Annotated in this window: 71 protein-coding genes (1 of these 71 cut by a window edge); 8 read left to right on the top strand and 63 right to left on the bottom strand. The window is 48.8% G+C overall.

Annotated elements, in window-relative coordinates; genetic code table 11:
* Positions 1 to 95: 95 nt before the first annotated feature.
* The 59 genes from lysS to NUV48_00665 all read right to left on the bottom strand — a co-directional run bounded on the left by lysS (position 96) and on the right by NUV48_00665 (position 55161).
* Positions 96 to 1541, bottom strand: coding sequence for a lysine--tRNA ligase (gene lysS, locus NUV48_00955; protein ID MCR4440705.1), 1446 nt, complete (start codon positions 1539 to 1541; stop codon positions 96 to 98).
* 77 nt (positions 1542 to 1618) lie between these two features.
* Positions 1619 to 2092 (bottom strand): transcription elongation factor GreA, encoded by a 474-nt coding sequence (gene greA / locus NUV48_00950; protein ID MCR4440704.1) that lies wholly within the window; start codon positions 2090 to 2092, stop codon positions 1619 to 1621.
* A gap of 226 nt (positions 2093 to 2318) precedes the next feature.
* Positions 2319 to 3416, bottom strand: a complete 1098-nt coding sequence (locus NUV48_00945; protein MCR4440703.1) for a shikimate dehydrogenase — start codon at positions 3414 to 3416, stop codon at positions 2319 to 2321.
* A gap of 30 nt (positions 3417 to 3446) precedes the next feature.
* Positions 3447 to 4358, bottom strand: a complete 912-nt coding sequence (locus NUV48_00940; protein MCR4440702.1) for a quinate 5-dehydrogenase — start codon at positions 4356 to 4358, stop codon at positions 3447 to 3449.
* A 105-nt stretch (positions 4359 to 4463) separates the two neighbouring features.
* Positions 4464 to 5453: a tRNA dihydrouridine synthase DusB gene (gene dusB / locus NUV48_00935; GenBank protein MCR4440701.1), complete on the bottom strand. Its 990-nt coding sequence runs from the start codon at positions 5451 to 5453 to the stop codon at positions 4464 to 4466.
* 166 nt (positions 5454 to 5619) lie between these two features.
* A complete protein-coding gene (locus tag NUV48_00930) occupies positions 5620 to 6387 on the bottom strand; it encodes a type III pantothenate kinase (GenBank protein MCR4440700.1) in 768 nt (255 codons plus the stop codon).
* A 110-nt stretch (positions 6388 to 6497) separates the two neighbouring features.
* Entirely contained in the window at positions 6498 to 7046 is a 549-nt protein-coding gene (locus tag NUV48_00925; GenBank protein ID MCR4440699.1) for a biotin transporter BioY, read from the bottom strand.
* A 124-nt stretch (positions 7047 to 7170) separates the two neighbouring features.
* A complete protein-coding gene (locus NUV48_00920) occupies positions 7171 to 7548 on the bottom strand; it encodes an aspartate 1-decarboxylase (GenBank protein ID MCR4440698.1) in 378 nt (125 codons plus the stop codon).
* 6 nt (positions 7549 to 7554) lie between these two features.
* The gene (gene panC / locus NUV48_00915) at positions 7555 to 8403 is read right to left on the bottom strand and encodes a pantoate--beta-alanine ligase (GenBank protein MCR4440697.1); all 849 of its coding nucleotides are present in this window, start codon (positions 8401 to 8403) and stop codon (positions 7555 to 7557) included.
* A 16-nt stretch (positions 8404 to 8419) separates the two neighbouring features.
* Entirely contained in the window at positions 8420 to 9298 is an 879-nt protein-coding gene (locus tag NUV48_00910; GenBank protein MCR4440696.1) for a DUF2520 domain-containing protein, read from the bottom strand.
* A 223-nt stretch (positions 9299 to 9521) separates the two neighbouring features.
* Complete coding sequence (folK, locus tag NUV48_00905; protein MCR4440695.1) at positions 9522 to 10034, bottom strand: 2-amino-4-hydroxy-6-hydroxymethyldihydropteridine diphosphokinase; 513 nt, start codon at positions 10032 to 10034, stop codon at positions 9522 to 9524.
* Positions 10024 to 10398 (bottom strand): dihydroneopterin aldolase, encoded by a 375-nt coding sequence (gene folB / locus NUV48_00900; GenBank protein ID MCR4440694.1) that lies wholly within the window; start codon positions 10396 to 10398, stop codon positions 10024 to 10026. Before folB ends, folK begins: the two co-directional genes overlap by 11 nt.
* Positions 10398 to 11594, bottom strand: coding sequence for a dihydropteroate synthase (gene folP, locus NUV48_00895; GenBank protein ID MCR4440693.1), 1197 nt, complete (start codon positions 11592 to 11594; stop codon positions 10398 to 10400). Before folP ends, folB begins: the two co-directional genes overlap by 1 nt.
* An 86-nt stretch (positions 11595 to 11680) precedes the next feature.
* The gene (locus NUV48_00890; protein ID MCR4440692.1) at positions 11681 to 13351 is read right to left on the bottom strand and encodes a formate--tetrahydrofolate ligase; all 1671 of its coding nucleotides are present in this window, start codon (positions 13349 to 13351) and stop codon (positions 11681 to 11683) included.
* A 33-nt stretch (positions 13352 to 13384) separates the two neighbouring features.
* The gene (locus NUV48_00885) at positions 13385 to 13783 is read right to left on the bottom strand and encodes a thioesterase family protein (protein MCR4440691.1); all 399 of its coding nucleotides are present in this window, start codon (positions 13781 to 13783) and stop codon (positions 13385 to 13387) included.
* 157 nt (positions 13784 to 13940) lie between these two features.
* Complete coding sequence (ndk, locus tag NUV48_00880; protein ID MCR4440690.1) at positions 13941 to 14387, bottom strand: nucleoside-diphosphate kinase; 447 nt, start codon at positions 14385 to 14387, stop codon at positions 13941 to 13943.
* A 39-nt stretch (positions 14388 to 14426) separates the two neighbouring features.
* On the bottom strand, positions 14427 to 16262 hold the full coding sequence (gene ftsH, locus NUV48_00875; GenBank protein ID MCR4440689.1) for an ATP-dependent zinc metalloprotease FtsH: 1836 nt from the start codon (positions 16260 to 16262) through the stop codon (positions 14427 to 14429).
* Positions 16263 to 16423: 161 nt separating this feature from the next.
* A complete protein-coding gene (gene tilS, locus NUV48_00870) occupies positions 16424 to 17833 on the bottom strand; it encodes a tRNA lysidine(34) synthetase TilS (protein ID MCR4440688.1) in 1410 nt (469 codons plus the stop codon).
* A 102-nt stretch (positions 17834 to 17935) separates the two neighbouring features.
* Positions 17936 to 20203 carry a stage II sporulation protein E gene (gene spoIIE, locus NUV48_00865; protein MCR4440687.1) on the bottom strand — a complete coding sequence of 756 codons (2268 nt, stop codon included), beginning with the start codon at positions 20201 to 20203 and terminating at the stop codon, positions 17936 to 17938.
* A gap of 193 nt (positions 20204 to 20396) precedes the next feature.
* On the bottom strand, positions 20397 to 21581 hold the full coding sequence (locus NUV48_00860; GenBank protein ID MCR4440686.1) for a hypothetical protein: 1185 nt from the start codon (positions 21579 to 21581) through the stop codon (positions 20397 to 20399).
* Positions 21578 to 22594: a hypothetical protein gene (locus NUV48_00855; protein ID MCR4440685.1), complete on the bottom strand. Its 1017-nt coding sequence runs from the start codon at positions 22592 to 22594 to the stop codon at positions 21578 to 21580. Before NUV48_00855 ends, NUV48_00860 begins: the two co-directional genes overlap by 4 nt.
* Before the next feature lie 144 nt (positions 22595 to 22738).
* Positions 22739 to 23140 carry a S1 RNA-binding domain-containing protein gene (locus NUV48_00850; protein MCR4440684.1) on the bottom strand — a complete coding sequence of 134 codons (402 nt, stop codon included), beginning with the start codon at positions 23138 to 23140 and terminating at the stop codon, positions 22739 to 22741.
* A gap of 107 nt (positions 23141 to 23247) precedes the next feature.
* Positions 23248 to 23664: a septum formation initiator family protein gene (locus NUV48_00845; protein ID MCR4440683.1), complete on the bottom strand. Its 417-nt coding sequence runs from the start codon at positions 23662 to 23664 to the stop codon at positions 23248 to 23250.
* 117 nt (positions 23665 to 23781) lie between these two features.
* Positions 23782 to 25038, bottom strand: coding sequence for a UDP-N-acetylglucosamine 1-carboxyvinyltransferase (gene murA, locus NUV48_00840; GenBank protein ID MCR4440682.1), 1257 nt, complete (start codon positions 25036 to 25038; stop codon positions 23782 to 23784).
* A gap of 163 nt (positions 25039 to 25201) precedes the next feature.
* Entirely contained in the window at positions 25202 to 25969 is a 768-nt protein-coding gene (locus NUV48_00835) for a YwmB family TATA-box binding protein (GenBank protein MCR4440681.1), read from the bottom strand.
* Positions 25970 to 26237: 268 nt separating this feature from the next.
* Positions 26238 to 26642 carry a F0F1 ATP synthase subunit epsilon gene (locus NUV48_00830; protein ID MCR4440680.1) on the bottom strand — a complete coding sequence of 135 codons (405 nt, stop codon included), beginning with the start codon at positions 26640 to 26642 and terminating at the stop codon, positions 26238 to 26240.
* Between the two features lie 3 nt (positions 26643 to 26645).
* Positions 26646 to 28046 (bottom strand): F0F1 ATP synthase subunit beta, encoded by a 1401-nt coding sequence (gene atpD / locus NUV48_00825; protein ID MCR4440679.1) that lies wholly within the window; start codon positions 28044 to 28046, stop codon positions 26646 to 26648.
* A 47-nt stretch (positions 28047 to 28093) separates the two neighbouring features.
* Positions 28094 to 28954, bottom strand: a complete 861-nt coding sequence (gene atpG / locus NUV48_00820; protein ID MCR4440678.1) for an ATP synthase F1 subunit gamma — start codon at positions 28952 to 28954, stop codon at positions 28094 to 28096.
* Between the two features lie 94 nt (positions 28955 to 29048).
* On the bottom strand, positions 29049 to 30560 hold the full coding sequence (atpA, locus tag NUV48_00815; protein MCR4440677.1) for a F0F1 ATP synthase subunit alpha: 1512 nt from the start codon (positions 30558 to 30560) through the stop codon (positions 29049 to 29051).
* A 1-nt stretch (position 30561) separates the two neighbouring features.
* The gene (locus tag NUV48_00810; GenBank protein ID MCR4440676.1) at positions 30562 to 31128 is read right to left on the bottom strand and encodes a F0F1 ATP synthase subunit delta; all 567 of its coding nucleotides are present in this window, start codon (positions 31126 to 31128) and stop codon (positions 30562 to 30564) included.
* Positions 31125 to 31610: a F0F1 ATP synthase subunit B gene (gene atpF, locus NUV48_00805; GenBank protein MCR4440675.1), complete on the bottom strand. Its 486-nt coding sequence runs from the start codon at positions 31608 to 31610 to the stop codon at positions 31125 to 31127. The genes NUV48_00810 and atpF overlap by 4 nt, the downstream gene beginning before the upstream one ends.
* Before the next feature lie 96 nt (positions 31611 to 31706).
* Positions 31707 to 31934, bottom strand: a complete 228-nt coding sequence (atpE, locus tag NUV48_00800; protein MCR4440674.1) for an ATP synthase F0 subunit C — start codon at positions 31932 to 31934, stop codon at positions 31707 to 31709.
* 99 nt (positions 31935 to 32033) lie between these two features.
* On the bottom strand, positions 32034 to 32759 hold the full coding sequence (gene atpB / locus NUV48_00795; protein ID MCR4440673.1) for a F0F1 ATP synthase subunit A: 726 nt from the start codon (positions 32757 to 32759) through the stop codon (positions 32034 to 32036).
* A 7-nt stretch (positions 32760 to 32766) separates the two neighbouring features.
* On the bottom strand, positions 32767 to 33075 hold the full coding sequence (locus NUV48_00790; protein ID MCR4440672.1) for a hypothetical protein: 309 nt from the start codon (positions 33073 to 33075) through the stop codon (positions 32767 to 32769).
* 37 nt (positions 33076 to 33112) lie between these two features.
* On the bottom strand, positions 33113 to 33352 hold the full coding sequence (locus tag NUV48_00785; GenBank protein ID MCR4440671.1) for an AtpZ/AtpI family protein: 240 nt from the start codon (positions 33350 to 33352) through the stop codon (positions 33113 to 33115).
* Between the two features lie 154 nt (positions 33353 to 33506).
* On the bottom strand, positions 33507 to 34688 hold the full coding sequence (gene wecB / locus NUV48_00780; GenBank protein MCR4440670.1) for a UDP-N-acetylglucosamine 2-epimerase (non-hydrolyzing): 1182 nt from the start codon (positions 34686 to 34688) through the stop codon (positions 33507 to 33509).
* Positions 34689 to 34701: 13 nt separating this feature from the next.
* Entirely contained in the window at positions 34702 to 35028 is a 327-nt protein-coding gene (locus NUV48_00775; protein MCR4440669.1) for a MazG-like family protein, read from the bottom strand.
* 1 nt (position 35029) lies between these two features.
* Positions 35030 to 35500, bottom strand: a complete 471-nt coding sequence (locus tag NUV48_00770) for a cytidine/deoxycytidylate deaminase family protein (GenBank protein MCR4440668.1) — start codon at positions 35498 to 35500, stop codon at positions 35030 to 35032.
* 23 nt (positions 35501 to 35523) lie between these two features.
* Complete coding sequence (locus NUV48_00765) at positions 35524 to 36774, bottom strand: serine hydroxymethyltransferase (GenBank protein ID MCR4440667.1); 1251 nt, start codon at positions 36772 to 36774, stop codon at positions 35524 to 35526.
* Between the two features lie 12 nt (positions 36775 to 36786).
* Entirely contained in the window at positions 36787 to 37335 is a 549-nt protein-coding gene (locus NUV48_00760; GenBank protein MCR4440666.1) for a TIGR01440 family protein, read from the bottom strand.
* A 61-nt stretch (positions 37336 to 37396) separates the two neighbouring features.
* Entirely contained in the window at positions 37397 to 37855 is a 459-nt protein-coding gene (gene rpiB, locus NUV48_00755; protein ID MCR4440665.1) for a ribose 5-phosphate isomerase B, read from the bottom strand.
* A gap of 188 nt (positions 37856 to 38043) precedes the next feature.
* On the bottom strand, positions 38044 to 38544 hold the full coding sequence (locus NUV48_00750) for a low molecular weight protein arginine phosphatase (GenBank protein MCR4440664.1): 501 nt from the start codon (positions 38542 to 38544) through the stop codon (positions 38044 to 38046).
* Positions 38545 to 38565: 21 nt separating this feature from the next.
* Positions 38566 to 39129, bottom strand: a complete 564-nt coding sequence (locus tag NUV48_00745) for a manganese efflux pump MntP family protein (GenBank protein ID MCR4440663.1) — start codon at positions 39127 to 39129, stop codon at positions 38566 to 38568.
* A gap of 33 nt (positions 39130 to 39162) precedes the next feature.
* Complete coding sequence (locus NUV48_00740) at positions 39163 to 40215, bottom strand: L-threonylcarbamoyladenylate synthase (GenBank protein ID MCR4440662.1); 1053 nt, start codon at positions 40213 to 40215, stop codon at positions 39163 to 39165.
* Positions 40216 to 40278: 63 nt separating this feature from the next.
* A complete protein-coding gene (gene prmC, locus NUV48_00735; protein ID MCR4440661.1) occupies positions 40279 to 41136 on the bottom strand; it encodes a peptide chain release factor N(5)-glutamine methyltransferase in 858 nt (285 codons plus the stop codon).
* A 77-nt stretch (positions 41137 to 41213) separates the two neighbouring features.
* Positions 41214 to 42284 (bottom strand): peptide chain release factor 1, encoded by a 1071-nt coding sequence (prfA, locus tag NUV48_00730; protein ID MCR4440660.1) that lies wholly within the window; start codon positions 42282 to 42284, stop codon positions 41214 to 41216.
* Positions 42285 to 42353: 69 nt separating this feature from the next.
* A complete protein-coding gene (gene rpmE, locus NUV48_00725; protein MCR4440659.1) occupies positions 42354 to 42554 on the bottom strand; it encodes a 50S ribosomal protein L31 in 201 nt (66 codons plus the stop codon).
* Positions 42555 to 42688: 134 nt separating this feature from the next.
* Positions 42689 to 43654, bottom strand: a complete 966-nt coding sequence (gene glpX / locus NUV48_00720) for a class II fructose-bisphosphatase (protein MCR4440658.1) — start codon at positions 43652 to 43654, stop codon at positions 42689 to 42691.
* Positions 43655 to 43791: 137 nt separating this feature from the next.
* Entirely contained in the window at positions 43792 to 44472 is a 681-nt protein-coding gene (fsa, locus tag NUV48_00715) for a fructose-6-phosphate aldolase (GenBank protein MCR4440657.1), read from the bottom strand.
* A gap of 95 nt (positions 44473 to 44567) precedes the next feature.
* Positions 44568 to 45419: a class II fructose-1,6-bisphosphate aldolase gene (locus NUV48_00710; protein ID MCR4440656.1), complete on the bottom strand. Its 852-nt coding sequence runs from the start codon at positions 45417 to 45419 to the stop codon at positions 44568 to 44570.
* A 76-nt stretch (positions 45420 to 45495) separates the two neighbouring features.
* Complete coding sequence (locus NUV48_00705; protein MCR4440655.1) at positions 45496 to 46173, bottom strand: hypothetical protein; 678 nt, start codon at positions 46171 to 46173, stop codon at positions 45496 to 45498.
* A 128-nt stretch (positions 46174 to 46301) separates the two neighbouring features.
* Positions 46302 to 46670 carry a response regulator gene (locus tag NUV48_00700; GenBank protein ID MCR4440654.1) on the bottom strand — a complete coding sequence of 123 codons (369 nt, stop codon included), beginning with the start codon at positions 46668 to 46670 and terminating at the stop codon, positions 46302 to 46304.
* A gap of 3 nt (positions 46671 to 46673) precedes the next feature.
* Positions 46674 to 47861, bottom strand: coding sequence for an alanine racemase (gene alr, locus NUV48_00695; GenBank protein MCR4440653.1), 1188 nt, complete (start codon positions 47859 to 47861; stop codon positions 46674 to 46676).
* Between the two features lie 13 nt (positions 47862 to 47874).
* Entirely contained in the window at positions 47875 to 48957 is a 1083-nt protein-coding gene (locus tag NUV48_00690) for a peptidoglycan bridge formation glycyltransferase FemA/FemB family protein (GenBank protein MCR4440652.1), read from the bottom strand.
* 161 nt (positions 48958 to 49118) lie between these two features.
* Positions 49119 to 50735, bottom strand: coding sequence for a CTP synthase (locus tag NUV48_00685; GenBank protein ID MCR4440651.1), 1617 nt, complete (start codon positions 50733 to 50735; stop codon positions 49119 to 49121).
* A 176-nt stretch (positions 50736 to 50911) separates the two neighbouring features.
* The gene (rpoE, locus tag NUV48_00680; GenBank protein MCR4440650.1) at positions 50912 to 51310 is read right to left on the bottom strand and encodes a DNA-directed RNA polymerase subunit delta; all 399 of its coding nucleotides are present in this window, start codon (positions 51308 to 51310) and stop codon (positions 50912 to 50914) included.
* Positions 51311 to 51427: 117 nt separating this feature from the next.
* Positions 51428 to 53101: an arginine--tRNA ligase gene (gene argS, locus NUV48_00675; protein MCR4440649.1), complete on the bottom strand. Its 1674-nt coding sequence runs from the start codon at positions 53099 to 53101 to the stop codon at positions 51428 to 51430.
* A 197-nt stretch (positions 53102 to 53298) separates the two neighbouring features.
* Positions 53299 to 54663, bottom strand: a complete 1365-nt coding sequence (ypeB, locus tag NUV48_00670) for a germination protein YpeB (GenBank protein ID MCR4440648.1) — start codon at positions 54661 to 54663, stop codon at positions 53299 to 53301.
* Positions 54664 to 54684: 21 nt separating this feature from the next.
* On the bottom strand, positions 54685 to 55161 hold the full coding sequence (locus NUV48_00665; GenBank protein MCR4440647.1) for a cell wall hydrolase: 477 nt from the start codon (positions 55159 to 55161) through the stop codon (positions 54685 to 54687).
* Positions 55162 to 55467: 306 nt separating this feature from the next.
* Between NUV48_00665 and NUV48_00660 the strand changes: the two genes are divergently transcribed.
* The 8 genes from NUV48_00660 to NUV48_00625 are packed head-to-tail and all read left to right on the top strand — an operon-like array spanning position 55468 to position 77142.
* Entirely contained in the window at positions 55468 to 56370 is a 903-nt protein-coding gene (locus tag NUV48_00660; GenBank protein ID MCR4440646.1) for a DUF4007 family protein, read from the top strand.
* A gap of 6 nt (positions 56371 to 56376) precedes the next feature.
* The gene (locus NUV48_00655) at positions 56377 to 59769 is read left to right on the top strand and encodes a hypothetical protein (GenBank protein MCR4440645.1); all 3393 of its coding nucleotides are present in this window, start codon (positions 56377 to 56379) and stop codon (positions 59767 to 59769) included.
* Entirely contained in the window at positions 59759 to 60523 is a 765-nt protein-coding gene (locus tag NUV48_00650; protein MCR4440644.1) for a phosphoadenosine phosphosulfate reductase family protein, read from the top strand. The genes NUV48_00655 and NUV48_00650 overlap by 11 nt, the downstream gene beginning before the upstream one ends.
* A 27-nt stretch (positions 60524 to 60550) precedes the next feature.
* The gene (locus NUV48_00645; protein MCR4440643.1) at positions 60551 to 65101 is read left to right on the top strand and encodes a protein kinase; all 4551 of its coding nucleotides are present in this window, start codon (positions 60551 to 60553) and stop codon (positions 65099 to 65101) included.
* The gene (locus tag NUV48_00640) at positions 65102 to 66742 is read left to right on the top strand and encodes a hypothetical protein (GenBank protein ID MCR4440642.1); all 1641 of its coding nucleotides are present in this window, start codon (positions 65102 to 65104) and stop codon (positions 66740 to 66742) included.
* Positions 66739 to 71955, top strand: coding sequence for a DUF87 domain-containing protein (locus NUV48_00635; protein ID MCR4440641.1), 5217 nt, complete (start codon positions 66739 to 66741; stop codon positions 71953 to 71955). The genes NUV48_00640 and NUV48_00635 overlap by 4 nt, the downstream gene beginning before the upstream one ends.
* Positions 71956 to 71972: 17 nt before the next feature.
* Positions 71973 to 72794: a DUF4007 family protein gene (locus NUV48_00630; GenBank protein MCR4440640.1), complete on the top strand. Its 822-nt coding sequence runs from the start codon at positions 71973 to 71975 to the stop codon at positions 72792 to 72794.
* A gap of 19 nt (positions 72795 to 72813) precedes the next feature.
* Positions 72814 to 77142 carry a hypothetical protein gene (locus NUV48_00625; GenBank protein MCR4440639.1) on the top strand — a complete coding sequence of 1443 codons (4329 nt, stop codon included), beginning with the start codon at positions 72814 to 72816 and terminating at the stop codon, positions 77140 to 77142.
* 124 nt (positions 77143 to 77266) lie between these two features.
* On the opposite strand, the gene NUV48_00620 is transcribed toward NUV48_00625, so the two are convergent.
* The 4 genes from NUV48_00620 to NUV48_00605 form a co-directional block, all read right to left on the bottom strand.
* On the bottom strand, positions 77267 to 78550 hold the full coding sequence (locus NUV48_00620; GenBank protein MCR4440638.1) for a TRAP transporter large permease: 1284 nt from the start codon (positions 78548 to 78550) through the stop codon (positions 77267 to 77269).
* Positions 78551 to 78561: 11 nt separating this feature from the next.
* Positions 78562 to 79074, bottom strand: coding sequence for a TRAP transporter small permease (locus NUV48_00615; GenBank protein ID MCR4440637.1), 513 nt, complete (start codon positions 79072 to 79074; stop codon positions 78562 to 78564).
* Between the two features lie 152 nt (positions 79075 to 79226).
* Positions 79227 to 80282: a TRAP transporter substrate-binding protein DctP gene (gene dctP / locus NUV48_00610; protein ID MCR4440636.1), complete on the bottom strand. Its 1056-nt coding sequence runs from the start codon at positions 80280 to 80282 to the stop codon at positions 79227 to 79229.
* A gap of 208 nt (positions 80283 to 80490) precedes the next feature.
* On the bottom strand, positions 80491 to 80861 hold the 3' portion of the coding sequence (locus NUV48_00605; GenBank protein MCR4440635.1) for an FAD-dependent oxidoreductase. 1594 nt of this gene lie beyond the right edge of the window; only the last 371 of its 1965 coding nucleotides appear in the window; the start codon falls outside the window, past its right edge; its stop codon occupies positions 80491 to 80493.

Here is an 80861-nt window from a genome sequence, read left to right as displayed (position 1 = left end):
TGCGTTCCTTTCAACGCTTGTGCTGTTTGGCCCCCTGAACATAGCAATTAGCTCATACGCAAAAATCATTTAAAAATACGCTTTTTTTGTTTATTTTATAAATCATCCCGCGGCCGCAGGGTGGGAAAAAGTATAACATCCCTGATGGAAGGCGAATCTGTCAAAAGCATAACCAGCCGGTCAATCCCTATGCCCAGCCCGCCGGTGGGCGGCATTCCCACTTCCAGGGCCCGAACAAAATCCTCGTCCATCATGTGGGCCTCTTCATCCCCTTTGGCCCTCTTCTCCGCCTGTTTGAGGAAACGTTCCCGCTGGTCCAGGGCGTCATTTAACTCGGAAAATGCATTGGCTATTTCACGAGCGGTTATAAACGCCTCAAAACGGTACGTAAAGCCGGGGTTATCCGTTTTCCTTTTGGCCAGCGGTGAAATCTCCAGGGGATAATCCAGTATGAAGGTGGGCTGAATAAGGTGTTGCTCAACTTTTTCTTCAAATATCTCATTCAGGATTGTACCCCTGGTCGACTCCCCATCCGTCTTCAAGCCAAGTCTTGACGAAAGCTCTCGCGCTTCTTGGTCACTATTTATTACGTTAAAATCAATCCCGGTATATTTCTTAACCGCTTCTACCATAGTCATCCTGGGCCACGGCGGAGAAAGGTCGATTTTGGTCCCCTGGTACACAACCACGGGGCTCCCCAGCACCTCAAGAGCGACAGTGGAAATCATTTCCTCGGTAAGTTTCATCATATCATGGTAATCGGCATAAGCCTGGTAAAGCTCCATCATGGTAAACTCCGGGTTATGCTTGGTGGAAATCCCCTCGTTGCGAAACACCCGGCCTATCTCATAAACCTTTTCGAGTCCCCCGACAATTAATCTTTTGAGGTGAAGCTCCAGGGCAATACGCATGTACAGGTCAATATCAAGGGCGTTGTGGTGCGTTATAAACGGCCTGGCGCTGGCCCCGCCGGCCACCGTATGCATGGTGGGCGTCTCCACTTCGAGGAAACCCTTATTGTCCAGAAAACGCCGCATCGCCTGGATGATCCTGCTCCTGGTTACAAACACTTTTTTTACTTCAGGGTTCACAATGAGGTCAACGTAACGCTGGCGATACCTTAGTTCCACATCCCGCAACCCGTGCCACTTTTCCGGAAGAGGCCGCAGGGCTTTGGTAAGGAAGGTCAATCCTTTTACTCCGACCGTTATTTCACCCTTTTTCGTCCTAAAAACGTATCCCGAAACCCCGATAATATCGCCGATGTCAAGGCGGGTGAACAGCTCGTGAGTTTCAGGCCCGACATCATCCAGGCGTATGTAAATCTGTATCTGGCCTGAAATATCCTGCAGGTGGGCAAAAGCAGCTTTACCCATATCCCTTTTGGACATTATCCTTCCAGCGATGACAACATCCTTTCCCTCCAGGCGCACAAAATTATCCACTATGTCTGCCGCATAGTGGGTTCTTTCAAACCGGGATCCGAAAGGATCGATTCCCCTTTTTTTCAGTTCGTTCAGTTTCTCCAGGCGGACCTGCATGTGTTCGGTCAATTCAAGTTCCTGGTTTTCAGAAATATCAGCCACGGCAATCTTCCCTTCATGAAATAACTATCCGGTTATATGACGGAAAGTATCTTGAACTTCACCTTTCCGGCCGGTACGTTGATTTCGACGATTTCCCCTTCTTTCTTACCCATGATAGCCTTGCCAACCGGGGACTCGAACGATATTCTATTTTTGGTTGGATCCGCTTCCGCCGAACCTACGATGGTGTATTCGTATTCGTCCCCGTGTTCCATATCTTTTAATGAAATCCTGGCTCCGATATGCACAACGTTGCTGTCTTTCTCGACGTGTTCGATAACTTTCGCATTGCGAAGCATTTTTTCCAGGGTTAAAATACGGCCCTCAATAAACGCCTGTTCATTTTTAGCATCCTCATATTCGGAGTTTTCACTAATATCTCCAAATTCAATAGCCTGTTTAATCCGTTCCGCCACCTCTCTCCTGCGTACCGTTTTCAGCATTTCCAGTTCCTGCTCAAGCTTGCCAAGCCCTTCCTGGGTCAGGAAAACTTCTTTTTCCGCCATCATTCTATCTTCGCTCCCTCAATTTAACTTAAGCCTAAATAAACCTATGCCAGTTCTCTCAAAAATGTTCCGGTCAAGTTTTAAGAAGAAGACTTACCTTTATATTAACAAGCACTGCTTCTCCGGTCGCAGTGCTTGTTTTATTTTAAAGTGGTCATGTAAATCTCTAGGGCTATTATATAGACGGCTACCCTGTTTGTCAAGGCTTTGCAGGTTCACCACACGCTTACATGTTCAGTGTTCCGGTCGCCTTGTTGAGTTTTTTCTGCGCGGCAGCCCTTATTCTGTTTATTTCTTCCGGGGTAACTGTTCTTTCAAAGCTCCTGAACCCCGAAAGCTTAAAGCCGTGTTTTTCAGCCAACCTGGCAATTTCCTCAACCTTTTCAATTTCTATTTCTCTTCCCAGGGAATAGCACTCAAACCTTTTTTCCAAGGTGAGAATCATGGTTTCAGCCATACAGGCGTATGATTTACCGGGAGGAAAGCCGAAGTCAAAATTAAAATCAGTTCCAGGAGGCACATCAACCACCCCGCCTTCGATCACCAGCACATCGTCCCTTTCCCTGGCCACGCGGGGAGAAACATCCCTCGGACGCGCAACATCGCATACGACGGCTCCCGGTTTTAAATCTTCAGGGTATATCTGGAAATCAAGGGAGGATGAGACGGAAACAATCACATCCGCTTTTTTAATCGCCTCTCTCGGCTCACTGCTGATTCTTGCAGCCACACCAGTTTCATACATTATTCTGGCGGCCAGTCTTTCCAGTTTGTTCTGCTGGCGGGCAATAAGGGTCAAATACCTTGCTTCCCTGGCCAAAAGCCGCGCGCAGACGTTTCCGATAGAACCGGTAGCGCCCAGGACAGCTATGTTGGCTTGGGACCAGTCGATCCCCATCAGGCCGGCTGCCATTTTTGCCCCTTCCAAAGCCGTATATACTGTGTAAGAATTACCTGTGGTTACCGGTATACCGGCGTGTTTGGCGATTGTTATCCCGGCATCGCCAACCACCGAAGTAAACGCGCCCAGCCCCACTATCCTGGCCCCGTTTCTTTTGGCAAGTCTTGCTGAAGCGATTATTTTCCGGTAGCATTCTTCCACCGGCAGTTCCAAAAGAAGGCGGGACGTCAGGGGGCAGCCGATAAATTCTCCCCTGCATTCGTTGTATGGTGACTTTACCCCGGTTATTTCCGACACTTTCATCGGAGGTATAAGCCGGGCAACCCTTTCCACCATGAATTGGGGGAACCTCTTAAAAAGGGGAAATTTTCTATAGTAATCATCTATCGCAATCGGATGAATGATAAAGGCAAATTTATCCATATCCTTCCTCCCGGTTTTTTAAAGCTGTTCTTATTGCTGTAAGTCAACAATACGCGGTGCGAAATTAACCTTTTCTAAGATTTCGTTATAGTCATCGCTTTTGATTTCTGCCGGGGGCTTGTCAGCCAGGACAACCAGCACCGCCTCCATAACGTTCGTCCCAAACGAACGCCCTTGAAGTTCCGGAGTGGTGGTGATCAGAAGCCTGGCGCCTCTCCCGGCAAGAAGCTCCACGTCCTCGCGGGTTACGGTATTGGTTATTATTATTTTCCCCTCTATTTTTTCCGGCAAGTACCTTTTTATGTAATGAAAATCTCCGGCGATTATCTCGCTGGCGTCATAATACTTGCGGTATTTTTCTTTGCTCGTAATCTTTTCTTGACGTTCCCCTGTAGGATAGAGGTATTTAAAAGGCAGCCGGCTCACAACAGGACCGAGGATACTGGCAGCAGCGGCAAGGGTGCGTAAAGACCTGAGCAGAACCGGAATGCCCAGGCTAAAAACCAGGTCCCCGAAAACAACCTCGGCTCCTGTTTGCACAAGGGCCTCAGCCATCCCGAAACGGTCAACGCCGCACACCAGCAAAACCTTTTTACCCTTAAAGTCGATCTGGCCGCTTTGTTCCAGGTATAACACGGCCTTTCTTTCCAGGGTGTTTTTTAAGCCCGAACCGTCAACAATAGGAGTGGTCCTGGCCGCTTCCGCGATCCGGCGCGCATCTTTCAGCATGTACCTCTTCCGGCCGGCCTGGATGTACAGGTCGATCCCGCCCATGCCGAAAGCATCCACTTTGCCGTCCAGAGACCGGACAAGCTCAACGGCCTTTTCCAGGTCGCCGTTAGTCCCGATCCTTTCTATTCTGAATTCTATCCCGCAGAACTCCGTCTCCACGCAGTGATCCCTGCGGTCGGACCCGAGGCTAACGCTCACCACGCGTTTCATGCAGCTTCCTCCTTACTTACAGGTTAGCGTTTCTGAAGGCCCCCTTACAGGTTGTGCAATATAACATTATCATACCTCTTTTTTCCATTAAAAGCAAAGAGGTTTTTACCTTCTATCCCTTTGAATCAGTTGCCGGAGATATTCTTCCAGCAGTTCAACCATTTCAGCGCGTGTTTTCGCCTTAAAGATTCCTTCCTTCAAATGCGCGGTGTGCGGCAACCCTTTTAAATACCAGGCAAGGTGTTTGCGCATTTCACGGGCACCGGCCAGTTCACCTTTCAGTTCAATCATCAAATCCAAATGCTCAACGGCTGCGCGGATTCTCTGCGCATGCCCCGGTAAGTTAAACTCTTCTCCTTTTAAAAAAAGGATTGTGTTTGATACCAGCCACGGGTTTCCCAAAACCCCGCGTCCCAGCATGACTGCGTCACAGCCGGTCTCTTCCAGCATTCTGGCCGCATCTGAAGGACTCCATATGTCACCGTTACCGATCACCGGCACAGTTACGGCCTTCTTGACCTCCCGTATTACGCTCCAGTCTGCTTTTCCCGAGTAATACTGATCGCGCGTCCGGCCATGTACGGCAATGGCGCTCGCTCCAGCCTCTTCCAATCTCCGGGCAAAATCGACAGCCACTATGTTTTCCCTGTTCCAGCCGATTCGCATTTTGACTGTAACCGGGACCTGGACCGCCTCGGCCATAGCCCGCACAATCCTGCAGGCGGTGCCGGGCTTTTCCAGCAAGGCCGAGCCTTCGCCGTTCTTAACGATTTTGGGCACGGGACATCCCATGTTGACATCGACAATATCCGCGCCTTGCTGTACGGCAATAGATGCACCCTCGGCCATCACTTCCGGTTCCGAACCGAACAGCTGCACGGCAATAGGTGGTTTTTCACCGGTAAGGTCAAGAAGAGCCTTTGTTTTGACATCCCTGTACGTTAGCGCCTTGGCGCTGATCATTTCCGTGTATACCAGCCCACACCCGTGGGCGCGGGCAATAAGGCGAAAAGCCTTGTCGGTAATACCGGCCATCGGCGCCAGCACTACTTTGTTCGGTATGCTTACCCCGCCGATCTTCACTTGGTCCTCCATTCCCCGTCTCTTCGACAGCGGACTGAAATAAGGGTTTCCCCTTGGCCGCCTGTTTATGGCTTTCCAATATTATAAACATTTATCGAACCGTTTTCAAAGGACAGGGACAAAAAAAGAAAACGGCCTGCGCCGCATAAAATGAGTTTCCCTTATAAAACCGGCCTCTTCAAGACCGGTTGCGTTGATATATTATTTTTAATCCTTCAAGCGTTAAGAAGGGATCAACCTTGTTGATCGTTTCGGAATCAGCGGCGATTAAATCGGCTATCCCGCCGGTAGCCACAACGAAAGCATCGCTGTTTAGTTCCTCTTTGATGCGCCTAACAATGCCGTCAACCTGCCCGATATACCCGTAGACAAGCCCCGCCTGCATGCTGGAAACCGTATTGCGGCCGATCACCTTTTTGGGCTTAACCAGTTCAATCCTGGGCAGCTTGGCCGCTCTCTGGAAAAGGGCCTCGGTGGCTATCCCGATACCCGCGGTAATAGCTCCTCCCAAGTATTCGCCTTTTTCGCTGATCACGCAAAAAGTTGTGGCAGTTCCAAAGTCTACTATAATCAACGGGCCGCCGTACTGCTCATAACCGGCGATGGCGTTAACAATGCGATCTGCGCCAATTTCCCTGGGATTGTCGTAGAGAATAGGCATGCCGGTCTTTACACCCGGTCCTACAATCAGGGGTTCGACATGGAAATACAGCCGGGCCATTTCTTCCAGGGCAGGCATCAAAGGCGGAACAACGGAAGAGATGGCAATCGCCTCAACCTGCCGGTAGTCAAGGTTCCTGTGCGTAAAAAGGTTGCAGATCATTATCCCGTATTCATCCGCGGTCTGGTTACGATTTGTTGACAGCCGCCAGTGCGTTATCAATTTGTCATCATCATAGGTTCCCAGGACAATGTTTGTGTTTCCCACATCGACTACAAGCAGCATGAAAACCACTCCTTATCCACGGCCTGGCACGAATACGTTTGCCCTGCGTTTCGGCAGCAGCAGTCCCTGCCGAAACAATTCTATACTTTTTTCCAAATCCCTGCCTGTTTCTATCCGGCAAGGCGGCTTCGCACCCCTTTAGCCACCATGCTGGCCAGCAGGCCCTTTAGGACATCGAGCCCTAAGAAAGGAAGCATGCCGACTTCAATCGCTTTCCACAGGCTGAACGGCTTGCCAAGGTAAACCTTGACCACCGCGTAGAGGTAAGGTATTCCCACCAGGTAAATCACAGCGATTCCCAGCAGCATGGCCGCCATATACGCGGCAACGGTTTGGGCGGCGGTCTTCTCCAAAAATTTGCCGATCACGTAGGCAGCCAGGATAAAACCCGGTAAAAAGCCAAAAGACGGCTGCAGAATGTAAGTCAATCCCCCGTAAGGCGGTTTGGCAAAAACAGGCGCTCCGAGCAAACCTACCAGTACATAGATCGTCACGCTTAAAGCTCCGAGCCTGGGACCCAGAATCCCCCCGGCCAGCATTACCATAAGGGGCAGAATGCTAAAGGGAACCAGGACATCACCGCCAAATTTGAGAATGAGAGAAGAAATGCAGATCAAAGAAGCGAAAAGAGCGACCCTTGTCATATCCCTGGTTGACATTTTCGGTTTGGCCTCCTCAAGCGGTTTATTTGTTAACCATATTATACTTGTTGGTTAACATTGCTAATTATACCCCGCCGGAAGTCCTTTGTCAACCATAATTATTATGATGGTTTACATTAAATCACCGGGTAAACGGCTTTTCTTCTCCTGTTTTTGTGACCCTGTTTTTTTCATCGACAAAAACGACTCGCGGTTTGTAGAGAGCTGCTTTTTCTTCTTCCACCAGGACATAGCTGATGATTATGACCGTATCGCCCGGCTGGACAAGCCGCGCAGCCGCCCCATTGAGGCAAATGGCGCCGGAACCGGCCGGCCCCGGTATGACATAAGTCTCCAGGCGCGCCCCGTTATTGTTGTTAACAACCTGGACCTTTTCATTGGGCAGGATATTTGCGGCTTTCATCAGGCCGGCATCGATGGTGATGCTCCCCATGTAGTTGAGGTCTGCCCCGGTTACGGTAGCCCGGTGGATTTTTGATTTCATCATGGTTAAAAACAATTTGGATTACCCCCCAAAAATCATGTTGTCGATCAAGCGGGTCCGTCCTATTTTGACGGCTAAAGCAGCAACAGCAGGGCCTTTTACCTGCGTTACCGGCTTTAAGGTCACGGCGTCGCAAATTTCAATGTAGTCAATTACCGCTGCCGGCCTGCTCATGATTACTTTTCTCATGGCCTCCTTCAAGCGGGCCGACTCTCTTTCGCCTTTTTCATAGAGGTCACGGCAGGCTTTCAGGGACTCGTACAAGCAGAGGGCGTCTTTTCGTTCTTGGGCCGAAAGGTAGGTGTTGCGCGAACTCATGGCCAGGCCGTCCGCTTCCCGCTTGATGGGCACAGTCCTGATTTCAACCGGTATATTGAGGTCCTCAACCATTCTTTTTACAACCTGAACCTGCTGGTAATCCTTCTGCCCGAAATAAGCCCTCTCCGGCCGGACGATATTTAACAGCTTGCAAACCACGGTCGCCACCCCGGTGAAATGCCCAGGGCGCGAGGCCCCGCACAGGCCCTCGGTCAGTTCTGAAACCTGGACGGTGGTCAGCTGCGGGTACGAGGGATACATCTCCTCCACAGATGGAGCAAAGATAACGTCCACACCGGCTTTTTCGGCCAGCCGGGAGTCACGGTCAAGGTCCCGGGGATAGGTGCTGTAATCTTCCTGCGGGCCAAACTGCAACGGGTTGACGAATATGCTCATCACCACTTCATGGTTTTCCTTTTTTGCTGACTCCACCAGGGTTAAATGACCTTCATGCAGGTACCCCATCGTCGGAACGAGTCCTATTTCTCTTCGCTTTAAAACCTTTTCCTTGCCCCAGCGGCGCATTTCAGCAACGGTTGTTATTATTTCCATCTGCATCCCCCATCGCTCAATTAAATTTGGCAGCCGGCCTGTTGAGCAGTTTGATTAATTCATCATACTGCTTCCCCGTTATCCTCCCCGACTCCACGGCAATCCTGGCCAGGACGGGCGCCAGGGCGCAGTACGCATCCAGCGCTTCCGGAAGCTCCTGTTCCAGCGCCTTGAGGTGGCTTTCGACAACCCCCACATCCCCGCGGCAAACCGGTCCGGTCAGAGCCTTTGCCGGGGGCAGGCACAAAAGGTTATTCATTGTGCCCTTCATCAGCGGAAGCAGGGCCGCCCGGGCTTCTTCAGGCGTAAATCCGGCCTGGGCAAGACAATCTATTGCCAGCTGGGCCAGGGCGACCAGGTAATTGGAAGCTATGACCGCCCCGGCATGGTAAACCGCTTTTGTCTCCGGAGAGGGCAGGATTTTCAGAATCCCCCCGAATCTCTCTACCAGCGTTGACACCCAAAAGAGCAAAGAAGGATCGCCTTCATAGGTGAAATAGGAACCGGGGAGGTTTTCCACCGCTCTTTCCAATGAAGGGAAACTCTGAAGGGGATGGAGGGAACCGGTCATGGCGCCGGCCTGGCGAAGGGGTTCCAGTATCTCCGACGACAGGGAACCGCTCATGTGGAGTACGGCCTGGCATTTTATCCCAATCTCCGCAAGCCTTTTTGCCGTACTCTCAATAGCGTCATCGGGCGTGGTGATAAAGATGACTTCCGTTTCTTGGGCGGCCTGTTCAAGCGTAATCACCGCAAAGTCTTTGCCGTTGATCAGGCCGGCCCGCTTAGCGCCTTGGTCTCTCCGCACTGTTTTTACCAGGTAACCGCAGCGTTCAAGAGATACGGCCAGGGCTGTGCCTATTCTTCCCAAGCCGATAATGCCCACAGTTTTCATACTTTTATACCCCCCACGCTTTCGCTGCAAAATAAACGACCTCCCGGGACATACAAGTCCGAAAGGTCGCGCACAAAGCATGATTAACCGTATTACAGCCAGCCTTCCGTCTCGGTCCCCGCACGGGCTCCAAGCGGCGATATTATTTTCGGCTCCGGGGGCCAGCACATTTAATACAGCTCCGGCAGCGGATACTGTTTAGGGCTGGCGCTCCCGTTCCCTTCTACTCGATAATAAGACCTCTTTCCGCCAGCTTAATTTTAACACCGGCCGCCGGTATTTTCAAGTCGACATTTTGCTGCGGTATGGCCGCCTCCAGCCGGGTAAACTTTTCGCAGGCGATCTCCCTTAAAGGGACAAGCACAAAAGCCCTCTCGCTTAAGCGTGGATGGGGAACCTGCAGGTTTGGTTCGCTGATTGTCTCGTCGTTGTAAAAAAGAATGTCAATATCGATGGTGCGCGGTCCCCAGCGCATTTCCCGGACCCTCCCCAGCATGGTCTCCACCTCCTGGCATATTTCCAGCAGCCTTTCAGCGCTGCAGCCGGTTTCACCGCCGACCGCCATGTTCAAAAAATGGGGCTGCTCCACAAAACCCAGCGGTTCTGTCAGGTAAATGCCGGAGACGGTTTTGATCCGCAGGCCGCGCTTGTCCAGCTCAACGACCGCTCTCAGCAGGTAGTCAAGTGAGTCACCCGTATTGCTGCCCAGCGACAGGTAAAAAATGTTAGTGCTCATCTTTCCACCTGGTCATTTCCACTCCGGCATAAGCCAGCTGGCCGCCTAGCGGGGCACCCGGTTTTTTTATCCTTACCAGGGCCTTCTTAACCGGGGGCAGCAGGAGAAGCTCGTTTATAATCCGGTAAGCAAGGTGTTCGATAATGTTTGCGCTTTCACCCTCCAGGACCTGCTTGGCGATTTTGAAAACCTGTTCATAATCCAGCGTTTCCTGCAGGTCATCGTCTGCGGCCGCCCTGGAAAAATCGCCCCAAACCTCCACGTCAACCTCAAACCACTGCCCATGTTTTTTTTCTTCCGGATAGACGCCGTGGCAGCCGTAAAACCTCAGGCCGTGAAGCATTAATTTATCCAGTTCCTTCATCAGCTCTCACCTGCGTGTTTGATACCTTCGAGCATCCTTACAAGCCTGCATGTTTCTTGCACGTCATGCACCCTCAGCACCGCCGCGCCCTTGAACACTCCCCAGGCGGCGGCAGCAAGCGACCCTTCCAGCCTTTCGGAAACCGGGGTCCCCAATACCGCCCCAATAAATGATTTGCGGGAGGCGCCCAAAAGGACGGGGCGGTCCAGCGTCCGGAAGGACTGGAGATTTCGCAGAAGGATCAGGTTGCCCACAGGGCCTTTGCCGAACCCGATCCCGGGATCGACCATCATTTTATCCGCAGCCAGGCCGGCCCGTTTATAAATCTCCAGGCTGGCAGCAAGGTCGTCTATCACTCCAGCGACCAGTTCCTGGGGGATTTCGGTCGGTTTACTCTCATTGTGCATGATGATGACCGGGGCGCCGTATTCGGCTGCCACGGCGGCGATCCCTTCGTCTTTTTTGCCCCCGCCCACGTCGTTAATGATGTGAACGCCGATTCGCAGGGCTTCCCTGGCCGTTTGCGCCTTATAGGTGTCAATCGAGATCGGAACGGGCAGTTCCCTGACCAGAGTTTCCAGGACCGGCATTACCCTGTTCAGTTCTTCTTCCACGGATACCGGCTGGGAACCGGGCCTGGTGGACTCTCCCCCCACGTCAATAATATCCGCTCCTTCTTCCACCATTTTCCGGGCACGTTCACAGGCTTTGCCGGGTTCAATAAAACGCCCGCCATCGGAAAAAGAATCGGGGGTAACATTAAGGATTCCCATAATAAGCGTTTTTTTACCGATTTCCAGCCGGTGTCGGGGCCATTCCCAGCAAATCTTTTTTTCTGCGGTAATTGCGTTTAGCAGGTTTTCGATCCTCTCGCCGAGAGCTTTTAAGCCCCAGGGCTGGCCTGACAGCTTCCCGCTCAGGGCTTTATACTGCTTGACTGTGCCCAGGAGCAGGACATCGGACTCGTCCCGCGACATGTCAATGACCCATTTTCCAACCACGGCATCCCCACCCAGGGACAGCATCTGCTGCTTGAGGACATTGGCCGCCGGGCTTTTTACTTCTTTAAGGTAAAGCGGGTGTATATGGGCCTTGTCCAGCATCCATTCCAGGCCGAACCGGTCGGGACCAACCGATTCAAAAACTCTTTTTGTTTTCTCTCTGTCTTCCAGCTCCAGCAGGTATGGACCCCGCATTTATTTTCACCTCAGCTTAGCCGCAATTTCCGCTGGCCATGCCAGCAAGCCAAAGGCAACTTCATAATCGCTCTTGCCAGTAGTTGTTAAAACAAGCCGGTTATCCGGCCGCGGGCATCAATGTCTATTTCCACGGCAGCCGGCTTTTTGGGAAGACCGGGCATAGTCATGATGGTTCCGGTAAGCGGAACAACAAAACCCGCTCCCGCCGAGAGCCTCACTTCTTTTACGGAAATAGTAAATCCCGCGGGCCTCCCGATTTTGGCGGGATCGTCACTTAACGAATACTGGGTTTTGGCCATACAAACAGGCAACTCGCCGTATCCCATTTCTTCGTACTTTCCGATAGCCTGTTCAGCTTCTTTGCTGTACGACACGCCGTCCGCGCCGTATATTTCCCGGGAAATAACATCTATCTTTTCTTTGATCGGGCGTTTCCAGTCGTAAAGAGGCCGGTAATTGTTTTCGTTTTCATTAAGAACCTTCAATAATTTGCCTGCCAGCTCTTCACCGCCTTTTCCTCCTTCAGCGAAGACCCTGGAAAGGGCGGCCTCAACACCCAATTCGCGGCAGCGTCCCAGGACCAGTTTGATTTCCTCGTCGGTATCGCCGGGAAAATGGTTCAGGGCCACCACAACGGGAACACCGAATTTGCCGACATTTTCGACATGCTTTTCCAGGTTGCCCAGCCCGCGCACCAGGGCTGCCTGGTTGGGCCTGGACAGATCTGTTTTTGCCGCGCCACCGTGCATTTTAAGGGCCCTGACGGTTGCCACCAAAACCGCGGCGTTTGGTTGGAAACCCGCATACGGGCAAACCAAGTCGAAGAACTTCTCTGCTCCCAGGTCAGCGCCGAACCCGGCTTCCGTAACCAGAATATCGCCCAGTTTCAGGGCCATTTTGCTGGCTATAATGCTGTTGGCCCCGTGCGCGATATTGGCAAACGGCCCCCCATGAACAAAGGCCGGGGTATTCTCAAGGGTCTGCACCAAGTTGGGCTTGATGGCGTCCTTCAACAGCAGGGCCATTGAACCCTGGGCCTGCAAATCGCGAGCCGTCACCGCTTTGCCTTCATGCGTGTACGCCACGACAATCCTGGCCAGCCGTTCTTTTAAGTCCATCAGGTCCCCGGCAAGGCACAAGCAGGCCATAACTTCCGAGGCCACCGTAATGTCAAAGCCGCTTTCCCGGGGTACGCCGTCGGCCCTGCCCCCCAGCCCGATCACAATATTCCGCAGGGCACGCTCGTTCAGGTCCATTACCCTGCGAAGCACTACCTGCCTGGGGTCTATATTCAACTGGTTCCCCTGGTGAAGGTGATTGTCCAGCATGGCCGCCAGCAAATTATGAGCCGCCGTAACCGCATGAATATCCCCCGTAAAATGCAAATTTATATCTTCCATAGGAACCACCTGGCTGTACCCGCCGCCTGCAGCCCCGCCTTTGATCCCGAAACTGGGACCCAGGGAAGGTTCGCGCAGGGCGATGATGGCCTTTTTACCCAAGCGGTTGAGAGCCTGTCCAAGTCCCACGGTCGTTGTGGTTTTGCCCTCCCCGGCGGGAGTAGGCGTGATGGCCGAAACCAGGACCAGCTTCCCGTCAGGCCGGCCTCTTATCTTGTCCCACAAAGACAGCGGCAGCTTGGCCTTGTATTTCCCATACAACTCGAGATCTTCCTCCGAAATCCCCAACCCCCCGGCTATCTCGGTTATGGGCAGCATGCGGGCCTCCTGGGCAATCTGAATATCGCTTTTCAAAAAGGACCACCCCTTGTCTGTAATCTGTTTAATTCATGTACTGCTTTTTTCGCTGACCCTGGCCCGGAATTTGCCGGTATTGACGATAAAGCGGCCGTGAAACCCCTCGCCGATTTTTTCTTTTTCGTCATAAGCCTCGACTTTAAATTTGAGCCGGTATCCTTCCACCTCAATGAGTTCCGCCGCAGCGCGCACTTTCATCCCAATGGGTGTTGCGGCCAGGTGTTTTACGTCAACGAATACGCCCACCGTGGTCCAGCCGTCGGGAAGGTGTTTTTGAACGCTGTAATATGCCGCGTTTTCCATCAGGCCAATCATGGACGGGGTCGCGTAAACGTCAGGCGCTCCGCTCACAAAGCTGCTGGCGACATTGCTTTCCGTCACTATCGCCGAATCTTCGGCCCTTAAACCCGGTTTGAGTATACTGTCCATATTTTACCTCCTCCTGTGACCTGTTTAGTCTTTTGTTTCTTCATCTCGATAATAAATATCTAAATTATACCATAAACCAGGCATAAAAAAAGTCCCACCCTGGTCAGCCTTCAACGAAGGGGCACGGTGGGACCGGGCGATTTCGCCATATATCCGTTCACCAGATCCATTTATCAAGATCGCGGTCGTATGACACCAGTTCCTCCGGTTTAAAAAACAGCCTTATTTCGCGTTCCGCGCTTTCTTCTGAGTCGGAGCCGTGCACAAGGTTGCGGTCGATGGATACGGCATAGTCGCCCCGCAGCGAACCTGGTTTGGCCTCCAGGGGATTGGTTGCTCCCATGATCGCCCTCACGCCGCTCACCACGCCTTTCCCTTCCCAGACCATTGCCGCCACAGGCCCGGAGGTGATATGCTCGAGCAAACTATCGTAAAAGGGTTTGCCCGCATGCTCCGCGTAGTGCTCGGCCGCCAGTCGCGGGGAGATGCTCATCATTTTTAACCCGATGAGTTTATATCCCCTGGCTTCTATTGCCCCGAGCACCCTGGCCACCAGACCGCGCTGGACCCCGTCCGGCTTCACCATCACAAATGTCCGTTCCATTTCTTCCTCCTCTTCACTAGCCTAATGTTCAGGAGAGTTCTATTCTTTGGAGGCCCTTTGAATGCCTGATTTCTCAATTAAAGCGGCGAATTCTTCCGCTTCGATTGTTTCTTTTTCCATCAGGGTCTGCGCAATCAGGTGAAGAGTGCTGACGTTTTCTTTCAATAATCGCTCCGCTTCTTTGTAACACTCGTCAATTATCCGGCGCGCTTCCTTGTCAATGGAATAAGCCACCGCTTCCGAGTAGTTCCTGTCCCTGGCAATATCGCGTCCCAGGAAAACCTGTTCCTGCTTGCGCCCGAAAGTCAGCGGCCCCAGTTCGTCCGACATGCCGAATTCGGTGATCATCTTGCGAACCAGTTCGGTTCCTCTTTCCAGGTCGTTTTGCGCTCCCGTGCTGATTTCGTTGAGAACCATCTTTTCCGCCACACGACCGCCCAGCAGCATGGTGACCTGGTTTAAAAGCTGGGATTTGGTCATGTAACGGCGGTCTTCCTTGGGCAAAAGAAGCGTATAACCGCCCGCCCTGCCTCGCGGAATAATGGAAACCTTGTGCAGGGGATCGGTGTGGGGAAGGAGTTCGGCCACCAGGGCATGACCGGCCTCGTGGTAGGAAACAAGCTTCTTCTCGAATTCGCTGATGGTGCGCGCCTTTTTCTCCGGGCCGGCGATCACCCGCTCGATGGAGTCTTCCAGTTCTTCCATGGAAATTTTTCTTTTATTGCGGCGCGCCGCAAGCAGGGCTGCTTCGTTGAAGAGGTTGGCCAGATCGGCTCCCGTAAAACCCGGAGTCCTGCGGGCCAGGACATCAAGATCAACCTCATCCTCCAGCGGCTTACCCCTGGCGTGAACGCCAAGTATTTCTTTTCTCCCTTTCACGTCCGGTATATCCACTACAATCTGCCGGTCGAACCTTCCGGGACGCAGGAGAGCCGGATCAAGTATGTCAGGCCTGTTGGTAGCCGCAATAATGATGATGCCTTCATTGACGCTGAACCCGTCCATCTCGACAAGCAGCTGGTTCAGGGTCTGCTCTCGTTCATCATGACCGCCGCCCAGGCCGGCGCCGCGCTGCCGTCCAACCGCATCTATTTCATCAATAAAGACAATGCAGGGCGAGTTCTTTTTGGCCTGGTCAAACAAATCACGCACGCGGGAAGCTCCAACACCCACAAACATTTCCACAAAATCGGACCCGCTGATGCTGAAGAAAGGAACCCCCGCCTCCCCGGCAACCGCCCTGGCCAGAAGCGTTTTCCCCGTCCCGGGCGCGCCAAACAGAAGAACGCCCTTGGGAATTTTAGCTCCCAGTTCGGTAAATCTCTTCGGCTGCTTGAGAAACTCAACGACTTCCTCCAGTTCCTCTTTGGCCTCGTCGGCTCCCGCCACGTCTTCGAAGGTAACCCTTTTTTTATCGTCGGTGTGCAGCCTGGCCCTGCTCTTGCCAAACTGCATCACGCGGCTGCCGCCTCCCTGTGTCTGCTGCATCATGAAAAACATCACGCCAACCAGGAGAAGGACAGGCAAAAACGTGCTCAGTATATTGGCCCACCAGGGTGGTTTGGGAGCAGGTTCCTGGGTAAAAAGGATATCCTTGGACTTGATTAATTCAATCAGTTTTTCATCATTTGGCGGCCCGGTGAGCTTAAACTCTTTACCGCTGTTTTTCAGTGTGCCCGATATTTCTCGTGCATCATCCTGCTGGACAATTTTAATATTCTGGATCAAACCTTTTTCCAACGCTTTATAAAAAGCGACATAATCGTTATTGAAAGGATCATCGACTTTCGGCGGAGTTCCCAGCTGGTGAAAGATAGAGACCGCAATCATAACGATCAGCAAATAAATTGCCATATTTTTGAAAATGCGGTTCACGAATTTCCTCCTTTCGGCACCCTGTTGCTAACTAATATTATATAGTTCAAGTATCAGAAACACCAATATACTTTATCATATTCCGGGAGTTTTTTCAATTAAATAACTAATAATTCTTATATCTATAAATTTTATGTTAAATTGTTTATATTTTCCTCTGCTTAAGTCTGGCCCTGCTTTTGCTCTTTTTGCTCACGTATTTTAATTAAAACGTAGGAGCCGCTGTCGCTGTTTTCGTTTACTCCCCTGCCGTAAGCTATCCCCGGTATCCACAAGACCTCGTTTTGGTCTGCTATCAATAATATCCTGTTCCTCAAGCGGCGGGGAATCTTTTTATCAATGAATAATTCTTTCAACTTCTTGTATTTACCCAATCCTTTCAGGAAAACAATGTCGCCCGCCCTCCGGCACCGGGCAAACAGCGGTGGTTTGAACCGTTCCCTGGGAAGGTATGCCTCGTTTTCATCAACTGCGGCTGGTTTGCGGTCAGCGAATGAAATCTCTACTGTCTGCCCCGTTTCAGGAATGCAGGTGCACCCCGGAACGGCCAGCTCCCGTTCTTCCAAAGGACCGCTCTCAATCGTTTTCTCCTCCAGGAAAAGGAAAACGCTTTCATATTCTTTTCGCGCCTTTACACCGCCCGGCAGTTGTAAAATTTTCCCCACCTGTTTGTCAAGAACCAATTTCCGGACCTCTTCCACGTGATAAAAGTCAAGCCCCCTTTTTTTACCTGCCATTTCATAGGCCGAGCGAACCACGCGCCTTTGAACTGCCAGCGGCAGCCCGGAAAAATTAGCTAAAAACAGGCGAATTCCTTTTGCCTCCGGAAAAACAAGACTGCGGATCGATTCCCCGCATATTTTTTGTAAAAGCTCCTCTTCACCCCAAAAAATCTGGGCTGTCCGGTTTAAAGTGTCAACCAGGTTGGGATTGATGTTGGCGGTCAACCAGGGCAGCAGCTTGTTTCGGACCCTGTTGCGAAGGTAAATGTCTTTTTCGTTGCTTGGATCCCTGCGGGGGTCCAGGCGATGCTCGAGGCAATAAGCCTCAATTTCTCCGCGGCGCGCGAATAAAAGCGGCCTGATAAACGAATCCCTCACCGGCAGGATGCCGCATAAACCCTCCGGGCCGGCCCCTGTCAGAAAACGCATGAGAAGGGTTTCCGCCTGGTCGTCGGCATGGTGCCCCAGCGCTATTTTTTGGGCGCCTATCTCCTTTTGCAGCCTAAGAAAAAACTCGTTTCTCGCCAGGTGACCGGCGTCCTGGGAGGAAAGACCACGTTCTTTGGCCAGCGCCGGCACGTCAATCCTTTCGACGGTGCAGGAAAGTCCCCACCGTAGAGCAATATTTTTCACCCAGGCGGCTTCTTCCTGCGCCTGAATACCGCGAAAACAGTGATCCAGGTGAGCCACGTGAATCTCGAATGGCATTTCCTCCCTGAAACGTTTCAATACATGCAGGAGCGCCAAAGAATCCGGACCTCCGGAAACGCCAACGATAACCAGTTCGCCCGGTTCAATCATCCCGTATTCTTTGATTGCCAGGACCGCTTTGCCAAAAAGGTCGCTCATCTTATTACCCCGCACCAGGAACAGTGTTATCTCTTGTTTTCTACAAAAAAATAGGGAGTCCTTCTTATAAGGATTCCCTATTTTCCAATCTTTTGGTCTGTTTCAGGCAATATCCGGCGTTTCCAGCCTGGCCACCAGAATACACAGGTCATCCCTCGCTTTATTGCCGGAGGCTTTCCTGGCCAGGTACAAAAGATGGCTGGCAACCTGCTGGGGATTATTGAGATCAAGTTTCTTCAGGACGTCTTCCAGCCACCCGGCTGGCCCGACGGCATTACTAACCGCTTCCCAGACGCCGTCGCTCATCAGAATAATCACGGCCGCTGGCTCCAAACAATGCCGGAAAGTCTGCAGTTCAATGTTATCCAGAATTCCCGCTGGAGGGGCCATCGCCTGAACGACTTTAACTCCTTTCGCCGTCAGGACCAGCGAGGGCGCCCCGCCATTTTTGATGAAATCGGTCATGCCGCTGACCTGGTTTATCAAGACAATATCCATAGTGACAAATTTCTCTTTCCCAGACCGCAAAAACAAGGCGGTGTTAACCGTCTTGAGAGCCGTATCGACGGTAAAGCCGGCACTCATGAGTTTCTCGAAAAGCCCGACGGCCGCCAGGCTTTCGTCACGCGCTTCCTTGCCGGCGCCCATACCGTCGCTCATGACCATTATGAAACGCTGGTCAGGCAGTATAAAGGTCGAACAAACATCCCCGGACACTTTCAAGCCGTCTTTGGGGCACTGGGCTTTCCCGACCTTTACCTGCAGCGAAGCGCCCGGCGCCAAGCGATAGCTGCAGCATGCTGTTTCCAGCTGTGCCGCGCAGTCCATACTCTTTATCCGGTAATTTTTCCCGCATATTTGCGAAACGTTGGGGGCCACCATGGACCTGCACCAGTTTTTTTCACGGCAAACCGCCTGGGAAACGATAAGTTCCCTTTCTCCATCCGCCATTTCCCTGCTCAAGATTTCTTTGACCTTGATTCCCTTTTCCTCGAGTTTATCCTTGAGCAGACGTTCTCCATTATCCTTGTAAATCACCTCTTTTTTTATCTCGTCGGAAAAATCTTCCACAACCCCGGCCAATCCCGCCAGCTGGTTGTTTACCAGCTGGCGGCAGCTTTCCAGCTGGTTTTCATACGATTTGATCAGCCCCAGGTACTCAAGCTGTGTGTTCAAGGTCATGCTTAGTTCTCGCAGGCGCATGCAGCGTCTCTTCAAATCGATGCCAAAATCTTTTTCGCTGATCAGGCCGGTTGTCTCTAGTTGAGCGCAGGCTTCCAGCAGGGAGCGGTATGTTCTATAAAAATCCTGTTTCCAGCAAACGCGGTGCAAACTGCATCCCTCACATACTTTTTGAGCCACCCTGTTGAAAAGATCGTTCAGTTCGTTTTTGCCCTCGACTGCCGCTTTCTCTTTCTTAGCCTGGAACATGCTGCTCAATTCATGAAATACCTCGGCCATTTTTTTCAGCTTTTCCGATACGCTCAGGCCGGCTTCCCTGAACAGCAAGCCTTGCTGCCCCGCTCGCCCTGCCGTTAAATCCCCTTGCCCCGGAACTTTGCCCAGTAAAAAAACGGCCACGGCAAGCGCTGTTTCCAGGAAGGCCTTTTCAATTACGATCTGTTCCGCGAAAAAAAGCGAAAGAAGTAAAACGGCAAGTGTAAAACCTACTGCCACGCCGATCTTTTTGCAGTTGTTGAACAATCCTCCCAGCAGCCCGGCCAGGGCATACAAAGCAATCGGTCCAGTGGTTAATGAACCCTGGACACATGGGGCCAGCCCTACTCCTACACCCGTAGCCGCCCCGGCTCCCGGACCACCAAGATAGGCTCCACATAGGACGAGCCAGCGGCTTAACACGCTCTGCAGGCCTATCCCGCCAAGTTCAGCTTGGTTGATTCCAACCAAGGCGCCTAAGACAATAAGGCCTAAGCTTGTCCTTTCTTCAGGAGTCAGCATTTGTCCTCTTTTTAATTTGGAAAAGGCCTGGATCCCTGTGAAGGCAACAAGAGTCAACACGCCGGCAAAAAAGGCCTCGAAAAAGACTCCCATCCACTGGTATAATTCGTTTTCCCCAAAAACAGTCAAAGCCCCCCGCACCAGCAAGTGAGCCGCAGTGACCAAACAGGGAACGGTGAGCCAGTGGGTTTCTTTTTTTTGCTTCCTGTAGAAAAGAGTAAAAATTAACACTGTGCACAACAGGTAACCGGCCAGTCTCCAGTCCCTGCTCGCAAGAATTGTACCGGTCATCACGCCCAGTAAAGCCGCCTTGCCCCTCTTGGGGTACAACACACAAACGGCTGCAAGAAAACTGGTGCCGAACGGGTACAATTCTCCCATTAAGGCCGCCTTGGCTAGAAGCATACTCAAAAGAAATGTCCCCGCCGTGTTCAAACAGGAGGAAGCAAGCAAAAAGCAACGACCTGCGGGGTAGGAAGTTCTGGGTAAAAGTCTTAGCAAATCACCACACCACCCTCGGAGTAACTGCTTACAATTATATCTTACCCAAAAGGAAAATTATGGTAATTCATGTATCCCCTGGCAGGTTTTTTTTCGACAAATTTTACTTGCGGTTTTGGGTTTTTATTCTTATAACCAGTTTGTCTCCCGTTTTATCTCTTTGGGGAGAGGCGGTTTTCCTCATCCATTTTTCTCCTGGTTTTTTCCTGTTCTTTTGAATAACGTCCTTTTGTTCCGCCTTTTCCGTGAGCCTTTTAGCAGTCCAGGCACTAACCTCTTTCGTCTTTGTGCTCATTTTGGGGGATTCATAGTTCACAAACCACATAACTCCGGTCTCGCAAATGATTTTATCGGCATTCATTTTTATTGTTTTCAAAAAATCCATTCTCCAGGAGTGACTGATTGGCGGAAATTCCGGTGTCGAAAACCCAGGCAGTTTGTTTTCTTCGGCACAGACATGGGAAGCGGCCAGAAACCTCTCCCCGCCTTTGCGCGAAGTGATGAACACCGCCGTCGTTTTAAGAAGGTTTTTAATGGTTACACTTTGACTTTCGGCATCGACCAGGGTGGAATAGAAACCCCTTTGCTGCGTTATACCCAGTACCTCCATGATTTCTTCGTCTTTCAACTGGAAGATCGCTTTTTTTCTTGGCACCGGCAGGTATTTTCTTTCCGGCTGATGATCATTGCCGGGTTCAGGCGAGGTTTCCAGCTTGATAGCAGCCTCCAGCAAAAGGGTGCTTAAGCCAACCTGGGCCAGGTGCAGTTTAACAAGCCGGGGGGGAGTCCCTTCACCTTCGCCGGCAAGTCCCGCCCTCCAAGGGAGTTCTATTTTCCAGCAGCCGGTTCCGCAACTTATTTCCTGATTATTTGAGGCTTCCTCAATTTCATCAAATAGTATGCTGGGAAAAGAAGTCTCATCTTTAAATTCTAAAGGCGGCAGGTTTTGTTTACCGCTGAGCTTGTTACAACCTGCAAACAGTTCGCGGCACAAGTGCTCATCTTCTTCCGCTTCCAACAACGGTATCCCTTCTGCTGAAACCTCCTTCGCCGAAAAATAAACGGACAGCGCCAGGTTACCTGTGTAGATAATTTCTTTTTCTTTCTTTGCGGGAATATCCCAAGAAAATTGTTCAAGCAAAAACCGGTCAAGTCCATTGATCCTTTTTTCTTCTATCCTTTTTTTCCGGCGCAAGAACAACCAGGTAACGCCGTCTCCTTGCACCACCTGCCATGGATAGCCTGGTTTTTCTAATACCATCTCGCATTTCTCAATATTTTCGATCATTCTTTTTCCCTCCACACCCAGTCGTCAAGGCAGTCGAGGCACCTGTCACGCCAGTATATTTCGTTTATGTACGAGCTCATTTTTTCGGTAAGCACGGCGGGACTTTCCATATGGTTAAAATACTGGTGGACGTAGAGCCAGAATCGCCAAGGCAAACGAAGCAGCAAGACGAGCAGCGTTCGCTCTTCCTGGTCCAGCGCATTATTTTTTTCATAGGTCTCAAGAAGCCGGAAAACTAAAGAACTGTCCCATTTGTGGAGAACGAGAAAACTGTTGAGAAAAAGGACCAGGTCCATAAAAGGCGGCCCCAGGGTCCACCTGGTGAGGTCTGTATAGACGACGCCTTCGTTTATCACCCCCATCTTGTGTTTTAAAAATGAGTTGACCAATAGCTGGTCGTTCTCTCTCAGTTTTGCATCATAACCGCCTACAACCAGTCCTTGCAGCGCTTCCTGTCCCTGCTGGTACAACTGGTTGAAATTTTCGATAAACACCCTCTCAACGTCCGTGCGCAGGCGCCCTGCCTGGAGATGGCGGGCATGCGCCAGGAGTTCTGAGAGCCTTCCTTGGATTACTGTTGCCCAGGGCATTTCATTATGGAACCCGGAAAGTTTTTCCGGTGAAAAATCCCTGCTTAACCGGTGAATGTGGCCTAGCTGTTCAATAGCAGCCAGCAAATGGTCGCCTTTTTCTGGGTTGAATTCTTTTTTATCCACCCAACCGGTCAAATAGCAGCTTTTCCCATCAACTCTTGCCCAGTTTTGCCCGTCCTTCGTTCTAATAATTTTCGGCACTCCCTGGCATCCTTTTTCGGCGAGAAAATGCTGCCAGGCCAGAGCAGTGCCGAGCCTATCGCTATCGCCGTCATATTCCCTTACGGCGAATACGCCCTGGCCGCATTCAACCCGCCAGAGCCCATCTCTTTTTTCATATGACTGAACCTCCAGGCCGTATGACTTCAAAAGCCAGGAAAGCGTTTCTCCGGTTTTCACCGTTCCAGGCTCACCCACCATTGCCCACGCTCCCGTATTGCAGTTTCTTCACCTTATGTTATGTGCAATCAGGGAAATAGGTGAAAAAGATAAGCGCCCTAAGGCAATCCAGGTATTCAAGCAAAAAAAGAAACTACCGTTTAAGTAGTTTCTTTGTTAACAGCGTCAATAGCGGCTTGAGCCTCTTCCCCCGCGTTTCGCGTCTGTGCTTCGCCTGTACTCCTGAAGTTTTTCATCGCTTTCTTTCATAAATTTCGCAAGTTTATCTTCAAAAGACGGGTTATTACCGCGGAATTTTTCTCTTCTCCCGTCTTTAATTTGAGTGCCTGTCGAAGGGTTGACCTGTTTAATGGACAGGCCTATCTTTCCTTTGACATCAATATTTATTACTTTTACTTTTATTCTATCCTGTTCTTTTAAAAATTCCTTGACATCCCTCACATAAGTATCCGCTACTTCTGAAATATGAACAAGACCCGTAACGCCTCCCGGCAGTTCGACAAATGCGCCAAAAGGGGTGATGCCGGTAACAATTCCTTCAAGTATGGCACCTACAGATATTGACATCCGGAATATATTCCTCCCAGCCTGTTTTTTCATGCTTTGCATAAGACATTATAGCTCACCCGTTCAGGCAGTGTCAATATGCCGGTGTAACCGGCTTACCGCGGTATTTACTTGTCTTTTTGGGGGGTGTTAACTTCGGTTAATGCAGGTATGATTACCGTCTCCCCTTGCTTAACCATACCCAGGTTTTCCCGGGCCATTCTCTCAATTATTTCGGGATCGTTCAGCGATTTTATTCCTTCCTCCAATTCTTTTTGTTCTTGCAGCAGCAGTCTTTGCTCTTCCTCGAGGCTTTTCAGTTTGGCTTTCAAGTGCCACACCTGGTAACCGCCCACAGCAAACATAATAACAAGATAAAGCCCAAAAGCAAACAGGCACAGCGAAAGGAAACGGGATATTCTTCTTTTCCTTTTTGTCCTGGAAACTGCCGGCGGGAGGTTGGACCCGTTAATAACATAGAGATCCGGACGAGAACTGGCCTGCCGGCCCGCTTTCCCAGAACCATTCTTCTTCACTGCCGCCATGAGGGGACTTCACCGTTCCTCTCTTTTTCTTGATCATTGTTCACAGCAGTATTCTAACACAATTAAATATATTTTTCCATATTTCTAACAATTGTTTCCCCCAAGCGGTTGTTCAGTTTATTCCTGCTTTCTCCTGATTCTTGCGCCTGCTGCGCGCAGTTTCTCCACAATGTTGTCATATCCCCGGTCGATGTGAAAAACATTACTGATTTCGGTCTCTCCTTCGGCAGCCAACCCGGCAATAATCAAAGCCGCTCCGGCCCGCAAATCCGAGGCCTTGACCGGCGCGCCGGTAAGACGCGGAACCCCTTCCACCACCGCGCTGCGTCCCTCGGTTTTAATATCGGCACCCATCCTGCGCAGTTCCTCGGCATGCATGAACCTGTTTTCGAAGACTGTTTCGGTGAGGATGCTTGTTCCATGGGCAATGGACATGAGCGCCATGAACTGGGCCTGCATGTCGGTTGGGAACCCCGGGTACGGCATGGTTTTGACATCCACGGCTTTAAGCTGGTCAACATGCCTGATGCGAAGACCCGTCCCCTCTTCTCTGATTTCCGATCCTACTTCCAGTAATTTAGCGATGACGGGTTTTAAATGATCGATAATGACGTTTTCCAGCAGCAGTTCGCCCCGCGTCATGGCTGCGGCGACCATGTAGCTTCCGGCCTCGATCCTGTCGGGGATAACGGTGTGCGTTGTCGAACCCAGCTCCTTAACGCCTTCGATTTTTATAATCTTGGTGCCGGCTCCTTTGATCCGCCCGCCCATGCTGTTGATGAAGTTGGCCAGGTCAACGATCTCCGGTTCTTCAGCCGCGTTTTCGATAACTGTAATCCCGTCGGCTAAAACACCCGCCATCATTATGTTTTCTGTGGCGCCTACGCTTGGATAGTCAAGATAAATCCTGGCTCCGGCAAGGCGCGGGGCTTCGGCCAGGACATAGCCGTGTTCCAAGGTTATCCTGACTCCCATAGCCTCAAAACCTTTCAGGTGTAAATCGATCGGCCTGGTTCCGATAGCACATCCTCCCGGCATAGAAACCTTTGCTCTGCCAAGGCGAGCCAGTAAAGGTCCCATGACCAGCACCGAAGCGCGCATTTTGCTTACATACTCGTATGGAGCCTCAAACCTGTTGAGATTACTGCATGAAATGTCCAGCACCGGCGCTGCTGTCTTCCGGATACATGCGCCCAGTTCTTCCAGGACATCGCAGATTATTTCCACATCAGCAAGCCTCGGCACGTCCTGTATGCGGCAACTGCCGTCCGACAGCAGCGAAGCCACTATGATCGGCAATACAGCGTTCTTAGACCCGCTTATGGTGACAGTCCCTTTTAATGGTGTACCACCCTGCACAATAATCTTTTCCAACGACTCTTCCTGACGACAAAACCGGAATTCTGGTTTTGTTTGCAGGCTGCCCCCCTTCTGACTGTTTTGCTTTTCACCAGTTGATTTAATTCGGGGAAAAAAGGCACATTCCTCCCAGCTTCGCGGGAAATAAATCATGGACATATTATAGCATCATTTGTTTCTAGTAGTCCTGGTAAATTAAGGGCGACCCGACATAAAGGCAAGCGGCGTCGTTCTTCCCGTCGGTTCGCACGGCGATGTTCAGGTTGATTCTGCGCCCGCCGGCTTCCAGGTACTCCGCTCCCTGCCGCGTATAGTACGACAAGCTTGTAAGGTCTTCTTGCAGCACGCCTTCCACGAACCGGGCGGAAACGCCGGAAGCCAGGAACTGGGCCAGCGCTTGCCGTTCGTCTTGGGTCACCGCGCGCGGGAGCTTGCCGGTAAAGGTTACCCCCAGCGGCTTCCCGAAACCAACTTTTTTCAGAAGCTGGTTTGTTTCACTGTAGACCCGGCTGGCGCGCAACGGGTCGCTGCCGGTGTACAGTAATGCCAGGTAGGTTTCGCCTGTTCCCTGTTTTTCCCGTGCCGGCACAGCCTGCAGGGACAGCTGGCAGGTCTCGTTTTCAGCTGCCGCCAGTCCGGATACCCCGGCGAAGCCGTTTTCCCCCACCTGCACAGCGGGCTTTAAGCCCGCAAGATTCAATCCCCGAGCGACAACCGCGTATTTTTCTTCAAGCTGCCAGCAAGGCAGCAGTTCATTACTAATTTGTCCCCAGGCTTCAATTTTTATTTCGCCGGCTGCGGCCGCTGAACGCGAAAATACTCTTTGCGCGATCTGGAAACTATCCATTGTCCTTATGGTATCATCATATTCAGCCTGGGTCGGAAGGGTGAAAAACAAAATGGTCAGGCTAACACAGCACAGAGATAATATTTTAAAAATCTTCATCTCCTTCACTCCTTGTCTTCTCTTTAGCTGTATTATTGCCCTTGATTTTCCATTTTATTCCGAATTTATTCTCTAAAAGAAAACAGATACACCGCAGCCTCATTTGACTGCGGCGCATCTGTTTTAGGTTAATTGCTTATCTTAAGCAATTGATTTTTATATTCGCCACAAACAGAAAATTTCCTGCTTCGTATAAGCTTAATTTTTGGCAATTAACCCAATTTTAACACAGTTTTAAAGAAAAAACGCCCGTTCTCGAAGCTGCTTTCTATAAGCGCTCCGAGACCCTGAGCCGGGCAAGCGCTCTTTTCAAGGCCAGTTCGGCCCTCTCGACATCCAGCCCGGGCGGTCTTTCTTTCAGCCTTTTTTCCGCTCTTTCCCTGGCTGCAGCAGCCCTTTCCCGGTCAATTTCTTCCGGCCGCTCCGCCGAATCGGCCAGCAGGATGACCCTGTTGCGGGCAATCTCCATAAAACCGCCGCCCACGGCCAGGTGGCGCGGTTTATTGTCCCGGCGGTAGGTGAAAACGCCGGGAACAAGACCCACGATCATGGGAGCATGGTCCGGCAGGACGCCCATATAGCCTTCCACAGCCGGCGCGATCAATGATTCAACCTCTTCGCTGAGAATGGTCCTATCCGGGGTCACCACATCGAGGTGGAGGGTTTTGGCCATATCTCATCCCTCCATCTCGCGTGCCTTTTCCACGGCCTCGTCAATGGTCCCGACCATGAGAAACGCGTGCTCAGGCAGGTGATCATGCTTCCCTTCGATAATCTCTTTGAAACCGCGTACCGTCTCCTTGACAGGCACGTATTTTCCGGGAGAGTTGGTAAACTGCTCCGCTACGAAAAAGGGCTGTGACAGAAAACGCTCAATGCGCCTCGCCCTGGCTACGGTCAGTTTGTCTTCTTCGCTTAATTCTTCCATTCCCAGGATGGCGATGATGTCCTGCAGTTCCTTGTAACGCTGCAGTATCTTTTGGACGCTCCGCGCAACCTCGTAGTGCTCCTGGCCCAGTATGCCGGGATCGAGGATGCGGGAAGTCGAATCCAGGGGATCAACAGCCGGGTAAATGCCCTTTTCCACAATTTGCCGCGAAAGGACCGTAGTGGCGTCCAGGTGGCTGAAGGTGGTCGCCGGCGCCGGGTCAGTCAAGTCGTCCGCCGGGACGTAGATGGCTTGCACAGACGTAATCGAACCTTTTCTGGTGGAAGTTATCCTTTCCTGCAGGTTCCCCATCTCGGTGGCCAGCGTGGGCTGGTAACCGACTGCCGAGGGCATCCTGCCCAGCAGGGCGGAGACTTCGGAACCGGCCTGCACGAAGCGGAAAATGTTGTCGATGAAGAGGAGGACGTCCTGTCCAGCCACATCGCGGAAGTATTCGGCCATGGTCAAGCCGGCCAATCCCACGCGCAGGCGAGCGCCCGGCGGCTCGTTCATCTGCCCGAAGACCAGTGTGGTTTTCTCAATAACGCCGGACTCCTTCATTTCCATCCAGAGATCGTTGCCTTCCCGGGTGCGTTCGCCAACTCCGGCAAAAACTGAAAAGCCCCCGTGCTCATAAGCGATATTGCGGATTAACTCCTGGATCAAGACCGTTTTTCCCACGCCGGCGCCGCCGAAGAGGCCGACTTTACCGCCCTTGGAGTAAGGACAGAGGAGGTCAATGACTTTAATTCCCGTTTCCAGGATTTCCGTAGAAGGCTGCTGGTCAACGAAGGCCGGAGCCGGACGGTGGATCGGCCATCTTTCTTGGACCTGGATCGGGCCCTGTTCATCGATCACGTCGCCCAGCACGTTGAATATGCGGCCCAAGGTGTTGTTGCCCACGGGGACGGTAATGGATTCCCCCGTGTCAACCGCTGTCATGTTGCGGCGCAGCCCGTCAGTGGAAGACATGGCTACGCAGCGCACTATGTTGTTGCCCAGGTGCTGGGCCGCTTCCATGGTCAGGTTTATTCTTTCTTTTTCGTCCCTGATGACAATGGCATTATAGATATCAGGCAGTTTTCCTGCCGGAAATTCTATGTCCACCACGGGGCCGATCACCTGAACTACTCTTCCGGTGGTACTCACTTTTCACATACACCCCCATCGTTGGTTGCTACTTTGTTGTTTTAGCCTCACTGCGCTTTTAGGGCATCGGCGCCGCCCACAATCTCCATAATTTCACGCGTAATGGCGGCCTGGCGCGCCTTGTTGAAGGAAAGGATAAGCCTGTCGATCATTTCGCCGGCATTGTCCGCGGCGGCATGCATGGCCGTCATCCGGGAGCCGTGCTCACCGGCTTTAGCCTCCATCAGGGCCTGGAAAACCTGGTTGTCGACATACTTGGGAAGCAGCATTTCTAAAACTTTTTCCGGCGCCGGCTCATAGAGGTAGTCGCTGGGGCCTGTTTCTTCCGCCTGGTCGTGAAGCAGGGGAAGAAGCTGTTTTATTACCGGTTTTTGCTGCGCAACCGTAATGAACTCCTGGTAAACAAGATGAATTTCGTCATATGTCCCGTCAAGAAAGAGTTTTGCGGCCAAAGCGGCAACCTGTTTGGCCTCCGGAACAGTAGGCGTATCGTTGATACCTAAAAATTCGCCGCTGATTCTCCTGCCGCGGCGCCTCAGGTAGTCCCTTCCTTTGCGTCCCACGGCGATAAACCCTTTTTCCACATCACCGACGCGGGCTGCTTCGGCCACAGCTTTCCTGATGAGATTAGCGTTATAGCCGCCGGCCAATCCCCTGTCTGCCGTGATGAGGATAAATCCTACCGCTTTGACTGTCCTGCGCGTCAGGAAAGGATGCGTTTTCTCCCGGGCCGAGTCAATTATCCTGCCCAGCATCTCCTCCATCTTCACAGCGTAAGGGCGCGAAGCGGCTACCGCAGCTTGTGCTCTGCGGAGTTTGGCTGCCGATACCATCTCCATAGCCTTGGTAATCTGCTGCATGTTTTTGACGCTGCGTATGCGACGCTTGATATCGCGCACTCCTGGCATTCTTTCACCACCTTTTCTCCCGCGCCAGGCAAGTTTCTCTTTTCCTGGCATGCAGCCAGCAGTGTGGCCGCGCGGGCGTTACCTGCTTGCAGAATCAGGCCGTAAAAGATCTCTTGTACTCTTCAATGGCCTCTTTTAACTGTTTTTCAATCTCCGGCTGAATGGCTTTTTCTTTCTTGATGCTGGTCAGCACTTCCTGGTAGTGCGTAGTGTGCAGGAATTTCAAAAAGCCGCTTTCAAAGTCCTTTATTCTGTCCAGCTCTATGTTGTCCAGGTAACCATTAACAGCACAGTATATCACCGCGATCTGTTCCTCGACCGGCATGGGCTGGTACTGCCCCTGCTTGAGGATTTCCATGGTCTTTTGCCCCCGGTTGAGCCGGGCCTGGGTGGCCTTGTCAAGGTCGGAACCGAGCTGGGCAAAAGCCGCCAGTTCGCGGTACTGGGCCAGGTCCAGCCGCAGGCGGCCGGCCACTTGTTTCATGGCTTTTATCTGCGCATCACCGCCTACCCGCGAAACGGAAATACCCACGTTGACCGCCGGACGGAACCCGGCGTAAAACAGGTCGGACTCCAGAAAGATCTGGCCGTCTGTAATCGAAATGACATTCGTGGGAATATATCCCGACACGTCGCCGGCCTGGGTCTCGATGATCGGCAAGGCTGTCAGCGAACCGCCGCCCATTTCGTCGTTCAGTTTGGCGGCTCTTTCCAACAGCCGGGAATGGAGGTAGAAGACATCGCCCGGGTAGGCTTCCCGGCCTGGCGGGCGGCGCAGCAGGAGCGACAGCTCGCGGTAGGCCACGGCCTGTTTGGAAAGGTCATCATAGACAACCAGCACGTCCTTTCCGTTGTACATGAATTCCTCCCCCATGGCGCAGCCGGCGTAAGGCGCAATGTAAAGAAGCGGCGCGGGTTCGCTGGCCGTAGCAGCCACCACGATGGTATAGTCCATGGCCCCGGTCGCCTCCAGTTTCTGCACCACGCTGGCCACGGTGGAAGCTTTTTGCCCGATGGCCACGTAGATGCAGATGACATCCTGCCCTTTCTGGTTGATGATCGTGTCCACCGCCAGGGCCGTTTTCCCGGTCTGGCGGTCGCCGATGATCAGTTCGCGCTGGCCCCGGCCGATAGGGATCATGGAATCAATGGCCTTCAGCCCGGTCTGGAGCGGCTGGTGGACCCTTCGGCGGTATACGACCCCCGGCGCGCGGGCCTCGATGGGTCTGAACCTGTCGGTTATGATCGGGCCCTTGCCGTCAATAGGCTGCCCCACGGCATTGACGACACGGCCTATCAGCGCTTCGCCAACCGGAACCTGCACTATACGGCCGGTCCGCTTGACCTCGTCGCCCTCTTTGATCTGCGTGTACGGACCAAGGATCACGCAGCCTATGTTGTCCTCTTCCAGGTTCAGGGCCATGCCGAAGATTCCCCCGGGGAATTCCAGCATTTCGCCGGCCATCGCCTGGCTCAGGCCGTGGACCCTGGCCACACCGTCAGCGACCTGGATAACCGTACCGATATTGGCTACCTCAACCTGTGTCCGGTAATTCTCAATCTGTTGTTTAAGTATCGAACTTATTTCTTCCGGTCTGATGCTCATTTTATTTGATCACCCCAATCCCTTCAAACTGCGACTGCTGCAGGCGGTTTTTCAATAGCGACAGTTTTTTCGTTACGCTTCCGTCGATTACGGTGTCGCCGATCCGCACGGCAATACCGCCGATGAGCGAGGTATCGATCACACTTCTCAGGCGCACCTTCTTTCCGCTGGCTCTGGCCAGCCTTTGCTCAAGTTCGCGGTAGTCCTTATCCGTAAGCGCAACGGCCGATCTTACTTCGGCGTCGATAATGTTTCTGGTCTGGTCCGCATAGTTTTTGAATTCCTCGATGATCTCAAGATAAAGGTTTTCACGCCTTTTATCTACAATCAGGAAAAGAAAATCACAAACCAGCGGGTTGAGCTGTCCCGCAATCATGCTTTTCAAGACCTTCTTTTTTTCCTCCGGCAGAACTTTGGGATTGTCCATGAATTCTTTAAAATGCGGTTCGCCGAGGAGAATTTCCCTGAAACGTTCCAGTTCTTTTTCATACTCTTCCAATGTATCGCGCTCCACGGCAATCATCAGGAGGGCCTGGGCATAGCGCCGCGGCACCGTGCGGTTAATCACGACGCATCCCCCACCTCTTGTACAAATTCACGGATCATTTTTTCGTGGTCCTGGGGTTCGAGCGTTCTCTCCAAAACCTTGCTCGCGGCCATAACCGCCAGGGAAGCCACTTCATTGCGCAGCTCAGCCTTGGCTTTTTCTTTTTCCAGTCCGATTTCAGCCTGGGCCTTCTTCATTAGCCTGGCCGCTTCGTCCCGCGCCTCCTGGATTATGCCGGCCTTCGACTCTTCGGCCAGCCTGGTGGCCTTACTGATAATCTCCTGGGCCTCCTGCCGGGCATTCTGCATTTCCCTGGTGTATTCCTCTTTCATTCTGGCAGCTTCGCTGCGCGCAGCTTCCGCCTCGGCGAGCTGGTTTTTGATCTGCTGCTTCCTGACCTCCAGCATCCCCAGGAGGGGTTTGTACAGAAATTTATTTAGAATGGCTACCAGCACGAGAAAGTTGATGATAGCCCAGATCATGTCCGGTACATGGATATTCATCAGCGTATCCCCCTTTTAACTTGCTGAATAAGGGATAATCCCGGGGGGCGGCCTGCATGGCTGGCCGCCCTCCCCCACCAGCTTGAGAAAGACTGGTCAGATTTTACCATAGAGCAGGAAGGCGATCAATAAACCGTAGATCGTCAGGGCTTCCATAAATGCCAGGGAAAGAATCAGCGCAGTGCGGATTTCTCCGGCAGCCTCGGGTTGTCTGGCGATAGACTCCATGGCTTTTCCCGCGGCATTGCCTTGACCAAGACCAGGGCCAATGGTGGCAACAGCTACAGCCAGGGCAGCTCCTAAAGCAATAATACCTGCTGTCATGTGGTATAACCTCCTTTCAAAGGTATGCAAAAGTACGGGGACACCTGTTAACAGCCGGAAGCCCCGAAACGCACCCCGCCAGAACAGGCCCGCCCGCTTTTAATGATGTTCTGCGGTGGCGGTGGCAATATAGAGCGCCGCCAGCATGGTAAAAACAAACGCCTGGATCAATCCGAAGAGTACGCCCAAAAGCATCATGGGAAGAGGAAGAAAGAGGGGAACCAAGGCAAAAAGGCTGGCCACCACCATTTCTTCTCCGAAGATGTTGCCGTAAAGACGCAAAGAAAGCGACAGCGGCTTGACAAACTCCTCGATGATGTTCAGCGGCAGTAAAAAGGGAAGCGGCTCGATGAAATGCCGGAAATACTTGATCCCCTTTGTTTTTACCCCGTAGTAGTGAGTGGAAACAAACACTACCAGGGCAAAGCCGGCCGTAACGCTCAGGGTGCTGGTTGGCGCCTGCAGGCCGGGAATGTGACCGGCCCCGGGCAGCAGGCCCGAATAGTTGGAAGCCAGGATCAGGATGAAGAAACTGGCCAGCAGCGGGAAGTATCGTTTCGCCAGTTTTTCTTTGCCCATAACCTGGCTCAAAAGGCCAAGTATGGCCTCCAGGCCGAATTCCATAAAATTCTGGAGGCGGCTTTCGGGGACTTTTTCCAGTTTTCTTGTGGCCAAATAAGCCAGCAGGGTGATGAGGAGCATTAACCCCCACATGGTTGTAACCACGCTGGATACCTCCAGGCCGAAAAGAGAGAAAAGGGCACGGCTGTGTTCCGCTCCTTTTTCTGCAGCTTCCGCAGCATAAACCGGTGTCGCCAAAAACATTTTCAATTCACCCCTTTCTTTCCTTCTTGTTCAACAGGTTTTTGAAAAAAAGAGCATTCTTGCTGGCAGTTAGGCCAAAAGCGGCAGCCACAAGCATGGCGGTATCTTTATGCACCAAAAACAGGGTGGCAAAATTCAAAATATAGCGGAGGCCATACCTGAGCATAATGGCGTTTTTTCCCTGTTCGGGGCTCAAGCATTCCGCCTTTTTCACTCCCTGCAGCAGTATCAAATGGTTGAAGAACGAAACGGTTAGGCCAATAACCAGACCGGTTAACGCCGGCAGCATCCAGCCCGGCAAACGGATCACCCTCATTCATTTACGCTTCCAGCCGGTCGTCGGCTGCTGTTCCTTATTCTTCCTCGCTGTCGCCAGGTTTTCTTTCCAGGGTTTTAAGTTCGGCTAACAGTCTTTTAAAAACAGTGGCCACGGCAAGAATTATTCCCACAAACATAAAAACAGGGGCGGTGCCCAAACGGTTATCTAACCACTTTCCCCCCTGATAAAGTAGATAGACCGTGATAGCCATTGTCAAACCGAAGCTCAAGCCGAAGTTTATGTATTTGAAAGACGGATTTTGTTTGAAGCCCATAAACAACCCCTGTATCCTCGTACTGTAAAAGCCTGTAACTGTGCTGCACGCCCGGCAGTTTATTAGCATTATATCGCCTTATATTATGTCCTTTTCTCCAAATAATAATTTAACACAACTGCTGAATATGTCACAACCTTTTTATTTTAAAATCTTATCTTTTGTTTTGAAAATTCCCTGATGCGCCCTTGAAACGGCCTGGCCTTTCGCCGCTCCACCCCCAGTAGTAATACAGGGCCTGGACGATCCTCTGGCTGGCTTTCCCGTCTCCGTACGGGTTAACGGCGCCGGCCATCCGGCGGTATGCCTCTTCGTCCACCAGCAGTCTTTTGGCCGCCTGGTAAATTCTATCCCTTTTTGTGCCTACCAGTTCCACGGTTCCGGCACAAACCGCCTCCGGCCGCTCAGTGTTCTCCCTTAAAACCAAAACCGGTTTACCCAGGGCGGGCGCTTCTTCCTGCAGGCCTCCCGAATCTGTCAGGACAAGGTAGGACTTGTTCATCAGGTTGGCAAAGGGCTCGTAGTCCAGCGGCTCAATCAAAAGTACCCTCTCTTGTCCTTCCAGCACCTCCTCCGCCACGGAGCGTACAGCCGGGTTTTTATGAACGGGGAAGACCAGGACCACGTCAGGAAATTCGCGGACTATGTCCCTTAAGGCCATGTACATCTGGTGCATCCGCTCCCCCAGGTTCTCCCGCCGGTGCGTGGTGACAACAAGCACGCGGTGTTTCGCAAAATCAATCCCTCTTAACGAGGGTGTTTCGAACTTGTACTCATCGCGCACTGTCCTGAGCAGGGCGTCAATCACGGTGTTTCCCGTGACAAAAATCTGTTCCCCCCTGATCCCTTCGCGGAGGAGGTTCTCTTCCGCCGTAATGGTGGGAGCGAAGTGCAGATCGCAAATGGCGCCGGCCAGCCGCCTGTTCATTTCCTCGGGAAAAGGCGAATACTTGTTGCCCGAACGCAAACCCGCCTCAACGTGGGCTGACGGAACCTGTTCGTAATAGGCGGCCAGGGCCCCCACGAAGGTGGTGCTCGTGTCTCCGTGAACCAAAACGAGATCCGGCCTCTCCTTACGCAGGACCTCTTTCAGCCCCTGCAGCGCCCGGACGGTAATGTCGTAAAGCGACTGCCCGGCCTGCATGATGTCCAGGTCATAATCAGGTTTTATTTTAAACAGGCGCAGGACCTGGTCCAGCATTTCACGGTGCTGGGCCGTAACGGCAATACGGCAGTCAATCCTGCGGTCTTCCTGCAACGCTTTTACCAGGGGCGCCATTTTAATAGCCTCCGGCCTGGTGCCGAACACGGCAAGTGTTTTGCGGGAAACGGTCATTTGATCCTTCTCCTCATTCATCGCGGGGGGCTATTGAAAGGTAGCCTTTCTTGACAAGTTTTTCCAGATGACTCTCCACCGCTTTTTCAATATCCACCTGGTACTGTTCTTCCAGCACGAACATCATGGAGACGGCGGTCTGGGCTACGTCCAGGAGTTCCTGGACAATCAGCCTCACCACTTGCTCGTCTTCCTTCCTGGCCAGTTCGCCGTTAAGCCCCCGGAATTTTCCGATAGCCTGGGCCAGTTCCCCGGCTTCCTCCATCAGTTTCAGGGCGGTGGATTCCATGGTCGGCGAAAGCCTGTTCAGCCTGGGCAGAGTTATCGTTTTTTGTTTCATTTCACTCTTCCTCTTTTTCTTCCTCTTCTTTTTCGTACCACGGGCAAAGCTCGATCCCCGCGCTTTTTAAGAGGGATAAGGAAAGCGTGTCGGGATAAGGACCGGCAAACACGATCCGCTTGATCCGGGCGTTTATCAGCATTTTGCTGCAGAGGATACACGGCTGGGTGGTAGTGTAAAGCGTACCGCCGGCAACGCTGATCCCGTGAACAGCGGCCTGGATAATGGCGTTTTGTTCGGCATGGAGTCCCAGGCAGAGTTCATGCCTTTCACCAGCGGGTATCTGCAGTTTTTCGCGCATGCACCCCGTCTCGGCGCAGTGCGGCAGTCCGGTCGGAGCGCCGTTGTACCCGGTAGCGATAATGCGCTTGTCCTTGACAATAATTGATCCCACCTGCCTGCGCAGGCAGGTGGACCTCATAGCGACCATTTTTGTTATTTCCATGAAATATTCATCCCACGAAGGGCGCATTCCGATCACTCCCCTCAACTGGCTTACCAGGCAAACAGGGGGAAACTGGAAACAAGTTCCTTGACCATTTTCCGCGCTTTTTCCTTGGAGGCCGGATCATTACGGCCGGTTATGATCAGGTCGATTATTTCCGCGATTTTTTGCATCTCCGGTTCCTTCATCCCGCGGGTCGTCACTGCGGGGGTGCCGATCCTGATGCCGCTGGTGGTAAAAGGGCTCTGGGGATCGAAAGGAATCATGTTTTTGTTGACGGTTACGCCGGCTTCATCAAGGGCTTTTTCCGCTTCTTTGCCGGTGATGTTTTTGTTTCTAAGGTCAACAAGCAGCAGGTGGTTGTCTGTCCCGCCGGAAACCAGCCGGAAGCCCCTATCTTTCAACGCTTCCACCAGCGCCCCGGCGTTCCTGACAATCTGTTCCTGGTAGCGGCGAAAAGCAGGCTCCATCGCTTCCTTTAAGGCCACGGCCTTGGCGGCGATGACATGCATCAGGGGGCCTCCCTGGATGCCGGGGAAGACGGCCTTGTCGACAGCCTGCGCGTGTTCCGACCGGCAAAGGATCATCCCGCCCCGCGGTCCTCTCAGGGTCTTGTGGGTGGTGGTGGTTACCACGTCCGCGTAAGGTACCGGGCTGGGATGAATTCCCGCCGCCACCAAACCGGCGATATGGGCCATGTCCACCATCAAATACGCGCCGACCTCTTTGGCAATCTCCGAAAACCTGGCGAAATCAATGAACCTCGGGTAAGCGCTGGCCCCAGCCACAATCATCCGGGGACGCGCTTTTTTCGCCAGCAGGGCCAGCTCTTCGTAGTCGATCCTTTCCGTTTCGCTGTCTACCCCGTAGGAAACAATATTGAAGTATTTCCCCGAAATATTAACCGGGCTCCCGTGGGTGAGGTGTCCCCCGTGAGCCAGATTCATTCCCAGGATGGTATCGCCATGGTTCAAAAGGGCAAAATACACCGCCGTGTTGGCCTGGGTGCCGGCATGGGGTTGAACATTGGCGTGTTCGGCCCCAAAGAGAGCCTTGGCCCTTTCCCTGGCCAGTTCTTCTGCTTTGTCCACCCATTCGCAGCCGCCGTAGTAACGCTTCCCCGGGTATCCTTCCGCATATTTGTTGGTCAAAACAGAGCCCTGGGCAGCCATCACCGCGCGGCTGACGAAATTTTCCGAAGCGATCAGCTCGATTTTTTCCTTCTGCCGGTTTTCTTCACCGGCGAGGCAGCTGGCCAGTTCCGGGTCAACCGGCAATACGTACTTTTCGATATAGTCCATTTGTTCTCCTCCTCAGCATGGTTGGTAGCGCGCACGTTCTCCCCCGATCAGTTTCGGCCTCGTCCTGGCCATGGTCAAATGGGCCATCCCAATCGCTTTTAACGAGCCTCGCACCGGTACAGCGACAGGCTTAAGGTGCATCCCGATGAAGGTATCGCCAATGTCCAGCCCGGCATGGGCCCGGATGTTTTCGACCACCACCGGTTCTTCGAACGTCTTCATCGCCTGGTAAGCAAGGCTGCCCCCGGCTCCCTGGACGGGGTACACCGTCACTTCCTCCAGCGAATACCTGTCCAGGCAGCGTTTTTCCACAACCAGGGCCCTGTTCAGGTGCTCGCAGCACTGGACGGCCAGGAAAAGCCCCCTTTCCCGGCAGGCGGGATAAAGCCCTTTCATTACGGCAGCCGCCACGTCCAGGTTTGAGCTTGTCCCTATTTTCTTCCCGGCAATTTCGCTGGTGCTGCAGCCTACCACCAGGATGTCCTCCTTTTTTAGGCGGGCTGCCTCCAGCAGCTCTTCCAGGGCCTGCCGGACTTCAGCGGTGATTTTTTCGCCATCCATCCTTGGTTTTCAATCCTCCCCCGGCTTGTATCGTTTATCTTCAAAGTCAAACCAAATATTATCACTTGGGCGGCGGAAGTACCATGTCCAAGGCCTTAATTTTATCCACTCTCCTTTTATGCCGCCCGCCCGCAAAGACGCTGTCCAGCCACACTCTAACGATTTCCAGGGCCAGGCCGTGCCCGACCACTCTCTCCCCTAAAGCGAGGATATTGGCATCGTTGTGTTCCCTGGAAGCCCGGGCCGAAAAGGTATCATGACAGAGCGCGGCCCGGATTCCCGGGACCTTGTTGGCGGCAATGGAAACCCCTATGCCCGTCCCGCAGACGAGAATTCCTTTTTCGCACCTGCCCGACGCCACGGCCGTGGCAACCTCGACGGCAATATCGGGGTAGTCGCAAGGTTCTGTGCTGCGGGCCCCAAAATCCTCTACCGCGTAACCCTTCTCGGACAGCCACCTTTTTATTTCCTCCTTCAGGAGAAAACCCCCGTGGTCCGAACCCAAAGCAATTGTCAACAACATTTCACTCCTGTTCTTGTAACACCATATAGTTACGACCGGCGCCGTCTTCGTTTCGCGCAATTAGTTCTATTTTCTACTAAAACAGGCAATTTCCTTCTTCATAGAAAAATTTACTGCCGCTGTGTTTATGCAACCGGTTCGCAGCTCCCGTTATTCTCCTCGCAAGCTTCATAGTGTCTTTTGTTCTATTTGTTCAGGCCGTTCAAAAACCTCTCCAGCGCCGCAGGAATAAAGGCGCGCAGTTCGGCGGCGCAGGCCCGGTAATACTCAAGCGGCTTTCCAAACGGGTCAGCAATATCCAGGCCGTTTGGATCTGGGCATTCTCTTTGTCCCTCTTGGCAGGCATACTCCTTTAAGCGGAAAACCTTGCTTCCGGCTTCCGGAGCAAGATATAACACCTCGCTTTTTTGTCTGTTGGTCATCGTCAGGATCAAGTCGGCCTCGCCAATTAAGTCCGGCGTCAGCCTGCGAGAACGGTGTTCCGGCAGGTCGATGCCCAGCTCGCTGATTGCGGCCGCAGCCTCCGCGGTTGGCAGGTCGTTATCGACGGCCCAGGTGCCGGCAGAGATTATTCTTATCTCTTCCTGGTCCGCCTGCCGGCTGCCCAGGTAATGTTTAGCCACGGCTTCCGCCATATAACTCCGGCAGGTGTTGCCGGTGCAAACAAAAAGCAAGGTCCTGCTCACACGGTTAGAGCCTCCTTTCTATCAGGGAAACAGCAGTTTAAAGCCGATAACCACTAGAATAAGACCGCCTGCCAACCCGGCCCTATGCCCAAACGCCTTGTTCAGCCGGCGGCCGAAGAGGAGACCGGACATGGTCATGATGCCAGCCACAATCCCCATCGTCACAACCGTAAGAAACAGGTCGACCCGCAGCGCCCCAAGGCCGAAACCCACAGTCAGCGCATCCAGGCTTACGCTGGCGCCCAGCAGGACCAGGCTGACAGGACTCGTAATATCCAGCGGCCGGGATTGATTTCTTACCGCCGCAACAAGACCAAGTTCCTTCAGGCTGTTCCACACAGCGCTGAGCCCTATCGTCATGAGAATCAGTGCCCCGATGGACCCGGCCATGGGCCCGGCCAGCCTTCCCAGGTACGAGCCAAGGCTCAGCCCTAAAAGAGGCATAAAAATGTGAAAAAGGGTAACCGTCGATGAAACTGTAAGCATTTGCTTTTTCCTCACGCCCGACAGGCCGATGCCGACAGCCACGGAAAAAGCGTCTATTCCCAGGGCAAAAGAAACCAACAGGACCGTATAATAGTTCATGAAACCCCCCGGTGAATCTTTCGATTTGCGTTTTTATGAATTAATCACTTTATACCCCGACGACTTGAGCAGCCTGTTCATCAGCGCCGTCCCCAAGCCTTCTTCCTTGTAAGTCTCGGTCAGGATGACATCGACCCCGGCAGCGTCGCAGCGGCGCAGCTCGCTGTATATGTTGTGGGCTATCTTTTCCAGTTCGCGCCTGCTTCCCAGGTTCTTACTGTAGGCCGTCTCAATTTTTTTACCTTTTTGCCAAACCTCGTCAGTCAGCAAGAGACCGACTTTCCTGCCCTGTCTGGTATAATCCTCCACCAGTTCCAGCACCCTTGACATGACGGTTTCGGGTTCGCCGTCAATAAGAAACACCTGGGCTCGCGGCGCATAGTGGGTGTATTTCATACCAGGCGCCCTGGGAATATCCCGTGGATCAACGAGGGCAGGGTCATACCGTACCGGACCAATCGTTTCCTCAAGCAGTTCGCGGGTTACGCCGCCGGGGCGCAGGATAACCGGCACTTCTCCGGAAACGTCTAAAACGGTCGATTCCAGGCCAAGTCCCGTCGGACCGCCATCGATGACTGCGTCTATGCGGCCGGCCAGGTCTTCCCAGACATGGTCCGCTCTTGTTGGGCTTGGATAACCGGATAGATTCGCGCTGGGGGCGGCTACCGGCAGGCCGGCCTCCCTGATGAGAGCCAGAGCCACCGGGTGCCCAGGCATCCGGACCGCCACCGTCTCAAGACCAGCCGTGATCTCATCTGGTATAAAGGCACTCCTGGGAAGCACAAGGGTAAGCGGTCCCGGCCAAAATGCTTCCATCAGGACCTGGGCTTTTAACGGGACAACGCCGGCCAAGTAAAACACTTCTTGCTGATTGGCAATATGTAAAATGAGCGGGTTGTCGGAAGGCCTCCTCTTGGCGCGGAATATTTTTCTGACTGCTGCCGGATCAAGCCCGTTGGCTCCCAGTCCATATACCGTTTCTGTGGGAAAGGCCACCAGCCCGCCGTTTTTCAAAATGCGGGCAGCTTCCTGGATTATGGTTGGATCGGGGTTTTCCGGATTGATCCGCCAGATTACGGTTTCCAAATCATTATCAGCCTTTCCCAGCAACTAGTCTTGACGATAGTATAACACAAAGTTGCGCCCGTATTACTCTCTTGTTTTTTCCCCAATAACCACCCTGTCTTTTCCCTGGTAGTCTTTTTTGACCCTTAGGCGAGAATACCCATGCCTGGCCATGATTTCCGCCGCACTGCCGCCCTGCTGCCAGCCAACCTCCAGGAGAAGAGAGCCTCCCGGCAAGAGAAATTCAAAAGCCGCAGGGATGATCTCCTTATAGAACTCGAGCCCGTCTTTTCCCCCATCAAGCGCAATCCGGGGTTCTTTTTTCACTTCTTCGGCCAGCGATGCCAGTTCCTCTTCGGTTAGATAAGGCGGGTTGGAGACAATCAAGTGGAATTTTATGCCGGGCGGAAGAGGAGCGAACAGGTCGCCCTTCAGGAACTCGACCCTGTCCCCGACCCCGTTTCGACGGGCGTTTTGACGAGCCACTTCCAGGGCCGGACCGGAAATATCCACGGCCCATACCCGGCAGCGCGGCAAATAAAAGGCCAGGCTGACGGCAATGGCGCCGCTTCCCGTGCCGATATCGAGAATCCTGGGTTCCACAAAGGATTTACCAAGCCCGATCGCTTCCTCGGCCAGCAGTTCGCTGTCCCAGCGGGGAATAAGCACATCTGGGGAAACTTTAAAAGGAAGGGACATGAATTCCTGTTCTTCCACAATGTATTGGAGCGGTTCACGTCTGACCCTTCGCCCGATCAGGCTCATGTATTTTTCTTGCGCATCTTCATCAAGAAGCTCATCAAGATCAGTAATCAGTTTCAATCCTTTTTTGCCCCAGGCTTTTTCCAGGATAAGCCTGCTCTCAAGGCGGGCGACCCGCTTGTCCAAGCCCAGCCCGGCCAGGAGCGAGACTGCCCACTGCAGCGCTTCCCTGCCAGTCACTGTGTACCACCTGCCCGGTATTTTGTCCACGGTTAAAACCGTACACGCCTGTCAGTGTACGGTTCTGGTCCTTCATTCTATTGTTCCGCTTTCTTCAGCTTTTCAGCCTGGTCCGTGGTAATCAGGGCATCGATAAATTCGTCCAGTTCACCCTGCAGGACATCTTCCAAACGGTAGGAGGTAAGCCCAATCCGGTGGTCGGTCACCCTTCCCTGCGGGAAATTGTAAGTGCGGATGCGTTCACTCCTGTCGCCGCTGCCAACCATTGTCCTGCGGGCGCTCGCCATTTCGCCGGCCTGTTCCATTTTGGCCTTCTCCAGCAAGCGAGCCCTTAAAACTTTCATGGCTTTTTCCTTGTTTTTGTGCTGTGATTTTTCGTCCTGGCAGGAAACCACAATGCCCGTCGGCAAGTGGGTCACGCGCACCGCAGACTGGGTGGTGTTTACCGACTGTCCGCCCGGCCCGCTGGAACAGAAGATGTCTATCCGGAGGTCGTTGGGGTTTATTTCCACATCCACTTCCTCAGCTTCGGGAAGAACGGCCACTGTTGAAGCCGAGGTATGAATGCGTCCGCCTGACTCGGTGACGGGTATTCGCTGCACCCTGTGCACGCCGCTTTCAAACTTTAACCGGCTGTATGCACCTTTACCCTCGATCATGGCGATTACTTCTTTGAAACCGCCGATATCGGTATAACTGGCGGAAAGCATTTCCACCTTCCAGCCCTTTTTCTCCGCATAACGGGTGTACATTTTCAGCAGGTCGGCAGCAAACAGAGCAGCTTCTTCCCCGCCCGTACCGCTTCGAATCTCAATGATCACGTTTTTCTCGTCATTGGGGTCTCTGGGCAAAAGCAGGACTTTCAACCGGTCTTCAAGTTTATCTTTTTCTTCCTTCAATTCTTCCAGATCGGCCTCCACCAGGTCGCGAAAATCCGGTTCCAGTCTTTCGTCCAGCAGTTCCCTGTTTTCCTCGATCCTTTTCAAAACTTCCTTGTATTCGCGGTACGCGGCCACAACCTCGCTCAAGGCGGCATGGGCCTTGGCATGTTTTTGCCACTCGCTCTGCTGGCTGATTATTTCCGGGTCGCCGAGCAGGCGGCCCAGTTCTTCGTAATGCTCTTCAAGCTGCTGCAGTTTTTCCAGCATAACATCGCACCTTATTCCTTTATTTTGAATGGAGTATAAATATAGCAGAGCCTCTGCTCTGCTACGTTTTTATTCGATACCGTACTTGTTTTTAAACCTTTCAACCCGGCCTGTCGTGTACACGAAGCGCTGCTTGCCGGTAAAGAACGGGTGGCACTTGGAGCAAACCTCAACCCTGAGGTTCGGCTTGGTTGATCCGGTTTCGAATGTCTCCCCGCAGACACAGGTTACCGTCGCTTTGCCGTATTTGGGATGTATACCCTCTTTCATATTCTCACCTCTTTCCAAAACCGGCTAAACCGATTGGACTTTCCATGCAAGGAAAAATTATATCACAGACCGTTTCCCCGCGCAAGACGCCGAAATAGCCATATTTTGCCATAATCCGTTTTTCTTGCCGTATTTTATACCTGAACGTATTTGGTTTTCCTGTCAACACGGTGCTGGGCTTCGATAAACCTGACGGTTCCTGAGGCCCTTCGCATGATGACGGTATGGGTTGTGGCAGTATTGCCGTAAAACCGCACGCCTTTCAGGAAATCGCCGTCCGTTATCCCCGTAGCCGCAAAAATAACATCCTCTCCCCTGACCAAGTCATTCATTTTGAGTATTTTGTTTATATCGTCAATTCCCAGCTTACGGGCACGTTCCTTGTCTTTTTCATCCTCCGGCCAAAGCCTGCCCTGGAACTCGCCTCCCAGGCAGCGCAAAGCCGCAGCAGCCAAAACACCTTCCGGGGCCCCGCCGATCCCTAAAACCATATCGACTCCCGACCCCGGAATAGCCGTCGCTACGGCCGGCGAAACGTCTCCGTCGCTTATCAGTTTGATCCGTACCCCCAGGCGGCGCAGCTCCTTGATTATTTCGCTGTGGCGCGGTCTGTCGAGAACCACGACGGTCAGGTCGTGAACACCCTTATTGAGGCTTTGGGCAACCGCCTTAACGTTTTCGGCGACGCTGGCATCCAGGCTTATTTTTCCCACGGCGGCGGGACCTGCCGCGATTTTTTCCATGTACATGTCAGGGGCATGCAGCAGGCAGCCGCTGGGAGCAACTGCCAGTACCGAAATGGCGCCCGTCAGGCCCTTGGCCACAAGGTTTGTTCCTTCCAGCGGGTCCACCGCCACATCAACCTGGACGTGTCTGCCTCTGCCCACCTTTTCCCCGATATAGAGCATGGGCGCCTCGTCCATTTCTCCTTCGCCTATCACTACGGTACCGTCAATGTTAATTGTATCGAACATGGCCCGCATGGCTCTTACCGCCGCATCGTCGGCAGCATTTTTGTCGCCGCGTCCCCACCAGCGCGCCGAAGCCAGGGCAGCCGCCTCCGTAACGCGCGCGAACTCAAGCGCCAGTTCCCGTTCTATTATGCAGTCCAACCTCTCCGAAGACATCTTGCACTCCTCCCCTCTTTTGCCTGCGCCCGCTTTGCTGAAGCTCCTCTTTACCCGGGCGCGCAGGAACGTCTCTGCCCAGGCCGGGCGGAACCGAAAACCAGGCCTGCTTACGGTCGCTGCCGTCGGCTATTTTTCGCCGGTTTTTTTGCTGCGTTTTCCCAATCAGCCAGGAATCTCTCGATGCCGATCCGGGTAACGGGATGTTCGATCATCTGGAGCAGCACCTTGTAAGGTATTGTGGCGATATGAGCCCCGGCTTTGGCCGCCTCAACGACATGGAGCGGGTGCCGGATGCTGGCGGCAATGACCCTTGCCTTCAGGGAATGGATTTCATACACTGCGGCAATATCCGCCACCAGGGACATCCCGTCAAACCCGATGTCGTCCAATCTGCCCACAAAAGGGCTTACATAGGCGGCCCCGGCCCTGGCGGCCAGCAGCGCCTGGTTGAGAGAAAAAACCAGCGTCACGTTGGTCTTGATGCCCTGCCGGTTCAAAACGTTTACCGCCTTTAGACCTTCGGCCGTCAAAGGTATTTTTACAACCACATTGTCTCTGATCGCCGCCAGCTTTTGGGCTTCTTCAACCATCCCGGCCGCGCCGGTCGAAATGACTTCCGCGCTGACTGGCCCGGGAACCATCCCGGCTATCCGCTCCACCAGTTCAAAGAAATCCATCCCTTTTTCCCTGGCCACCAGGGTCGGATTGGTGGTTACCCCGCTGATAACTCCCAGCTCCGCAGCTTCCCTGATCTCTTCCAGGTTCGCCGAATCAAGGAACAGCTCCATACGAATCCCTCCACCGGAACCATTTATTTTCTCATTCTCGCTTTTTGTCTCGTTCTCCAGGTCTGAACCGCCGCAAATCGCTTTCGCTGGCGCTGTCAGGCTTTCCCGCTGGAACCGAAAAGGCGGATTTTTTCCCTGACGATTGCGGTCATTTCTTCCCGGGCCGGGCCCAGGATCTTGCGCGGGTCAATCTCTTTGGGATTTTTGACGGCTTCCCGCACCCCTTTGACGAAGGCCTCACGGATGTTGGTGTCAATATTGACTTTGCGGACGCCTAAGGAGATGGCCTTCTGGATGTCTTTGTCGGGAACCCCGGACGAACCGTGCAGCACTATGGGCACGTTGACCAGGCTGCGCACCTTGGCCAGCCTGTCGAAATCGAGCTCCGGGTCGAACTTATACTGGCCGTGGGCGGTGCCTATGGCAATGGCCAGCGAACCCACCCCGGTTTGTTCAACAAATGTTTTGGCTTCCTCGGGATCAGTCAGCATCGCTTCTCTTTCCAGCACCGTAATGTCATCCTCTGTCCCGCCGATTTTCCCGAGTTCGGCTTCAGTCGACACGCCCACCGCCGAGGCGATCTCCACCACTTTCTTGGTCAGGGCGATGTTTTCTTCCAGGGGAAGCTTGGAACCGTCTATCATTACCGATGTAAAACCGTAGCGAATGCACTGGATGACCTGGTTGAAACTTGTTCCATGGTCCAGGTGCAAGGCAACGGGAATGCGAGTGTTCTTGGCGGCAACACTGACCAGCCCTACGATGTACTCCAACCCCGCATACTTAATGGCTCCCTGGCTTGCCTGAATGATAACCGGGGCATTCTCCGCCTCGGCAGCCGCAACGATGGCCTGAACTATCTCCATATTGTTGCAGTTAAAAGCTCCTACGGCATAACCTCCCTTTTCGGCTTTGTCAAGTAACTCTTTCCCGGTAACAAGCGGCATTTATAAACCCTCCTTAAATTAATTTAATCAGCTGTCAGGTTATAGTGTGCTATTTTGGCCTGTTTTTTATCGTTGATCAGGTGTTTCTTTTCGAAGGCCCCCGCCGGCACAGCCGTTTTTGATCAAGGTAACGGTAAGCGCGCGCTTCAAGCTGCAGTTCCTTCATTCCCTGCAGCAATTGCAGGTCCTGGATGGTTTCGGCAAATAAAATCCCCACCGCCTCGCATTCAGTACAGAACAGTTCGATCCGGTCGGGGTACGCTTCCACATCTATATGACCGGCGCCGCAGCCGCAGTCCAGGCGCCCGTCCTCCGCCAGTTCGCGCAAAAAATCAAGTGCCTGGTACATAATTTCCGGGTTGAGAAAATGTTTGTCGTAACCCAGGTCTTCGGCCATTTCTTTCGCCGGGCGGTCTGTCAGCCGGATATTTTCCCTCACCTGCTCTTTAGGCCCGATTAACGCGATCTCCAGGCCGGACAGTTCGCAGGCAACCTTTTGTATGCCGCCTCCCCACAGCTGAAACGCCTTAAAGGTCTGCTGGTGCCTGGCCTCGCACAGCGGGCACTCTACATGCAGGCTGAAATTTTTGGGGCCGGTTTTGGTTATGGTTGCCAGGTGCGTGCCGCAGCTGCAGATCACCTTGTGTTTGCCGGAATTCAATTCAAAACGGGAAAGAGGAAAAAAACCCGGCTGCCCGCAGTCCGGGCACCGCAGGGCCAGTGTCGTCCTGGTCGTTATAAGCACTGCCGGCACCTTCCTTCCACCTGATTCCTAAAAGTAAAAACATTAGAACGGCGTGCAGTTCAAGTCAATGACCCAAAAAAGTATTCTTCATCGCTTTACAAAATCCTGCCAGTTTTCCGAAGGAAAAGGATACTTTTTCAGGCGCTGTTCATACCTTCCAAAAAATTCTTTATTTCTTCAAGATCAAAAGGTTTGCGGATGATCCCGCACACCCCCAGCCTGGCAATGTCTTCGGCCTGGTAAATCTCACCGTAACCGGTCATCAGGACTATTTTAAGCAGGGGGGCTATTTCGCGAAGCCGTTTTATGGTTTCAAGTCCGCTTAGACCAGGCATTTTCATGTCGATAAGCGCCGCGCTGAATTGAGTATTCGCCGCCATCCTGACAGCCTCGTTCCCCGTTGAAACGGTAACCGCTTCATATCCCAGAATGGCACAGGTCTCACCGAGCAGTCTTCTGATCCCTTCCTGGTCGTCCACCACCAGCACCTTACCGTGAATACTCATTGTTTACCACCCTTTTTCCAGGAGTATTTGTTGACGGTAGTTAAGCTTTTCCCCCTTATGAATATAACGCCTGGGAACTGCCGGGCTCACCGCCGTTCTCCTTGCCGGCACCTGGGCCGTCGTCCCAATCTCAAGGCCCGGAATGCCGGTCACATCCACCATCGTCATTTGCATGCCCACTTTCCCGATAACACGCCCTTGGCCCCCGGGAAAGACGACAGCAGGCCTCATACGAGGGTGATTCAGGTATTGCAAAACCAGCTTGGCTATCCCTTTAAGCAGCTCTAGAAAACTGGCAGGTTTAAAAACCGGCTCCACCTGTAATCCGTCGGCAAAACCCACCGGCAGAAGCGCCACCGTTGTTTTGCGGGAAGTCACGAACGCACGACCGTAGCCCACGCCGTGGCCCGGCGGTAATTCACGCAGGTGAATAACACGCGCCTTCATAACCCAGGGGTCCTTCAAGTCCAACATCCCTTCCTGCCAGGGGCTCGGATACTGTCCATAAAGAAGGGTGCCCGTGCGGACCATATCCAGGTGCATTTCCGGTAAATCCAGCAGTGCGGCGCTGTTGGCAATATGCCTGGTTATCCCCTTTATCCCGGCTCGTTCCAACTCCTCAAGGGCTTTTTTGAACAGGCCAAACTGCTTTTTGGCGTTTGTTTTGTTCTTCCACATGGCGGTTGACAAATGGGAGTAAATCCCTTCCAGCACCAGCCCGGAACTGTTGAGGACCGCCAGGGCGGCGTCGGCAATTTCATCCGGCCAATACCCCAGGCGACCCATTCCCGTTTCGACCTTCAGGTGAACGCTTATCTTGCGGTTGGATTTTGACCCGGCATCATCTAACCAGTCCAGGGACCGGCGGGAAGCGATGGTCGCCGTCAATTCCAGGTCGGCAACGGCCTGTGCTTCTTCAGGCAGAAACGGTCCGAAAACCAAAACAGGCGCATTGATCCTTCCTTCTCTCAGCTGCCGGCCTTCTTCCACGGTAGTGACGCCCAGCATATCTATCCCCAGCTGCTCAAGGGTTCGCGCGACTTCAACCGCGCCGTGACCGTAGGCATCCGCCTTAACTACACCAAGTATCTTCACGTCCTTGCCCACCAGCCGGCGCAGCTGGAAGTAATTGTGACTTATGGCCTCAAGGTCGATTTCCACCCATTTCGGGACAGTCGAAAAAGAATCCATCGTTTCACCGCCCCTATTTTTTTAGTCGTTTTTTCAGGTTAATCAGGCGCCTGACGTTTTTCTGATAGAGAGGTTCGAGCCGCGTCCAAAGCCTGTAATGGCAAGGCAGAAATACCAGGTCGTGCTCTCCGATAAATTCGGTATATGTCCCGTTGAAGCCTTTCTTGAAGCGATACAATCCGTAAAGCGGGTTGTCTTCAGAGAGATTGCCCGGCACGCCCCTGAAGTCGTAAAACAGGCAGCCGTTTTCCTTGGCCCATTGGATCATCCGCCACTGCAGCAGGTAGTTGGGCATTACGTTCCGGTGGCTGTTGGAAGAAGCCCCGTAGATATACCAGGCCTTGTCCCCAAAGAGAAAGGCCAGGGTTCCGGCAATCGCTTTGCCTTCGTAATAGGCCATAAATAGTTTTAGGTACCCGGGGGGGGTAAGATAATCCCACAAATCAAGGAAATACGGGTAGGGACGGACAAGGAATCTGTCGCGTTCTGTGGTCTCTTTCAGTATTTCGTAAAATACCGGCAGGTCTTCCCTGGTGCAGTCATCGCGGACCTCTACTCCCTTTTTTTCGGCTAACCGTATGTTATAGCGGGTCTTGGGGTGAAAACGGTGGAAAAGGTCTTCTAGCGAAGGGCTCAAATCAAGTCGAAAAACAAATTTGGGCTGGACACCTTCGAAACCGGCTCCTTTGTCCCCGGCAACAAAATTTCTTGACTTAAGGTATTCGCCAAAAGACCGGTGACCGGCAGGAATATCCGGGTCGATTTTTAAAAATACGGCCCTGTGCCGGGAAGCCAGTTTTTTGACTTCTGCAAACAGGAAATCCATCAATTCCCAGTCTTCAACATCGCCCACCGGTCCCCGGGGCGCGTAAAAAATGGCCTTTCCCAGCAGTGGAATGCGCCGCTTTAAAATGGAAACCGCTGCGCGCGGCACCCCCTCTTTGTCCTCCACCAGAAGCCTGATAGGCTGCCATTCTCCCCGCCCTTTTATCTCCCCCCATTCATAGGACTGCAGGATATGTCCCTTGGGAGCGTACGCTACGAAGTTATTAAAGGCTTCCTTTTCCTGCGGTCCAATCAGCCTCGCTCGATACATCGGGTCCCTCCTGGCTAGTTGTTTATCTTAGGGCTTATATCAATTCTTATTTTAACCAATGTCTTCCAAAATGTATACTGCTATCTCAAAATGCAGGACTTATTTCATAATTTTATAAAAATCATGCTTAAAATTAAAATCGCCCCACCAGGCGATTTTAATCAAATCAGGGGAATTCCTTTTTGTTTTACGGCCGCGCCAATAAAATCCTTAAACAGCGGGTGGGCCCTGTTGGGCCGCGACTTGAATTCCGGGTGAAACTGGCAGCCCAAAAACCAGGGGTGATCCGCCAGTTCAATGATCTCCACCAGGCGCCCGTCGGGTGAAAGCCCGCTGATTACCATCCCGTGCCGTGCTAATATTTCCCGGTAGTCATTGTTAAACTCGAAACGGTGACGGTGGCGCTCGCTCACTTCCGGTTCGTTATAAGCGGCGTACGCCTTTGTGCCCGGAATGAGCCGGCAAAGGTATCTCCCCAGCCTCATTGTCCCTCCCATATCTGTTATGTTTTTTTGTTCAGGCAGAAGGTCAATGACGGGATGTGGCGTTTGCAGGTTGAACTCGGAGCTGTTGGCGTCCAGTCCGGCGACGCTGCGGGCGTATTCGACCACCGCCAGCTGCATGCCGAGACATATCCCGAAAAACGGCAGCTTGTTTTCCCGTGCGTACTTGATGGCCCTGATTTTTCCTTCGATGCCCCTGTCTCCGAATCCCCCCGGAACCAACACGCAGTCGGCATCCTTGAGATAATGTTGAACATCTGCCCCGTTCTCCAGGTCGCCTGAATAAATCATGTCTATCTTTACCGAAACCTTATGGGCTATTCCCGCATGACGCAAGGCCTCGCAAACGCTCATGTAGGCATCGGGAAGCTCAACATATTTACCGACCAGGGCCACATTGATACAACCGCGGGGCTCTTTTATTTTCCTGACTATTTCTTTCCACTCGTCCAGCTGGGCTTCCCCGCATTGTAAGCCTAAACGTTCGACGACAATATCATCAAGACCTTCCGATTTCAAAATAAGGGGAACTTCGTAAATTGATTCGGCGTCGACGGCCTGGATCACGGCCTCCTTATCAATATCGCAGAACAGGGCCAGCTTTTCTTCCATTTCCTTGGAAAGAGGCCTCTCGGAACGGCAGACAATGGCATCAGGCTGGATCCCGATGCTGCGCAGTTCTTTTACGCTGTGCTGGGTCGGTTTTGTTTTCGCTTCTCCGGCAGCTTTCAGGTAAGGAACAAGGGTAACGTGTATATACATTACGTTATCCCTTCCTAAATCGCTCTTCAGCTGCCTGATTGCTTCGAGGAACGGGAGCGATTCTATATCGCCGACAGTCCCGCCGATTTCAGTTATGACCACATCGGGGTCATTTTCCCGAGCAACCCGGTGAATTGCATCCTTAATCTCGTTGGTGATGTGGGGAATCACCTGAACTGTGCCGCCCAGGTAGTCTCCCCGTCTTTCCCTGGCAATTACCGAGCCGTAAATCTGCCCCGTGGTAACATTTGCCAAGCGGGTGACATTAATATCAATAAACCTTTCGTAATGTCCCAGGTCCAGGTCTGTTTCCACGCCGTCTTCAGTGACAAATACTTCGCCATGCTGGTAAGGACTCATTGTACCGGGGTCTACGTTGATATACGGATCAAATTTGAGCACGGCTATTTTCAGGCCCCGGTTTTTCAGCAGTCTTCCCAGGGACGAGGCGGTAATACCCTTGCCCAGGGACGATACAACTCCACCCGTAACAAATACGAACTTGGCCGGCAATTTCTCCCCCTCCTGTGCTGCGACTTTTTCTGATCTACAAACACGCCGAATAAATTCTATACTTATCCCTTACCTGCAGTCAAATTCTCTTATCACTTTTTTTCCTTGCATCCCTGCCTTTTTATACGCTTTCTCAATATTTATCTTGACGGTTTGTATTATTCCGGACAGGCCCTTTATTCCTCCCATTCTTCTTCATCATCAGAAGGAATGAACTCAAAACCGTCACCGTATTCGTTCTCATCGTGCTCGACTTCGTCCTGCAGGGAACGGCGGCGAAAAGGAACGTGCCTGCCGGCGGCAGCGTAAGAGATGTTGCGGCGTACAACCTTGGCCTGTGTCCATTCCTTTAAACCCCAGTTCCCCTGGCCCTGATAGGTAAAACGGTTATCAAGGTTAATCTGTGTATGAAATGCGGCCATCAACTGGGGGTTATCCGGAGTTATCCCCTTAATGGCGCAAACCTGCTGCATCAGCTCGCGAAAACTCTTGCCCGAACCGCTTCTTTTCAGAATCTGGTAAGCAATGTCCACTTCTGACAACTTCGGATTAATATTCAAGCTGGATTCTTCCATTTATTTTCCACCCCTTCGGTCGACCTAAGCATCAAGTAATTCTTTCCTATTATTCTCGTTAATACATCCACCATCCTGCTTACAATAATACTTTATTTGATTAAGGAATCGTAAAAATTACATCCTTACAGGAGCGCTCACCCCAATCAATCCAAGGACATTGCGCAGGGTTATGCGGACGGCGTCTACCAGGAGAAGGCGCGCCTTTTTGAGTTCCTCGTCGTCCGTTAAGACGCGGCAGCTGTTGTAAAAACTGTGGAAGAGCGAAGCCAGTTCGTGAGCATAACGGGTCATCCGGTGAGGTTCCATATTCACGGCCGCGCCGGTTATTTCCTCCGGTAAATCCGCAATTTTGCGGATTAATTCTATTTCATACGGCTCAGTCAACAAGTTAAAATTCACCTCGTCAACCCCGGGCATCTGCCCGGCAAAAGCCTTTAGAATGCTGTTGATACGGGCATGGGCGTACTGAACGTAATAAACCGGGTTTTCCGCCGATTCCTCTTTGGCCAGGTCCAGATCAAAATCCAGGTGGCTGTCGGGACTGCGCATTACAAAATAATAGCGCGCAGCATCCTTGCCCACTTCCTCCACCAGCTCGGAAAGGGTAATGTACTGGCCGCTCCGCTTGGACATGCGCACTATTTCGCCGCCCCGGTAAAGGCGGACAAGCTGCATGAGGATGACCTGAAGGTTGTCGGGGTTATAGCCGAGCGCCTTCATGGCGCCTTTCATGCGCGAGACGTGGCCGTGATGATCGGCACCCCAAATATCGATCACCCGGTCGAAACCCCTTTCGAATTTGTTCTTATGATAGGCTATATCGGCAGCGAAATAGGTGGGCACGCCGTTGGAACGAACGACAACTTCGTCTTTTTCGTCGCCGAAAAGCGTTGATTTAAACCACAGGGCACCTCCCTTTTCATATATGTAACCTTTTTCCTTCAGTTCTTCAACCGTTCTTGAAATTGCGCCGCTGTCATGAAGGGTCTGCTCGCTAAACCAAACATCGTATTCCACGCCGAAGTTGGCCAGGTCGTTTTTTATCGAATTTATTTTCTCCTCCAGGGCCTTTTTGATTAAGAACTCCCGGCGCAGCGCCGGGTCAAGGTCAAGGTATTTATCCTTAATCTCGGCTGCGATGTTTTTCACGGTTTCTATAATATCTTCCCCGTGATAACCTTCTTCGGGAAAGGGAGCATCAACGCCTAATAGCTGGAGATAGCGAGCTTCAAGGGATTTGCCGAAGTTTTCGATCTGGTTGCCTGCGTCGTTTATGTAGAATTCCCTGGTTACCTCATAGCCGGCCGCTTCCAGGATATTGCTCAGGGTGTCTCCCAGGGCCGCACCCCTGGCGTTGCCCATGTGCAATAACCCGGTGGGGTTGGCGCTGACGAACTCCACCTGAACTTTTCGGCCGGACCCGAAATCGGAATACCCGTACTTGTCATCTTGTTTTATAACCATCGGCAAAACTCCATAAACCCAGGAAGTGTTCAGGAAAAAGTTGATAAAACCAGGACCTGCCACCTCCACTTTTTCAAACCAGCCGTCTTCGTCCCGCAAAAACTCCACGATTATCTGAGCAATAGCACGGGGGGCCATTTTCGCTTCCTTTGTCAGGAGCATCGCCGCATTAACGGCAAAATCGCCGTGAGACTTGTCCCTGGGCACTTCTACAACAAATTCCGGCATCTCCTGGAAAACAATCCGGCCTGCCTTCTGGGCCCTGAAAAGGGAGCTTTTAACCTCTTGGCGAATTTTTTCCCTGATGGAAGCGATAATACTCATCTTTATGTCCTCCTCCGGCTTTTAACCCACCACTAAGTATCCCCAAAAAAGCAAAAACACCAAGCGCCAAAGCCAGGGTAATTGAATGTTTTTTCCTTTTCACAATTATATGTTGGACATTACTATCATGTCAACGCATGCCCAAGGATATATGAATAAAATAAAAACGCCGCTTTTTGGACGGCGCTGTAACACGCTCAGCCGGCGACGGTAAAAGTAAACCTGGGAGGCGGCGTAATCCTGGTGATTTCCTCCTCGCTGCCGGTTTGGGCATTATAAAATATGACGAATTTCTCGTTTTCATAGGAACCCCTGACCTCCCAGGTCAAGACTTCCATCCCCCGCCCGCTGCTGATCAGGGCGGGACGGACCAGTTCGACCTTCAGGTTCGGACTTATCAGTTTACGCAGGTCTTTTTCGCTCAGGGCAGGCGCCTCCAGGGTCCTTTCCCGGTGATACATGTAATAGGAAGCGCCTTCAAAACCGTTTATTTCACCGTTATCCAGGGCCACCATTACCTTGAGCTGGTCAGGATAAAGCAGGACCTCGCCCTGCCGCGGCACAAAAGTATATACCGCGCTGTCGTCCTCCTGTGCCACATTGACAGTAACCACGTTTTCAAAACCACGTTTTTGCAAAAAAGCCAACGCCCTGCGTTCCGCTTCACTGAAGTCGATGCCGGGCGCGTTTATTGCCCTTGGCTTCACGGCCCAGATAACCGTCCCGTCAAGTTTGCTCACACTGATGTAAACCGGTTCGTTTTCCCCCGGCGAAGGTGTGATTTCCAATCCATATTCGGGAATATCGCCGACTCCCTGGTAAACAACCTTCACGGCGTGTTCATCGCCCGGGGAATACCACCATTCCCTGGCCGCCTTTTTGGCCTGCTCAACGTCTATTTTCTTATCCTCCCGGACCACCCTGGTATCTGGTTTGACGGGGTCAAGGTCCTTGCCCAAATTCAGTTCCGGGTATTCTTCCATCTTTTTTTCCATTAATTCAAAACCGTCGAGTATGGTGTTGTCCTGCAGCTTTTTGTTTTGATTAACAGCGGCCGTTTCCACTTCCGTCCAGTTGAGGTCCCTGTCCAGCACCCGGGCGGACAGCTTGTTCATATCGCCTTTAAGCGTTTTCGACCTGTCGTAAAGCTGGGCGATTATTTCTTTATCTTTTTTAGTCAACTCTCCGGCACCCTGAACAACACGTTTCAGTATGCCGAAGGCCGCTTCTCCAGCATCCGAAAGAAATTTTTCTGTATTGGAAAGCGGGATGAAAGCCAGGGGCAGCCCGCCGATGCTGGACTGGGCGGCAAATACGTCACGCCAGAGCGTCGCAAGGCCTATGACGTTCTTTTCCCTGGAAGATGTAACCATAAGCTGGGCCAGCTGCCCGGAAATATTGTCCAAATGCCAGGACAGCTCAAGAGCGTCTTTTTGATACTGGCTTTCCGCCCTGTTTTGCAGGTGCTGCCTAGTCCTGTACTCGCCGTAGCCCCAGGCGCCCGTAACCAGCAGGGCTGCTACCAGCAAGCCGGGTATGAGCATGCTACGCCATTTTTTCATAGTGGTTTTTGCCCTCCTTTATCAACGGCCGAAAAGGTGTTTTCCGATCCGGGTGATTATCCTCCTGGTCCAGATCCAGCCGGAAGTCGCTGTGGCCGGGTTCCAGTAATAGAGCGCGCCCCCGCTGGGATCCCAGCCGTTGATAGCTGCCCGGGCCGCTTTTATCGCAGAGCTTGTGGGCGGCCTGTAGTACTGGCCGTCGGAAACAGCCGTGAATGCTCCCGGCTCGAAAACGACCCCGTATACGGAATTCGGGAAATTAGGGTTCTTTACCCTGTTGACCACCACCGCTCCTACCGCAACCTGCCCGACAAACGGTTCGCCGCGCGCTTCCCCGGCGATTATTTTCGACAGGACCCAGACATCGTTGCTGGAAACGGTTCCCCTCTCACCACGGGCGGCCTTGGATAAGTTGAACATGTCCTGCAGTACCCCGCCCGTAAAGAAAAGAATCAGGACAAGGCCGGTGATTATGCGGGCCTTTTTTTTGAGCATCATCGCGCAACCTCCGCTAACTGGGATTTAAACTTATTGACAGGCTTATTATTTGTGCGAACGGCTGTTTTTATCCAATCGTCATTATCCCGGTTCCCCGGATCCGGTCAAGGAGGTGGCGCTGTATTAAGATAAAATTTACGTTTAAAATGAAAAACCCGCGTCGCATAGTCAGGGGTTCTCATTTTTTTAAATCAAGATGGTAGATTTCTCATCAATTTTACAGGAATTAACAAGATCATGTCGAAATAATTTATAGAATTAATTATGATAGAATCGAATTAATAAAAAGCAAGGAGCAAATTACTGATGCTGACAGAGACGCTAAATTATAAGGAATATATTGAAAAGGGCAATCTTGGCCGGCATGAAACCTTTACTCCCCGTTATGGCTGGTTAAAAAAAGGATACGATGCCATACGCGCTGATAGTAATGCGTTTAAAGCTGAAGATGCAATAGAGCGACTCGGCGTAGGTAAGAATATGGTACAGTCGATACGTTATTGGTGTTTAGCTTTTAAATTAATTAACCCAAATTATGAAACCACCAAATTAGGGGACAAGCTTTTTAGTGATGAAGGATGGGACCCGTTTTTAGAGGATTTAGCCTCATTATGGTTACTCCATTGGCAGCTCTTTGTGCCAACTTTAGAAGCAATTAACTGGTGTTTCGCCTTCAATAAACCAAATTTATTGAGCTTTGATAATAACCTTCTTAGTAAGGCCTTGGCCACTGAGGCCCAAAAATACGAACGGATGTCCAACCTTTCTGCAACAGCCTTTGCAAAGGATGCTTCCTGTATTATAAGAATGTATTTGGACGAAGAGCAAAAAGACTCAGAGATTTATTGCCCGTTTACACAACTAGGCCTTATACAAAAAGCTGAGGCCAACAATTCTGTAATGTTTAATATGCGTGAAAAACAAAGCCTTCCCGATTTAATATTTGCGGCTGCATGTTTTTCATATATGCAATTCTATGCTAACGGACAACGGACAATTTCTTTACAACGTTTGACATATGACTTTAATTCTCCAGGAGCTGCATTTAAATTATCGGAAAGCATGGTCGGTTCATACTTGGACCAGGCTATCAAAAAAATAACTGGGGTTTCCTTGGTGAGCGTTATTGGCTCTATACAGTTGCATATCGAAAGAGAACCGGAAGACCTTTACTGGGAAGCGTTAGAAAAATATTATTCGGAGCAGTGATATTTAATGAAACTATCTGATTATGTCTGCCCTGACATGAACAGTGCGCGTTCAGTCAGGATAGAAAGGGACAGCCAACGAGTAGAGCTGATTCACAAATACCAGGTCAGCGATAAAACGCTGGAGATCATCAAACGTTTTATAAGCGCCCTTGAAGGAGAAAAGATTTCGGCCTGGTCTTTAACGGGACCATATGGAATAGGAAAATCAGCTTTTATCAATTTCTTATTGGCGATAACCGGCAATCCATCGCAAAGCGCGACTAAAATTTCCTGGGAAGTATTAACAAAAGCTGATTGCGGAATTGCTAAACGTTTGGCGAAATCATTAGCGCTTAATAAAGGTTTTTTTCAAATTCCTGTTACGGCGGCTTATGAACCACTAAACCTCACCTTGGCTCGTGGCATACAACACGCCATATCTATCGCCAGCTTTCCCCAAAAGGAACGAATTGAACATCAATTGCATAAAATAATCAACCAAAAGATTATAGATTCGAACCAGCTTTTATCGATTGTTAACCAGATAAAGAGCATTACAGATAAATCATTAATTATCGTGATTGATGAGTTTGGCAAGAATTTGGATTATCTTTCTCATCACCACAATAAAGGCGATATTTTCATATTACAGCAGTTGGCGGAGATGGAATCCGTATATCTCTGGGTTTGCCTGCACCAAGCCTTCGATGAATATATTGTTGGACTGTCCACGGTTCAAAGACGAGAATGGAGCAAAATTCAGGGGCGTTTTGAAGACATTTCTTTCATTGAATCTAATACTCACATGATTAATCTGATGAGTAAAGCCCTGAAACAGACTTCTGACGAAGATAAAAAAAAGCGGATTCAGGCTTGGGCGACAGAAGTTCATAACTATATCCACAAGACGCCAATAGGAAAAGAACAAGGATTTAGTCTGGATAAAATTGTTAGTATATATCCCTTGCATCCGTTAACAGCCATAGTTTTATGTGAGCTTTGCCGCCGATTTGCACAAAATGACAGGACTTTATTAGCATTTCTCTGTAGCGGCGATCAGCATGCGCTACCTGCTTATCTGGCGCGCGAACGGCAAGAAACAAGTTGTTTACCGGCCATTGGCTTAGATTACCTCTATGACTATTTCTTCAGCGTAAGCACCGGTATTTTTCTGCACAGAGCCGAATCACAGCGATTGATTGAGATACAGGACATTATACAAAGCATTGGGTCTTTAACCGACTTGGATCGTGCAATCCTTAAAAATATTGGAATTCTAAATTTGCTTAGTGGTTCTTTGGATATTAAAGCCACGTTCGAGAATATTGCCGATATTATTTACTACTCCTATGGTGAAGATTATAGTAAAAGTGAAGAATCTATTAGGAGAATTACGGAAAGAGGCAAGCTAATATACAGGGAATATGCAGGAGAGTATAGGTTATGGGAAGGCTCTGATTTTGACATTAATACTGCTATTCACGAAAGAAAGGATAAACTGGCTCTCACCTCTCTTTCAAAAATTCTCCAAACCTATTTGCCTCTTTCCCCGGTTATTGCTTCCCGTCATGCTTATAAAACAGGTACCATTAGGCAATTCGAACGACGCTGGTTGCATGTAGACGAGCTTTCTTCCAGCTTGGTCCCGCAAAAGGGTTTCGATGGGCTTTTTGTTTACAGTTTCGGGATTCAGGATGAACCTCCATATATACCATCAAAGTGTCAAGATAACAGGCCTCTTCTTGTTGCTTATACCTCAAAGCAGTCTTCCTTATATGAACTTGCAGCGGAAGTAGTCGCTGCACGCTCAGTGTTGGAGGAATCTTCCGAACTAGAAAGGGACGGTGTAGCGCGCAAAGAGCTTCAATTCCGTATAAAAGCAGCGGAGCAACAATTCCGGCAATATATTCAGCAGCTATACTCACCAGGTCTACAGGAAGTTAAATGGTTTTCGGGTGGGGAAGAGGTAGAAATCTCAAGTGCCAGGCAACTTTCATTAGAATTATCAAAGCTCTGTGATCGGTGTTATCATAAAAGTCCACGGATTGGCAATGAGATGATAAGTTATGACAATTTATCAAGCGCTGCCGCTTTAGCTCGCCGTGTATTAATTGAAGCGATGGTGGCCCACAGTAAAAAAGAACGATTCGGATTACAAGGATTCGGCCCGGAGGTGGCTATCTATCGATCGCTGTTGCTGGCAGAAGGACTGCATTCATTTAAGAATGAAAATAATGCTTGGGTTTTATCTTTAGAAGGAAAGGATCCCAATCTCCAGCAATTATGGAAGACCATTGAGGAACATATCAACAAATCCGGCCAAAAAGGAATCCGTGTTGCCGAGATTATCCGCATTTTGCAGGAACCACCCTTTGGCATGAGACAAGGACCTATTCCGATATATATTTCTTTATTCTTAACGGTTAAATCTGATGAAATAGCGGTGTTTCAAGAAGGGAGTTATAAGCCTTACCTGAATGGCTCCGATATTGCATTAATGATTAAACGACCTGATTTATTTACCTTAAAACGCTTTCTATCCAACCAGGTGGAACAAGAAGTATTTAACGTATATCGCAAAATATTGGATGAGGCGCAACTTGGAGACAAAGAAGGGCTCCGCAACATTTCCATGTTGGGCGTTATTGGGCCTCTGTTAAAATTTATCAATAACCTACCGGACTATTCGAAAAATACCAGGAAAGTATCTTTGGCAGCCCAAGAAACACGATTTGTTATTCAGAACGCGATTGAACCCATAGAACTGCTTTTTGAAGATTTGCCTCGAGCGCTTGGTATAAACATAAAGGACCCTGCTAACAAAAACATCTGGCGTGAAGAATTGCAACACCGCTTGCGGTCTGTTCTGCACGAATTGGCTGAAGCTTATTCAGTTTTGAATCAAGAAGTCCAAACAGCGACGCTTAAGGTCTTCGCTTATCCAGACCTACGCGCAATGTATAATGACTTAGTATCTCGACTTAGACCTTTGTTGGAAATCTGCGACGAAAGTGAATTAAAGGCCGTCCTCCAGGCGATGGTTCGTGAATATGTAAGTTTGGATGATTGGTTGCGAGGCATTGCAGGAATAGTCGTTAAAAAACCAATGGACTCATGGAATGACCAGGATTTCCACGTTTATACCACTAAATTGCGCGATTATGCAAATCGCATTGGGCAATTAGAGATTTTAGCCTCATTAAATGGTCTCCGAGTCTTGAAAGAAGCTAGGCTTTTCAGTCTAATGGCCCCGGATGGCACCACCAGAAGAGAGATATTTCATGCTAGATTAGATGATGGAATTGTAAATAAAACAGTCAAAGATATTCTGGCGATGCCGCGAGATAAAGCAAGAGCAGTTTTCTTGGCGCTTGCCGAAGAATTGATTAAGGGTGAGACTCATGCTAATGAAAAATAAAACCCATAAACAAAAAGAGCGTCATATTCTGGCATTGTCCGGAGGAAAAGACAGCGCGGCCTTAGCCGTCTATATGCGTGAAAAATATCCAAATTTAGATATTGAATATGTTTTCACTGACAGCGGTTGTGAGCTTCCCGAGACATACGAATACCTAAATAGGATTCGGGCGATATTGAATATCGAAATAAAAATAATTAGTTCAGAAAGAGGTTTTGATTATTGGCTAAAATACTACAAAGGAGTCCTACCGTCTCCACAAAATAGATGGTGTACAAGGCAACTAAAACTTAAGCCATATGAAGAATATATCGGAAACGATTTGACGTATAGCTATATTGCAATAAGAGCTGATGAGAGAAGAAAGGGTTATCAAGGTTCAAAAGGTAATATAATACCAAATTATCCCTTCATTAAAGATAATATTACCCTTAAAGATGTAATAAGTATTCTTTTAAACTCTGGATTGGGCCTTCCGGATTATTATAATTGGCGAAAACGATCCGGTTGTTATTTCTGTTTCTTTCAGACAGATGATGAATGGAAAGGATTAAGAGTGCATCATGAAGATTTATTTAATAAAGCTTGTTACTATGAGGAAAACCATGCAGATGGGAGGGTATATACATGGAGAGGTATAAATAGAGAAGGTCCTTTATTTTTAAGGAATTTGGATAAATATTATAATAAGAACAAAGTAGAATTTGAATTAAGTAATAATAGATTGTCTTATATATTAAAAGGGATATGTTGAAATATTCTTGAAAGCGAGGTGAACACCATGTCTAATGCATATTCAAAAAAACTAGAAACAAAAAATATATCAATTAAGCTAAATATATTAAAACGGGGGAGTGATATTTCTCCCCATAAATATATACTATTGCTTGCACTTATTACAATTTTTAAAAATAATCCGGTTCATGAGAATAGATTTTCTTTTTATGAATTAGAACCAATTTTTATTAAGATCTTTAATGATTTGTTTCCACATTATCCCAACTACCGAAAAATGCTTGAATATCCTTTTTATCATTTACAAAGGGATGGCTTTTGGTATTTAAATATTAAAGAAGAAGCAGAAAATTTATATTGTCAATATGCTAATTCTAGGATGACAAGAAAACGATTGCTCGAAACAGTTAACTACGCTTATATGGATAATAAAATGTATAATATTATGATTGATCCAATAAAAAGGAATCAATTAGAAGAAGATATCTATGCATTATTAAGTCATGTTAATAATCAATATAAATATCAGAGCGCAAACAATACTAATGGCATGGTTCAAGAAGGTAGTTTATTTACCCATGAGCAAGCAGCAATTGAATTAATAAATAAAGCGGCAACAGTTCAAAATATCGGCAGAATAATAAATAACTTGGTTTTATACGACATTCAATCTAACAACTACTACGAATATGATGCGATACTAGTGGCGCATTCGGGTATTTATGTATTGGAATTGAAACACTGGTCCGGGAAGATCCAAATCGCCCCTTATCGCTGGATTATTAATGAAACACAGCATCGGAATGATCCCCACAAGAATAATTCCTTTAAATGTAAAATATTGAAGGGTTTGTATCAGCATCATTTTCGTACTTACCCGGACTTGTGGATAGAATCAGTGGTTGTCCTGACCAACCATGAGGCTATAGTTGAAGGAGCTGATATGCCGATTAACGTCGTCGAGAATAACCTTCATAATCCAACCTTTGCCTCTGTTGAAGATCTATTAATATATCTAAAGAAAAAAGAATCGACTTCTTTGAGAATTCTCGATGATAATAAGATTGCGGCTATTGTAACTTACCTCAAGAATCTCCAAGTGCCTAAAAAGAATATTAAATACACTGTCCCAGGCTATGATACGGTGGAATATATTTCACAGAAACATGATTTCATTGAATTACTTGCTCGCCCCATAGATTCACGTGCAAAAAGTCTACATCGTTTTCGCGTATTTCGACCGCAGGACAACCTTTCTGAGACTGAACGTCAACGCTTTTATAAGAAAGCATATAATACTCTTGATTCTGTCTCAAAAATAAGCACTCATCCTAATATTCACAAGGTATGGATATTTAAGAACGAGGATGGCGATATTATTGAAGGGTCGGAATGGTCGGAAACAGGAACACTGCGCGATTTTATTCATAAAAATGGCGGCAATCTTCCGCTCAAACTGGTATTTGAAATCTGTCGTGGGATTGCCTTGGGACTAAATCAAGCCCATCAAGCCGATATTATACACCGGGCGGTGAAACCGGATAATATTCTCATTTTAAACAATATTCCCAAACTGTTAAACTTTGACCTCGCTTACCAGATAGAAGACAACCATATAACCGTTATTGCAGATAGTTCAAAGTTGGAAGATGATGGCTATATTGCGCCGGAGGTATTGGACGGTCAAGATATTGATGAAGGAACGGATTTCTTTGGCTTGGGCATTATTGCTTACGAACTGCTGACAGGGGAACGCCCTTTTAAAACGACAAGGTCGTTCATTGCTCAAGGAGGGATTTTGTCCGAGCGGAGCATTGCTCGATTGCGTAATAAAAATGTCCCGGAAGAAACGATAAATGTTATTGAAGCAATGGTTCGAGGAGAACGTGCGCAAAGATTAAAAGATATCGAAAGAATATTGTCCGCCTTTACTTCTCCGTTGGAAAATGCAAGAGATATTATGGCCGTAGGGACTATCAACCCCCATCTTGAAAAAGGCAATCAACATGACATGTATGAAATTCTTGAACTCATTGGAGAGGGTGATAAAACCCAACTTTATAAAGCAGAAACCTACCCTTCCAAATTGGTAGTAATAAAACTATTTAACAAGGAAGTCCCTCGGGAAAGGATCTACCGTGAAGCTGAGATAACATCCAGTATCCAGTCTCCATATATAGTTCCTTGCGAAAACAAAATAGGCTACTGGAATAAAGAGCGATATTTTTTAGCCCTTGATTATATCAAGGGAGAAACAATGCGAAAATGGATAGAACAGAAAAAAAGGCCGGATATCGAAACATTCTTAACTGTAGCGCGCTGTCTTATGGAGGGCATAGCATCTTTGCATAAACACCGGGATCAAAATGGCAATGCCAAACCATTTCTTCACAGCGATATCAAACCCGACAATATAATCATTACTCCGGACAATAAGGCTGTTTTAATTGATTTCGGCATTGCCGGTGAACCGAGAATAGATTTGTTTCAAGGCACTGTTGGCTATATCCCTCCGGACAATATCAGGGGAACAGACATGGAATACAGTTTTGATGGAGACTTATTTGCATTAGGGGTAAGTCTATGGGAATGGCTGTGTGGCGAAAAGCCCTATCCACAGCCGTCAGTGGGTGACCAACCTAACCCTCAAGAAATAACAAAGATGCCGAATAATAACCTGCTCAAATGGCTGGTAAAAGCGGTAGCAACCATGAAAGAACAACGCTTTTCCACTATCGATGAGATGCGCGACTCATTTAATCATGCCTTTAAGCAAGAATCCGAATCTCCTTTAGAAATTCCAGGTGAAGTCAACATCGAAGAATCCCGAAAAGCTTTTACCGATAAGGCCGAAGTATCAGCAAAACCGGTTATTGAGACAGAAGAATTGATAGAAGGGGTGGGAAATCCTTTTGTCTCATACCTGAATACATTATCTAATACATCGGCCGGCAACGAGAACTCTACGGCGGAATCACAAATAGGCAACGAAAACTATGAACGAATCCATGTGGAGAATCCTATTACGGAAACCATTTTTAAGGAACTTTTTGAACAGAATCATAATGTTATATTGACCGGTAATGCAGGAGATGGGAAAACAACCATCGCGGCCGAGATTCACAAACGACTGACTGGGGAGTTTCGCCCTTTGCAAAAACGCGAAGAAATCGCAGATCAGTCTCTTATCATCATTAAAGATATGAGTGAATTGGAGCAAAACGAACGGGTTCCTGTTTTCGAAGAAATAGCGGCAAATCAGAATAAACGGTATCTTGTTGTAACTAATACGGGTATATTTATCAACAACCTAGACAGTCTAAAGAAAAAATTTCCTGCATATGAACTCAGCAACTTGCTTAAAGCATTAGAAGCAGAACACCCATATTATATTGAGAATGGTAATTTGATAGTTATCAATCTGGGACGTGTCAATAGCATTGATCCGGCGATAAAGGTTTTTGAACGAATACTACATATAGACAATTGGAAGAAATGGGTTTCTTGCCCGGTAAGCTCTCAATGTCCTATCTATCAGAACGTAAAACTGCTTCAAGAGAACAAGGAAATAGTATTCGAACGAATAAGGCTCTCATACCGGCGAATCTATGAATACGGAGACCGTCTGACGATGCGGCAAATGATAGGTCATTTGGCTTATGCCGTTACCGGCGGTCTTAACTGCGAAGCTGTGCATGATATGTCTGAAATAGCTCGAGCAGAGCGATTGAATGAATTTAAGTTTTTCAATCTCTTTTTTGGCGATGACGGACAGACTGTAATCCCCACAGCTAAGCAATTGAATGCTGTCCAGGCCATTCAAAAAGCCGGCTTTGGTAGAAAACTTGTTCCTAATATGGAGAGAGCGATCTGGAAGTCAGATACAACAGCCACCTTCTTTAACGGAATTTCAAAATCGATTTATTCTACCTTGAGGAACCAGCCAAATCAGGATAGGGCGATTCGGCGCCAAATTCGCCGTCTGATATATTTCTTTGCGCCCTTAAAGGATTTCGTCGGACAAGCATATATTTGTGAGTTTTTGCAATCTCCGTTTTTACTTAAATACTTGCAATTAATAGACAAAGAGGAGTTTATCTCAGAATTTCAAGAGGAACAATATCGCCGGCAAATTTTACATGTGCTGCAAGAGTATTTTATCGGTCAACGGCTGCTTGAAAGCAAACCTCAAAACCATGATCTCTATGTGACTTTAAATTTAAAGAAAGGCGGCCAAAGCAACCAGCTAATACTAAAACGATTCAGGTCAGAGGATTTCACATTAAAAACCGAGGTCAATTACTCCTTGGATAAGGTTACAAGCCGTATTCTCGTCCTCAAATACAAAAACAGCAATATTGAAATCGCTTTGGACTTACCATTTATGGATTATGTAACGCAAAGATACAAAGGAGAGGTAGTAGAAGAATTAACGGCTGGCTATATTGATCGTCTTGAGCAATTTAAGGCACAGTTGCTTAATGATGAAGCTAGTGATTATTCGCCCGAGTATTTGCAGATACTTCAAATTAAAGCGGATCGCAGTTTTCAAGTTCTAAAAATACGCGTCAGCGATGATTATTTGGAGGTGTTATAGATGAGTCCATTGCCTCAGCCGTTTCCAAAAATAGATGTATCTGAGGATTACAATCCAGCCATACGCCTGTATGGGCACCGTTTTATTAAAGAGCAAACCATTCTTGAATATGCCGCCGAGTTTTTATCAGTAGTCTTTAGCCCAAAGTGGATTGGCAAAAACCTTGTAAACAGCCCGTTACCAACCAGAGAGGAACTGGATAATTGGCCTGTGAATCTGCCACTAAAATACAAGCCACCTATAAAACTGAACCTTAAACTTTTTGCTTTTCTTGGGGCTAGCCGAATCGACGGCCGCCACGAAGTTCATAAACAGCATTTTAAAGAGCTAATTGATTTGCTTAATAATAGTATCCGGAGTAATCAAGAGCGCACTCAAGAAGTGATCGAATGCCTGCAAGAGTTTCTGCGGGGTTTTCAAGGAGCCGGGTTAAACAGAGCATGGTGTGCCCAGGCGTTTTATCCAATCTCGGCCAGCTTATTAACTAAGGAAACAATATGGAACGAATCCAAAGCTAAGAATTGTGCTCCAGATGATTGGTTTTCTACGATTTCAACTAATGATAGATTTATATTTTATTACAGTACAAACAAAAGAGATTTTATGGCTCGCGGCGGCGAATTGCTTTATCTGCAATTGTGTAACGTGTTCCGTACCGATGAGGCAAAACTTCATGATATGGCTAGCCAATACGAGTTTCCGCCAACTGAAGCGGATATACAACAACTTTACCAGGATCTATGCCAAGGATTATCACGGTTGAATGGAGTGCTGCCTAGTCCTTTTGACAAATTGGTAGATTTCATAGAAAACCTTGATATTGAAACACATCGTATGACAAATAAAACAAATAAAAATGAAAAGAAACAAATGATTGAATGCGAGTGGTGTCCGGAGGACAGCTGGCCTGAGGGCTACCTTTTTGCAGTGGAATTGAAGCGCCTAATGGATTCTACACTTGATCCTACTGAACGCTTGAACTTGTTTATGACGGGGTGCGTTTTACAGGTTTTGCGGAGTATTTGTGCCCAAAGTGTCAGATATGCCGGAATATCTAATAAATGTAAATGCCCCCTTGGTTATTCATGGATATTTACCGTAGCTAATCCGACCACGCAACAGCGCAATTTGTCCCAACATAATCTCCAGGCCATCCAGGTTTTAATCCAAAAATCTTTATGGAACGAAGATTTACAAGAAAATGCGAAAAGAAGCGCCAATAAAACAAAGAGTGAGTTATATAAAGAAGCTGAAAGCAGATATGCATTTAAGCTATTAATATCCTTAGGTAAAAAGTTGGGGATTATCATTCCTTATAAAGGAACACGCGGTGTTCGTTTTGTGATGACCCAAGGACTATTGCGTTATCTGGTCGTAGCCCTTTTACAGCCGGGAGAACGGATTACTTACAAAGATTTTTTAGACCGGTTATATCTCCATTACGGAATTGCGGTGGAGGGAGAGCAACTGGAAGATGCCCTCCAGTGGAGTGGACTACCTCCATTGAATGTTACACAAAAAATGGTACTGAATGATATGCTTCAAACAGGAGGTTTTTTAACCCAACTTTCGGATTACTGGTCAATCGTGCGCAATCCTTTTATTTCGAGCAATAAACACTTGGGGGATAACAGGATATGAAACACCTGGCAAATACAATTTCGGATTATATTGTAGAATCGGCCATTCGGAGGAGCGGCATGTATAGGTATGTCTTGCCGTCATATCCTTCCGTTCTTTTGTGGTCAATAGGCGTTGATTTAGAGGAAAAAGTCAACAAAATAGTTGAACCACGGATTTTGTTGAGCTATGCCGTTGCATACCGCTTAGGACAGAAGTGGCAGGAGAATAATAATCCGCAAGATCTTAGCCATTTCCAAAGTATATGCAATAAAGGGTGGTACAACTGGGGAAACAACCTCACGAGTTTCCGCAACCAGATTAGAAACCCTGAAGATGATAATTTGCTTATTGTTATGGCCGGTTATGAAGACATCGATGATCAGGCGAGTTTGTCAGATTTTTTCCGCCTTGATCAAACCGCAGTCTGGGAAATCTGTTTAAATAAATCTTTTATTACATGGGTAAACGCGGCCTTGAAAGACTGGATAAACCTTGATGATAGCAAGACCCATCTTCAAGCCATTGGAGATTTATTGGCTTCACTATACGAATACGGGCTATCTGATCTTATTGGAATCAGCCACTATCTGGAATCAATTGATTTCAGCGGGATTTCAAATGGAAGGGACGCTTACCGGTTAATTCTTGAAAATCTGGCGTTTTTTAAGCTTCCTTGCATGCCAGGCTTAGAACAAGTGGCTAAGAAGCGGGATTTCCGCCGTTTCATTGTTCCTGCTCTGGAATTTTTCAATTATAGCATGTTTTTGGATTCAAAAGAACGCGAAAAAATTGTGCAGAAGCTTTCTAAACTAAAAGAAGACACCAATAAACCCGAACCGGAATCTCATGAGCTTGGTCCTTTCCAATCTTTGGACGAACTGTTAGATGCGTTACTAGACTATATCAACAACCGGTCAGAACCTGCCAAAGAAAGGCTATACAAGACAGATTTCATTTTCCTATATGAAAAAATACTCGGGTATAAGCCTAAAAAAACCGAATCAAAAGAAAGACCAACAAAGGTTACGAAGCTGACAGGGGTACCGCCCGAGGTGTTTTTGCGGGCTTTGTGGTTAACTCTAAAGGAGCATAAAAATGAGAGCAAAATAAAAGGAAGTTTTATACCGGAGACGCTGGAGAGCATCTATTTACACAGCCTCCTTTTCAAGCATGATTTCAATGCTTCGGGGGAAAACGACGAACATGAGGATGCCTCCCTTTTCCTCCGGGTCACAATGGGCGGTATCAATGAATACCTTAAGAACAAATTGCGTATATGTTTAGTTAATGATGAAGAGGCCATTGATCTGAAGTGTGAACTCCTGCCGGGACCAAATAACTTTGAGAAGACACGCACAGCCGAACCTTTTCTCCGGTTTGAAGTTGTGCTTAATGATTCTGACGGGACGCGGTTCGTAAAAGAATTCCAGTGGGTCATACCGGAAAACCATCCGCTTCGCTTGCTGTTTCACCTTTATCGATGGGCATTTGATGAATATAAGCATAGTAGAAATGTGTTGCCTGCATATGCCATACCCTATCTGCCGGAAATATTCATGGCACGGGATGAAGAAGAATGCATTCGCTTACTGGAAGCAGCGCTGAAAACCAATGATTGCCGGATAATCGACCTTATCAATACAGAAGGGGTGGTTAATAACGATGTGGTCTTTCCTTCTCTCCAAAAACTCTCGCTAAGTTATCAGCGATTTCTTAATGAAGTCTGGCAGCAGGGGTTTTATTCAGCCTTAGAAAATCGTTTCAGCAACTTGCAAGACGAACTCGCTTCCGCCTACAAAGCCTATTTGGAGCATGCCAATAGCAGCATTTTCGGGCCGATACTACTTAAAACATTCATGTTTGTTAGCAGTAATTATGTCGGGGATGATAATTGGATATGGGATACTTACCTGGAAGCAGGGATCGTCACGCCTCTGCACCCCGCCTTGTTAGAAATGATTTTGCATCAATACACTTATTTATGTGACAGTTTCTGCTATTATATTGTTCAAGCTTTAAAAGAAGCCGGCGATAAATTGTTTGCAGAAAAACACTGGGATCGGTTGGTGGATTTGGCCACAATCCGCTGGCCTCTGCTTGGAATTTTGAGCAACTATGATCTTAAACTTAATACCAATACCGCGAATTTTGGCTACATACATCTTGTCGGAAAATGTAATGAAACTACCTCCATGTTAAATAGCCGACTTTTAATGGACTACGAGGATGAAGACGAAGAAATAACAGATACGGAGCTTTTTCGCATAACCCGGACCTCTGCATTAATCAAACAAGTATGTCAAGATTACCTTAATCTTCATGAATTTGCCCGAGATGGTATTACGGTCGGCGCATACTGCGGCAAGGAGATACAGCCTCTTATCACCGGATTGGACAGCTTTCTCTCCGGATGGCTTAAGAATGATGAAAAACAGTATTTCTTGCACTTAATACTCTTTTCCGACAGCGGCGATGACACAACCGTAATGCGCTGGTTAAACGCCTGGAAAAACCGCTGGCAACAAGCTGAATTCTCAAGCAGTATGAGTCATTATAAAAACTGTTTATTATCCATTTCCCACCGGGTCATATCCCGCTCCAATAAATATGAACAGTTTAAAAGGCTTTTGCAAGAAACAGAAATGGACCTGATGATATTTACGGAATTTGTTGATTCCGAAGCAAGCAACTTTGAGCCAATCGGTGAGGTTTCATATCAAAAAAATGATTACCGCAAGTTTCCCATCTTAGAAAAAGTATCTTGCCGGAAAAGTGGAGGAGGTCAGGATTTTAAACGGGAAAGGGTCTTAAGTAATCAACGGTTTAGGCTTTGTTCATTGCATGCAGAATTAATGGTCCGACTGAAAAATAAAGGTATTGTGCAAATAAAGAATCACGCAGTAGTGAGCAGGAGCGACTTCAAACCGTGGATTGAAATTATTGATGCTGCCCATAGCCACAGTGGATGGGTAGTATGTATAGACCCCTCAGTTGATGAACCGTTGCTTTTAAAGAAAACCGGGATTAGCCAGCATAACAGGGACATTATCGGATTTGGCACAGGGGTTGGGCCACGCGGTGAAAACAATTATACAATATCGACTGAACAGTTCTCAATGGTGGATATTAAAAAACGGATCAGCAATGAGCTTTCAACGCTGTTTAATCCCCTAGATATCAATATTGCCAATCAAGTGGCTGACAACCTTGTTCAAGAAGCTGCCAACATAGCAGGACTATCATTGGTTAAAGCAACGGGCCCTCAACGGTTTGTTCGGGAGTTTATTGCCAACGCATTGGCAAGAAAATTATTAAAACGTGATTCCAACGTATTCTGTGATGTAATGGTTTCTTTGGATGCTTTCCCCCATTGGTTTGACGACATGGAAGATGGAAAGAGACCAGACCTTTTGCGTTTGCACGCCAGGGTTGTTGATAGGTATTTACAGGTGGACGCGCAGCTCATTGAATGCAAGCTTGCTCAACAAAACGAAGGGCATTTGGAAAAGGCGCGTCAACAGCTGGAGAATGGCCTTAAAAAACTTGTTCCGTGTTTTAGCCCGCATAAAGTGAAAAAACCGTTGGGGCTAGAGGACAAACCCGACCAGCGTTACTGGTGGATGCAACTCCATCGTTTGATTGCCAGTAAGGGCGAAACCACTAGGGATAGGTATCCTGATACCCTTATGGCGTTAGAACACTTGAGCGAAGGTTACTTTGATATAACCTGGCAAGCGTCAGTGCTGGCCATTTGGACCGATTTTGATAGTGATACTTTAAGTACAGCTGCAGACTGGAATTTTAGCCTGGATGGACAGGAAATTAATATTCCGGTAGTAGTTGCGGGAAAATATTTTATCAAAAAAGCATGCCTGGAGAATGCTGCAGGAGAATTGTTAGATAGCGGAACAAAACTAGAGTATAATTTCTGCCGTACAGATAAAGATACCGATATAAATGATGCAAAGCAAAAGGCAGATGGGGAAATGGACAAGGGGAGCCAAGCAAGCCAACCACAAGATGGAGAGAACGACAACCATCAGGTCGTATTATCAGGTAAGACGGTTGCTTCTGGAGATAAGGTTGCAATGGCACAAATACCAAAGAGAATACTACTGGGAAATGTAATTGGCACCACCCGCGAGGTTTACTGGGAGTTCGGGCACTCCGACCTGCCAAATCGTCACATCTTGGTATTTGGCGCTTCAGGTACCGGAAAGACTTACACTATTCAGGCTTTGCTATGGGAATTGGCCAAGAATAAGCAAAACAGCCTGATCGTTGATTACACTAATGGGTTTACCACAAAACAATTGGAACCGATTATTATTGAAAAACTGAATCCCAAGCAGCATATTATCCGAAAAGAACCCCTTCCGATAAATCCTTTTCGACAGCAGAGCGATTACATTGATAATATTGTATTAGAAGAAAAACCGTCTAATACTGCCGATCGGGTTAGTGGCGTATTTGCCAGTGTATATAACCTGGGTGATCAGCAAAAATCAGCTCTGTATAATGCCATTCGCGAGGGCATTGAACAATATCATGAAAGATTTGATTTCTACAAACTGATGGATAAGTTAGATGGGCTTCGAGATAGTGGTGGACCAGTTGCTACTTCAATTGCTACAGTGATTAATAAGATTCAACCCTTTATTGATATGAACCCTTTCGGAAAAGAAGATGTAGAGAGCTGGGAAAGACTGTTTACGGACCCCAATAATCGATGCAACATCATACAATTGGCTGGCTTTTCCAAAGACACGCAACGCTTGATTACCGAATTCTCTTTAATTGACCTCTACTGGTATTATCGGGCTAATGGACAACAGGATAAGCCCAGAATTATTGTGCTTGATGAAATCCAGAATTTAGACCATCGGCTTGAAAGTCCCTTGGGACAGTTTCTTACCGAGGGACGTAAGTTTGGCATTTGTCTTATTCTTGCTACGCAAACATTGAGCAATTTAAGCAAAGAGGAAAGGGACAGGTTGTTCCAGGCAAGCTGCAAACTCTTTTTTAAGCCTGCAGATACCGAAATCAAGTCATTTGCAGGTATTTTGTCCGATGCTACGGGGGACAAGAATGAAGAGTGGGTATCTCGTTTGTCTTCGCTTAAACGGGGTGAGTGCTATTTCCTGGGTCATTACTTAAACGAAAAAACGGGAAATTTGGAAGTTAACAAGCATTTCAAAGTGAGGATTACTGCGATTCAAAACCGTTTATAAAGGGGCTTAAGACGATAGTGTTGCCAATAAACTTTCATAAGACCTTTATCCCTGAAAGACGTTTAATAACTGCTTTATTAGATTTTGCAGCCCAAAAAAAAGAAGGAACATTACAGGAAATTTCCTTGGAAACCGGTATTCCCATGGGCCAATCTACTGGGAAAACACCAGCGATAATTGATTACGCCCGGGGGATGGGCTTAATTACAATCGAAAAGGGAGAAAAACAGGCTTCAAAAAAGCCAATGCTTACGGATTTTGGGATAATTGTCTATAGGGAAGATAAGTATCTCAGCGAAGAGATGGTTCAATGGTTGGTTCATATGAACCTATGCCGTAGTGACATCGGAGCGTTGGCCTGGCATAGGGTATTCGCTGTCGGCAGAAATGTCTTAGGAACAGCATTTACCAAGCAGCAGCTTGAGGAATATTTGATCAGTTCGTGTGGTCCGGGCAAGGACCGAACAGGCCCCTTGATACTTACTTATACTGAGGATGCCGCGCTTGCCAGAGCAGGTATCTTGAACGTTAAGGGAGAGGAAGTCTTAAGAAGAAAAGCCCCCTCCCATGTTTCCTATGCGCTTCCATACTCCGCGTTTATCATAATGCTAATGGAGGTATTTTTCCCAAGACAAACGCAAGTGACCTTAACGGATTTTAATAAGACTACCCGGTGGTTTGACATTTGTCTATGGAATCAGCCGGACGTAGAGAATATTCTTGCACAAGTGGAACTGAAAAACTACCTATCCATCGACCGCCAAATGCACCCCTGGATTATCGAAAAAAAAGCTCCGGCCAAAGAAGTATGGCTGCATATTTTTGATGATATGGCTTGAAATTAGGAGGCAATCCGGCATGAAACTTCGGGATATTGTTTCTTTTCGAAAAGATCTCCTTTTCAATGGAGCTGTTCAGATAAGCTGGTTTGAACACGATAGGGATTTGGCAAATAAGGCGGCACAGCATTTCATTTTTCATGGACCTGATTATCATGGCATTTCAGAAGATGCCTTGGAATCCAGCGAACATAAACTGGTTGATACTGCCAGCTTTACCCTCGATATTTTAAAGAATCTATTCAACGAAAATGAAGGCGACCCCTTTGCTTTGGCTATCGCAGGCTATGGTACCGGGAAATCTCACCTGGGGTTAACCCTAGCCTCCTTGTTGAGTATGCCAAATTCTACGGTGGCAAAAACTATCATTAATAATATCTCCTCAACCGATGCAAGAATCGGGCAGCAGATTACTAAGCTTATAGAATCAATTGAACAGCCTTTCTTGGTAATAACATTAAATGGCATGCAGGACTTTGATTTGGGTAATGAGATTATTCGTCAAGTCTTGTCACGATTAAACGAACAAGGATTAGACAGCTCCCCCCTCGATAATCTCCGGCCGCGGTTTCGAACAGCGCTGCATTTTACTGAATCATTTTTTGAGCCTTTGCGCCAAGACTATGTTAGGCTTTTTGGCGAAAACATTAATTTTACTGATATCATAGATTTATTAAAATGCCAGGACGAAGATGCCTTTAGCAAAATCAGCAATATTTATGAACAGAAAATGGGAACCCCTATTCATGCCGTTAGCCAAGAATCATTACATGATTTCATTCGGATCACTAAGGAGACCTATTGTGGACCGGGGAAACCCTTCGCAGGTCTCTTTATTATTTTTGACGAGTTTGGCCGTTATATGGAATTTGCGGTTCAGAAACCTCATGTGGCAGGCTCGGGTGCTTTGCAGCAGCTTTTCGAATGTATCCAGACCAACGCCGATCGCGTATTTTTATTATGTTTCATTCAATATGAACTCAAAGCCTATATTTCCCGAGTAGCCCCTGAGTTGCGTGAGGACGTCAACAGGTATGTTACTCGTTATGATTCGGTACGAAAGACAAAACTGTCAACTAACTTGGAGACCTTGATAGCATCTCTTTTAGAGAAAAAAAATCTCGGCGAGTTAAAACTTCGGCTCGCCTCCGCGGGTGATCCCCAATTGATTCAGGCTGCAATGCAGCGATGGTTTCCCGATATAAAAAATCATTCACTCTGGCTAAACAAAATGAAGTTTGAAAAGGTTATTTGGGAAGGGTGTTGGCCCCTGCACCCTCTTTCTACCTGGATGCTCTACAAGTTGTCTTCAGTCGGAAAATCGCTGCAGCAACGTTCGGCTTTTTCCCTCCTGGTAGAAATATGCGATGAATACCATGATATGGAATTCACCACGGGAAAGACTATCGTCCCAACCGATTTCTGCAACGAAGCGTTGATCAGTGAATTTTTAGCCTCGGAACGTTATGGGCAGCAGGGAGCTACGGCCAGCGCTTATGAATCGGTTTTATATAAATATAAGCACGAGTTCTCTCCAGATGATAAAAGAGTCTTAAAAGCTGTCTTGGTATCTGCGAAGATTGGCCTTAAAACGGATTCAAAAGAAGATTATCTCCATGCCATCAGCATGTTTAGCGGTATAGATTTCGATTCAGTCGCAGCATCCGTTAAGGTGCTTGAATTAGAATACGGCGTCTTGGAATGGAATGGGCTATTAAACCAATACGAGATATCCGGCGAGGCCGTTCCTAGGCGAAACTTTTTATCTTACCTCAAAAAAAGAGTAGAGGAAATTGATGCGCAAACCAGATCAGATATATTCTGCCGTAATTTTTTGAAATGGACCAATAAGGACAAATACAATACCAGCTTTGCAGAAAGCAATAAGATTTCTACACGAGAATGGAACTATCATATCTCTTACTCTGATGTGGCTAATCTTAAAAGCATGATTGACTATGCGGTGCGAACCTGGCAGGATGCAAAAGAAGTCAATGACAACAAGGGGCAGTTGATCTATTGTTACGTAGGGCCAGAAAGCAACCTTGATGTTATTAAGAAGATGGCAATAGAGCTTATACAATCAAATTTGAAACAAAGAGGATTGAACTGGGAATCCGGTATCCCGCTCGCAGTTTTATTCCTTCATGACAGCACAGGCGTCTTTGGAGAAAAGGTGGCCGAATATTGGGTGTTAAATGAACAACTTACAGATGAGGAATCACAAAAGTATGGTAATTATATTTTAGATAGAAAAAATATTGTGGAGCAGGAAATGCTGAATCTTTTTTCCGAATTGGAAAGGGACAGGCATATTCTTTTTGCAACTCCCAAGGAAATTAAGACCGGACGCCTTAGTGACATGCTCTTTCAATTGTTCGATATAGTTTATTATAACCGGATACCTTTTCCTTTTGATGGTTTTAGTACATTACGAGGCAATGGCCCGAAAGACTGCCAGCTGTTTACACGGGAACTATTCAAAGGTACGTTGAACCGCGATTGGATTTCAGCATGCAATCAGCAACAAAGAAATCGAGCTTACGATGTACTTGATGAGTCCTGGGGGGCCATTGACGATGACGGTTCAATACGACTAAAACCAAAGAATCCAGCGGTTCGTAATATTATTGAATATCTTGAATCCGAGTTAAACACAACCTGCGATACCGATGATACCAAATCTATGAATCTTGGAGAAATAATGCGAGTTTTATGTGCTCCTCCCTATGGGTGCAATATTGCTTCTGCCGGATTGTTACTTGGTTTGTTTATTGGAAAAAGAAGGGACATAATTAATCTGTTTTTTAACAACAACACTATCAGTTTGGAAAATTGGCTATCTGAGGCACTTAAAGGAAATTATTTATCTTTTTCGGTACTCGATGCTACTGAAGTTATAAAAGTATCTCAGAAGAGCATATCGGAATGGGAATCTCTATTAAATGACTGGAATATGGAGACATTACTTCTCGGTAAAATATCTTTCCTTAAAAAAGCCGGAGAATTAGAAAAACATCTTTCTATTCCGCCCGCATTGTATTACAAATACGCTCATTTATGCGATGAAGCTCGTCGGGCTCAAAGGAAGATTAAAGAATATGATGAACAGATCAATACGGCAATAGAAAAAATTGAACGAGGTAAAGAAAAGAATGATATTGGCTCATTATCTTGGGGAACTGCTGATTTGGCTGAATTGCATGAAAAGATGGAAGTGAATACTGCTCAATGGCATGAAGAACAGATAATGGAAGTTAAAACACGCCTCGAAAACGCTCTTTTACATCTTAAACGATTGTTTTTAAAATGGCTTAAAAATCAAACCACTTATAACATCGAAGAACTAAGCAAATGGAAATATATGATGATTAACAATATCGGCGGCAATTTAAAGAAACTGGGATTGCATGTAGAATACGATTCGCTTAAAAAGCATGTAGAATATGTTGAAAACAATGTTCATTTTATTCATGATGTCAAAACAACAGCAGCTGATATAGATAAGATGATTCGAAATAATATCATTAATGATTTAACCCCAATAGCTGTTCTTAAAAACTGGCTGGAACAAGTGCAAGTGTTCGCCTTACGGTTAGAAGAAGCTAAAAAAAATGGACACCTTGTAGAAGGAGATTTGACAGAAGCGTCATATAAGCTAGCAACTTTCCAGAAAGGATGCAAAGAGCAGCTTAAAAAGAATAAGGAACGGACTGAAAAGGTTTACCGGATAGAAAAACTTTTCTCTTTAGGAGAAATCGCTAATTGGAGAAACGAGGTGGCTTTGTTAATCACAATTTATCAAGGAGAGAATAAGGACATTGAAGACCTAAATCAGGTTCAAAAACAGCTGGATTTAATTGAAAAGCACTTTGCGGAACTTGATAATATGGAGCTTAATGAAGCACAATTTAATGCTACTGTTGAAAAGTGCTTAAACGAAACATTAGAGTTTTTTGCTGATGATACTCCACCCTTAGATTGCTATTCTATCTATGAAGGGCTTAAAGAGGTAATATCTAAAAAACGTAAAGAAATTGCCTCAGAGTGGGTAAAAAGAAATCTGCCCAGAATTAGTGAAATAAATCAATATAATGCTGATATAGCCATACAAACCCTTGAGCGATTAAGAAAAGCGCCGCAAGTATTATCAATTGAACAATCGATAATTGTCCGTGATGCAATCAAAACCTGCGAAAAACGGCTCGACGAACTCGAAATAGAAGGATTAAAGGTCAAATTTTTTTCTATGTCAGAAGAAAACAAAAGAGCATTTATTATGGAGATTTACGATTATTTTAAAAACATCATTATTGAGGACAAGAAGATGCACCGGGGTTTAAACTAAATAAGGAATAACGGGGTATAGATATGGAAAAGCACAGAAATATTGATGAAAAGATTAGTGTAGGGTACACCGGCGGCAAGGAGCTGCTCAACATTCTAATGCCTCATCAAATGCCCCTTCCGAGTCAGTTGTTATACCCCAGCATTCTTGGAATCCAAAGGACCACCTCGGGCAGGTATGAAAGGACACTGATCACGATCATGGAGCCTATCGCAAACATCCAGATCTGACTGCAGAGCTTTTTGAAAGGTATGCCCGAAATGTTGGAGGTTACAAACAGGACCACGCCGACAGGCGGTGTAATGTATCCAATGATAACGTATACGCTAAACACGAGGCCGAAGTGCACCGGGTCCATCCCAATGGCCAGGGCGAGCGGGAACATGACAGGCACAAATATCATGGTAATTGAGCCGGTATCCATCACCATCCCGGCCAAGAATAGAATGGCAAGCATGATAGCAATGATAATGTTGGTATTGCCGGTAATTGAGGTGATTAACGCTATTATCTTCTCCGGCACGCCGTCAATGGCCATCGACCACCCAATAATGCCGCCAAAGGCAATCATGAGCATTATGGAACCGGTTACAACGCTGGCCCGCATTAGCATAGCAGGAATCTTTTTGATTTCCAGTTCTCCGTAAATGAGGCTTGCAGCGAACGCCGCAAGGCAGGAAATTGCGCCGGATTCGGTAGCGGTAAATATACCGCCGATAACTCCGCCCATGATGACAAATGGCACCATTAGCGCGGGAATAGCTTTAAAGAAAGCTTTGAAAAGGTTAATAATGTTAATCCTTTCAATAGACGCTTTAAACTCCATCTTCTTGGCCTTGTATAGGATGACGATGCAAAACACGGCGGCGAGAAGCAAACCAGGCACGATGCCTGCTAAAAACATGGCCTTGACAGATGTGTCGGTAAGCATGCAGACCATGATAAATTGGATACTTGGTGGAATGATCGGTCCCAAAATACTCGAAGCCGCAACCAGGGCGCCGCTGAATTCATCGGGATAGCCGTCCTTGCGCAGATCCGGGATCAAGACGTTGCATAACATGGAGGCGACTCCGTTTGGCGAGCCCAAGATGGCGGAAAGTATGGCGGCAATAATGACAGTGCTGTATGCCATGCCTCCCTTAAGCCAGCCAATCACCTCACGAATAAAACCGAGCAGCCTTTTTGTAACACCGCCAGCGTTCATTATTTCACCGGCAAGGATAAAAAAGGGTAAGCAGGTCAGCGAGAGAAGATTGACTTGCGAGAACATGCGCTGGATCAAGACGTTGAAATAGGAGGGTTCTCCCAAGGTCAAAAAATGAGTTGTTCCCAATAGGCCAAGCACAAAAGCAATTGGAACCCCGATTATAAGCGAAACTGCAAAAACGATTGCCGCAATAACCATTACGCGTCACCTCAATCAGATTCTGATTTTACGGATCTGTTCTGTCTGAAACGTTGAAACAAGACAGAGTAGTTTTCAATTATATACAATAGCAAAAAGAACATGCCGATTGGAATGGACGCATAAGGAATCCACATGGCGATACCCGAAGAGGGGCTTACTTGGGAAATCATGTTGGGAGTGATTACTTTCTTGAACCCCAGGACAAGAATAAATCCAATAAACACAAGGCATACTGTATTGACAATAACACTGAGAATATCCTGCACCCTTTGCGGAAAACGTGATAAAACCAAGTCAAAGCTGACCATTGAGCCGCTCCTAAAAGCTGCAGCGCCGCCCAAAAATGTCACATAAATCAGCAGGTACCTGACTACCTCCTCCGACCAACTCCATGTAAGCCCGAATAAATATCGCCGCACAACCTCGAGAGACATGATAATAAGCATTACTACAATCATAATTGAAATAATACACGTCAGTAAAAAGTAACTGCCGTTCATAATTTTTTTAAATACCTTCATGATTTTACCTACCCTGTCAATGAAATTTTCTTCCTTCCGATGGTGCCGTGGGCGGCATGATTGTCTTCTTCATAAAAAATTATTACAAATGCGTGCCTGCAAGCCGATACGGCTTACAGGCACTCCACTCTTTGCGAGACGGGTTTTTATTGTTATTTAATTGACTTGGCTAATTTAATAAACGCGTCAATCTTGGGATCCTTTGCAGCGTACTCGTTATAGAGATGCGCGCAAGCTTCCTTGAATTTCTCCGGATCCTCAATCGTATTGAAAACAACGCCATTCTTTTCACAGGTTTCACGAGCCTGTTTTTCCCATTCGTAAAGAGTTTTGGTGTAATACCATTTTTCAGCTTCCGCCATGCACTCCTGGATCAGTTTCCAATAACCTTCCGGCAGCGAGTCCATAACTTCCTTGGAAGCAATGTTTAAAGATACGTATGGATACATACCAATGAGTGACATATACTTGATCACTTCATAGTGCTTCTGCATTGCCACGGAGGTAATGTTGATTTCCTCGCCATCCACAACGCGGTTTTGCAGGGCACTATAAAGCTCAGTGAAAGGAATGGTAATAGGATTAGCGCCAATATCCTTCATGGCTTGCATAATCAATTTGCTGGAAGCGCACCGCAGTTTTAATCCTTTCAGATCCGCCATCTTTTTAATAGGTTTACTAATGGTTGCGAAGTGACGCATGCCAAACTCGGAAGTACTGAAGATATAAGCATTGCCCATTTTCTCGCTGGCAGCATTGAGCAGGTCCTTCCACTCCTTGCTCTGGACAATTTTCCATTCCTTTTCATAGTTGTCAATTAGGAAAGGAAGTTGGAAGGCTTCAAGTAGATCAGTATACGCGGAAACAGTCGCAATATCGCCGCCGGTAATATCAAGGGAACCATCCATCACCTGATTTAATGTGTCAGCATTGTTGCCTAAAACGCCATTCGGGAAATACTTAATCTTGATTGCGCCACCCGACCGTTCTTCTATCAAGTTGATGCAATACTGATCCATTTGAGAGGATCCTTGATTGGGAGCCCCGGTAATTGCCCATTTCAGTTCAACCTTTTTTGAGAAATCAGCTTTACCGGTGGCCTGGGTCTTTTCGGGAGTCGTTGTCTTCGGGGCGGATTGAGATCCACATCCAGTTATTAAACTGAGCAGCAAACCACAAATGATGATTAATGCCAAAACCTTTTTCATTAAATCTCCTCCTTGTCATTTTTTGTTATTTTATTTATGGAATGCCATCAAATACCATCGGTTTCCTGTTTTTCGGCATCCCCCCTAGATAAATTAAAGATAAGGATTATGTGGTCCGCATCGACCTCAAAGCAGTGAATGCCGGCCGGGAACGTGAGAAGATGAAGATGAGCCAAAAGGAGAACATCTTGTGGTTGATGGGGTGGAATCAGATTTGCATTGCCGCATCAAAGCCACTGCGGATGGCCATTTTAACATTTTTTACCTGGGCACAGTCGCCAATGGCCCTAAAGTACATGGCGCTGTTGCGCAGAGCCTCTGCTTCATCGAGCTTTGCCTTCATGCCAACGGCAATCACCACGGTATCGGCTTCGATTGTATGTTCGCTGCCATCCTTATTGACATACTTGATACCTGTAGCAGTGATTTCTGTGCAGCGGGCGTTTGTAATGTACTTCATGGTTTTATCCATGAGTTCCAGCAGGGGAATACGGTATGTTTGAAGCGCATCGGGCGCAACCTCGGGACCCATTTCCAGCAGGATAACCTCTTTACCCTGGAGGGCAAGATGAGCGCCGG

The sequence above is a fragment of the Peptococcaceae bacterium genome, from assembly GCA_024655825.1.
GTDB lineage: Bacteria > Bacillota > Peptococcia > DRI-13 > PHAD01 > JANLFJ01.
This window is presented reverse-complemented; position numbering and strand designations above follow the sequence as displayed.

What these genes read in the sequence shown, in the direction of transcription:
- lysS (MCR4440705.1), bottom strand. Translation starts at nt 1,541, where the DNA reads ATGCAGGTCCGCCTGGAGAAACTGAACGAACTGAAAAAAAGGGGAATC.
- greA (MCR4440704.1), bottom strand. Translation starts at nt 2,092, where the DNA reads ATGGCGGAAAAAGAAGTTTTCCTGACCCAGGAAGGGCTTGGCAAGCTT.
- NUV48_00945 (MCR4440703.1), bottom strand. Translation starts at nt 3,416, where the DNA reads ATGGATAAATTTGCCTTTATCATTCATCCGATTGCGATAGATGATTAC.
- NUV48_00940 (MCR4440702.1), bottom strand. Translation starts at nt 4,358, where the DNA reads ATGAAACGCGTGGTGAGCGTTAGCCTCGGGTCCGACCGCAGGGATCAC.
- dusB (MCR4440701.1), bottom strand. Translation starts at nt 5,453, where the DNA reads ATGGAGGACCAAGTGAAGATCGGCGGGGTAAGCATACCGAACAAAGTA.
- NUV48_00930 (MCR4440700.1), bottom strand. Translation starts at nt 6,387, where the DNA reads ATGCTGCTTGTAGTCGATGTGGGAAACACAAACATTGTCCTGGGAACC.
- NUV48_00925 (MCR4440699.1), bottom strand. Translation starts at nt 7,046, where the DNA reads ATGTCAACCAGGGATATGACAAGGGTCGCTCTTTTCGCTTCTTTGATC.
- panC (MCR4440697.1), bottom strand. Translation starts at nt 8,403, where the DNA reads ATGGAAATAATAACAACCGTTGCTGAAATGCGCCGCTGGGGCAAGGAA.
- NUV48_00910 (MCR4440696.1), bottom strand. Translation starts at nt 9,298, where the DNA reads ATGAAAACTGTGGGCATTATCGGCTTGGGAAGAATAGGCACAGCCCTG.
- folK (MCR4440695.1), bottom strand. Translation starts at nt 10,034, where the DNA reads ATGAGCACTAACATTTTTTACCTGTCGCTGGGCAGCAATACGGGTGAC.
- folB (MCR4440694.1), bottom strand. Translation starts at nt 10,398, where the DNA reads ATGAAGGAACTGGATAAATTAATGCTTCACGGCCTGAGGTTTTACGGC.
- folP (MCR4440693.1), bottom strand. Translation starts at nt 11,594, where the DNA reads ATGCGGGGTCCATACCTGCTGGAGCTGGAAGACAGAGAGAAAACAAAA.
- NUV48_00885 (MCR4440691.1), bottom strand. Translation starts at nt 13,783, where the DNA reads ATGGACAGTATACTCAAACCGGGTTTAAGGGCCGAAGATTCGGCGATA.
- ndk (MCR4440690.1), bottom strand. Translation starts at nt 14,387, where the DNA reads ATGGAACGGACATTTGTGATGGTGAAGCCGGACGGGGTCCAGCGCGGT.
- tilS (MCR4440688.1), bottom strand. Translation starts at nt 17,833, where the DNA reads ATGAGCGACCTTTTTGGCAAAGCGGTCCTGGCAATCAAAGAATACGGG.
- NUV48_00860 (MCR4440686.1), bottom strand. Translation starts at nt 21,581, where the DNA reads ATGATCGAAAATATTGAGAAATGCGAGATGGTATTAGAAAAACCAGGC.
- NUV48_00855 (MCR4440685.1), bottom strand. Translation starts at nt 22,594, where the DNA reads ATGGTGGGTGAGCCTGGAACGGTGAAAACCGGAGAAACGCTTTCCTGG.
- NUV48_00850 (MCR4440684.1), bottom strand. Translation starts at nt 23,140, where the DNA reads ATGTCAATATCTGTAGGTGCCATACTTGAAGGAATTGTTACCGGCATC.
- NUV48_00845 (MCR4440683.1), bottom strand. Translation starts at nt 23,664, where the DNA reads ATGGCGGCAGTGAAGAAGAATGGTTCTGGGAAAGCGGGCCGGCAGGCC.
- NUV48_00835 (MCR4440681.1), bottom strand. Translation starts at nt 25,969, where the DNA reads ATGAAGATTTTTAAAATATTATCTCTGTGCTGTGTTAGCCTGACCATT.
- NUV48_00830 (MCR4440680.1), bottom strand. Translation starts at nt 26,642, where the DNA reads ATGGCCAAAACCCTCCACCTCGATGTGGTGACCCCGGATAGGACCATT.
- atpG (MCR4440678.1), bottom strand. Translation starts at nt 28,954, where the DNA reads ATGCCAGGAGTGCGCGATATCAAGCGTCGCATACGCAGCGTCAAAAAC.
- atpA (MCR4440677.1), bottom strand. Translation starts at nt 30,560, where the DNA reads ATGAGCATCAGACCGGAAGAAATAAGTTCGATACTTAAACAACAGATT.
- atpF (MCR4440675.1), bottom strand. Translation starts at nt 31,610, where the DNA reads ATGAATATCCATGTACCGGACATGATCTGGGCTATCATCAACTTTCTC.
- atpE (MCR4440674.1), bottom strand. Translation starts at nt 31,934, where the DNA reads ATGACAGCAGGTATTATTGCTTTAGGAGCTGCCCTGGCTGTAGCTGTT.
- atpB (MCR4440673.1), bottom strand. Translation starts at nt 32,759, where the DNA reads ATGTTTTTGGCGACACCGGTTTATGCTGCGGAAGCTGCAGAAAAAGGA.
- NUV48_00790 (MCR4440672.1), bottom strand. Translation starts at nt 33,075, where the DNA reads ATGAGGGTGATCCGTTTGCCGGGCTGGATGCTGCCGGCGTTAACCGGT.
- NUV48_00785 (MCR4440671.1), bottom strand. Translation starts at nt 33,352, where the DNA reads ATGGGCTTCAAACAAAATCCGTCTTTCAAATACATAAACTTCGGCTTG.
- wecB (MCR4440670.1), bottom strand. Translation starts at nt 34,688, where the DNA reads ATGACCGTTTCCCGCAAAACACTTGCCGTGTTCGGCACCAGGCCGGAG.
- NUV48_00775 (MCR4440669.1), bottom strand. Translation starts at nt 35,028, where the DNA reads ATGAAACAAAAAACGATAACTCTGCCCAGGCTGAACAGGCTTTCGCCG.
- NUV48_00770 (MCR4440668.1), bottom strand. Translation starts at nt 35,500, where the DNA reads ATGCGCCCTTCGTGGGATGAATATTTCATGGAAATAACAAAAATGGTC.
- NUV48_00765 (MCR4440667.1), bottom strand. Translation starts at nt 36,774, where the DNA reads ATGGACTATATCGAAAAGTACGTATTGCCGGTTGACCCGGAACTGGCC.
- NUV48_00760 (MCR4440666.1), bottom strand. Translation starts at nt 37,335, where the DNA reads ATGGATGGCGAAAAAATCACCGCTGAAGTCCGGCAGGCCCTGGAAGAG.
- NUV48_00745 (MCR4440663.1), bottom strand. Translation starts at nt 39,129, where the DNA reads ATGAACTATTATACGGTCCTGTTGGTTTCTTTTGCCCTGGGAATAGAC.
- prfA (MCR4440660.1), bottom strand. Translation starts at nt 42,284, where the DNA reads ATGCTGGAAAAACTGCAGCAGCTTGAAGAGCATTACGAAGAACTGGGC.
- rpmE (MCR4440659.1), bottom strand. Translation starts at nt 42,554, where the DNA reads ATGAAAGAGGGTATACATCCCAAATACGGCAAAGCGACGGTAACCTGT.
- fsa (MCR4440657.1), bottom strand. Translation starts at nt 44,472, where the DNA reads ATGGAGCTGTTCCTTGATTCGGCGAACCTGGAAGAGATCAGGGAAGCT.
- NUV48_00710 (MCR4440656.1), bottom strand. Translation starts at nt 45,419, where the DNA reads ATGCCGCTTGTTACCGGGAAAGAGTTACTTGACAAAGCCGAAAAGGGA.
- NUV48_00700 (MCR4440654.1), bottom strand. Translation starts at nt 46,670, where the DNA reads ATGAGTATTCACGGTAAGGTGCTGGTGGTGGACGACCAGGAAGGGATC.
- alr (MCR4440653.1), bottom strand. Translation starts at nt 47,861, where the DNA reads ATGGATTCTTTTTCGACTGTCCCGAAATGGGTGGAAATCGACCTTGAG.
- NUV48_00690 (MCR4440652.1), bottom strand. Translation starts at nt 48,957, where the DNA reads ATGTATCGAGCGAGGCTGATTGGACCGCAGGAAAAGGAAGCCTTTAAT.
- rpoE (MCR4440650.1), bottom strand. Translation starts at nt 51,310, where the DNA reads ATGGAAGAATCCAGCTTGAATATTAATCCGAAGTTGTCAGAAGTGGAC.
- argS (MCR4440649.1), bottom strand. Translation starts at nt 53,101, where the DNA reads ATGAGTATTATCGCTTCCATCAGGGAAAAAATTCGCCAAGAGGTTAAA.
- ypeB (MCR4440648.1), bottom strand. Translation starts at nt 54,663, where the DNA reads ATGAAAAAATGGCGTAGCATGCTCATACCCGGCTTGCTGGTAGCAGCC.
- NUV48_00665 (MCR4440647.1), bottom strand. Translation starts at nt 55,161, where the DNA reads ATGATGCTCAAAAAAAAGGCCCGCATAATCACCGGCCTTGTCCTGATT.
- NUV48_00660 (MCR4440646.1), top strand. Translation starts at nt 55,468, where the DNA reads ATGCTGACAGAGACGCTAAATTATAAGGAATATATTGAAAAGGGCAAT.
- NUV48_00655 (MCR4440645.1), top strand. Translation starts at nt 56,377, where the DNA reads ATGAAACTATCTGATTATGTCTGCCCTGACATGAACAGTGCGCGTTCA.
- NUV48_00650 (MCR4440644.1), top strand. Translation starts at nt 59,759, where the DNA reads ATGAAAAATAAAACCCATAAACAAAAAGAGCGTCATATTCTGGCATTG.
- NUV48_00645 (MCR4440643.1), top strand. Translation starts at nt 60,551, where the DNA reads ATGTCTAATGCATATTCAAAAAAACTAGAAACAAAAAATATATCAATT.
- NUV48_00640 (MCR4440642.1), top strand. Translation starts at nt 65,102, where the DNA reads ATGAGTCCATTGCCTCAGCCGTTTCCAAAAATAGATGTATCTGAGGAT.
- NUV48_00635 (MCR4440641.1), top strand. Translation starts at nt 66,739, where the DNA reads ATGAAACACCTGGCAAATACAATTTCGGATTATATTGTAGAATCGGCC.
- NUV48_00625 (MCR4440639.1), top strand. Translation starts at nt 72,814, where the DNA reads ATGAAACTTCGGGATATTGTTTCTTTTCGAAAAGATCTCCTTTTCAAT.
- NUV48_00620 (MCR4440638.1), bottom strand. Translation starts at nt 78,550, where the DNA reads ATGGTTATTGCGGCAATCGTTTTTGCAGTTTCGCTTATAATCGGGGTT.
- NUV48_00615 (MCR4440637.1), bottom strand. Translation starts at nt 79,074, where the DNA reads ATGAAGGTATTTAAAAAAATTATGAACGGCAGTTACTTTTTACTGACG.
- dctP (MCR4440636.1), bottom strand. Translation starts at nt 80,282, where the DNA reads ATGAAAAAGGTTTTGGCATTAATCATCATTTGTGGTTTGCTGCTCAGT.